We start from the raw sequence: 115,343 nt of genomic DNA on the forward strand, positions 1-115,343 counted from the left end.
TAGCCATCAACTACCGCGGCTACGGCGATTCAGAGGGCATCCCGGGCGAGCTGAAAATGATAGAAGACGCGCAGATGCTGTTCGACTGGTTTGCCGAGCACCGCCATATCAACGCCGGACAAATCGCCGTGGTCGGGCGCAGCCTGGGTTCGGGCGTGGCGGTACAGATTGCGGTCAGCAGGCCGGTGGCGGCGGTGGTGCTGATTACCCCTTACGACTCGTTGCTGGCCCTGGCCAAGCGCCGCTTCCCGGCTGTGCCGGGTTTTGTCCTCAAGCATCGCTTCGATTCCATCAAGCATGCGCCTTTGCTGTCGGCGCCGACGTTCATCGTTCGCGCCGCATCCGACGACGTGGTGCCGGCTTCGCATACCGACCTGCTGGTGGGCAAACTGACCAGGGCGCCGCAGGACGAAACCATTCCCGGTTCCGACCATCACAACATTCCTTATCTCGAAGCAACCCAGGATCGCATCGCCGCCTTCCTGACGGCGAAATTCAACCGGGTCACTGAACGCCTGGCTGCCGGCCCTGGCGACAGCCATTTCGAGATACGACCCCTTGAGGCAAACACCAATAGCGCCGGCTGATGAATCAGAGCAGTGATTTTGCGAGTGCAGCCACAATCGACGTCGTTTGCTGGACAATGCTGTCCCGGTACGACTCGAATTTGGCGTCCGTTATTTTTCCATCATCATTATCATCAAAATTGGTCATTATCGGCACATGCAGATGGCCGGCAGCAATAGAAGGATTCAGGGTATCGCGCAATAACGTGTTCCTGTAAGCGCTTTCGTTTGATAGGTAATTGCTTCCGCCCCCTTTATAGGCACATGCCGAGGCGGGCGGCGCTGCCGGTGGAGTGGCCGGTGGATAGGCGGTGTAATTGCTGGTGAAACTGGAAGTAATAAACTTGGAGCAGTCCGCAAAATATGCATATTGTGTGTGCCATACCATCGTATATCCCCCCGTGGCGGCATTAGCGGCGTTGATTACCCCGGTACCGGTATTGGCGGCCATGATTTTATCTATCGGCAACGACGTCAACGTATATTGCGCCGGCTTTTCCTTGACCCAAGGCTGAGGATTGTAGCCAAGCATGTCCTCTGGGGGATAGATATCGGCATCTTGCATCGACGGTGTCAATCCATAGGGAATCACCACGCCCAGATTGTCGGCAAAAGCGGTTGCATGATAGCGGCCGTTCCAGTTTTCAATATTGAACACGCCGGCCTCACCCTGGCTCATGCTGATGGAAGCGAGGACATGTTCAGGCCCTGTAAAAAACGGGGCCAATGTATGTTCCTGCATGCCTTCGCGAAACGGCGCGTAGTTGACGGGCAACAGATATGTCTGAATCACTGCGGTTGAGCCGTCCGGCAACGCGATCTGTTTGCCATTGAGGGCCAGCGCGATGGCGCCGGAAGGGTTGCCGATGCGGATGTTGGTGCTGGGATAATTTGCGCCGGGAGTGCCGAGCGTAAAAGGATCGAAGCCACTGATGATGATCCGCTTGATGTTCTTGCCCGACGGGAACTGGATCGCATATTGGCCGCGCGACGATTTCTCCAGCAGCCACTGGAGCTGGGAGCGTTGATGCAATGTCAGCGGGATCTGCGGCAGCCATTGCCGCAACGCCAGCGTCATGTGCAAGCGTGCCCAGTACAACATGCGATCATCGCTTTGCGGCAGCGAGCCGCTGATCTTGCGTCCCTGGACGCGATCAACGGCGGCTTGCCACACGGTGTCGCCGGCAGTCTTGACTATCTTGATGGCATCTGAAAAAGTTTTGACGGCGCCGTCCTGGCAAAGCTGCTTGGCGAATTGCGGGCCGAAGCCATCAAAGGCCGATGCGCTCAGGATTTGATCCGAAAACGATTGGGTATCACCGCGCTGCAATATGTTGGGCAGCCGTTGCTCTTCATAAGACCCTGCAACTGTACTATCCATGCAGTTTGCGTACGCGACAGCAACGACCGGCGGCGTAACAGGTGGGACGATAGGGGGAGGAACAGGAGGCGGAGCGACAGATGGTGTCACAGGCGGAACGGCGGCCGGGGGAGTAACAGATGGAACGTCAGGCTGGGTAACGGGCGGCGTGGTGGACGTAGGCGTCGTCGGCGGAATCTGGGACGGCGGCAGATCCAGCGAAGGCGCCGTAGCAGGGGTAAGGGAATCGCCGTTTCCGCAACCGGTGAGGAGCAACGCGAGCAGGCCGGCCGCACCTGTCATTCTGGAATAGTTAACCATGAGAGGGCAGTCCGTTACCGAGATTGGGGAATTTTTTGCTCGTTCTTTTGATCCGGCTGCGGCAACAGCTTGCTGCACTCTCCGTCAAAATAGGGGCCGCTAACCTTGGTCCAATGCTCGTTCGGCGCAGTCGCCGCGCATTTCTGGATTTCCGGATGCAGTTGGTTGCGCCAGAGGTAATAGCCGCCTTCGTACTGAGCGTTTGCTGCCTGCGACAGCAACACGCCGCAAAATGCCAGAGACCTGATCATTGCGATTCCTTTCGTCGGCTGATTTCAGATGTATGAGATATTTGACCGGCCGCACTTCCAAGTCAAACAAGAAAAATACATGCCGCGCATAAGAAAAATCGATACCCATGCAGCGTGGAGAATGCTGTAGCCCTAGGGCTCAGGCAACGATGCGTGCAGCATCCACTCCCACCTTTGCCACGTATCTGTGCGCAGTATCTTCGGCAATCTCAACCAGGCGCTCGGCCCAGTCGGCGCCTGAACGCCATGCCACGACGAATGGCATCGGCGGCGGCGACTCCAGGCCATCCAGCAAACGCAACGCGCCTGCGCGCAATGGCCCGGATGCCAGTGCGGGCGGTATGGCGCCCACACCGAAACCGGCCTGGGTCATTTTGAGTATGGCCGTCACAGAATTCACGCAGCTCACTTTTGCGTTGCTGATGTCGTGCGACTGCATTAATCGCAGCAGGTCCTGATGCGGCCGTGAGTGGCGAGAAAACGTGATGAGCCGTTCGCGCCCTAAGCGCTCGAATGCAGCAGCTGACGTATCTCCATGGAAGTGGGCCGCGATAGGCGAATCCGAGGCGACCAGCCAGCCGAGCGGCAATTGCAGCAGCTCGATGCTGCGGATCGTCTCATCGCGCAGCATGTCGGTCTGGATCACCATGTCGAGCATGCCGCGGCGCAATTGCTCGTTCAATACCAGCGCGGTCTCGCAGGTTATCTCGATATTCAGATTGGGATAGTGGTATGCCGCATCGCTGACGAAGTCGACGAACCAGGAGTGGATGGCGCTATCCATGGCGCCAATCCGGATGGTGCCGGACGCCATCTTGTCGTCATGCAAGGAGGCGGACAAGCGCGCGATAGCTTCGCTGACCTGCTCTGCGTGCTGCAGCACCCGCTCTCCGGTGCGGGTGAGCATGACACCCTTGGCTTCGCGTGTGAAGAGCTTTGTCCCCAGCTCTTGTTCGAGTGCGGAGATACGGTTCGAAATGGCCGCTTGCGTCGAATGCTGCTTGTCTGCGGCAAGGCTGAAACTATGCAGTTTCGCTACCCAAATAAAGGTTTCGATGAATTTCAGATTCACGTTCTATCTCCGCGGCATGGCTTCAAAGCCGGATGAGCATTGCCGGCAACGCAAGGAATGGTTTCACGGCGCCGATTACAGCTGCTCTATTCAATATGCCCGGCGAGACAGGAAAAAGGGGCCAAAGCTTGACTCTGTGGGTTGCTGGGCGCCTGAAATCATTGATGGGGGAAGACGTTGCCGAGGTGAATAATAAAAAAGGTCCGCAGCAATGCGGACCCTTTTTATTACATCCAACGGCTCTTGTTTCGAGCCGGAAAGACTAATTATCTTGTGCTGGCTACCCCGTTTATTGGACTTTCTTGGTGCGCGCAATCGATCCGCTGCTCGCATCTTCCCGGTAAGCGTACGCCACCTTGCCATTGCGGATTTCGCCCATGACGATCATGTTGAGAGCGATCGCCTCATGGTCGGTCGCCGAGAACGGTTTGAAGTAGCGCGAGACGACGGTCGACGTAGTGTGCACCTGCAGGTTCTCGAGGGCGTCCTTGACCTTGGCGCCGTCTACCGTATTGGCCTGGAATATCGCCAGCGTGATCAGGCGCAGCGCATCGTAGGTCTGGGCGGCGGCCACGGCGGACGGGATGTGGTTGGTCTTGTTGACGTTGCGGTAGGTCAGCGAGAACTGGTTGCTGACTGAACTCAATTCGTTTTCGATGAAAGTCACCGAACTGCGCACGCCTTCGGCGCTCTGGCCGGCCTTGTCGATGAAGGTCTGCTGCGACATGCCCCACGGACCGACGATCGGCAGCCGCAGTTTCAGCTTGTCCGCGCTCTTCACCACCATCGCGCCTTCGGGAGCCAGGCAATACATCACGATGGCTTGGGCGCCGTTGTCCCTGGCGTGCTGCAGCTGCGCTGTCATGTCCTGGTCGCCGACCTTGAAGCCTTCCACCAGCACTGGCTTGAGCTTGCGCCGGTCCAGTTCCGCCAGCATGCTTTGTTTGCCGAACTGGCCGTACGGACTCTCGTCGTGCAGCACGGCGATCTTGTCGATCTTGCGACGGTCGATGACGTCGTTGAGAATTACGATAGGCTGCAGCGCGTCGCTGGCCGAAGTGCGGAAGATGTAGCTGACCGGGTAGGCCGGCGGCATGAAGGATTTGGTGATGGTGGCGCCGGTAGCTCCGGTGACGATCAGCGGGATCTTGGCTTCCTGGAACAGTTTCGCCGCCGGCAGGGCGACGCCGGTATTGCCGAAACCGACCACGGCAACCACGCCTTCTTTCTCGATCATCTCCTTGGCCATGGCGGAGCCGACGTCCGGCTTGGCGCGGTCGTCGCGTTCGACCAGTTCGATCTTGCGGCCGAGCACGCCGCCGACCTGGTTGATGTCAGCCAGGAACACCCTGGCGCCGCCTATCATGCTTTGTCCCATGTCTTCCGAAGGGCCGGTGATCGGGCCGATGACGCCGATCTTGATGGGCGGTAGTTCGGCTTGTGCGCTTGCGCTGAATCCTGCTGCTGCCAGACAAAAAATGAAGCCATACGTGCTGCGCTTTTGCATCGCCATCTCCTAGATTTAATTGCCGTTTTTAATTACCGTTATTAGTTTCTTTTGAGCAATATACAGCAGAGCGATGAAAAACAAGGGGTTTTCAAACCTTCCAATCAAAATATAAGGTTGTCGTTTTAAACTGACCGGGCCGCTGCTCCGGATAAAGGAGCAGTGCGCATCAGCTTGCGTTAGGCAGCATGCGCCTGATTGCATCGCCGCAAGCGGTCTTGACCAGGAGGCAGACCGCTTCCGCCGACCGGCCGGGGGCAAGCAGGCGAAACATGGCGAAGCCGGTGAGGCCGAAGATGAGGTCGGCAGTGTCGCGCTGCTGTGCGGCCGTGGCACGGCCTTCGGCCAGGCGGCCAACCAGTGCGCCAATGATCTGGCGGCCGCGCCCCAGTCTCTCGCCCAATGCCTGGGCAATGTCCGGATCGACCAGCATGGCGTCCTGCAGCCGGCCTATGGCGGGATCGCTGCTCCAGAACTCGCAGAAGATTTCAGCCAGCAGGTCCAGGCCGAGCCGCGGATCGGGCGCAGCCCAGGCTTCGCCGAGGCGCATGATGCGGCCCCTGCGCGCTATATCGTCGAACACTGCCTCAAGCAGGCCCTGGCGCGAGCCAAACTGGTTGTACACCGTCAGCCGTGTAACGCCCGCCGCCTTGGCCACCGCCTCCAGCGAAAAAGCGGTAATGCTGTGTTCCTCGCGCAGCAGCTGGGTGGCCGCCTCGACAACGCGGCTGCGCTTCTCGGCCGCGGCGTCCGCCCTCACCGAACTGACATAACTACGTTTAGGCATTGCACCCCTTTTTATTTGAATATACTATGAGTATAGTTAATTTGAATCTCACCGGGAGTCCATCATGCAGCATGTCATTATGTTAGCAACATCCCTTCATGTCCTCGCCACAGTTTTCTGGGCGGGATCGACCATGGCGATGGCCGCTACCGGCGGCGTCGGCAAATCGCTGTTCCTGCGCCAGCTGGCCGCGGGGCTGGTTGCGCTGCTGACTGGCGTCTATCTTTGGCACACCTTGCATGCCGGCGAACCTGGTCCCGGCGAGCGGATCCTGGCAATTGGCGCCGGCTGCGCACTGCTGGCGTTTGTGCTGCAGGGACTGCTTGCCGGGCCGGCGGTGTGGAAGCTCAGCAAAGGGGCGAGCGGCGAGGGCGGCGCGCGTACCCGCATCCTGGTGGGGTATCGCGCTGCGGCGTTGTTGCTGGCGGTGGCGGCCATCGCCATGGGGGCGTTCCGCTACGCCGGGTTTTAGGATTTTCAACGGCTTGATCCGCTGGATATCAGGCGGATGATGCGCCATTCAGGTAGCCGCCCACCGCCAGCATGACGCGCCGTTCCAGCGCGGCCGCATCGAGTTCGCCGCGCTCGCCGGCGGCGTCGACCATGCCGTGCACGATGGCCAGCAGGTCATAGGCTGCCAGCTCCCTGTCGGCCAGTCGCGGCGCGTCGGGCAATTGCAGGGCGCCCGTCAGCTGCGCATGGATGGTATCGGCTACGCGTTGATCGCGGTCGCCTAGCGGCAACCGTTTTTCCTCGAAATCGATGAGCCTGGCCAGCACCGGCCGCCGCATCTGATGCGCAACCGAGGCCCGCACCATGTCCAGGATACGGCCGTGCGAGGTTTCCCCTTGTCCGGCGCGCTCCACATCCGCCAGCAACTGCGCTGTCTCGCGTTCGATCAAGGCGACGGTCAAGGCATCGCGGTTGGGAAAGTACTGGTAGAGCGAGCCGACGCTGACGCCGGCGCGTTCTGCGATGGCGTTGGTAGTGCAGGCGGCCAGCCCCTGCGTCTCGAGAATGCGAGCGGCTGCTTCGAGAACGGCTTCAACGGTATGGGCAGAACGCGCCTGGACCGGCAATTTGCGGGGTTTCAGGCGCTGCGTGGCGGGCGATTTCGGCATAAGAGGAGCGCGAGTTTGAATGTGAATGATAGCTCGTATTATGCGAAAACTACAACAGGGCGGCCTTGCATGAATCTGCGCAATTAAGGGATTTTTTAAGAATATCCAGTAAATCGCATTGTCTTGGTGAAATTTTAAGCAAGTCAAAGCCACGATGAGAAAAAGCTTATCGGCAAGTGTGGCAAAATTCCCAAAAAGATAGGTTTATTTCTATGTAGAAATAATTGTAATTCTGACTGGTGATACAATTGTTTGCAATCTTGCATGCTTATATGGTTGTAAGATTGCTGTACGGAATGCGTTCACGGGTGTTTTCTCATGCCGCCGTTCGTAGCGCGAGGACGTCTCAGGGCCCGTCGCGTTGTGTCGTTTCTCTACAGACATTCTCAGCTAGACGAACTTTCAGTTTCAATCCGCTTGCTTGCGGAATAACCAGCGTTAACCAAGTTTTACTTAATTCATAAGGGGTATCACCATGGCAATAGACGTTTATCTGCAAATCGATGGCATCAAGGGCGAGTCGACCGACAGCGCGCACAAGGACTGGATCGAGTGCAAATCGGTACAGTGGGAAGTGCTGCAGCCGAAGTCGGCAACTGCATCCACCGGCGGCGGCCATACGGCTGAGCGTTGCGAGCACAAGGACATCGTCCTGACCAAGATCGCCGATCTGGCCACGCCGCTGCTGCTGCAGAACTGCTCATCGGGCAAGACCATTCCGAAAGCCAAGTTTGAATTCCTGCGCGCCGACGGCAAGGGTGACCGCATCAAGTATTTCGAAATCGAGCTGGTCAACCTGCTGATTTCCGATGTCACGCCATCGGTCCAGGAAGGCGACGTGCTGAGCGAGACTGTCAGCCTTAAGTACTCCCAGGTCAAATGGAAGTACACACAGCAAAAAATCGGCGGCGGTTCGGGCGGCAATACTTCCGGCGGCTGGGATCTGTCGACCAACAAGGTCGTGTAATTTTCCTGCACCGATAAAAAAACCGCAGCTTGCTGCGGTTTTTTTTCGGGTTTTTTTGTTTACGCCGGCTCGGGCTAGGCATGCCGCCAGGCCGCGATGATGAACAGCGCGGAAGCGAGCAGGCAGCATAGGGTCCGGACATGGTTCCAGCTGGTCCAGACACTGAGATAGTTTTGCCAGACCTGGGACGATTCCGGTTTGGATGGATCGACCACAGCTAGCGCGTTATTGAGCGGAACGTTAAATCCCATCGTCACCAGGAAACCTCCTGCAAGATAGGACAAGCCGCCCGCCAGGAGCCAGCCTGCATACGGCTGCTGCCAGCGGAAAATGGCAAACACGGCCAGCGCCGCACAGACCACGGCGGTACCAAGGAATAAAAGCAGGAACAGCGGATTGAGCACCGTGATATTGACGGACTGCATGGCGGCGATTCCGCTGGCCGGCGCGATGCGAGACAGGGCGTTCATCACGAAATTGGAAAATGCGAAGAACAGCCCGCCCAGCAGCCCGCAGGCAAGCGCTGCATACAGTGAAATCGGGAACAACAGATTTTCAATGAAAGTCATGTGAAGGTCTCCGTTGATATAAAACCGTAGATAGTCGCCCGCGTGGCTTGCAGCCGCCGCGCGGGCGTTGGCCCGGGTCTCTTTTTGTTGATTAGAGGCCGATTTCTAATGTACCATGCTGATCCGTTTGAGCTTTGGCGCAGGCTTGCCATCAGGGGCGAGGCGCTGCCGCCGGCGCCAGGTTTCATCAAGCCTTCAGCAATGAGGGCTTTTTTATTTTTCCAGTAGAACGTTGGTATTTTCGCAAAGTACGGTTTATTGCGTCAATGGCCATCTCCTCGCGATGCCGGCACAACCCGGGTCGACAGTTTTTGTATTTTTTGTATTTTTGTATGTCTAACGGCCGGATACGTAAATGAAAAAAATTAAAGCAACGACTTGGATCATGGTCGGCATGGTCCTCGGGATCGTGGTCGGCTATATCTGCCACAACCTGGCGCCGGATGAAGCCGCGGCAAAAGAAATCGCCGGCTACTTCTCCATCATCACCGATGTATTCCTGCGCCTGATCAAGATGATCATTGCACCGCTGGTGTTCGGCACCCTGGTGTCGGGCATCGCCGGCATGAAGGACAGCAGCTCGGTGGGCCGCATCGGCGTCCGCGCCCTCGGCTGGTTCGTGATTGCTTCGCTGCTGTCGCTGGCGCTGGGCATGCTGTTTGTCAACGTGCTGCAGGTCGGCCATGCGCTCAACCTGCCGCTGCCTGCGGTAGGAGCAGACACCAAACTCAATACCAGCGGCTTCAACCTGAAGGATTTTGTTTCGCATGTGTTCCCGAGCAGCTTCGTCGACGCCATGGCGAAGAATGAAATCCTGCAGATCCTTGTGTTCTCGCTGTTTTTCGGGTTCGGCCTGGCGTCGGTCAAGGGCGAGGCCGGCAAGGCCGTCACCAACGCCGTCGACGGCCTGGTGCACGTGATGCTGAAAGTGACCGATTACGTGATGCGCTTTGCGCCGCTCGGCGTATTTGCCGCCATCGCCGCCGTCATCACGGTGCAGGGCTTCGGCGTGCTGACCACCTACGCCAAGTTCCTCGGCGGTTTCTACGCCGGGCTGGCGACCTTGTGGGCGCTGCTGATCGCCATCGGCTACATCTTCCTGCGCGGTTCGATCTTCACCTTGCTGCGCCTGCTGAAAGAGCCGATCATGCTGGCGTTTTCCACCGCCAGCAGCGAAGCGGCTTATCCGAAGACCATGGAGCAGCTGGAAAACTTCGGCGTCAACAACAAGATCACCGGTTTCGTGCTGCCGCTCGGTTATTCCTTCAACCTCGACGGTTCGATGATGTACCAGGCGTTCGCCGCCTTGTTCGTGGCGCAGGCCTACAATATTGAAATGTCGTTCGCCCAGCAGCTCACCATGCTGCTGGTGCTGATGGTGAGCAGCAAGGGCATGGCTGGCGTGCCGCGCGGTTCGCTGGTGGTGGTGGCCGCCATCCTGCCGATGTTCCATTTGCCGGAAGCCGGCATCCTGCTGATCATCGGCATCGACCAGTTCCTCGACATGGGCCGCACTGCCACCAACGTGGTCGGCAACGGCATCGCCACTTCGGTGATTGCGAAGTGGGAAGGCGAGCTGGACGAAGACGCCGGCCGCCGGGCCCTGGAAAACAGCAGGGCCTGACCGGCAAGACATGAAATGTAGAATCTGAGACACAGCGCCCAAGAGGCGCTGTTTTTCATTCGAGAGTATGCTAATTTACCGGCATGCATTCTTCTATAAATGACCGGAAAGAAATCCTGATGGAGCAATTGCGCATCACCACCGAAGCGGCTGAACTGGATGTTCCGCTGATCCACCGTTTCCTGTCCGAGGAATCGGCATGGGCCCGCGGCATACCGCTGGCCACGGTCGAAGAGTCGATACGGAACTCCCTGAATTTCGGCCTGTTGGCCGGCGCTGGCCAGGTGGCTTATGCGCGCGTTGTCACCGACTATTCTACGTTTGCCTACCTGGTCGACGTATTCGTGCTGGCCGAGCATCGCGGCAAGGGCCATAGCGCCAGGCTGATGGCTGCCGTCATGGAACATCCGCGGCTGCAGGGGCTGCGCCGCTTCATGCTGGCGACCAGCACTGCCCACGGCTTGTATGCCAAGTTCGGTTTTGCGGCGCCGGCCCGGCCGCAATCGCTGATGGAGCGTTATGCGCCTGATGTATATGCAACCCTGACCTGAACAGATCGCCATACCTATCTGCGGGAACAAAAAAACGCGCCGCGGCCTCGACAGGCCGCGGCGCGTTTTGTATTTACTTCAGGGTCATGGCAAACACGTGCATCAAGGCGCCATTGTCGGTCTGGTAGGGCAAGGTCACGCTCTTGACCGTGCGCTTCTTGTCAAGCTGCGCATCCCAGTAGAAGACATAGGCTTTGGTGGTGTCGGCATTGCCGTTCTGGTCGACCCGGTAGGCGCTGGTCAGAGCGATCTGGTTGTAGCTGCCGACCTTGCCGCCACCGCCGCCCAGGGTCCAGTCGTCGAAACGCAGGTCGAAGCTGGACTGGGTATCGTCGGTGTAGGTGACGATCAGCTTTCCGGTGGGCGCGGTCGAGGCATTGGTGGAGCTGCCGAGCAGGGCCAGCTTGTCTGCCGCCTGCGGCTTGGCGAAGGTGATGACCTGGCCTTGGGTGACCATGTTGTCCAGGCCTGACTTGCCGTCCGGCCAGGCGAACGATACGCCGTTGAAGCTGACGCTGCCGCCTGCGCTTGCTCCGGCTGCCGCCAGCGCTTTCGAGGAATAGCTCCAGCCGCCCATGTCGTAGGTATAACCTTCCAGCCCGCGCACGGTTTTCTGGCCGTCGGTGCCTATGCCATGGTTGTTGAGCGCGTCAGCCAGGCTGCCGAAACCGTCGAGGCCAAAGGATGGCATCTTGGCCGATGAATCCTTGCCCCATTGCGACTGGCTCGCCGCGAGGGAAAAGTCCAGCGTTGCGCTGTCCTTCAGGTCCTTGAGCCACAGCCATGGCATGTCGAGCGCATGGCCGTTCAGCGCCAGGCTCTGGATGTAGGGCGAATTGGTGGCGGCGCCGCTGGCGTTGATCACCAGTTTCTTGGCGCCGTCGGCCCAGCGCACCACGACCTTGTCGAACATCGGGCTGCCGATAGTCAGGCCGCTCACCGCCTGGATTTCCGGATACAGGCCGAGCGCGGCCCAGACATACCAGGAGGAAACGGCGCCGAGGTCGTCGTTGCCGGGCAAGCCGCCCGGATCGTCCGAGAACACGGTGTTGGCGACGTCGCGCACCACCTTCTGGGTGCGCCATGGGGCGCCGGTCCAGTTGTACAGCCACGGCGTCGCAAAACTCGGTTCGTTGCCCATGTAGAAATTGGGTTTGTTCATGCCGGCGTTGAGATCCTGGAAGAAGGCGTCCAGCCGCTTGATGGCGGCGTCGTTGCCGCCGACCAGGCCGAACAGGCCGCGTGCATCGTAGGCTGACATCCAGGTGTACTGCTCGGCGTTGCCTTCCACCATGTCGGCGTTAGGCTGCGGATTGAGCATCCAGGAACCGTTGCGGTAGCGCGGCAGCAGCTGCTTCTGGGCCGGGTTAAACTGGTTCTTCCAGTTGGCGGAACGGCTCAGGAACAGCTGGTAGTTCATGTTGTCGCCGAGCGCCTTGGCCAGCTGCGAGGTAGCGAAATCGGCGGTGCCGAATTCGAAGGTCAGCGAGCCTGCCCACCAGCCGTTGTCCATGCCGGCGTAGCCATGCACCAGATAGTCGTTCATGCGGTCGGTGCTGTCCCTGACATGGTCGCCGGTGCATTGCACATCGGCCTTGTTGCCGACCAGGGTCATGTACTCCAGCGCTTTCTTGGCGTCGAAACCGGTGGCGCCGAAGGCGTAGCCGCCCATGATGGTCGGCACGCCGGAATCGCCCGGCATGATGCCGGCGTCGACATTGATCGGCGCCCAGCGCGGGATGGCGCCGCACTGGTCGGCATCGTTCACCAGCGATTGCATCATGTCGCTGCTTTCCTTGGGAAACAGCATGCTGGTCAGGGGGATCAGGCTGCGGTACACATCCCAGTTGGAATAGTTGACGTACTGGGTGCGGCCGGCCGCGACCTGGTGCACTTTCTGGTCGAAGCCGATGTAGTCGCCGCTGACGTCGCTATTGGTGTTGGGCGACAGCAGCGAGTGGTAGAGCGCGGTATAGAACTTGCGCTTTTCGGTATCGCTGCCGCCGGTCACCTGGATTGTGTTGAGGCGGGTGTTCCAGGCATTGTCGGCGGCATCGCGCACCGCATTGAAATCCCAGCCGGGGTTTTCCTGTTCCAGGTTCTTGCGCGCATTGTCGCTGCTGACATAGGACAGGCCGACCTTCATCAGCACCGCCGGGGTGGTGCTGGCGTCGAAGGTGACGCTGGCCTTGCCGTTGCTGATGGCGGCGGTAATGTTGCGGTCGAACTTGGCGTAGAAATACAAGGTGTAAGTGCGGGCGCCGCAAAACTTGCCGCCGACGGTGGAGCCGGACAGCGCGTCCTTGCCCTCGGTCTTGATCACGCCGGTGGTGGAGGCGATGGTATTGGTGCGGGTGGCGTCGAACACCAGGTAAGGCGTCTTGTTGGCGCTGGCGGTGGCCGATTTGGCGGGAAAGGTGAAGCGGCCGAAACCGGTTCGGGTAGTGGCGGTCAATTCGGTGTTGATGCCGTCGTTCAGGGTCACCTGGTAATAGCCGGGGCGCGCCGCTTCATTTTTGTGATCGAAGTTTTCCTTGGCGTTGACGCCGACCGCGCTGGTGTCGAAGGTCGGCATGACCGGCAGCTCGCCTTCATTGCCGTCGCAGCCGGAGCCGCTCATTTGCGTCAGCGGAAAACCGGTGATGGTCTTTTCCTTGTAGATGTAGCCGACCGGATGGTCCTGGCCGCCGTTGCTGGGCGTCATGGGCGTCCATTGCACCATGCCGAACGGAGTCGTGGCGCCGGGGAAAGTACCGCCGCGGGCGCCGGCCGGCACCGGATCGGTGGCTGGTTTCGACGAGTCCGCGGTGCCGACGAACGGATTTACATACTTGGTGAGCGCGGCTTTGACAAAAACATCCGTGCTTGGGAGTGGCTGTGGCGTGCCTGCGCCGGATATGGCTGGGGGCGCGGTGGTGGTGGCAGGATTGGCGACAGCGACAACCGGCGGCGTGACAGCGGTGCCGTTGGCGGCTGGTATCGACGTTGTGCCGTTGGTGGTGCTGTTGGTGGCGCCGGGTTGCGCAGTGGTGCCGGCGCCATTGGCGTTGAGCAGGGATTGGTCCGAGCCGTCGCCGCAGCCGAACAGCAGCGCGACGGCAAGTCCGATCGAGAAATTCTTCTTCAGTTGCAGATTCATTGTTCCTCCAATATTTTTTGAAAGTCCACGTTTCCGGATAGCGCTGGCGTGATGGAACAAGGGCGCAGGCGCCCGCGCCAGCAGCGGGCGAACGCCGGCGGACCGACCACGTGGGTGCGGTCCGCGCTGTTCAATGCGGATCAGGGAGTCTGTAGGAAATTGCCGCTGGCGCCGGATGGCGGCGTGCTGGCCTGGCCCCACGTGGTGGGAGCGTCGGCGGTGCTGAAATCCAGCGTGCCGCCAGCCTGCACCTGGTTCAGCGGCAGCCAGGTGCTGTTCCAGTCCTTGCCGTTCACCTTCAAGGCTTTGACAAATGCGGCATTCTTGTCGCGCTTGATGAGCAGCCGTTTGCCGTCGGCCAGCTGGATGATGATATTGGCGAACTGCGGCGTCGCCATGGTCAGCCCGGGTACGCCCGGGATCATCGGGTACAGTCCGAGCGAGGCCCATACATACCAGCCCGAGGTGGCGCCGACGTCGTCGTTGCCGGGCAAGCCTTGCGGTTTGCTGGAGAAGGTGGCGGCCATGATTTGCGGCAGCACGAACTGGGTGCGCGCTGGATTGCCGCTCCAGTTATAGGCCCATGGCGCGGCGAAGCCAGGCTCGTTGCCCATGTAGAAGTCGTTCGAGTTTTCGCCGCCGTTCAGCCTCTTCGGATCAATCGCCAGTCCTGCCGGCGATTTTTTTGCATCGGCCGAAGTGGTGCTGACGGAAAACAGGGTATCGAGCCGCGCCACCGCGGCAGTATTGCCGCCCAGCGCCGTGACGATCTTGCCCAGGTCGTGCGGAATGGCCCATAGGTACTGGGCTGCGGTGCCTTCATGGTAACCGTCGTCCTGCGAAGGCGAAGCCCAGTTGCCGGCCAGGTCCTTGACCGCCAGCGTCTTGGTGTCCGGCTTGAACAGGTTTTTCCAGTTCTCGCCGCGCAGCAACAGCGTGCCGGCGCTCTTCTTGTCGTCGGCGCTGGCGTCGCTGAGGTTGTTGATGAAGCGGCCGATGGCGAAATCGCGGCTGGCGCCTTCGATGGTGATGGAGCCGGTATGGATGCCGCTGGCGTCGCTGCCCTCGGCGACATAACCGAGTTTCAGGTAATCGGGCATATTGCCTTGGGCGCTGCCCGCCACGTTCCTGCCGAAAGCTGGATTGCCGTTGCAGGCCGGCCATTGCGGCGAGTCGGCGGTGGGGCCGAAGGCTGCGCGCTTCAGGAAACCCAGGGCAGTGGCGCTGTCGAACCGGGTAGCGCCGAACGCTTGCAGGCTGGCCAGCAGCATCGGCGCGTGGTCGCCTTCCATCGGCACATCGTCGACATTGGCGTCGGCCCAGTGCGGGAAGGCGCCGCATTGCATGGCGTCGTTGACCAGCGATTGCGCCATGTCGGCAGCCTGGTCGCGGAACAGCCAGGCATGCATCGCGCCCAGCGAGCGGTAGGTATCCCAGATCGAGAAGGTGGTGTAGTGGTTGCGCCGCACCAGCTTGCCGTCCTTGTCTTTGTAGGTCTCGGTCTGGTGGCGCTGCTTGTCCATGCCGATGTAGCTGCCGTCGACATCGCTGAACACGGTAGGGCCGGACATGACGTGGTAAAACGCCGTATAGAATTGCTGGAGGGCGTCGGCGCTGGCGCCGGCGGCATCGACCTGGATCGTGTTGAGCCGGGTGTTCCATTCGGCGCCGGCTTTTTTCGCGGTGGCGCCGAAATCAAAACCGGCGTTTTCCTTTTTCAGGTTGAGGCGGGCGTTGGCCGGGCTGACGTACGATAGGCCGATCTTGACCAGCGCGCTGCTGGCGGCCGATTGCGACAGGTCGAAATTGAGGATCAGCGTACCGTTGTTGTTGATGAAGCGCGGCGCCTTGGCGTAGGCCGATCCCACCTGCAGGTAGAAATAGGCATCGTAGCCGCCGCCGCAGTTGAACTTGTTGCTGGTCTTGCCGTAGAAGCCGTTGGCATCGGCCGGGTCCTGCCAGATCTGGGCGTTGATGCCGGTCATGGAATTGGTCTGGGTGGCGTCGATCACCAGGATCGCCTTGCTCTTGTCCGGATAGGTGAAGCGCGCCATGCCGCTGCGCGCGGTGGCGGTCAGCTCGGTGACGATGCCGTCGTCGGCCTGCACTTTGTAATAGCCGGGCGCGGCTTGTTCGTTCTTGTGGTCGAAGGTGCTGCTGCTTTTGCGCATGACCAGGTTGTTGTTGCTGGTGAGCTGGGTGGTCAGCATGGTCGGCATGATCGGCAGGGTGCCGCCGCTGCGGCAGCCGGGGCCGCTGATGCGCGTCATGCTGAAATAATTGATCATCTTGCTGTCGTAGTTGTAGCCGGACCCGCTGGAATAATATTCATGATCGATGTCGGTGTCCGGCCCGAACGACACCATGCCGAACGGCAGCGTGGCAGCGGGACTGGTGTTGCCGGGATGGGTGCCGCCCGGCTGCTGCTGAGTGCCGAGGAAGGGCTTGACGTATTGCGTCAGCGCCAGCTCGGGCAGCGGCTTGACGATCTCGTTGGCGTCGGCAACGACGGGAGCGGTGCCGGCCGGGCCAGCGGCGCCGGTTGCCCCCGTTGCTCCGACAGCGCCAGGTTGGCCGGGAGCGCCGGCCGAACCAGCCGCGCCGGTGGTTCCGGCGACACCGGCAGCGCCAGCCGTTCCTGCTGCGCCGTCGCTGCCCGGCAAGCCGCTTGAGCCGTCGCTGCAGCCGAACAGCATTGCGGCGGCCATACCAATTGCAAGATTCCTGCATGATTGCTTGTTCATTGTTCCTCCTTATAGTCGTCACCCGGTTCAAACCGGGTAATCGGATACACCTGCCTGCTACGAATGCCACTGTAAAGCCGGTATTGCCAATATCCGGGCGCAAGTCGGCCCAGCGCGGCGCCATGGGGCGTCGCGTATCAAGAGATGTTCAAGAGAAAAATGCTGCCGGTTGCGTCGACGGATTCAGGATCAGCGGTAGTTCGGTTTCCTCCGGAGGCGGCGCGCCTGCGCCGCTTGTGCTGCTACAAATTCATGGTTCGGACAAGGCGCCCAGCACTTCATAACAAGCGCCCATGGTGTGATAGTCGGTCTTGCCGGCCGGGCTTTTTTCGTCGCCGTACTTGCGGTTGTCGCGTGTCAGGATGCGGTACCAGGCGCCGTACTGGTGATCGACGAAATGCTGCCAGCTGTACTGCCAGATATGTTCGTACCAGTCCCAGAAACGGTTCTTGCCGGTGCGTTTGGCAAGCAGGGCGGCGGCAGCGAAGCTTTCCGCCTGCACCCAGAAATACTTGTCCTGGTCGCAGATCACGCCGTCCGGCGCGAAGCCGTAGTAGATGCCGCCGCAATCGATATCCCAGGCGGCGTCGAGGCCGGCGTCGAACAGTTCGATGGCGCGCGGCAGCAGCCATTCTTGCGGCCGGTGCCGTTCCAGGATCAGCAGCAGCTTGGCCCACTCGGTATGGTGGCCGGGCTGGAAACCCCAGGGACGGAAGATATTGCTGCTGTCTTCCTTGTTGTAGTTCCAGTCTGGGGTCCAGTCCTGGTGGTAATGCTCCCAGATCAGGTCGTTGCTGAGCGCGGCCTGGCGGACGGTGATGTGGTGCGCCACGGTTTCGGCGCGATCCAGGAATTTTGCATCGCCGCTGGCTTCGTAGGCGGCCAGCAGCGCTTCGGTCATGTGCATGTTGGCGTTCTGGCCGCGGTAGCTTTGCACTTGCCAGTCGGCGCTGGCCTCGTCGGCATACAGGCCGGGGCCGGCTTCCCAGAAATGCTGTTCGAGCAGGTCGTAGGTCTGGTACAGGTCTTCTCTGGCGCTTTCGACGCCGGCCATCAAGGCGTGTGCATAAGCTAGCAGTACAAACGCCAGGCCGTAGCAGTGGCGGGTCGGATCCAGCACCTGCTTGCGGCCGTCTTTCCATGACAGGGTCCAGTCGTAGCCTTTGTGCACAGGATCCCAGTGGCCCTCGCGCAGGAACGCCAAGCCGTGCTTCACTGCATCCAGGTAGGCGGCGTCGCCGAAATGGCGGTACGCCATTGCATAGTTGAAGATGAAACGGGTGCTGCTGACCAGGTGCCGGGTTTCGCTGTCGTATACGCTGCCGTCATCCTTGAAGAAATGATAGAAGCCGCCGGAAGGATCGAGCGCCGCCGGATGGTAGAAGCGCATGGTGTCGCGGATGTGCTGCAACAGGAAAGCAGGATTGCGGAATTCGGCTTTAGGCATTGCGGTCGGTTCAAGCATGTTCATGACGATAACGGATCAGTTGCCAAGCGTGCTGGCGCGCTGGATCAGCTCCACCGGCAGCATCACTTCGGGTTGTACGAGGGAGTCTTCCAGCAGCAGCTTGATGCCCAGCTTGCCGAGGGCTTCCTTGTCCACCGCCAGCGTGGTCAGCGCCGGCGAGGCACTGGCGGCGGCGTCGATATTGTCGAAGCCGACAATCGCGATATCTTCCGGAATCCGCAAGCCGCGCATCTGGCATATGCTCATCACGGCCAGCGCAGTGGCGTCGTTGTAGCAGAACACAGCGTCGGGCGGCGAGTCTGACTCCAGCAGGGTTTGCATCGCGGCGGCGGCATGCAGGTGCAGTTCCGGCCCGGGCAGCAGGGTCACTTCCAGGCGCGGGTCGAACAGGCGGCCGGCTTCGAACAGCGCCTGGCGGTAGCCCAGCGCGCGTTGGGCAATACTGTAGTGCGACAGCGGGCCGCTGATGAAGGCCAGCCGTTTGCGGCCGATTTCTATCAGGTGGCGGGTCGCGGCCAGCGCGCCGCCCAGGTTGTCGGAATTGATGGAACGGAAACCGGGCGCCCACAAGTCGATCAGCACCACCGGCTTGCCGCTTTGGGTCAGCAGTTCCAGCACTTCCGGCTCCATGAAACCGGCCACGGCCAGCGCGTCGGGTTCATGCAGGCGGATCTGTTCCATCACGCTATCGGCGGGGCCGACCGACAATACGGTAGGTACGATGCTGCGTTCGCGGCAGGCGGTTTCCACGCCGTGCAGCACATGCGAAAAAAACGGGCTGGCGACGAAATTATTGTGCTGGCGATGCAGCAGGAAAGTCAGGCGCCGGATTTTTCCCTGGCGCAGGTTGGATTCGTTGTAGCCGAGCTGGCTGGCGATCTTTTGCACATGGACACGCGTCTGTTCGGTCAGGCCGGGCTGCTTTTTGAGGGCGCGCGATACGGTGCCTATGGATACGTTCGCGGCGGATGCGATATCCCGAATCGTTGGTCTCATGATCTTCTCCTGCAAGCTGGGGCATGCATTTTTCCAGGGCGGACGCCGCTGTCTGCGGCGGCGACGGTTACTGCCCGGGATTGTTTTAGTTGAGTAGTAATGTATAGTAAAAAACTTAAATTTACAAACATTCTGAAAAATAATTTCGCATAAAGCATTGTTATATAAGGATTTATTGATTGTAAACTGGATTTATTTGTTTATTAAACATACTAAAAATTTGTTTCTTAAACAGCCCGGAATGGGGATTCGTGGAGAAACAGTATCGAAAGCCGGGCCGGAGCACAGGCTTGCCATGCGCTAAGTTTGTCAGGTCTCATTCGCCGGCGCCGGAAATAAAATGGCGGACCACCGTTTCCGGCGGTCCGCCATGTTCCTGCAGCCGGTTTTCTTATTTCGGCGCCAGGTGCTTGGCCAGGAAGCCTTCCATCGCCGTGTAGAAATCAAAGCGGTTTTCTTCGTTGTGGAAGCCGTGGCCTTCGTTATCCTTCACCATGTATTCGACCGGCACGCCGCGCTTGCGCAGGCTTTCGACGATCTGGTCCGACTCCGCCTTGTTGACGCGCGGATCGTTGGCGCCTTGCGCCACGAACAGCGGAGTCTTGATGCGGTCAGTGTGCAGGGCCGGCGAGACTGCCGTCAGCAACTCCTTGTCCTTGACCGGATCGCCGACCATCTCGTGCATCTGGTCGAGGAACGGTTTCCAGTACGGCGGGATGGTCTTCATGAAGGTGAACATGTTGGAGACGCCGACATAATCGACCGCCGCCGCATACAGGTCAGGCGTGAAGGTGACTCCGGCCAGCGTCGCATACCCGCCGTAGGAGCCGCCGTAGATCGCTACCCGCTTGGGATCGGCGATGCCTTGCTGGACCAGCCATTGCACGCCATCGGTGATGTCGTCCTGCATGGTCTTGCCCCACTGCTTGAACGACGCTTCCCAGAACTGGCGGCCGTAGCCGGTCGAGCCGCGGTAGTTCATCTGCAGCACGGCATAGCCGCGGTTGGCCAGCAGCTGCACTTCCGGGTTGTAGCCCCAGACGTCGCGCACCCAAGGGCCGCCGTGCGGATTGACGATCACCGGCAGGTTCTTCGGATCTTTGCCGAGCGGCAGCGTCAGGTAGCCGTTGATCACCAGGCCGTCGCGCGTCTTGTATTGCACCGGCTTCATTTCCGCCATGTCTTTTTCGGCGATGGCGGGATTGATGTCGGCCAGCCTGGTCAGCGTGCCGCTCTTGCTGTCGAACAGGTAGCGGCTGCCTTGGGTGCGGTCGTTGTAGGCGGCCACGATCCAGGTCGATTCGTCCTTGGTGTGCGATTGCGTGATGACTTCGTAGCCGGGCAGTTTTTCCTGCAGGGTCTTGTGCAAGGCTTCGCTTTGCGCATCGAGGAATTTGTACTGGGTTTTCCAGGTGGTGTAGCTGATCTCGGTCAGCACCTTGCGTTTCTTCGAGTAAGCCAGGCCTTCGACGTCGACTTCGGGGTTTTCATACAGCAGCTGCTCTTCCTTGGCGGTTTCGGGATCGAGGATCACGATCGCTTTCTTATCGCGGCCGAGGTTGGACGAGACATACAGTTTCTTGTTGTCGAAGGTGAAGAACAGCGGGTCGACCGAATCCTTGAACGAGGTGGTCAGTACGGTCTTGAACGGCGCGCTTTCGGTGGCGCGGTACAGCAGGCTGGTGTTGACGCCGTCGGAAGTGGTGGCGGCCCTGACCTTGCCGTCGTGGTCGGTGATCCAGCCCTGGATGTTGCCGGGATTCTTGGCCACAAGCTTTTCGGCGCCGCTCTTGACGTTGACGCGGTAGACGTCGAACACTTCCGGATCGCGCTTGTTGTGGCTGACCAGGATTTCATCCTTGTTGTCTTCCAGGTCGTCGACGATCTGGGCGCGCACCTTGGGGTAGGGCGTAAGGTCTTTCAAGCCCTTGCCGTCGCGGCCCACCGACACCACGTGGAAATTTTCATCGCCGCCGAAATCCTTGGCGAACAGGATGTGATCGTCGCCTTTCCAGAAATAACCGCTGATGTCGCGCGCTTCCTCGGAGGTGACGCGCAGCGGCGCGGCGTCAGAACCGACGGTCCTGACAAAGATGTTCATGCGGCCCTTCCAGGGTTGCATGAAGCTGATGTATTTGCCGTTGGGAGAAATCTGGAAGCCGCTTTGCTCCGGATTGCGGAAGAAATCGCGCACCGAATATTGCTTGAGCGGGCTTGCCGCCAGGGCATCGCCGCCCAGTATGGACAAGCTGAAACATGTTGCGGTAACCACCTGATAAATAGCGCGCATCAAATACCTCCAAAAATACTTCAAGTTGTCGTCGTGTCTTGTCGTTGCGTTTTCTGTCGCTGCGGTTGACGTCTTATTATATGGATAAAATGGAAATGAATCTCAGTCAGCGTTTACCTGAGACATATCGACATGCGAAATCGTTCGTTAGCGATTGCCGAGGCTTATGTGAATATCGTGTTTTTATTCACGGAGCAAAAATGCGCCATCTTTTCCTCAAGGCCTTGCCGGTTCTATTGCTGGCAGTCGGCATCGTCACTGCCCATGCGCAGGACAAGACCAGAATCAAGGTCGGCGTCTCGGTCGGCAATGCCGAACAGACTTTTGAAGTAGTGAAGAAAGTGGCGGCGCAGGAAGGCCTGGATATCCAGGTGATCACTTTCAGCGATTATTTGCAGCCGAACGAAGCGTTGGCCGCCGGCGACCTGGACGCCAATGCATTCCAGCACAAGCCCTTCCTCGACAGCCAGATCAAGGCGCGGGGCTACAAGATCGTGCCGGTGGCACTGACCATCACGGCGCCGCTGGGGATCTATTCGAAGAAATACAGGAATGTCGACCAGCTGCCGCAGGGCGCCAGCATCGGCATCCAGAACGATCCCTCGAACGGCAACCGAGCCTTGCTGTTGCTGCAGAAAGCAGGCCTGATCAAGCTCAAGGCCGGCGTCGGCGAAAACGGCGTCAATGCGACGCCGCTGGACGTGGTCTCGAATCCGAAGAAATTGAAGCTGGTGGAGCTGGACGCCGCACAGTTGCCGCGCTCGCTGGACGACCTGGCGGCGGCCTCGGTCAACAACGATTATGCGGTGAAGGCGGGTTTGTCATTGCAGCGCGATGCGATTGCAGTGGAAGATGCCAAAGGGCCGTACGCCAACCTGATCGCCACGCGAGCGGAAGACAAGGATAAACCGTGGGTGAAGAAACTGGTCAAAGCCTACCAGTCGGCGCAGGTGCGCAATTTTATTGAAACCGAATTCAAGGGTTCGCTGATTCCGGCGTTCTGATCTTGCGTCCTGGCGCGGCTGTTGCTACGCCAGGACGCAGGTTTCAATTGTCGAACAGGCGGCCGAGTTCAACCCCCGGCTGCGCGGCGCGCATGAAGGCTTCGCCGACCAGGAAGGCGTTGACGTTGGCGTCGCGCATGCGTTTGACGTCGTCGCGGGTGTGGATGCCGGACTCGGTCACGACCAGCTTGTCCGCTGGTATCTGCGGCAGCAGGTCCAGGGTGGTTTGCAGCGAGGTATCGAAAGTGCGCAGGTTGCGGTTGTTGATGCCGAGCAGCTTGGTTTTCAGCCTCAACGCCGCCTGCAGTTCTTCCGCGTTATGCACTTCCACCAGTACGCTCATGCCCAGTTCGTGGGCGACAGCTTCCATTTCCGCCATCAGCCCATGGTCCAGCGCGGCCACGATCAGCAGGATCGCATCGGCGCCCCAGGAGCGCGCCTGGTACACCTGGTAGGGATCGATCATGAAATCCTTGCGCAGGGCCGGCAAGTTGCATGCGGCGCGCGCCTGTTTCAGGTAATCGGGCGAGCCCTGGAAAAACTGGATATCGGTGAGCACCGACAGGCAGGCTGCACCATGCGCTGCATAATCGACCGCAATCTCGGCCGGCCGGAAGTCGGCCCGGATCACGCCTTTGGAAGGCGACGCTTTCTTGACTTCGGCAATCACGCCGGCCTGGCCCGTGGCGATTTTTGCGCGCAATGCGGCTTCGTAGCCACGCAAGGCGGCGCGCGCTTCGGCATCGGACTCTACGTCGCGGCGCAGGCTGGCGAAGTCCTGCTGTTTTTTTGCTGCTGCGATTTCATCGGCCTTGACGGCCAGGATTTTATTCAAGATATCTGACATGGTGCGTTTCCTTTGCTGTGCTTGCCGTCAGCCGGCGGCAGCGATGGCTTGCGTGGCTTGCACGAATTGATCGAGTTTGGCCTTGGCCGCGCCGGAAGCGATGACGGCGCGCGCCTTGTCGAGCCCGTCCGCAATCGAACTGGCGACGCCGGCGGCATACAAGGCCGTGCCGGCATTGATGGCGACGATGTCGCGCGCCGGCCCCGGCTGGTCTTCCAGCGCTTCCAGCACTTTCTGTTTCGATTCGGTCGAGTTCGCTACCTTCAGGTTGCGGCTGGCGATCATCTGCATGCCGAAATCTTCCGGATGGATTTCATATTCGCGGATTTCGCCGTCCACCAGTTCACCCACCATGGTGCCGGCGCCCAGCGAAACTTCATCCATATTGTCGCGGCCCCAGACCACGATGGCGTGCTGTGCGCCCAGCCGCTGCAGCACGCGCACCTGGATCCCGACCAGGTCGGCGTGGAATACGCCCATCAGGATATTCGGCGCGCCGGCCGGATTGGTCAGGGGACCGAGGATATTAAAGATGGTGCGCACGCCCAGCTCTTTGCGTACCGGCGCTGCATGTTTCATTGCCGCGTGGTGGTTCGGTGCGAACATGAAACCGATGCCGGTCTGTTCTATCGATTCCGCCACTTGCGCAGGCGTCAGGTTGATGTTGGCGCCGAACGCTTCCAGCACATCGGCGCTACCGGACGACGACGATACGCTGCGGCCGCCATGTTTAGCCACGCGCGCGCCGGCGGCGGCGGCGACAAACATCGATGCCGTTGAAATATTGAAGGTTTGCGCGCCGTCGCCGCCGGTGCCGACGATATCCACCAGGTTGGCGGTATCGCGGCAGGGCACGGGGGTGGCGAACTCGCGCATGACTTGCGCCGCCGCGGCGATCTCGCCTATGGTTTCTTTCTTGACGCGCAGCCCCATGGTCAGCGCCGCGATCATCAGCGGCGACATTTCACCGCGCATGATGCGGCGGAACAGCGACAGCATTTCGTCGTGAAAGATTTCGCGATGCTCGATGCAGCGCAACAGGGCTTCTTGTTCGGAGATGGGCATGGTTTCCTTGCTACGAATCAGGTTGGCGGCCCCTGGCAATACGCCGGGGCCAGGCGCTAGGTGTTCTCAGGCAGTTCTTTGAACAAAATTACGCAGCAAGGCGTGGCCATGTTCCGACAGGATCGATTCAGGGTGGAACTGCACACCTTCAATATCGTAATCCTTGTGCCGCACACCCATGATTTCGCCGTCCTCGGTCCATGCCGTGATTTCCAGGCAAGCGGGGATCGAACTACGCTCGATGGCCAGCGAATGGTAGCGGATCACCGTAAACGGGCTCGGCAAATCCTTGAACACGCCGACGCCGGTATGGGTGATCGGCGAGGTCTTGCCGTGCATGACCTGTTGCGCACGGATCACCTTGCCGCCGAACGCTTCGCCGATGGCCTGGTGGCCGAGGCAGACGCCGAGGATCGGCAGCTTGCCGGCAAACTGTTGCAGCAGGTCGACGCAGATCCCGGCTTCCTTCGGGCTGCACGGGCCTGGCGACAGGCAGATGCGGTCCGGCTTCAGTTCCTGGATCTGTTCCAGCGTGATTTCGTCGTTGCGGAAAGTACGTACATCTTCACCCAGTTCACCGAAGTATTGCACCAGGTTGTAGGTGAAGGAATCGTAGTTGTCGATCATCAGCAGCATCAGATTTCTCCATCCAGGCCGTCTTGCACCTGTTCCGCCGCGCGCAATACCGCGCGCGCCTTGTTCTCGGTTTCCTGCCATTCCATCTCGGGCACCGAATCGGCGACGATGCCGGCGGCGGCCTGCACATACAGCATGCCGTCTTTGATGACGCCGGTGCGGATCGCGATGGCGACATCCATTTCGCCGCCGAACGACAGGTAGCCGCAGGCGCCGCCGTAGATGCCGCGCTTGGTCAGTTCCAGTTCGTCGATGATTTCCATGGCGCGCACTTTCGGCGCGCCGGACAGGGTGCCGGCCGGGAAGGTGGCTTTCAGCACGTCCAGGTTGGACAGGCCGGACTTGAGCTCGCCTTCGACATTGGACACGATGTGCTGCACATGCGAATATTTTTCGATCACCATCTGGTCGGTGACCTTGACGCTGCCGGTCTCGGCGATGCGGCCGATGTCGTTGCGCGCGAGGTCGATCAGCATCACGTGTTCGGCGATTTCCTTCGGGTCGGCCAGCAGTTCGGTGGCCAGTTGCGCATCTTGTTCCGGGGTGGCGCCGCGCGGACGGGTGCCGGCCAGCGGACGGATGGTGACTTTGCGCTTGGCTTCGCCATCAGCCTTTGGCGCCGAGGTCTGTTCGTTGCGGACCAGGATTTCGGGCGAAGCGCCGACAATCTGCATGTCGCCGAAATTATAGAAATACATGTATGGCGACGGGTTCAGCGAGCGCAGGGCGCGGTACAGCATCAGCGGCGAGTCGACATACGGTTTCTTGATGCGCTGGCCGATCTGGACCTGCATCAGGTCGCCGGCCATCACGTATTCCTGGGCTTTGGCCACAGCCTTCAGGTAATCTTCTTTCTTGAATTCGCGGATGGTTTCGGTGCGCACCGAAGCCGAGGTGACCGGTGCATCGGCCGGGCGGCGCAGCATGTTGCGCAAGTCTTTCAGGCGCTGGCGGCCTTTGGAGAACGCTTCCGGCTGGGTCGGATCGGCATATACGATCAGGTACAGCTTGCCGGACAGGTTGTCGATCACCGCCAGTTCTTCCGTCAGCAGCAGCTGGATGTCGGGCAGGCCGAGATCGTCCCTGGGCGTCGAGTTGGCCAGGCGCTTTTCGATATGGCGCACCGTGTCGTAGCCGAAGTAGCCGGCCAGGCCGCCGCAAAAGCGCGGCAGGCCAGGGCGCAGCGCCACTTTATAGCGCGACTGGAATTCAGCGATGAAATCGAGCGGATTGCCTTCGCGGCTCTCGACCACCTTGTCGTTATTGAGCACTTCGATGCGCGTGCCGTAGCTGCGCAGCAGCGTGCTGGCCGGCAGGCCGATGAAGGAGTAGCGGCCGAAACGTTCGCCGCCGACCACCGATTCCAGCAGGAAGGTGTTCTTGCCGGTTTGCTGGGTTTGCGCCAGCTTCAGGTAGAGCGTCAACGGCGTTTCCAGGTCGGCAAAAGCTTCTGCGATCAGCGGGATGCGGTTGTAGCCTTGCGTGGCCAGCGATTTGAATTCGAGTTCGGTCATTGTTTCTCTCCAGGCCGCTATTGTAAAACAGCGGTGGTGTACTACAAAAAACGTTGCCTGGGCCCTAATACTGCGGAAGGAGCAGGCAGCGGCGATCTACGGACTTAGTTAGTCCAGGATTGCCAGCGTCGCCAAAGCCAGGCCTCAGGGGCGGCCAGGTAGACGGAGTGTTTTTTGTCGAGAAACATGAGTGGTTTAGATAAAGCAGTCAGTGACTTATATGTTGTGCTGCAACGAGCAGTGAAGCGACTATACCATCGGAATCGACATCTTGTATAGACTCGCCGTGATTGTATCCGTAGGGTACATTGAACACCGGGCAACCGGCGGCGCGCGCCGCCTGGGCGTCGTTGCTGGAGTCGCCGATGGCCACTACCTGCGCCGGCTGCAGCTGGAAATCGGCGCATACCGCCAGCAGCGGCATCGGGTCGGGTTTTTTCAGCGGGAAGGAATCGCCGCCGTAGACCACCTCGAAATAACCGCGCAAGCCGGTTTTTTCCAGCAGCGCTTCGGCGAACAGCAGTGGCTTGTTGGTGACGCAGGCCAGGCGCAGGCCTTTGGCGCGCATGGCTTGCAAGCCGTCCACCACGCCCGGGTAGAGCGTGGCGTAGCTGCCGTTGACCACGGCGTAGTGGCTTTGATAGGAATCCAGTGCGGCGCTGAAGCGCAGCTCCACCTCCGGCGCCGGATAATCGACGCCGAGCACGCGCCGGATCAGGTTTTCGCTGCCTTTGCCGACAAAATCGACGATCGTCTGCTGCGCCAGCGGCGCCAGGTCCAGTTCGGCGCGCATGCGGTTGACGGCGACGTGGAAATCCGGCGCGGTATCCAGCATGGTGCCGTCAAGGTCGATGATGGCGGCGGCGATGCCCTTCAGGGCGAGGATGCCTGGCGCTGCAGTGGTCATACGCTTGCCAGCTGGGTCCGCATGGCGTCGATCACGGCTTTGTAGTCAGGCTTGCCGAAGATGGCCGAGCCGGCGACAAAGGTATCGGCGCCGGCCTTGGCGGCGGCTGCGATGTTGTCGATCTTGATGCCGCCGTCGACTTCCAGCATGATTTCGCGGCCCGAGGCGTCGATGCGCTGGCGCGCTTCGGCGATTTTCTTGAGCGCTTCCGGGATGAACGACTGGCCGCCGAAACCTGGGTTGACCGACATGATCAGGATGATGTCGATCTTGTCCATCACGTAGTCCAGGTAATGCAGCGGCGTGGCCGGGTTAAACACCAGGCCGGCCTTGCAGCCGTGGTCGCGGATCAGCTGCAGCGAACGGTCGACGTGGTCCGATGCTTCCGGGTGGAAAGTAATGATGTTGGCGCCGGCCTTGGCGAAGTCCGGAATGATGCGGTCTACCGGGCGCACCATCAGGTGGACGTCGATCGGCACCTGCACATGCGGCCGGATCGCTTCCAGCACCAGCGGGCCGATGGTCAGGTTGGGAACGTAATGGTTGTCCATCACGTCGAAGTGGATCATGTCGGCGCCGTCGCGCACGACATTGCGTACTTCCTCGCCCAGGCGGGCGAAGTCGGCGGAGAGGATACTGGGAGCGATACGATAGGTTGGCATGGCGGCAATCCAGGAAGGGCGCTAAAAAGAGCGCTATTTTACCCTTTAGGCTCGCACCTGGCTGCCTTGCAGCTTGCGTCCGGGGATAAATTCGTGTGCAATGACCTGCTATATAGAGTATCTGAGAGTATCTGCAGTATTAATCAAGGAAACCCGCGAGGAAACCAGCATGGCCGCCTATGAATTTACCGTTTCTGTCAAAACGCAGTACCTGGAAGAGCAGTCCCAGCCTGACAGTTCGCACTATGTATTCGCCTATGCGATCACGATCAAGAACACCGGGCAGGTCGCGGCCCAGCTGATTTCACGCCACTGGGTGATCACCGACGCCAACAATCATGTCGAGGAAGTACGCGGCCTGGGCGTGGTCGGCCACCAGCCCCTGCTGCAGCCGGGCGAGCAGTTCGAATACACCAGCGGCACTTCGATGGCGACGCCGCAGGGTTCGATGACGGGCGAGTATTTCTGCGTGGCGGAAGACGGCGAGCAGTTCGAGGCGCGCATTCCGGAATTCATCCTGTCCCTGCCGCGCACCCTGCATTGATGCATTGGCGTTGCGCATTGACGTTGAACTATTGGGGCTGGCCGTCGTCTTTTGGGGGTACCGGTCTGGCGGGCGGCTTGCGCTCCGGCTTGCGGCCGGAAAACATGGTCCACCAGACAATGAATGCAAATAACAAGAAGGCGAAACACGCTTCGAGAGCCACTAACCACATAAAGAATCCTAAATGCTATTTAAACGTATCAGTCTACCCGCTTCTGCTGCCTTCATCATCGCACTCAGTCTAGCTGCCTGTACTACCACCCCAGTCACCCCGCCGGCGCCGGAAGGTCCGCGCCAGCCGGGCACGCCGACGGCGCCGTCCGCCGCGCCCGGCGCCAACTTGCGCGCGACCACCTTTGCCGCTCTGCCAGGCTGGGGCAGCGACGACTTGCGCCAGGTTCTGCCGGCGTTCCTGACTTCATGCTCGACCCAGGCGCGCAAGAGTGACTGGAAAGAGCCTTGTGCGGTGGCGGCGGGCCTGGACGGCAATAATGAAAGCGCGATACGGACGTTTTTCCAGTCCTTTTTCACGCCTTATCAGGTGATCAATCCTGACGGCTCGGACAACGGCCTGGTGACCGGCTACTACGAGCCCTTGTTGAAAGGTTCGCGCAAGCGCGGCGGCCCATACCAGACGCCGATCTACCGGGCGCCGGAAGACTTGCTGACGGTCGAGCTGGCCAGCATTTATCCCGAACTGAAGGGTTTGCGCCTGCGCGGCCGCCTGGTGGGGAGCAAGGTGGTGCCTTATCCGAATCGCGCTGAACTGGACAAGTCCGGCGTGCTGGCGGGCAAGGAAATCCTGTGGGTGGACGATCCTATCGACGCTTTTTTCCTGCAGGTCCAGGGTTCCGGCCGGGTCCAGATGAATGACGGCAGCAGCATCGTGCGGGTCGCTTATGCCGATCAGAACGGCTATCCCTACAAGTCGATCGGCCGCTACCTGGTGGATAAAGGCGAGCTGACCCTGGCCCAGGCTTCGGCGCAGGGGATCAAGGCCTGGCTGGCGGCCAATCCGGGCCGGCAGCAGGAGTTGCTGAATGCGAATCCGAGTTATGTCTTCTTTAAAGAGGAAAAAGTGACGGATCCGAGCAAGGGGCCGAAAGGCGCGCAAGGCGTACCGCTGACGCCGCTGCGTTCGATCGCGGTGGATCCGCAGTTCGTTCCGCTCGGCACGCCGGTATTCCTGGCGACCACGCAGCCGAACAGTAATGCGCTGCTGCAGCAGCTGGTGGTGGCGCAAGATACCGGCGGCGCCATCAAGGGCGCGGTCAGGGCCGATTTTTTCTGGGGGTTTGGCAATGAGGCCGGCGACAAGGCTGGCCGCATGAAGCAGCGCGGCATGATGTGGCTGCTGCTGCCGAAGCTGGCCGCCGCGCGCTAAGGGAATAAAGCCCGGCGCCGGCTGGCGGCGGGCCGTCGATGGCTATTTAGCGCAGGACCAGTACCGGGATCGTGGAGTGGGCCAGCACGCGCTGGGTCTTGCTGCCAAGGAATAACCGGCTAAGGCCGCTGCGCCCATGCGAAGCCATGAAGATCGCGTCGCAATGGTATTTTTCGGCGGCGCTGATGATTTCTTCGTCGGGATTGAAGGCTTGCGCTGTCAGCATTTCGCAAGGGACGCCGGCATTCCTGGCGGCGTCGGCGACTTTTTGCACATTGAGCTTGGCCAGCGCCAGCATGTTTTCTTCATAGGTGCCGGGGTCGGTGGCCATGGTGCTTTCAGCCATCGGCGAGAACGGGTAGGGCTCGGCAACCGAGAGGGCAATGATCCTGCCGCTGCTGAATTTGGCAAATTCAATCGCTGTATTGATGGCCTTGTCCGACAGGTGGGAGCCGTCGGTAGGTACAAGAATGGTTTTGAACATGGCTTGCCTCCTTCTGGTTGAAAAAGGTGTGTCGGTCAAAATCTGGCGATCTTGTCGGTAATATAGAGCCTTGATTCAAGAGCCTTGCTTAAATGTATAGACTGTTTGCAGGCAGGAAGATTCCTTGGATTTCTGTAAAGATTCCGCGTTACAGTCATCCTATCTCTTATATAGCGGCGCTACAATTAAGTTTATTCGACTCGAGTTACTAAATGGGATCTGCAATGACATACGAAAACATTCTGGTTGAAACACAAGGAAAAGTCGGCCTCATCCACCTGAATCGCCCCAAGGCCCTGAACGCCCTGAACGACCAGCTGATGAGCGAGCTGGGCGAGGCTTTGCTGAAGTTCGACGCTGATCCCGAGATCGGCTGCATCGTGCTGACCGGCAGCGACAAGGCGTTTGCCGCCGGCGCCGACATCGGCGGCATGGCCGAGCTGAGTTACATGGATGTGTTCAAGGGCGACTACATCACTCGTAACTGGGAGAAGATCCGCAGCGTGCGCAAGCCGGTGATTGCCGCCGTAGCGGGGTTTGCCCTGGGCGGCGGCTGCGAGCTGGCCATGATGTGCGACTTCATCATCGCTGCTGACAACGCCAAGTTCGGCCAGCCGGAAATCAAGCTGGGCATCATTCCCGGCGCCGGCGGCACCCAGCGCTTGCCGCGCGCCATATCGAAGTCCAAGGCGATGGACATGTGCCTGACCGCGCGCATGATGGACGCCGCCGAAGCAGAGCGCGCCGGCCTGGTGTCGCGCGTGGTGCCGCTGGAAAGGCTGCTGCAGGAAGCGCTGGAAGCGGCGATCGTGATTTCCTCGATGTCGTTGCCGGCAGTCATGATGATCAAGGAATCGGTCAACCGCGCCTATGAAACCACCCTGGCGGAGGGCATCAACTATGAGCGCCGCCTGTTCCACAGCACCTTCGCTACAGAGGACCAAAAGGAGGGCATGCAGGCCTTCCTGGGAAAACGTTTACCCGTTTTTAAAAATCTTTAACAAATCGCTTGCCATAGGGCGAAATGGTTTGCTATAGTTCGCCTCCCGTTGAGAACGACGCGAAATTACCGAGACAGCGAAGAGAAGTTAGGGCTGTTTTGAGAGTGGAGTTTGCGAGGGGAAAAGTGGGGTTGAAGGTGATGTGGTTGGTAAGAAGTTTTTCGGAAATGCGTAAAAAAGTAGTTGACGAAAAGCTGGAAACGCCACATAATCTCATCTCTCTGCTGCTGACAAACAAAACGATTTGTCGGCGCCGCGAACCGGTAAGAAGGTGACGCGAAGTAGAAGGTTCTTTAACAATTAACAGTCGATAAGTGTGGGCGTTTGATGGAAGTGCAGCGTCATTCATGTAAATGGGTGGCGTATAACTTAAAACATTAAATGTTCACAAAAGAAGAAAATAGGTCGCTTGGTTAAACAAGTGAACTGTCAGTATTTTGAGTGAGCGATAGCAGAGATGCTAGGCAGCAATGCCACAAAACAGAGATTGAACTGAAGAGTTTGATCCTGGCTCAGATTGAACGCTGGCGGCATGCCTTACACATGCAAGTCGAACGGTAACAGGGAGCTTGCTCCGCTGACGAGTGGCGAACGGGTGAGTAATATATCGGAACGTACCTTTGAGTGGGGGATAACTAGTCGAAAGACTAGCTAATACCGCATACGATCTACGGATGAAAGTGGGGGCTCGCAAGACCTCATGCTCATAGAGCGGCCGATATCTGATTAGCTAGTTGGTGAGGTAAAGGCTCACCAAGGCATCGATCAGTAGCTGGTCTGAGAGGACGACCAGCCACACTGGGACTGAGACACGGCCCAGACTCCTACGGGAGGCAGCAGTGGGGAATTTTGGACAATGGGGGCAACCCTGATCCAGCAATGCCGCGTGAGTGAAGAAGGCCTTCGGGTTGTAAAGCTCTTTTGTCAGGGAAGAAACGGGATGTCCTAATACGATGTCCTAATGACGGTACCTGAAGAATAAGCACCGGCTAACTACGTGCCAGCAGCCGCGGTAATACGTAGGGTGCAAGCGTTAATCGGAATTACTGGGCGTAAAGCGTGCGCAGGCGGTTGTGTAAGACAGGTGTGAAATCCCCGGGCTTAACCTGGGAATGGCATTTGTGACTGCACGGCTAGAGTGTGTCAGAGGGGGGTAGAATTCCACGTGTAGCAGTGAAATGCGTAGAGATGTGGAGGAATACCGATGGCGAAGGCAGCCCCCTGGGATAACACTGACGCTCATGCACGAAAGCGTGGGGAGCAAACAGGATTAGATACCCTGGTAGTCCACGCCCTAAACGATGTCTACTAGTTGTCGGGTCTTAATTGACTTGGTAACGCAGCTAACGCGTGAAGTAGACCGCCTGGGGAGTACGGTCGCAAGATTAAAACTCAAAGGAATTGACGGGGACCCGCACAAGCGGTGGATGATGTGGATTAATTCGATGCAACGCGAAAAACCTTACCTACCCTTGACATGTACAGAATCCCGAAGAGATTTGGGAGTGTTCGAAAGAAAGCTGTAACACAGGTGCTGCATGGCTGTCGTCAGCTCGTGTCGTGAGATGTTGGGTTAAGTCCCGCAACGAGCGCAACCCTTGTCATTAGTTGCTACGAAAGGGCACTCTAATGAGACTGCCGGTGACAAACCGGAGGAAGGTGGGGATGACGTCAAGTCCTCATGGCCCTTATGGGTAGGGCTTCACACGTCATACAATGGTACATACAGAGGGCCGCCAACCCGCGAGGGGGAGCTAATCCCAGAAAGTGTATCGTAGTCCGGATTGTAGTCTGCAACTCGACTACATGAAGTTGGAATCGCTAGTAATCGCGGATCAGCATGTCGCGGTGAATACGTTCCCGGGTCTTGTACACACCGCCCGTCACACCATGGGAGCGGGTTTTACCAGAAGTAGGTAGCCTAACCGTAAGGAGGGCGCTTACCACGGTAGGATTCGTGACTGGGGTGAAGTCGTAACAAGGTAGCCGTATCGGAAGGTGCGGCTGGATCACCTCCTTTCTAGAGTTTGCATGAAAGTTAAGCGTCCACACTTATCGTCTGTTAGTTAAGAAGAACAGGTATCGGTCAAAGGCTGTCGTGCAGAGATGCATGGTAGTTGATGGTAGGCTCGTACTGATCCAAGCGGGTCTGTAGCTCAGTTGGTTAGAGCACCGTGTTGATAACGCGGGGGTCGTTGGTTCGAGCCCAACCAGACCCACCAAAGATTTCCGGGGGTTTAGCTCAGCTGGGAGAGCACCTGCTTTGCAAGCAGGGGGTCGTCGGTTCGATCCCGTCAACCTCCACCAAGTTTCCTTGGTGAGAAATAGAAATGTCAAACCTAAGTCGGTGCGCAGGAGCGGCATTGGGATTTAGGTTTGGTCTTTTTAAGATCAAAAGCAATAACTGTTCTTTAACAATTTAGAAGAAGTAGTAAAGATTCGTCCATGACAAGACATTGTTGTGGATGGGTATGATTGTATCAAATCAAAAAGTATGTAAAGAGTTCTCAAAAGAGTCCATGGGCGCAAGCTGCATGGACAATGCGAAAACACTTTGGATACGGCAAACGCTAAACTCATAGAAATACCTCTATAACCGCTTTTTACTTGTGAACGCAGGTAGAAGCTAAAGTTATAGGGACAAGTGAATAAGTGCACATGGTGGATGCCTTGGCGATATCAGGCGATGAAGGACGTAGTAGCTTGCGATAAGCTGCGGGGAGCTAGCAAACAAGCTTTGATCCGCAGATTTCCGAATGGGGAAACCCGGCCCTAGTGGTCATTGCATACTGAATACATAGGTATGCAAAGCGAACGCGGCGAACTGAAACATCTAAGTAGCTGCAGGAAAAGAAATCAACCGAGATTCCCAAAGTAGTGGCGAGCGAAATGGGAACAGCCGCAAGTTTTAGCAGTGGACATAGTAGAACGACTTGGAAACGTCGGCCATAGAGGGTGATAGCCCCTTATACGAAATGATCATTGTGGAACTAAGCTTGCAACAAGTAGGGCGGGACACGTGTAATCCTGTCTGAACATGGGGGGACCATCCTCCAAGGCTAAATACTCGATATCGACCGATAGTGAACCAGTACCGTGAGGGAAAGGCGAAAAGAACCCCGGAAGGGGAGTGAAATAGATCCTGAAACCGTGTGCATACAAACAGTAGGAGCGGACTTGTTCCGTGACTGCGTACCTTTTGTATAATGGGTCAGCGACTTACATTCAGTGGCAAGCTTAACCGTATAGGGAAGGCGTAGAGAAATCGAGTCCGAATAGGGCGTTCAGTCGCTGGGTGTAGACCCGAAACCAAGTGATCTACTCATGGCCAGGATGAAGGTGCGGTAACACGCACTGGAGGTCCGAACCCACTAATGTTGAAAAATTAGGGGATGAGCTGTGGGTAGGGGTGAAAGGCTAAACAAACTTGGAAATAGCTGGTTCTCTCCGAAAACTATTTAGGTAGTGCCTCAAGTATCACCATCGGGGGTAGAGCACTGTTATGGCTAGGGGGTCATCGAGACTTACCAAACCATTGCAAACTCCGAATACCGATGAGTGCGAGCTTGGGAGACAGACGCCGGGTGCTAACGTCCGACGTCAAGAGGGAAACAACCCAGACCGCCAGCTAAGGTCCCAAAGATTGGCTAAGTGGCAAACGAAGTGGGAAGGCTAAAACAGTCAGGAGGTTGGCTTAGAAGCAGCCATCCTTTAAAGAAAGCGTAATAGCTCACTGATCGAGTCGTCCTGCGCGGAAGATGTAACGGGGCTAAGCCAGTCACCGAAGCTGCGGATATCAATTTATTGATATGGTAGGAGAGCGTTCTGTAAGCCTGCGAAGGTGTCTTGTAAAGGATGCTGGAGGTATCAGAAGTGCGAATGCTGACATGAGTAGCGATAATGGGGGTGAAAAGCCCCCACGCCGTAAGCCCAAGGTTTCCTGTTCAACGTTCATCGGAGCAGGGTGAGTCGGCCCCTAAGGCGAGGCAGAGATGCGTAGCTGATGGGAAGCAGGTTAATATTCCTGCACCGTCGTTAGATGCGATGGGGGGACGGATCGCGGAAGGTTGTCCGGGTGTTGGAAGTCCCGGTTCCTATATCAGAGAAGGCTGTTAGGCAAATCCGGCAGCGTAATTCAAGGGTATGGGACGAGCCAATTTATTGGTGAAGCAATCGGAAGTGGTTCCAAGAAAAGCCTCTAAGCTTCAGTCTAACGAGACCGTACCGCAAACCGACACAGGTGGGCGAGATGAGTATTCTAAGGCGCTTGAGAGAACTCGGGAGAAGGAACTCGGCAAATTTGTACCGTAACTTCGGGATAAGGTACGCCCATGTAGTTTGACTGGCCTGCGCCAGAAGGACGAAAGGGCTGCAATAAAAAGGTGGCTGCGACTGTTTAATAAAAACACAGCACTCTGCAAACACGAAAGTGGACGTATAGGGTGTGACGCCTGCCCGGTGCTGGAAGATTAAATGATGGGGTGCAAGCTCTTGATTGAAGTCCCAGTAAACGGCGGCCGTAACTATAACGGTCCTAAGGTAGCGAAATTCCTTGTCGGGTAAGTTCCGACCTGCACGAATGGCGTAACGATGGCCACACTGTCTCCTCCCGAGACTCAGCGAAGTTGAAATGTTTGTGATGATGCAATCTACCCGCGGCTAGACGGAAAGACCCCATGAACCTTTACTGTAGCTTTGCATTGGACTTTGAACCAATCTGTGTAGGATAGGTGGGAGGCTTTGAAGCGGGGACGCTAGTTCTCGTGGAGCCAACCTTGAAATACCACCCTGGTTTGTTTGAGGTTCTAACCTTGGTCCGTTATCCGGATCGGGGACAGTGCATGGTAGGCAGTTTGACTGGGGCGGTCTCCTCCCAAAGTGTAACGGAGGAGTTCGAAGGTACGCTAGGTACGGTCGGACATCGTGCTAATAGTGCAATGGCATAAGCGTGCTTAACTGCGAGACTGACAAGTCGAGCAGGTACGAAAGTAGGACATAGTGATCCGGTGGTTCTGTATGGAAGGGCCATCGCTCAACGGATAAAAGGTACTCTGGGGATAACAGGCTGATTCCTCCCAAGAGTTCATATCGACGGGGGAGTTTGGCACCTCGATGTCGGCTCATCACATCCTGGGGCTGTAGCCGGTCCCAAGGGTATGGCTGTTCGCCATTTAAAGTGGTACGTGAGCTGGGTTTAAAACGTCGTGAGACAGTTTGGTCCCTATCTGCCGTGGGCGTTGGAAATTTGAAGGGGGCTGCTCCTAGTACGAGAGGACCGGAGTGGACGAACCTCTGGTGTACCGGTTGTCACGCCAGTGGCATTGCCGGGTAGCTAAGTTCGGAAGAGATAACCGCTGAAAGCATCTAAGCGGGAAACTTGCCTTAAGATGATATTTCCCGGGAACTAGATTCCCCTAAAGGGTCGTTCGAGACCAGGACGTTGATAGGCTGGGTGTGGAAGCGTAGTAATACGTTAAGCTAACCAGTACTAATTGCCCGTGAGGCTTGTCCCTATAACCTTAGCAGGTTATATGATGAGCTTTTTTGTTTGCCAAGGTGACTATCCTCAACGATAGCAACACCGTTTGGACATTCATACCCAACCGGGTTCACTCACCCTAGTGAACTCGGTATAAAAAACTACTTCTTCTAAATTGCGTTCTTTGTTGCTCCAACCGGAGAACAAAAACGATACAAGTTATGCCTGATGACCATAGCGAGTTGGTACCACCCCTTCCCATCCCGAACAGGACCGTGAAACGACTTTGCGCCGATGATAGTGCTGCAACCAGTGTGAAAGTAGGTCATCGTCAGGCTTTTATTAAAAAACCCTCTGCATTCAACATGCAGAGGGTTTTTGCTTTGGGTTTTTGGTTTGCATGACCGATAATTTCCCGCAATTTCATCTTTCCGCTAACAAAACCACTGTGTTTTTACCCAGTTGTCCTGTATGATTCATTGATTCACATAAAGGCCATACTGCGATGATAGGTCGTCTTTCCGGGATTCTGCTCGAAAAAAATCCTCCCCAATTATTAATTGACTGCAATGGCGTCGGCTATGAGGTCGGTGTGCCGATGAGCACTTTTTATAATTTGCCGGGGCTGGGCGAGAAGGTTGCCTTGCTGACTCACCTGGCGATACGCGAAGATGCGCATGTGCTGTATGGCTTCGGCACTGCCGAGGAACGGAATGTTTTCAAGCAGCTGATCAAGATCAGCGGCGTCGGCGCCCGCACCGCTTTGTCCATCTTGTCGGGCATGTCGGTGCAGGATCTGGCGCAGGCGATCACCATGCAGGAGGCCGGCCGCCTCACCAAGGTGCCCGGCATCGGCAAGAAAACCGCCGAACGCCTGTTGCTCGAACTGAAAGGCAAACTGGGAGCCGACCTGGGACCGGTCGGCAGCCATCATGCCAGCGACATCAGCGGCGATATCCTGAATGCCCTGATTGCACTCGGTTATTCCGACAAGGAAGCGATGCTGGCGCTCAAGCAGCTGCCGGCTGACGCCAGCGTGTCGGACGGTATCAAATTGGCACTGAAAGCCCTGTCCAAGTTGTAATCGGGCAGGCTAAAGCTGATCATTATTGCTTTATTGATGGTGTAGATGTCTTTTTTTATATCTAATCGCTACAGTCTGGCTACAATCCGACCATGAGTATCCAAACCGACGATTTCGCCGAACAACGCATTATCGCTGCCACGCCTGCTTCGCCGAATGAAGAGGCGATCGAGCGCGCGCTGCGGCCGAAGCAGCTGGACGAGTACGTCGGCCAGGAAAAAATACGCGACCAGCTGCAGATATTCATTACCGCCGCCAGGCAGCGGCGCGAAGCTTTGGACCATACCTTGCTGTTCGGTCCGCCGGGCCTGGGCAAGACCACATTGGCGCATATCATTGCGCGCGAAATGGGCGTCAACCTGCGCCAGACTTCGGGCCCGGTGCTGGAACGCGCCGGCGACCTGGCTGCGCTGCTGACCAATCTCGAAGCCAATGACGTGCTGTTCATCGATGAAATCCATCGTTTGTCGCCGGTGGTGGAAGAAATCCTGTATCCGGCGCTGGAAGATTATCAGATCGATATCATGATCGGCGAAGGCCCGGCAGCGCGCTCGGTGCGCCTCGACCTGCAGCCGTTCACCCTGGTAGGCGCGACCACACGCGCCGGGATGCTGACCAATCCGCTGCGCGACCGCTTCGGCATCGTCGCCCGCCTGGAATTCTATACGCCGCAGCAATTGAGCAAGATCGTCACGCGCAGCGCTTCCTTGCTGGGGGCGCCGATCATGGACGATGGCGCTTTCGAAATCGCCAAGCGCAGCCGCGGCACGCCGCGCATCGCCAACCGCTTGCTGCGCCGGGTGCGCGACTACGCCGAAGTCAAAGGCAATGGCGAAATCACCAAGCCGATGGCGGATGCGGCGCTGGTGATGCTGGATGTCGATCCGGTCGGTTTCGACATCATGGACAGGAAACTGCTGGAAGCGGTGCTGTTCAAGTTCGGCGGCGGTCCGGTCGGCCTCGACAACCTTGCCGCCGCCATCGGCGAAGAACGCGACACGATCGAAGATGTGCTTGAACCGTATCTGATCCAGCAGGGATACCTGCAGCGCACGCCGCGCGGCCGCATTGCAACGCCGCTGGCATACACCCATTTTGGCGTGGCGGCGCCGCGCACCGGGCCGAACGGTGAGTTATGGGGGCAAAATTAATTCGCCGATTTCACCCACAGATGCCGATGCAGCAACCGGACAGCTGGCGGCAATGCAGATCTGGGTTGACGCCGATGCATGTCCCGGCGTCATCAAGGAAATCCTGTTCCGTGTCGCCGACCGGTTGCAGATCGTGGTGACCCTGGTAGCTAACAGGTTGTTAAGGGTGCCGCCTTCGCGCTTCATCAAGGCGGTCCAGGTGGCATCCGGTTTCGACGTCGCCGATCGTGAAATTGTTCGATTGCTGCAAGCGGGCGACTTGGTGATTACCGCCGATATCCCGCTGGCGGCCGATGTTCTTGAAAAGGGTGGCAACGCCTTGAATCCGCGAGGCGAGTTTTATACTAAGGACAACATTCAACAGCACCTGACGATGCGCAATTTCATGGATGAGCTGCGCGGCAGCGGCGTCGAAACCGGCGGTCCGGCGGCATTCAGCCAGAGCGACCGCCATCTGTTCGCAGCACAGCTTGACCGGTTTTTGCAGAAGTCGCGGAATCGATAAGTGTTTCTGATCAAGGCAGGACCGCGGGCCCGGTGTCGTCCCGCAATCCAGGTGTCGAAATGTCAATATTTCTGCGCTTGTGTAAAAATTGAACGTCACAGACAATACGATAGCCTTCACTAATAGTGTGCAAGTCAACCATGCTTATGTCTACCAAAGCTAACCGTTACGCCAACCAGCTTCTGGATGCGCGGGCGCGTGCCAAATTGATGCCGCTGCTGTCGGCCGCCGACGCGCTCTCGCCGATGGATGGATACGATATCGGCAAGCGCATCCTGGACGCCAGCATCGGCCAGGGCGATACCCCGGTCGGCCGCAAGGTCGGCTTCAGCAACCGCACCATCTGGCCGAAATACGGCATCACCGAAACCATCAATGCGCCGATCTGGGCGCACGTATTCGACAGTACAGTGCGCTACGCCGAAGATAACCGCGGCATCCAGAGCCTGGAAGGGGCGCTGCAACCGCGCATCGAACCGGAAGTAGTGTTCAGCCTGGGGCGGACGCCGGCGCCGGACGCCGACCTGGAAGAAATCGCCGACTGCATCGAATGGATGGCGCACGCCTTTGAAATCGTGGTGTGTCCTTTCCCGGACTGGAAGTTCGAAGTGGTTGATGCGATCGCCGCGTTCGGCTTGCACGGCACGCTGATCATCGGCGAGCCGCACATGCTGTCGACGACGACCCGTCGCAATCTCGCCAGCATGCTGGCCAACGCCAGCGTTTCGCTGTCTTGCTGCACTGAAGATTCGGTGACCCTGTGCGGCGCCGGTTTCGGCAGCGACGTGCTGGACAGCCCGGTGCACGCCTTGTGGCATTTGCACCAGGTGCTGAATGCGCAATCGCAGTTCACGCCTTTGCAGGCCGGAGAAATCATCACTACCGGCACCTGGACTGATGCCTATCCGGTGCAGGCAGGACAGACCTGGGTCACGGCATTTTCAGGCATCGCGCTGCCGGGCCTGACGGTATCCTTCGTGTAATCCGGCTGCTGCAGGGTATAGCGCCAGGCGAATAAAAATGCCGTTCAGCGAATCGCTTGAACGGCATTTTTTTTAGGAACAGCTGGCGAAGCAATTACTCTTCGCGCAGCCAGGTCTGGGTGCGGCCAAGCATCGGTACGCCGATATAACCGCGTACATTCAGTTTCTTGCCATCATCGGCGAGCGACATCTTGCTTTTGTAGACCTTGCCGTTGTCCGGATCAAGAATGGTGCCGCCGTTGTACTCGTTGCCATCCTTTTTCATGCCATTGATGATGGTCATGCCGAGGATAGGCTGGTCTTTCAGCTCGCCCTGGCATTTCACGCATTTCGGATTCTGGTCCTGGCTGGGATCGCGCAGCAGCTTTTCGATCTTGCCCCGCAGTTCGCCGTTGGCTTCGCTGATACGGATCAGCGCCTTGGGCTTGCCGGTATGGTCATCGATATTTTTCCACAGGCCGACTGCCGAGCTGGTGTCCTGGGCGAAGGCGCCGAAAGCCAGCAAAGCGGTGCTGGCGACGGCTGTCATCAAAAGTTTCTTCATGTTTTTGTCTCCTGTCTCTATCGCACCAGCTGCATTGCTGCAGGCCGGTGCAATCATTATTAAGAAATCAAGATACTTTTAATTTTGCAAACTGTTCGCGAAGTTTCTCAAGGGTACTCGAAAAATTGACCAGGCGTTCTCGCATTTGCGCAACCACCTGTTCCGGTGCTCTTGCTACAAAACTCTCATTGCCTAGCTGGGTCTCGGCTTTCGCCATCTCACCTTCAATACGAGTGATTTCCTTGCCCAAACGTTCCCGTTCAGCAGCAACATCAATTTCTACCTTGAGCAACAGCTTAGCATCGCCCACTATGGAGACCGGCGCAGGCGATTCGGGTAGAGTCTCTACTACTTGCACCTCTGACAATTTTGCCAATGCCTGCAGGTATGGAGCAAACGATAGCAAGGCCGCTTGCTGGTCCGCCGCGCCGGCGATGATCAGCGGCACTCGTACTGCCGGCGACAACTGCATTTCGCCGCGCAGGTTGCGGCAGGCGTCGGTCAGCGACTTCAGCTGAGTCATCCAGGCTTCCGCGCTTTCATCGATCTTTTCCAGGTCAGCTACAGGATAAGGCTGGCGCATGATGGAGTCGCCGGCCGGATCGAGCGTCTTGCCGGTCAGCGGCGCCACGCTTTGCCATAAGGCTTCGGTGACGAACGGGATGACCGGATGCGCCAGGCGCAGCACGACTTCCAGTACGCGCAGCAAAGTGCGACGGGTGGCGCGCTGCTGCGCTTCGCTGCCGTGCTGGATCTGCACCTTGGCGACTTCCAGGTACCAGTCGCAATACTCATCCCAGACGAATTTGTAGATGGCCGAAGCGATATTGTCGAAACGGTAATCGGCAAAACCCTTGGCCACTTCGGCTTCGGTGCGCTGCAGGAGCGAAACGATCCAGCGGTCGGCTTGCGAGAATTGCAGTTTTTCCTTGTCGCAGACGCCAGGCGTATGGCCGTCGAAACCGCAATCCTTGCCTTCGGTATTCATCAGCACGAAACGGGTGGCGTTCCACAGCTTGTTGCAGAAATTGCGGTAGCCGTCGCAGCGGCCGAGGTCGAAATTGATGTTGCGACCCAGCGTCGCCAGCGAAGCGAAAGTGAAGCGCAGCGCATCGGTGCCGAAGGCCGGGATGCCGTCGGCGAATTCCTTGCGTGTCGCCTTGGCGATGCGTTCCGCATCCTTCGGATTCATCAGGCCGACGGTACGTTTTGCCACCAGTTCTTCGAGCGTGATGCCATCGATCAGGTCAATCGGGTCGAGCGTATTGCCCTTCGACTTGGACATCTTCTGGCCATTGCCGTCGCGCACCAGGCCGTGCACGTAGACGGTCTTGAACGGCACCTTGCCGGTGAAGTGAGTGGTCATGATGACCATCCGCGCCACCCAGAAGAAAATGATGTCGAAGCCGGTGACCAGCACCGAGGATGGCAGGAACATCTTGTAGTCCGGCGTTTCTTCCGGCCAGCCCAGGGTCGAGAACGGCACCAGCGCCGACGAGAACCAGGTATCGAGCACATCGTCGTCGCGCCTGAGTTCGCCGCTATAGCCGGCGGCCGCGGCTTGCACCCGGGCGGCAGCTTCGTCGCGGGCGACAAAGATCTGGCCGTCGTCTGCGTACCATGCAGGGATCTGGTGGCCCCACCACAGCTGGCGTGAGATGCACCAGTCCTGGATATTGTTGAGCCACTGGTTGTAGGTGTTGTTCCAGTTTTCCGGAATCATCTGGATTTCGCCGTTGGCGACTTTTTCCAGTGCCACTTCGGTAATCGATTTGCCCGGGAAGTGCGTGCCTTCCGGCGCTGGCTTGCTCATCGCCACGAACCATTGGTCGGTCAGCATCGGTTCGATCACCACGCCGGTGCGGTCGCCGCGCGGCACCATCAGTTTGTGCGGCTTCACGGATTCCAGCAGGCCTTGGGCATCGAGGTCGGCCACTATCTGCTTGCGCGCCGCGAAACGATCCATGCCCTGGTATTGGGCCGGGCCGTTTTCATTGATCTTGGCGTCCAGCGTCAGGATCGTGATCTGCGCCAGTTGATGCCGTTGTCCCACTGCATAGTCGTTGAAGTCGTGCGCCGGCGTGATCTTCACGCAGCCAGTGCCGAATTCCTTGTCGACATAGCTGTCGGCGATGACCGGGATTTCACGGTCGGTCAGCGGCAGCTTGAGCATCTTGCCGACCAGGTGGATATAACGTTCGTCAGTCGGATCGACTGCCACTGCGACGTCGCCCAGCAGGGTTTCCGGCCGGGTTGTCGCCACCGTCAGATGGCCGCTGCCGTCGGCGAACGGATAACGGATATGCCACATCGAACCGTCTTCTTCTTCGGACACAACTTCCAGGTCGGACACTGCGGTACCGAGCACCGGATCCCAGTTCACCAGGCGCTTGCCGCGATAGATCAGGCCTTGTTCGAACAGGCGCACGAACACTTCGACCACGGTGCCGGACAGCTTGTCGTCCATCGTGAAATATTCGCGGCTCCAGTCGGTGGAGGCGCCCATGCGGCGCATCTGGCCGGTAATCGTAGAGCCGGATTTTTCTTTCCACTCCCAGACTTTTTCGACGAACTTCTCGCGGCCGAGGTCGTGGCGCGAAATCTTTTGCGCGTCGAGTTGCCGTTCGACCACGATTTGCGTGGCGATGCCCGCGTGGTCGGTGCCTGGAATCCATGCCGTGTTGAAACCGCGCATCCGGTGGTAGCGGGTCAGGCCATCCATGATGGTCTGGTTGAACGCGTGACCCATGTGCAGCGTGCCGGTGACATTGGGCGGCGGCAACTGAATGCTGAAGGACGGCTTGTCGGCGTCGGTGGTGGCGGTGTAGTACCCGCGCTTTTCCCACTCGCTGCGCCAGAATTGTTCAATCTCGGCAGGGTCGAAAGACTTGGCTAATTCCATGATTTATTGGGGTTCTTTGCTAAAGCGATCTAAAACGATGATTATAAAGTACGCAGCCGGCTCGGTCCTAGCATTGGGGACCGGGAGACATGGTTTTTTGACGTAAAGACAATCGTGCAGGCGGATTTGCCACGGATCGCCGGCTTCTATACTTGATCTGGGATAAGGAAACCCGGATTTTCGATATACCGCAAGCCGATTGCGGGTGTAAAATCCTTTCCGCTGCCTCGGGACTTAGATTCATTCAAACACCGGGGCAATGCAACGCTAGGGGTCCTGATTGCTGAAATGCCAATGCAATCGGGTGAGAAATACCCTCGAACCTGATCTGGGTAATGCCAGCGAAGGGAAGCTGTCGAGATGCAACCGGCCGATTCATAGGAGTATTCCGTGATCCCGCGCCACCAGACTCGAAAACTCCTTTGCTGGCTCCAAGCCATGAATTACAAGCAAAGGAGCCAATATGAACGCCAATCCAAAATTCTTGTCCGCCACAGCAACGGTGGATGAAGCCGCAATCCATCCCCTGCCGAATTCCCGCAAGATCTATGTCACCGGCTCGCGTCCCGACATCCGCGTACCGATGCGCCAGATCAGCCAGTCCGACACGCCGGCCTCGTTCGGCGCCGAAAAGAATCCGCCGATCTATGTCTATGACACCTCGGGACCGTACAGCGATCCCGATGTAAAGATCGATATCCGCTCCGGCCTGGCGACGCCGCGCTTGCCGTGGATCCTGGAACGCGACGATACCGAAGAGCTGCCGGGCCCGAGTTCGGAATACGGCATCGAGCGTCTGAACGATCCCAAGCTGGCCGAACTGCGCTTCAACCTGCACCGCAAGCCGCGCCGCGCCAAGGCCGGCAAGAACGTCTCCCAGATGCATTACGCCCGCCAAGGCATCGTCACGCCGGAAATGGAGTTCGTGGCGATCCGCGAAAACATGCGCCGCAAGGAATACCTGGAAGAGCTGAAAGCCTCCGGCCCGATGGGCAGCAAGCTGGCCGACCTGATGGGTCGCCAGCATCCGGGCCAGTCGTTCGGCGCTTCGCTGCCGGCCGCAGGCGATTTTGTGACGCCGGAATTCGTGCGCGACGAAATCGCCCGCGGCCGCGCCATCATTCCTGCCAACATCAACCATCCGGAAATCGAACCGATGATCATCGGCCGCAATTTCCTGGTCAAGATCAACGCCAACATCGGCAATTCCGCAGTGACCTCGTCGATCGGCGAGGAAGTCGAAAAGATGACCTGGGCCATCCGCTGGGGCGGCGATAACGTGATGGACCTGTCGACCGGCAAGCATATCCACGAAACGCGTGAATGGATCATCCGCAATTCGCCGGTGCCGATCGGCACCGTGCCGATCTACCAGGCGCTGGAAAAGGTCAACGGCAAGGCGGAAGACCTGACCTGGGAAATCTTCCGCGACACCTTGATCGAGCAAGCCGAGCAGGGCGTCGATTATTTCACCATCCACGCCGGCGTCCGCCTGCAATACGTGCCGATGACCGCCAAGCGCCTGACCGGCATCGTCAGCCGCGGCGGTTCGATCATGGCCAAGTGGTGCCTGGCGCATCACCGCGAATCCTTCCTGTATGACCACTTCGAAGACATCTGCGAAATCATGAAAGCCTACGACGTCAGCTTCAGCCTCGGCGACGGCTTGCGTCCGGGTTCGATCTACGACGCCAACGATGAAGCGCAGCTGGGCGAGCTGAAGACCCTGGGCGAGCTGACCCAGATCGCCTGGAAACACGATGTACAGGTGATGATCGAAGGCCCGGGCCACGTGCCGATGCACCTGATCAAGGAAAACATGGACCTGCAGCTGGAGCAGTGCCACGAAGCGCCGTTCTACACGCTTGGACCGCTGACCACCGACATCGCGCCAGGCTACGACCACATCACGTCCGGCATCGGCGCCGCCACCATCGGCTGGTACGGTACGGCCATGCTGTGCTACGTCACGCCGAAGGAACATCTGGGCTTGCCGAACAAGGTCGACGTCAAGGACGGCATCATCACCTACAAGATCGCGGCGCATGCGGCCGATCTGGCCAAGGGCCATCCGGGCGCGCAGATCCGCGACAACGCCTTGTCGAAAGCACGCTTCGAATTCCGCTGGGAAGACCAGTTCAACATCGGCCTCGATCCGGACAAGGCGCGCGAATTCCATGACGAAACCCTGCCCAAGGATTCCGCCAAGGTGGCGCATTTCTGCTCCATGTGCGGCCCGCATTTCTGCTCCATGAAGATCACCCAGGAAGTGCGCGAATACGCCGCCGCGCAGGGCATTTCCGACATCGCTGCGTTGAAGCAGGGGATGGAAGTGAAAGCCATCGAGTTCGTCAAGAACGGCGCGGAAATCTACAGCAAGCAGTGAGGCCGATGATGGAAATCGTACTCAACGGTGCGCCGCATCCGCTGGCCGACGGCGAGAACCTGCAACAGCTGATCACGGCGCTGGAACTGGCCGGGAAAGCGGTGGCGGTCGCCGTCAACCGGCAGGTGGTGCCGGCCAGCTTGTGGCCGAAGCGCATCTTGCAGCCGCAAGACAAGGTTGATGTGGTGCGCGCTATCGGCGGCGGCTGAAATCGTGGGGTGGGCGCCAGCGCCCGCCCTGCAAAATCTTTAAAGGATTTGTCATGGATCTGAATTCTCTCCCTGAAACGGGACAACAAGACACCGGCCTGACCATCGCCGGCAAGACCTACCGTTCGCGGCTGCTGGTCGGCAGCGGCAAGTACCGCGACCTGGAACAGACACGCGCCGCCACCGAAGCCAGCGGCGCCGAAATCATCACGGTGGCGATCCGGCGCGTCAACATCGGCCAGGATCCGAAAGCGCCCAACCTGCTGGATGTGGTGCCGCCGTCGCGTTACACCATCTTGCCCAACACGGCGGGCTGCTACACCGCGGCCGATGCGATTTACACGCTGCAGCTCGGGCGTGAATTGCTGAACGGCCACAAGCTGGCCAAGCTTGAAGTGCTGGGCGACGAACGTACGCTGTTTCCCAACATGCCGGAAACCTTGAAAGCGGCAGAAGCCCTGGTCAAGGACGGTTTCGACGTCATGGTGTATTGCAGCGACGATCCGATCCAGGCGCGCCTGCTGGAAGAGATCGGCTGCGTGGCGGTGATGCCGCTGGCGTCGCTGATCGGTTCCGGCATGGGCATCCTGAATCCGTGGAACCTGTCGCTGATCATTGAACAGGCCAAGGTGCCGGTGCTGGTCGATGCCGGCGTCGGCACGGCGTCCGATGCGGCGATCGCAATGGAACTGGGTTGCGACGGCGTGCTGATGAATACTGCGATTGCCGGCGCCCAGGACCCGATCCGCATGGCGCGGGCGATGCGGCTGGCGATTGAAGCCGGGCGCGAAGCGTTTCTCGCCGGCCGGATTCCAAAGCGCTTTGCAGCGTCGCCATCCTCACCGATGGCGGGACGACTCAAGTGAATGCAGCTGCTGCAACGCCGGCCTGCGTGCTGGTGTTTTCCGGTTCGGATCCGAGCGGCGGCGCCGGATTGCAGGCCGACATCACGGCGATTGCCGCACTCGGCGGACATCCCTTGTCGGTGGTGACGGTGTTGACGGTGCAGGACAACCAGCGCGTGTTCGGCGTCCATCCGGTGGCTGCCGATCTGGTGCGGCAGCAGGCGCAGGCGCTGGTCGATCGTATCGATATTTCAGCGGTCAAGCTCGGCATCGTCGGCAACCGCGCCAATGCCGAAGCGATTGCCGACGTTATCCGTGAGCTGCGTTCACGGCAGCCCGATTTGCCGGTGGTGTTCGATCCGGTGCTGGCGACCGGCGGCGGCGACAGCCTGGCAAGCGAAGACCCGGTTGCGGCGCTGGCCCCGCTATTCGAACTGGCCACGGTGATTACGCCGAACCGGATCGAGGCTGACCGTTTGTGCGGCGCCCAGATCGGTCCCGAACAGCAAGCCGCGCTGCTGCTTGAGCGCGGCTGCCGGCATGCGCTGCTGAAGGGCGGCCATGGTCCGGAACCGGATGAAGTGGTGAACCGCTGGATCAGCCGAGACCGGCAGCGTAACTGGCGCTGGCCGCGCCTGCCGGGCGAATTCCATGGCAGCGGCTGCACCCTGGCGGCGGCGCTGTCGGCGCTGCTGGCGCAAGGCATGGACATGGAGCCGGCGATAGACGCCGCGCAAACCTATTGCCAGCAGACTCTGGCGGCATCCTACGCCATCGCGGCCGGCCAGCGCATCCCCAGCCGCACCCTGCCATTCTTAAAATTACGAGGATAAAGCGATGAAGGGTTTATACATCGTCACACCCGATTGGGACGACACCGACAAACTGCTGCAGGTAACCGAGCAAGCGTTGCAGGGAGGCGCGGCCTTGCTGCAGTACCGGCACAAGACCGCGGATGCCGTGCAACGGCGGCAACAGGCTGAGGCGTTGCTGAAGCTATGCCGGCGTTATCAGCGGCCATTTATCGTCAACGATTATGTCGAGCTATGCATGGAGCTGGGAGCCGACGGCATCCATGTCGGCGGCACCGACGCCAGCGTGGCCGAAGTGCGGGCCATGGTGGGCGCGGACAAGATCGTCGGCGCGTCCTGTTACGGCGACCTGGAACTGGCGCACGCTGCATACCGCGACGGCGCCAGCTATGTGGCGTTCGGCGGATTCTATCCGTCGCGCGTCAAGAAATATCCGGTCACCACGCCGCCCGACATCGTCACCCGCGCCAAAGCGCAAATCGCGGCGCCGAACGTGGTGATCGGCGGCATGACGCAAGAGAACGCGGCGCCCCTGATTGCGGCCGGCGCCGATATGGTAGCTGCCATCAGCAGCGTTTACCTGGCGGACGATCCTGCCGCTGCGGCGCGCAGCTTTGTTACGTTATTCGAGAATCGTTAGACACCGATGATCGCGGCTGCGGATTGATTGTAGCCGCGATCATCGGTTGATTTGGAACCGCTCAGGTTTCCAGCAGGCTGCGCAGCATCCACGCATTTTTTTCATGCAGCTGCATGCGCTGCGTCAGCAAGTCCGCGGTCGGTTCATCCGAGGCGGCGTCAACTACCGGGAAAATCGAACGCGCGGTGCGGGTGACGGCTTCCTGCCCTTGCACCAGCTGCTGGATCATGGCGGTCGCGTTCGGCACGCCTTCCTCTTCCGTAATCGAGGTCAGTTTGGAGAATGCCTTGTAAGTGGCCGGCGCAGGGTAGCCGAGCGCGCGTATCCGTTCCGCGATCAGGTCCACCGCCAGCCACAGTTCGTTGTACTGGGTTTCAAACATCAGGTGCAATGTATTGAACATCGGCCCGGTCACGTTCCAGTGGAAATTGTGGGTTTTCAGGTACAGGGTATAGGTGTCGGCCAGCAGCTTGCTGAGGCCGTCGGCGATTTTCTTGCGGTCCTTGTCGCTGATGCCGATGTCGATGACGGCGACGCTTTTCTTTACCATTGCGCTACTCCTTCTAACAGTGATGTATGAAGACTTGCAGCTCGATTTTAAGTCAATTCGCCGCAGGCAAAGCAATGCACGTATTTTTCCCGGCCTAACCGGGGACGGCGGCGCTGGACGCCGGCTGCGTGCGGCGATACATGCTGACGGTCAGCGCTACCGCAGCCAGCGACGCCACGGCGGCGAACAGGAACACTTCCGGATAGCCGAACTGGCCCACGATCAATCCCGCCAGCGGGCCGGTGACGCCCAGCGCCAGGTCCAGGAATACCGAATAGGCGCCGAGGGCGCTGCCGCGATTGGTGGCCGGCACCAGGTTCACCGCTTCCACTCCCAGCGCAGGGAAGATCAGGGCAAAACCGAAACCGGTGAGCGAGGCGCCGACCAGCGCCAGCGCAGGCGAACTGGCCTGCCACAGCAGCAACAGGCCGAGCGCCTCTACCGAGAAACAGACGATCGCCACGCGGAAACCGCCGAAGCGCAAGATGGTGCTGGCGAACAGCAGGCGCGCGCCGACAAAGAAGGTGCCGAACAGGGTCAGGCAAAATGCCGCGTTGGGCCATTGGTGGCTGGCATAAAACAAGGTGATGAAAGTGGCGATGGAACCGAAACCGATCGAGCCCAGGGCCAGGCCCATGCCGTGTGGAAATACTTTGCGCAATACGTGCTGGAACGGCAAGTGTTCGCCGCGCACCACGGCTGTCGCCGTTTTCAGGCGCGCCAGCAGGAAACCGCCGAGCGACAGCACGGTCACCGTGGCGCCTACCGCCGCCAGACCCCAGGCATGGTGGATCACCACGCCCAGCGGCGCACCGATAGCCAGTGCGCCATAAGTGGCGATGCCGTTCCAGGAAATCATGCGCGCCGTGTGCTGGGCGCCGACCCGGCCTATGCCCCAGGTAATCGCGCCGGTGCCGACCATGCTTTCGCCGCAGCCAAGCACCAGCCGGCCGATCAGCAGGATCGCCAGGCTCAGCGCCGGCATGTGCGGAAAGAATCCCGCCGCCAGCAGGAACACGCCGCTCACGCTGCAGCCGGCCAGGCCGCGCAGGACGGCGGTCTTGGGGCCGACCGAATCGGCCATGCGGCCGGCGAACGGCCGGCTCAGCAAGGTCGCCAGGTACTGCATGCTGATCGCCAGGCCGGCCAGCACCGAGCTGTAGCCGAGGTCGGTATGGACGTAGCCGGGCAGCACCGCCAGCGGTATGCCGATTGCCAGGTAGCAAATGAATGTAAAAAATGCAGTAGAAACGATGTGGAACGTGATGGCGGTCCCGGACAGCGGCTGGCTGGCGCGGTCGAGACTAACTTCTTCGGACATGGCGGGCGACGACTTGGTTGATTGGGTGGATGACTGCGAAGGGGATTGATGCAATGCAGTATTTTACTCTCCTGGCCCCGATGCTGCTGGCGGCTGCCATTGGCGCGATGACGGCATGCTGCTGTCGGCCGCGACCGTTGCCTGAGGGTTGCAGGATCGTTGCATGAGCGTTGCATCGGCCAACCGCCCGCGCAGCTTATAATGGCGGGATGCAAAATCTTCTTCATAACCTCAATCCAGAACAGCTCGCGGCAGTCACCCTGCCGGCGCAATCCGCACTCATCCTGGCCGGCGCCGGCTCCGGCAAGACGCGCGTGCTGACCACCCGCATCGCCTGGCTGATCCAGACCGGCCAGGTATCGCCGTCGGGCGTGCTGGCGGTGACGTTCACCAACAAGGCGTCGAAGGAAATGATGACGCGCTTGTCGGCGATGTTGCCGATCAATACACGCGGCATGTGGATAGGGACTTTCCACGGCCTGTGCAATCGCCTGCTGCGCGCCCATTACCGCGACGCCGCCTTGCCGCAGACTTTCCAGATACTGGATTCGCAGGACCAGCTGTCGGCAATTAAGCGTTTGCTGAAATCGCTCAATGTCGACGATGAAAAATACCCGCCGCGCAACCTGATGTACTTCATCAACGGCGCCAAGGACCAGGGCTTGCGCGCCAACGAGGTCGAAGCCAACGACGATTACAACCGCAAGTTCGTCGAGCTGTACGACCTGTACGACCAGCAATGCCAGCGCGAAGGCGTGGTCGATTTCGCCGAGCTGCTGCTGCGCACCTATGAACTGCTGAGCCGCAACCAGCCGCTGCGCGAGCACTACCAGTCGCGCTTCAAGCACATCCTGGTGGACGAGTTCCAGGACACCAACGACCTGCAATACAAATGGCTCAAGCTGATGGCGGGCCAGCGCGGCGCGGTGTTTGCGGTGGGCGACGACGACCAGAGCATCTATGCCTTCCGCGGCGCCAATGTCGGCAACATGAGTGCGTTCGAGCATGAGTTCCGGGTCGAGAACCTGATCAAGCTGGAGCAGAATTACCGTTCCCACGGCCATATCCTGGACAGCGCCAATACCCTGATCGCCAACAACAGCAAGCGGCTCGGCAAGAACCTGCGGACCGACGCCGGCCACGGCGAGCCGGTGCGCATCTACGAAGCCACCAGCGACCTGCAGGAAGCGCAGTGGATCATCGAAGAAACCAAGAGCCTGATCAACGAAGGCGCCAGCCGCAGCGAAATCGCGGTGCTGTACCGCTCCAATGCGCAGTCGCGCGTGATCGAACATGCCCTGGTGGCGTCCGGCATCCCTTATCGGGTGTACGGCGGCCAGCGCTATTTCGAACGCGCCGAGGTCAAGCACGCGATTGCCTACCTGCAGCTGATGGACAATCCGCACAACGATTCGGCCTTTCTGCGCGTGGTGAATTTCCCGGCGCGCGGCATCGGCGCGCGCTCGCTGGAGCAGCTGCAGGACGCGGCCAAGCAATACGGCATCTCCTTGTATGCAGCGGTGCCGTATGTAGCCGGCAAGGCTGGCGCCACGCTCGGTTCCTTCCTCAAGCTGATCGAAGGCGGGCGCTTTGAAACCCAGCATCTGCCGTTGCCGGAAATGGTGCAGGTGGTGCTCGACCTGAGCGGCCTGTTGCAGCACTACCAGAATGAAAAAGAAGGCGCCGACCGCATCGAGAATCTGGAGCAGCTGGTGAATGCCGCGACCCTGTTTGTTTCGGAAGAAGGATTCGGCATCGATGCGCCGGCCTTGCTTGGGCCCAAGGCGCAAGCGGTGTCAGGAGCGGCCATCACGACCGCCGACGGCATCGAAGTGTTCGATGCCGATGCGCCGCTGTCCGCGGTGATGTCGCCATTGTCGGCCTTCCTTTCGCATGCGTCGCTGGAGGCTGGCAATAACCAGGCTCAGGCTGGCGAGGAAGCCTTGCAGCTGATGACGGTGCACTCGGCCAAAGGCCTGGAGTTCGACGCGGTGTTCATTACCGGCCTGGAAGAGGGATTGTTCCCGCACGAGAATTCGCAGAAAGAGGACGCCGGCGTGGAAGAAGAGCGGCGCCTGATGTATGTCGCCATCACGCGTGCGAAAAAACGGCTGTACATGAGTTTTTCGCAGACCCGGATGCTGCATGGCCAGACCCGCTACAACATGCGCTCGCGCTTCTTCGACGAATTGCCGGAAGATGCGCTGAAGTGGCTGTCGCCCAAGGTGCAGCAGCATAGCTGGTTCGCCAACGCCAAATCGGCCTGGGACGAGGCGCCTGAGAAAGCTGCCAACAATATCTCCAAGAACTTCGGCCGGCGCGATATCGGCTGGCGCATTGGCGAGAACGTGGCGCACCTGAAGTTCGGCGAAGGCGTGATCGTGAATATCGAAGGCAGCGGCGGCAATGCGCGCGCCCACATCAACTTCGGCAGGCATGGCATGAAACTGTTGGACCTGAGCGTGGCGAAGCTGGAGAAGATTGCGTAGGGTGGGCACCTGTGCCCACGCGTGGCCTCGAATTCATCGTCACGCGGTATTGGCGGCAACGCGTGGGCAAAAAAAACTTGCCCACCCTACGTTCTGACCCGCCCCCGGTTCTTATTCCTGAGCGCCGGTTTCCTGCAGCGGCGGCAAATCAGCCTCAGGCCGGCCGAAGATGTGGGTATAAGTCGGATAAAAAGAGCAGTACATCACTACCGTCAATGCGATCGATAGCGGCAGCAGGATCATGAGCGTGACCGATTGGCTGCCGACCAGGACAGCTATCAATACGCTGATGATCGCCGGCAGCACGACGCCGATGGCGGCCCACGCCAGTCCATAGACGGCGAATGCTTTCAATTCGCGCGAGACGGCAAAGAAGCTGTAGAAAACGGCTTTCCGCACACCCATTTCTTTCCACATGATCAGCGGCGCCGCATACCAGAATGCCATTGCCGCCGGGAGGTAGACCACGGCGGAAAACAACATCGCCAGCGACATGCTGGAATCCTGTATTTCCTTCGGGTCAGGCGTGCTTTCGCCAGTCACGGTTTGCCAGAACAGGCCGCCGTCAATCAACGATGATGCCGCCAGCGCGATGACAGCCGCGATCAGATACAACACGCCCAGGAGCAATAATTTCTGTAGTGCCGGCGAGCGGAAACCTACCATCAGCAGATTCGGGTAGACGCGTTTGCCCTGCTCGATATTCACACAAGCCTGCATAAAGGACATGGCGAACACTGGCACCAGGACCAGCGGTAATATTCGTCCCAGCAGCGGCACGACGTTCAGCAGCAGCATCGCGAACATATACGCCAGGAATAAGGTGGAGATCTCGGCCGGTTGCTTGCGGAATAGCGCAAACCCCTCCTTGATCCATATCCATCCGGTTTTGGCAGGCAGTTTTTCCATTATTTATCTAATCAGTACAGGTTTGGCGCCGGATGGGCGACGCGCTGCCGCAGGATCCGCTCGAAATGGCCGGGGTCGTGCGGCGTCAGTATTTCTGCTTCGCGCGGCAAATAAAAATCGTACAGCCGCGACAGCCAGAAGCGCAAGGCGCCGGCGCGCAGCATCGCTTGCCAGGCAGTTTGTTCGTCGGCGCTGAACGGCCGCACCGCATGATACGCATCGAGCATCGCTCTTGTCCGGCTGTCGTCAAGCTTGCCGCTGGCCAGGTCTATGCACCAGTCGTTGACCGTGACCGCCAGGTCAAACAGCCAGGTATCGCAGCCGGCGAAATAGAAATCGAAAAATCCTGTCAGCCGCTCGCCGTCGAACATCACGTTGTTGCGGAACAGGTCGGCGTGCACCGGTCCGTTCGGCAATCGGCTATATGTTTGCGAGGCGGCGAAATTTTCCTGGAACGCCATTTCGTCGCGCAGCAGCTGTTGCGCTTCTTGCGGTAGGTAGGGCAGCACCACCGGCGTAGTTTCGCGCCACCAGGAAAGGCCGCGCAGATTCGGCTGGCGAATCGGGAAATCCTGCGCCGCCAGGTGCATCTTTGCCAGCATCGCGCCCACGGCTGCGCAATGCACGGGCGCCGGCGCCAGCTGGCAATCGCCTTCCAGCTTGGTGACGATGGCGGCCGGCTTGCCATGCAGCGGATTGATGATCCGGCCTTGCAGGTTGGCGATAGGCTCGGGCACCAGCACGCCGCGCTGCGCCAGGTGGCGCATCAGTTCCAGGTAAAACGGCAGCTGTTCGAAACTGAGATTTTCAAACACCGTCAGCACATACTCGCCGCGCTCGGTGTCGATGAAAAAATTGCTGTTTTCGATGCCGGACGAGATGCCCCGGATTGCCAGTGCCTTGCCCAAGGAAAAGGGAGGGATCCACTGCGTGAGATCGTCTAGCGTGACGGGGGTAAATACTGCCATGGGGAAAATCGGAAAAGGACAAGATTCGGACCAGGTTCAGGCCGGGTTGGAATAAATATGCGGCAAATGCGCAGCGGTTTTCCGCGCATCAGCCGCATGGCTGCTCAGCAATCGCCTGGCTAGTTCTTGGACGGCGCCACTGTCGGCGGCGGCAGTCCGGCATCGCCGTCGGCCTGCACTGCTTCGCCTGGCTTGCGGGCCTTCTGGCCCAGGTCGAATTCCTTGATTTGCCATTGGGCGCCGCGCGGGATCGAATCGCCTGGCTGCAGGGTGCCGGCTTGCGAGCCCGGCTTCACGTAATAGGTGCTGCCGCCGCTCTCGACCTTGACTTCGCTAACGCGGCCTTGCTCACGTTTTTGCGTGATCCCGGCCGGCTCGTCGCCCGGTTTGCGGATTGTGGCGGCCGGCGCTTCGCCTTCTTCCAGCTTTTGCAGTTCAGGCGGTGGCGGCGCTGCACTCTTGGACGGTTGCGGCGCTTGTTGTGCATTTACCAACAAAGGCGTTGCGAGCGAGACAATACCTGCTGCCAGCAGCTGCCAGACTTGAGATTTATTCATGAGAATTTGGCTACCTTGATCAAAACAAGATGGAAGTATTCATTGTAACAAACCGCCAGCCCCTATAGGCGATAAGGGGCCGGAATCTGTCAGGCGGGGCGTGCTTACAGCAGTACGCTGGCATGGCGGTCGGATTCCGCCATCACGGTTTCGCCCGCCTCGTAGAATTTCACCACGGCAGCGAGAATCTCGGCCGGATCGTCCAGCACCTGGATCAGGTCCATGTCCTTGGCGCCGATCATGCCGTCGCCCACCAGCTGGCTGCGGAACCAGTCCAGCAGCCCGCTCCAGAAGCTGCTGCCGACCAGGATGATCGGGATATGGCGGCATTTGCCGGTCTGGATCAGCGTCAATACCTCGGTCAGCTCATCCAGGGTGCCGAAGCCGCCGGGCAGCACGATGTAGGCATCGGCGTAACGCACGAAGGCGACCTTGCGGGCGAAGAAATGACGGAAACTCAGGGAAATGTCCTGCCATTTATTCCCGCTTTGCTCGTGCGGCAGTTCGATATTCAGGCCGACCGACGGCGACTTGCCCTCGAACGCGCCCTTGTTGGCCGCTTCCATCAAGCCCGGGCCGCCGCCCGAAATCACGGCAAAACCTTCGTCGGAAAAGCGTCGTGCAATATCCATGCACAGGGGATAATAAGGATTGTCTTCCTTGATGCGGGCCGAGCCGAAGATCGACACCGCCGGATGCAACTCGGAAAGGCGTTCGGTCGACTCGATAAATTCTGCCATAATCGTGAACATATGCCACGATTCGCGCGCCTTTTTGGAAGTTGCGCGTTCGATGTCCGTCACTTGCCGCAAACGCGGCACATTTTTTCCGTTCAATTCCATATGCAAAAAACCCTGCTGTTAGTTGATGGTTCCAGTTATCTTTACCGGGCCTTCCATGCCTTGCCCGATATGCGCAATGCTGCCAATGAACCGACCGGCGCGATGTATGGGATCATCAATATGTTGCGCCGCTTGCGCCTCGATTACCCCTCAGCTTACCTCGCCTGCGTGTTCGATGCAAAAGGTAAAACTTTCCGCGACGACATGTACGCCGATTACAAGGCAACCCGGGCATCGATGCCGGAAGACCTGGTTAAACAGATTACGCCTATTCACGCCGCTGTGCGCGCCATGGGCTGGCCGATCCTGATGGTCGAAGGCGTGGAAGCCGACGATGTGATCGGCACCCTGACCGTGCAGGCCGTGACGCACGGCATGCAGGCCATCGTCTCCACCGGCGACAAGGACCTGGCGCAGCTGGTCAACGACAATGTGACGCTGATCAACACCATGAGCAACGAAACGCTGGACCGCGCCGGCGTGATCGCCAAGTTCGGCGTGCCGCCCGAGCGCATCGTCGATTACCTGACCCTGATCGGCGATACCGTCGACAATATTCCCGGCGTCGCCAAGGTCGGACCGAAGACGGCGGTCAAATGGCTGGCGCAATACGACACGGTCGACCAGGTGATCGCGCATGCGGCCGACATCGGCGGCGCAGTCGGCGAGAACCTGCGGCAAGTGCTGGACTGGCTGCCGAAAGCGAAGGAACTGGTGACGGTGAAAACCGATTGCGACCTGAGCGCGCACATGGTGTCGATCCCGGAATCGCTGAAGGCGCCCGAGCAGGACAAAGAGACGCTGATCGAATTGTTCACGCGCTATAACTTCAAGACCTGGCTGCGCGAACTGAGCGTAGCGGGCAATGCCGCCGGCACGGCCGAGGCGGGAAAACCGGCTGCGGCCGGCAGCAATACGGGCGCAGCCGAGCCGGCCCAGAGCAGCCTGTTTGCGGCAACTGCGGCGCCAGTTGAGCGGCTGTACGAAACCGTGCTGACCGAAGCCCAGCTGGACCAGTGGCTGCAGCGCATCGACAAAGCCAGCCTGACCGCGGTCGATACCGAAACCACCTCGCTCGATCCGATGACCGCCCAGCTGGTCGGCATCTCGTTGTGCTGCGAAGTCGGCGTCGCCGCCTATATCCCGGTCGCGCATCGCTACCAGGATGCGCCGGCGCAATTGCCGCGCGAGTTCGTGCTGGAAAAAATGCGTGCTTGGCTGGAAGACGAGAGCAAGCCCAAGGTCGGCCAGAACCTGAAATACGACAGCCATATTTTCGCCAACCAGGGCGTCAGCCTGCGCGGCATCGTGCACGATACCCTGCTCGAATCCTATGTGTTCGAGTCGCACCGCAGCCACGACATGGACAGCCTGGCGCTGCGCCACCTGAACCACCAGACGATCACTTTCCAGGAGGTATGCGGCAAGGGCGCTTCGCAAATCGGTTTCGACGAAGTCGAGATCGGCCGCGCCGCCGAATACGCGGCCGAGGATGCCGACATCACGCTGCAGCTGCACCTGACCATGTGGCCGCATATCGCCGACGACGCCAAACTCAGGTTCATCTACGAAAAAATCGAAGTGCCGACGTCGGTAGTGCTGCAAAAGATCGAGCGCAACGGCGTGCTGATCGACGCCAGCCTGCTGGCGACGCAATCGAACGAGCTCGGCAAGCGCATGCTGGAGATCGAGCAGCTGGCTTACGAACTGGCCGGCCAGCCGTTCAACCTGAGCTCGCCCAAGCAGCTGGGCGAAATCCTGTTCGACAAGCTCAAGCTGCCGGTGGTCAAGAAGACGCCGTCCGGATCGCCGTCTACCGATGAAGAAGTGCTGCAGAAACTGGCGGAGGATTATCCGCTGCCGAAAGTGCTGCTCGACTACCGCAGCCTATCCAAGCTGAAATCGACCTATACCGACAAACTGCCGAAGATGGTCAACCCGCATACCGGCCGCGTGCATACCAATTACGCGCAAGCGGTGGCGGTGACCGGACGGCTGGCGTCTAACGATCCCAACCTGCAGAACATCCCGATCCGCACCGCCGAAGGCCGGCGTATCCGTGAAGCGTTTGTGGCGCCGCCGGACAGCGTGATTGTCTCGGCCGACTATTCGCAAATCGAATTGCGCATCATGGCCCACATATCGGGCGATGAAAACATGCTGCGCGCCTTTGCCGAAGGCGTGGACATTCACCGCGCTACCGCCGCCGAGATTTTCGGCACGCCGGCAGCCGAGGTCACCAGCGAGCAGCGGCGTTACGCCAAGGTCATCAACTTCGGCCTGATCTACGGCATGAGCGCATTCGGCCTGGCCGGCAACCTCGGCATCGAGCGCGCCGCCGCCCAGATGTACATCGAAAAATATTTCATGCGTTTTGCCGGCGTCAAGCAGTTCATGGACATGACACGGGTGGAAGCCAAGTCGCAAGGCTACGTCGAGACCGTGTTCGGCCGCCGCCTGTGGCTGCCGGAAATCAATTCGCCCAACGGCCAGCGCCGCCAGGGCGCCGAACGCGCCGCGATCAATGCGCCGATGCAGGGCACGGCGGCCGACCTGATCAAATTGTCGATGATCGCAGTGCAAGGCTGGATCGAAACAGAGCGGTTAAAATCAAAGATGGTCATGCAAGTGCACGATGAGCTGGTGCTCGAAGTGCCGCAGGACGAACTGGCGCTGGTGCGGGAAAGGCTGCCGCAGCTGATGGCTGGCGTGGCTGAACTAAAAGTGCCGCTGATTGCCGAAGTCGGAGTGGGCAAGAACTGGGACGAGGCGCACTAAGGACGAGGTGCCGCACACCGTTTCTGCGATCGCTGAAGGTCAACTTAAAAGGAGAGCTTGATGCCGAATTTGAAAGAAGATTTCGATAGCCTGGTGGCGAAAACCAGCTTGTCCGATGGCGTGGACCGCCGTACTTTCATGAAAACCGCCCTGGGCACCGGCTTTGCCGCCGCCGTGCTGCCGGTGACGGCGCAGACCGTGATCAAGACCGATACCGAAGGCCTCACGGCCGGAGCGCTGGACATCGAGGAAAACGGCCTGAGCGTGCCGATCTACCGCGCGCAGCCGGAGGGCAAAACCAATTTGCCGGTGGTGCTGGTGGTCTCGGAGATTTTCGGGGTGCACGAGCATATTGCCGATATCGCAAGGCGTTTCGCCAAGCTCGGTTACCTGGCGATTGCGCCCAATCTGTTCAAGCGCCAGGGCGATCCTGCGGCTTTTGCATCCATCCCGGAACTGTACGTCAACGTGATTTCCAAGGTGCCGGACGACCAGGTGCTGGGCGATCTCGATGCCTGCGTGGCCTGGGCCAAGAAAAATGGCGGCAATGTCAACAAGCTGGCAGTCACCGGTTTTTGCTGGGGCGGCCGCATCACCTGGCTGTACGCCAGCCACAACCCCAAGGTCAAGGCTGCCGCGGCATGGTACGGCAGCCTGGTCAGGGGCAAGGATCCAGAAGGCAAAACGGAGGCCGAGATCAAGGCATTGACGCCGAAGCAGCCGGTCGACATCGCGCCTACCCTGAAAGTGCCGGTGCTGGGTTTGTACGGCGCCAAGGACCAGGGCATTACGCAGGACCATGTGGCGCAGATGAAGGCGGCGCTGGCCAAGGGCAGCAGCAAGTCGGAAATCGTGGTGTATCCGAATTCCGGCCATGCGTTCAATGCCGATTACCGGCCCAGCTATGTCGAAGCGGATGCAAAAGACGGCTGGAAGCGCGTTTTGGCCTGGTTCAAGGAACATGGCGTGAGCTGACGCCTGTGTTTGCCGGCGCTTGTTTCTGGACGGCTGGCGTCCGGAAACAGAAATCCTTGCTGGCGGCCTCCGGGCTCCGATAAGCAGCTGATTTTGCTGAAATACGTTTGCTGAAATGCGGTAGCTGTGCTTTAATTTGCAACCTTGTTGCATGTAAAGCTGTTTGCCGGAGCCAAAAATTAATTCCACACTCGTTTCAATCCTCCTGGCGACCATGATCGCCGGTCTTTTCAGCATTACTGCCGCTGCCGTTTTTTCGTTCGCGCTGCTGTCCAAGATGGTCGAGCGCATGGTCAGCCTGTCGGTCGGCATCATGCTGGCGACTTCCTTGCTGCACGCCTTGCCGGAAGCCTTCGAATCGAAGGCCGACAACCATACGCTGTTCGCCGTGCTGCTGGGCGGCCTGCTGGCGTTTTTTGTACTGGAAAAATTCGCCATCCTGCGCCATTCGCACCATCACGAGGACGACGGCCACGGCCATCACCACGGCCATGACAAGAAAGAGGCGGGCAAAGCCGGCTGGATGATCCTGGTGGGCGACGGCTTGCACAATTTTACCGACGGCATCCTGATCGCCGCGGCCTTCCTGGCCGATCCGCACCTGGGCCTGATCACCGGCCTGGCCATCATCGTGCATGAGATCCCGCAGGAAATCGGCGATTTCATCGTGCTGCTCAATGCCGGCTTTTCGCGCACCCGCGCTTATGTGTACAACCTGATCTGCAGCCTGATGGCGGTGGTAGGCGGCCTGCTCGGCTACTTTACGCTGGAGCGCGGCATGGAATGGATTCCCTACGTGCTGGTGTTTGCTTCATCGGGCTTTATCTATATCGCCGTCAGCGACTTGATGCCGCAGATGCAGCGCCGCGCCACGCTGCGCGAAACGATTCCGCAGATCCTGCTGATCGGGGCCGGCGTCGCCATTGTGCTGTTCCTGACGCGCCACGCCCACCATCATTAGACCCGTTTATACGCCCTTGGCCATAGGCCGCTTCGGATCTGAGCACCACTCGCTCCACGATCCCGGATACAGGGCAGCGCCATGCAAACCGGCAATTTCCAGCGCCAGCAGGTTGTGGCAGGCGGTGACGCCTGAACCGCATTGCATGATCGCCGCTTGCGGTTCGCTGATCAGGGCACCGAATTCCTCGTGCAATTGATGGCCGGGCTTGAAGCGGCCGTCCGCCTGCAGATTGTCTTTGAAGAAACGATTCTTGGCGCCCGGAATATGGCCGCCAACCGGATCGATGGTTTCATTTTCTCCGCGAAAGCGGTCCGGCGCGCGGGCGTCGAGGATAGTCCGCCTTGGGTTGGTCAGGTTGTGCAGGATGTCATGCGCATCGACGCTGGCGGTGAGCGGCGGCTTGGCGCTGATGTTGCCGGCTGCGGGCGCCGGTTCGGCCGTCGACAAGCTGCCTGCGGCTGCTTGCCAGGCCGCCAGGCCGCCGTCCAGCACCGCCGCCGAACTGTGGCCGATGGAGCGCAGCAGCCACCACAGGCGGGCTGCATACATGCTGCCCTGGGCATCGTAGGCGACGACCTGGGTATCGTCGTTGATGCCCCATTGCCGCAGCGTTGCCAGCAGCGCATCTGTTTCAGGCAAGGGATGGCGGCCCTTGAAGCTGCCGTCGGCCGCCTGCTTGGCGCCGGACAGGTCGCGGTCGAGGTTGGCAAAACGGGCTCCGGGAATGTGGCCTGCATCGTATGCCGCCCTGCCGGCAGCGGCATCGACCAGGTCGTGGCGGCAATCGAGGATGACCCAGTTGGGGTTTTGCGCATTCTGCAGCAGGTTCGCGGCAGAAATCAGCGTCTGGTAGGGATGGGCTTGAGACATGGCATTCCTTTTATCAAGTATGTGTCAGGTGATGCAGGGCAACGCTCGGCAACGCATCGAGGGTCTAGGCGCCCCGTCTAGGCGACCCCGTCTGGGCGACCACCGTTTTTTCTTCGTGCAAGGAGTTGAGCGGACGCGCCTTCTTTTGATTATAAAACGTTGCCAGCAAACCGCTGATAAGGATTACAGCAGTGCCAAGCCAGCCGCGCCAGTCCATCTGGTCGTGCCAGATAAGGATGCCCCAGATGCTGGAAAAGACGATGCCGGTATATTGCAGGTTCGCGGTCAATAGCGGATTGCCAAGGCGGTAGGCGCGCGTCATGGCCATCTGGGCCAGGGTGGCCGACAGGCTCAGCGTAATCAGCAAGGCCAGGCCTTGCGCGCTATGCGGGTGCCACAGCGGGATGCCGCCGCCGGACAGCAAGATGCTGCCAGCCAGGCCGGCGAGGGCGCTGGTGCTTGAAAAATAGAAAACCACCCGGTATTCCGGTTCGCCCAGCTTGCCCAGGCGCCGTACCTGCAGGTAAGCCACGGCCGACAGCAGGCCGGAGGCCAGCGCGATCATGCCGCCGCTGGTCTGCTCGGCGTCGAACGATGGCCGCAGCAACAGCATCACGCCGATGAAGCTGAGCAGGATGGTGAACGCCATGCCCCATTCGAAGCGGCTGTTGCCGCGCCACCAGGCGGCGCCGAACAGGATTGCCGCCAGCCATATCGAGGAAGTGTAGTTGAGGGTGGTGGCGGTAGCCACCGGCAGCAGGCTGAAGGAATAGAACCACATCGACAGCGCAATCACGCCGATCACGCCGCGCCACAGGTGCTGGCGCGGCATGGGAGTCTTGAGGGTGCCGCCTTTCAGCAGGATCAGGACAACGATGAACAGCATGCCGATCAGGCCGCGGCTCAGCACGATTTCGGCAATGGAGTAATGGTCGGCGGCGAGCTTGACGCAGACTCCCATGATTGAAAACATGAGGCTAGCGAACAGCATCCAGAGTGATTGCATGGGGCGGGAATGAAGTGGAAGAGCGGTGCTGCTATTCTGACTGATTCTGGCCGCAGTGCATGCCGGCGGCGCTAAATAATGGCAAAGGGCCGGGGTTGCTGCGCTTCAGCTTGCGCACCAACCCCGGCCCCGTTATCTATCTGATCCGGGAGTGCTCAGGCCAGGCCGTCCTGGCTCCGGTACCACTCGTGGAAATGCTGCATGCCGTCTTCCATCGGCGACTGGTAAGGGCCGACTTCATTGACGCCGCGCTCCATCAGGATGCGCCGTCCGGCATCCATGCGCAGTGCAATTTCATCATCTTCGACGCAGGTTTCCATGTATGCGGCACGTTCCGCCTCGACCATTTCGCGCTCGAATAGCGCAATTTCCTCGGGGTAGTAGAACTCGACCACGTTGGTGGTCTTTTGCGGGCCGCGCGGCCACAGCGTCGACACCACCAGTACGTGGGGATACCATTCCACCATGATGTTGGGATACAGGGTCAGCCAGATCGCGCCGAACTTCGGCGGTTCGCCGTTGCTGAACTTGAGCACCTGCTCTTGCCACTTCTTGTATGCCGGCGAGCCGGATTTCGCCAGTCCGTGATTGACGCCCACGGTCTGCACGCTGTAATCCTTGCCGAATTGCCATTCCAGGTCGTCGCAGCTGACAAAACTGCCGAGGCCGGGATGGAACGGCTCGACGTGATAGTCCTCCAGGTAAACCTCGATAAAGGTTTTCCAGTTGTAGTCGCACTCGTGGACTTCGACATGGTCGAACAGGTAGCCGCTGAAATCGAGATCCTTGGCCACGCCCAGCTGCGCCAGTTTTTCGCCGACATGGAAGGCGTTTTGTTCAAACAGCAAGCCGTTCCAGTTTTGCAAAGGCGTCCTGGACAGGTTCATGCACGGCGTCTCGCCGAAATGCGGTGCGCCTATCAGTTCGCCCTTGAGGTCGTAAGTCCAGCGATGCAGCGGGCAGACGATGTTGCGGGCATTGCCGCGGCCGTCGAACATTTTTGCCTGCCGATGGCGGCAGACATTGGATACCAGCTCAATCCCTTGGGGATTGCGCACCAGCATGCGGCCTTCGTTTTCAGAAGCCAGCGTGGCGTAATCGCCGACGTTGGGCACCATCAGTTCATGGCCGACGTAACGCGGGCCATTCTGAAACAATTGCTGGATTTCGCGCTTTAACAGCGCTTCGTCAAAGTAGACGTTGACCGGAAGTTGCGCATCGGAGCGCGCGAGCTTGGTTATAGAAGCCAGATCGGACATCCCTCCACCCCCAAATGTGTTGTATCAACCTAAGAGAGAAAGAATCCGCAAAAACCTGTGTTCAAATAATATGAAACGGAAATTTTGGACAGAACCGAGGATTATCCCATAAAAATGCCGGTTTTGGCGCCGTTTTACGCTTTTTATCGAGATAAAGCCCTCGAATTTCAACGGCTTATAGAGCTTTGCTCTAAAATAGCGAACTACACTATTTATAGCCACTATGCCAAAAAATCCGATTTCCACCAGCAGTCCCGCCTCGTTTGAACAAGCAATGGCCGAACTGGAGCAACTGGTTGCCCAAATGGAAGCTGGCGAGTTGCCGCTGGAAGCCTCCGTCGCCGCGTATAAACGTGGGTCGGAACTGGTCAAGTTTTGCGCCTTGCAGCTGGAAAAAGTCGACAGCCAGGTCAAGGTGCTGGAAGGCGACATGCTCAAGCCGTTTACCGGTGAAGCGCTGAAGGATCACAGCGGAGCTGACGAATGACTGTTGCCGTTCCATTATCGCACCATGCGCAGGAGCCGGCATTGGCTTTCGACGCCTGGATGCGCCAGACGCAAACCGGGATGGAAGCTGCCCTGGACCGGTTCTTGCCGGCTGCAACCAGCATCCCGGCCAGGCTGCACCAGGCCATGCGTTATGCCGTGCTGGATGGCGGCAAGCGGGTCCGTCCCTTGCTGGTATTTGCCGCCGGGGAACTGTTTGCAACGCCGCTCACCGTTGCCCAGCGCGCCGCCGCTGCCGTCGAAATGATCCACGCTTATTCGCTGGTGCACGACGACATGCCCTGCATGGACGATGACGCCTTGCGCCGTGGCAAGCCTACCGTGCATGTGCAATACGATGAAGCGACTGCCTTGCTGGTGGGCGACGCCTTGCAGTCGCAGGCCTTCGTGGTGCTGGCCGAAGCCGGTGCGGAAATCGGCGCGGAAATTGATTCGGCGCGCCAGATCGTCATGCTGCGCCTGCTGGCGCAAGCCTCCGGCTCGCTCGGCATGTGCGGCGGCCAGGCGATCGACCTGGCCAGCGTCGGCCTCAACCTGTCGCTGGCAGAGCTGGAACAGATGCACAAGCTGAAAACCGGCGCCTTGTTGCGCGCCTCGGTATTGCTAGGAGCATGGGGCGGCAAGGCCCTGGCGCCGGCTGAAATCGAGGCGCTGGAAGCCTACGGCACCGCCATCGGCCTGGCGTTCCAGGTGGTGGACGACATCCTCGACGCCACCGCGGATTCCGCGACGCTGGGGAAAACCGCCGGCAAGGACGCCGCCGACAACAAGCCGACCTATGTCTCGATCCTGGGTTTGCCGGAATCGCAGGCGCTGGCAGAAAAATTACGCAACGACGCCCACCAGGCGCTTGCTATCTTTGGGAACAAGGCACGCCGCCTGCGCGAGCTGGCGGATTTGATCGTGCAACGCAAGGCTTAGAACAGAAGGCTTAGATATGGAACTACTCAACACAATCGACAGCCCGGCAGACCTGCGCAAACTGACGCGGGCGCAACTCAGGCCGCTGGCCGACGAGCTGCGCGAATTTGTCATCGAATCGGTGGCGCAGACCGGCGGCCACCTGTCGTCCAACCTGGGCACGGTAGAACTGACGATCGCGCTGCATTACGTTTTCAATACGCCGGAAGACCGCGTGGTGTGGGATGTCGGCCACCAGACCTATCCGCACAAGATCCTGACCGGCCGCCGCGACCGCATGCACACGCTGCGCCAGCTCGACGGCATTTCCGGTTTCCCGCGCCGTGCCGAAAGCGAATACGACACCTTCGGCACCGCCCATTCATCGACCTCGATTTCCGCCGTGCTGGGCATGGCGCTGGCCGCCAAGACCAAAGGCGAAACCGACCGCCACGCGATCGCCGTGATCGGCGACGGCGCAATGACTGCCGGCATGGTGTTCGAAGCCATGAACAATGCCGGCGTGTATGACGACATCAACATGCTGGTGATCCTGAACGACAACGACATGTCGATCTCGCCGCCGGTCGGCGCCCTCAACCGCTACCTGGCGCGCCTGATGTCGGGGCAGTTCTATGCGCAAGCCAAAAACGTCGGCAAGTCGATACTGCCGGGCCCGATGCGGCAACTGGCCAAGCGTTTCGAAGAACACGCCAAAGGCATGGTGGTGCCTGCCACCATGTTTGAAGAATTCGGTTTCAACTACATCGGTCCGATCGACGGCCACGACCTGGAATCGCTGATCCCGACCTTGCAAAACCTGAAGAACCTGAAGGGACCGCAGTTCCTGCACGTGGTGACCAAGAAGGGCCAGGGCTACAAGCTGGCGGAAGCCGACCCGGTGCTGTACCACGGCCCCGGCAAGTTCAATCCGGCCGAAGGCATCAAGCCGGCCACGGTCAGCAAGATGACCTACACCCAGGTATTCGGCGACTGGCTGTGCGACATGGCGGCGCAAGACGACAAGCTGATCGGCATCACCCCGGCGATGTCGGGTGGCTCCGGCCTGGATACTTTCGCCCAGCGCTTTCCGCAACGCTTCTACGACGTCGGCATCGCCGAGCAGCATGCGGTCACTTTCGCCGCCGGCCTGGCTTGCGAAGGGCTGAAGCCGGTAGTGGCGATCTATTCGACTTTCCTGCAGCGCGCCTACGACCAGCTGATCCATGACGTGGCGCTGCAGAACCTGGACGTGACCTTTGCGCTCGACCGTTCCGGCCTGGTCGGCGCCGACGGCGCTACCCACGCCGGCAACTACGACATGGCGTACCTGCGCTGCATCCCCAACATGGTGGTGATGGCGGCGTCCGACGAAAACGAATGCCGCCAGATGCTGTCGACCGCGTATCACTACAACGGCCCGGCAGCGGTGCGTTATCCGCGCGGCGCCGGCATCGGCGCAGCCATCGTTCCGGAATTGACCACATTACCCTTGGGTAAAGGCGAAATCAGGCGCCAAGGCCAGAGCGTAGCGATCCTGGCATTCGGTTCGATGCTGGCGCCGAGCATGGCAGCGGGTGAACTGCTCGACGCCACGGTCGTTAACATGCGTTTCATCAAGCCGCTGGACGTCGACCTGGTGCTGGAACTGGCGCAAAACCACGATGCGCTGGTCACGGTAGAAGAAGGTTCGATCATGGGCGGCGCCGGCTCTGCGGTAGCGGAAGCGCTGGCGGCGGCGGGATGCGTCAAGCCGCTCTTGAATCTGGGCTTGCCGGACCGATTTATAGACCATGGCGACGTCGGCCAGCTGCTGGCGCAATGCGGCCTGAACGCGGAAGGTATCGCCGCATCGATACGCCAGCGCTTCGGCAAAGACCAGCCGCGCCTGGTCGTCAACCAGAATTAAGCGGGCCTGGCCGCCTGCGCCGTTCTCAAGCAATTCAAGCAATTCCAGCCAGGATGCTGCCGCCGGGCGAGCGGCAGCGTCCAAGCCAGACTTATATCCAACCATCCCGGTTTTTCTGCCGAGCCGGCAGGCGAAGCGGGATCAGGCTGCTTCCGGCGGTCTTTCATTCAAAGGTTAAGCATGAACACTCGTGATCAGAATCTGACGATTCCAGACGTGCAAAGCAGCGTCGACACCCGCCGCCTGGCGATCCAGCGCGTTGGCGTAAAAGGCGTGCGTTATCCGGTGACCGTGCGCACCGCGGCAACGGCGCAGCCGACCATCGGCAGCTGGAACATGTACGTGCATCTGCCGGAACAGCAGAAGGGCACCCACATGTCGCGCTTCATCGCCTTGCTGGAAGGCCTGGAAGGGCCGTTGGATGTTGCTTCGTTCGGCGACCTGATGCGCAAGATGGTGACCCTGCTGGACGCCGAGCGCGGCCGTATCGAGCTGACTTTCCCGTATTTCATCAACAAGACCGCGCCGGTCTCCGGCGTGCAGAGCCTAATGGATTACGAAGTGGGCCTGACCGGCGAGATCAGCCAGGGCCAGCTGGAAATCAGGCTGAAAGTGCTGGTGCCGGTGACCAGCCTGTGCCCTTGCTCGAAGCAAATTTCTGCTTATGGCGCGCACAACCAGCGCTCGCACATCACTGTCAACGCGGTGCTGGACGGCGAGATCCAGGTCGATGAGCTGATCGCGAAGATCGAAGCGCAGGCATCCTGCGAACTGTTCGGCCTGCTGAAGCGCCCGGATGAAAAATACGTGACCGAGCGCGCTTATGAAAATCCGAAGTTCGTCGAAGACCTGGTGCGCGACGTCGCGGTGGCCCTGAACAACGAACCGCGCGTGCTGGCCTATGTGCTGGAAGCGGAAAACTTCGAGTCGATCCACAACCATTCGGCGTATGCATTGATCGAACACGACAAGCGCAGCAAGTAAGTGAGGTAAATAAGCACGATTGATCCAAAGCGAGCGGGATGATGTCGATTGCGGCCTCATCCCGCTTTTTTTAAGCGTCCCGCAAGCGGTCCTTCTGCCACAGCACATCGCTGCCGCCATCCGCGCGGTTGAGCACCCGCGACAGCACGAACAGCAAGTCCGACAGGCGGTTCACATACTGCCGCACTTCCTCATTCACCGTTTCACTCTTGCCCAGGCTGACGATGCTGCGTTCCGCGCGCCGGCAGACCGTGCGGCAGACATGCGCCAGCGCTGCCGGGCGGTTGCCGCCTGGCAGGATGAAATCCTTGAGCGGCGGCAGGTCGGCGTTGTATTTTTCCAGCAGGTCGTCGAGCCGGGCCACCTGGGCCGCGCTGACCAGCGCGTAACCGGGAATGCACAGTTCGCCGCCCAGATCGAACAGGTCGTGTTGTATCGATAGCAATGCTTCACGCAGTTCCGCGGCCAGTTGTTCGCACAGCAGCAGGCCCAGCTGCGAGTTCAGCTCGTCGACATCGCCGATAGCCTGGATGCGCAGGCTGTCCTTGCCGGTGCGGCTGCCGTCGCCGAGGCCGGTCGTGCCTTTGTCGCCGGTGCGCGTGGCGATCTTCGAGAGTCGGTTGCCCATGGTTTTCTGTGTTGATTCGGGGTGGAATGCGGGAGGTTGTACTTTACACCAGCAGAGCGCAGTCCCGCAGAGTAAAATTCAAAGGAAAAGGAGACCTTCCAATGAATCACATAGCCGATCTCGCCGCCCTGAAGAAACCGTTGCCCGACGCCTTGCTTGCCGCCCTCGGCGCTCTGTTTGGCGAACGGTTCTCGACCACCGTGGCGATGCGCGAACATCATGGCCGCGATGCCTCATCGTATGACCCCATGCTGCCGGATGCCGTGGTGTTCGTCGAATCGACCGAAGAGGTGGCCGCGCTGGTCAAGCTGTGCAGCGAATACCTGGTCCCGGTGATTCCTTTCGGCAGCGGCACTTCGCTGGAAGGCCATGTGCTGGCGCTGCAAGGCGGGATTTCCGTCGACCTGTCGCGCATGAACCGCCTGCTGGCGATCCATGCCGAAGACTTGACGGCGACGGTGCAGACCGGCGTTACCCGCAAGCAGCTGAACCATGAGATCAAGGACAGCGGCCTGTTCTTTCCCATCGATCCCGGCGCCGATGCCTCGATCGGTGGCATGGCGGCGACCCGCGCTTCCGGCACCAACGCCGTGCGCTACGGCAGCATGCGCGAGAACACGCTGGCGCTGACGGTGGTGACCGCCGACGGCCGCATCATCAAGACTGGCACCCGCGCCAAAAAATCGGCGGCAGGCTACGACCTGACGCGCATCTTCGTCGGCAGCGAAGGCACGCTGGGCGTGATCACCGAAGTGACCGTCAAGCTCTATCCGCAACCGGAAGCCATCTCGGCCGCGGTCTGTTCGTTCCAGAACATCGCCGACGCCGTCAACGCCGTGATCCAGACCATACAGCTGGGCGTGCCGGTGGCCAGGGTCGAGCTGCTGGATGAAAACGGCGTGCGCGCCATCAATGCGCATTCCAAGCTGGCGCTGCCGGAACAGCCGCTGCTGCTGTTTGAATTCCACGGCAGCGAGAATGGCGTCAAGGAACAGGCGGAGCTGGTGCAGGCGGTGGTAGCTGAACATCACGCTGTCGGCTTCGAATGGGCGACCCGACCGGAAGACCGGTCGCGCTTATGGACCGCGCGTCACAACGCTTATTTCGCCTTGCTGCAATTGCGTCCCGGCAGCCGCGCGATTTCCACCGATTGCTGCGTGCCGATCTCGCGCCTGGCGGAATGCATCCTCGAGACGAAGGCCGATTGCGAGGCCAACGGCATGGTGTATTCGATCATCGGCCATGTCGGCGACGGCAATTTCCATGTGCAGATGCTGGTCGATCCCGACGATGCCGCCGACATCGCGCGCGCCGAGGGCGTCAATGCGCGCATGGTCAGCCGCGCCATCGGCATGGACGGCACTTGCACCGGCGAGCACGGCGTCGGCCTGCACAAGATCGATTTCCTGATTGAAGAGCATGGCGTGGAGGCGATCGCTACCATGCGTGCGTTGAAACATGCGTTCGATCCGAAGAACATCATGAATCCCGGGAAAATAATCCGGTGGTAAATTCAATGTTGAACAAGACCCCACTGGTCAATCGCCTGCCGCCGGTGCATGCCTTGTCCGCGTTTGAAGCCGCCGCCCGCCATCGTTCATTTGCGCTGGCGGCGGATGAGCTGTGCATTACGCCGTCGGCGCTGTCGCACCGCATCCGTTTGCTGGAGGATTTCGTCGGCGAACGACTGTTCTCGCGCGAAGGCAGGACAGTCACCTTGTCCGAATTCGGCCACCGCTACCTGGAAGTGGTGCGCAGCGCCTTGCGCACCTTGACCGAGTTCCCGCTGCCGCAGCGTAACGCCCAGGTGCAGCCGCGCGTCAAGATCACCGCGCCGCCGACTTTTGCGCGCCAGCTGCTGATCCCGCATCTGCACGGGTTTGCCAGCCGGCACCCCGAGATCGTGGTCGAGATATTCCTGTCGGTGCCGCTCTACGACCTGAGTCTGACCGAGAGCGACCTGGAAGTGCGTTTCGGCGCCGGCAAGTATCCCAACACCACCACCGAAAAACTGTTCGAAGAACCGACCTTTGCCGTCGCCAGCCCTGGATACCTGAAAAAGGCCGGTCCGCTGCACCAGCCCGCCGACCTGTGCAAGGCAAGCCTGCTGCGTTCGGCCCTGGAGCCTTGGCAGCCATGGTTCCAGGCGGCAGGCCTGGACTGGCCTGAACCGTCCTCCGGCTTGCGCGCCGACGACCTTGGCCTGTTGCTGGAACTGGTGCGCCATGGCCATGGCGTCGGCCTGACCCGCAAGCATTTTGCCCAGCAAATGATTGCGCAAGGGGAAGTGGTGCAACTGTTCGACATCAGCCTCACTTCGCCGCCCCATGCCTATTACCTGGTGTACCAGCAAAAACCGCAGGAACGGCCGGAAGTGACGACTTTCATCGAATGGATGAAGGATACTTTCAGCCGCATCTGAACCAAGCGGCCGGCGGCCTGAAAACATTTCACCTGCGCGGCGCAAGCTTTTCAGGCGGATATCCGAGGAAGTTGTTCTGTAAAAAACACAATATCGTTATACTCGATAACAGAAAACATACCCTCCGATAGCCAGCCTGCCCATGGGAAAACAGAATGAACGCGGAAACAGCGGCGCCCGCCGAATCCACCTTTAGCCCGGCCCGCCAGCAACAGGTAGTCAGTGCTTTGCGGGCGCTGCTGCCGGCGCATGCGCTGTTATCCAATATCGAAGATACCCGGCCCTACGAATGCGATGGCCTGGCCGCCTATCGGCAAACGCCGATGGTGGTGGCGCTCCCTGAGAACGAGGAACAGGTGGTGGCCATCCTCAAGGCGTGCCGCGATCTCAAGGTGCCTATCGTGCCGCGCGGCGCCGGTACCGGCCTGTCCGGCGGCGCCATGCCGATCGCCGACGGCGTGGTCTTGTCCACCGCCAAATTTACCCGCATCGTCAAGCTCGATCAGTATGCACGGACTGCGGTGGTGCAGCCGGGTGTGCGCAACCTGGCCATTTCCGAGGCGGCGGCCGCCCACGGCCTGTATTACGCGCCAGACCCGTCATCGCAGATCGCCTGCACCATTGGCGGCAACGTGGCGGAGAATTCGGGCGGCGTGCATTGCCTGAAATACGGCCTTACCGTGCATAACGTATTGCGTGTGCGGATGGTGACCATCGAAGGCGAGGTAGTCGAACTCGGCAATGGCGCACTGGATGCGCCCGGCCTCGACTTGCTGGCGGTCTTCATCGGCTCGGAAGGCATGCTGGGCGTGGTCACCGAGGTCACGGTCAAGCTGATTCCCAAACCGCAGGCGGCGCGCGTCATCATGGCGTCGTTCGACGACGTGGTGAAGAGCGGCAATGCGGTCGCCAACGTGATTGCCGCCGGCATCATTCCGGCCGGCCTGGAGATGATGGACCGCACCAGTTCGCGCATGGTGGAACCGTTCGTCAAGGCCGGCTACGATATCGACGCCGCTGCCATCCTGTTATGCGAATCGGACGGTACCGCGGAAGAGGTGGAAGAGGAAATCGGCCGCATGAGCGCGGTGTTGAACGCCAGCGGCGCCACCCGCATCGAGGTCTCGACCTCCGAGGCGGAGCGCTTGCGTTTCTGGTCTGGCCGCAAGAATGCCTTTCCGGCAGCCGGTCGCATTTCACCCGATTACTACTGCATGGACGGCACCATCCCGCGCAAGAACCTGGCGCAGGTGCTGCTGGGCATCGAACAGATGGAAAACAAATACGGCCTGCGCTGCGCCAATGTGTTCCATGCCGGCGACGGCAACCTGCATCCGCTGATTCTGTTCGACGCCAATGTGCCGGGCGAATTCCATCGCGCCGAAGAGTTCGGTGCCGAGATCCTTGAACTGTGCGTTGCCGTCGGCGGCACTATCACGGGCGAACACGGCGTCGGCATCGAAAAGATCAATTCGATGTGCGTACAGTTTTCACCGCTGGAGCGTGAAGCTTTCTTCAATGTCAAACGCGCCTTCGATACCGCATTCCTGCTCAATCCGGACAAGGCGATCCCCACTTTGCAGCGTTGCGCCGAGTACGGCAAGATGCATGTGCAGCGCGGCCAGCTGAAATTTGCGGAACTCCCGCGCTTCTAGAACAGACCAGAACAATATGGATCCAGAATTATTCAAGCAGCTGGCCAAGGAGCAGATTCTCGCCGCCGCGGCACAGCGCCGGACGCTGGAAATCCGCGGCGGCGGCAGCAAGCGCTGGTACGGCCAGCTGGTGCAGGGCGAACTGCTGGATACGCGCGCTTATAGCGGCGTCATCGATTATGAACCGACCGAGCTGGTGATTACCGCGCGCTGCGGCACGCCGCTGGCCGAAATCGAAGCGTTGCTGGCGCAGCATAACCAGGTGCTGCCATTCGAACCGCCGCATTTCGGCAGCGCCGCTACGCTGGGCGGCATGGTCGCCAGCGGCTTGTCCGGCCCGTCGCGGCAGGCGGTCGGCGCATTGCGCGACTTTGTGCTGGGCGCGGTGCTGATGGACGGCAAAGGCGATATCCTGCATTTCGGCGGCCAGGTCATGAAGAACGTGGCGGGATACGATGTGTCGCGTCTGCTGGCCGGCTCGCTTGGCACCCTGGGTTTGATCCTGGAAGTTTCTCTGAAAGTATTGCCGCGTCCGCTTGCCAGCAGCAGCCGCCGGTTTGCCATGGGCGAAGCCGAAGCGATACGTAGCCTCAACCAGTGGGGCGGTTTGCCCTTGCCGATTTCCGCCAGCTGCTGGCAGGATGGCCAGCTGACGCTGCGCCTGTCCGGTGCACAGGCCGCGGTGAGCGCCGCCGAACAGAACCTTGGCGGCGAAGCGGTCGCCGATGCGGACGATTTCTGGCAGGCGCTGCGTGAACAGACCCACGCCTTTTTTGCACCGGCGGCTGCACAGAAGCCCTTGTGGCGGCTGGCGCTGCCGTCCACCGCAGCGCCGCTGGCATTGCCCGGCGCTGTGCTGATCGAGTGGGGCGGGGCGCAACGCTGGCTGTTCACCGATACCGACGCGCAGGCGATCCGGAGCGCGGCTGCCGCCGCCGGCGGCCATGCCACCCTGTACCGTGGCGGCGACAAGGATGCCGGCGTATTTCATCCGCTGGCGCCGGCGCTGGCGCAGATTCACCGACGCTTGAAGGCCAGCTTTGATCCGGCGGCGATTTTTAATATCGGCCGCATGTACCAGGATTTCTAGTCCGAACCTTAACCAACCTCTAGCGCAGCAAGCCATGCAAACCAATCTAGCCGACTTCATCAAGAATACACGGGCAGGCAAGGAGGCCGATGCGATCCTGCGCGCCTGCGTGCATTGCGGATTCTGTACGGCTACCTGCCCGACATATCAGCTGCTGGGCGATGAGCTGGATGGCCCGCGCGGCCGCATTTATCTGATCAAGCAGGTGCTGGAAGGAACCAAGGCCACTGTCAAGACCCAGTCGCACCTGGACCGCTGCCTGACCTGCCGCAATTGCGAATCGACTTGTCCGTCCGGAGTCGAATACGGCCGCCTGCTTGATATCGGCCGCAAGGTGGTGGAAGACCAGGTGCCGCGACCCGTCGCGCAGCAGCTGACGCGCCAGTTATTGAAAGAATTGTTGCCGCGCCCCTGGCTGTTCAAGCCGGCCATGGCGGCCGGCCAATTGCTGCGGCCCTTGCTGCCGCGCAAATTGAAAAACAAGGTACCGGAAAAGCAGCAAGCGGGAATTTTCCCGCGCCGCGAGCATGCGCGCAAGATGCTGCTGCTGGATGGCTGCGTACAGCCCGCGATGTCGCCCAATATCAACCGCGCGGCGGCACGGGTTTTTGATGCGCTCGAAGTGCAATTGCTGGTGGCGCCCAAGGCCGGCTGCTGCGGCGCCATCCGGTATCACCTGAACGACCAGGCCGGCGGCCTGGACGACATGCGGCGCAATATCGACGCTTGGTGGCCGTATGTGATCGGCAGCAATGGACAGGGCGTCGAGGCGATCGTCATGACTGCCTCCGGCTGCGGCGTCACGGTCAAGGAATACGGCCATCTGCTGGCGGCCGATCCGCTGTATGCAGTCAAGGCCAAAGCCATCTCAGCGCTGACCAAGGACCTGAGCGAAATCTTGCCGGCGTTCGAAGCTGAGCTGCAGGAAAAATTGCAGGGAAAAATTCCCCAGCGCGTGGCTTACCATCCGCCCTGCACCTTGCAGCATGGCCAGCAGATCCGCGGCAAGGTGGAAGGCCTGTTGCGCAGCGTCGGCGTCGATGTGCAGCTGTGCGCCGACAGTCATTTGTGCTGCGGTTCGGCCGGCACTTATTCGGTATTGCAGCCGGAACTGTCGTATCGCCTGCGCGACAACAAGCTCAACAGCCTGCAGGCGACCCAGCCGGACATGATCGTTTCCGCCAATATCGGCTGCCTGACCCATCTGCAATCAGGCACGCAGACGCCGGTCAGGCATTGGATAGAACTGCTGGACCAGGCGCTGGCCTGACGCTCCGCAGAAAGCTGTCGGCGCGGCGCCGTTAAAACTGATGGCGGATGCCGACTGCCGCGACAAACTGTTTGCCGTTGGACGACGGCGTGCCATTTTGCGAATCGCCGACTACGGCGACGGCGTCGACCGCTGTCACGCCATCTTTGCCCAAGGTCTGGCCGTACGCCTTTTGATAGGTTTCCAGGAAGTAGAGCGCGGTGCGTTTAGAGAAATCGTAGGTCTGCTCCAGGGACAGCTGCTGATAACGGGCCGGGTTGCTGATACCGTTGGCGGCCGTTTCGCGCGTATAGCTGTAGCCGGCTGCCACCGTAATGGCCGGCGTCACCTTGTAGCTTGAAATCAGGCCTGCCGTGTTGAAACTGGCCTGGTGGGTAAACAATGAATCCGCTCCGGGCGCCATCTGGACATTGGAAAAATTCAAGCCCAGCATCAGGTTGCCCGACGCCTGGTACCTCGCGGCCGCGGCAACCATCTGCACCGACCTGGCGGAGGCATAACCGGCGTTGACGGGGGACTGGGCATAGCTGCCTGAAGTGACGTTCGGATCCCAGGGCGCAAAACCTTTCAGATTGTTGTTGGCCAGCTTCAGGTATCCCAGCGCGACGCTAAACGCATTGATGTCGTATCGCAGCGCCGCACTCACGGTATTGCCGGATCCCATGGCGCCGGCGTTTTCGCCGAAACCGTACAAGGCGCTGGCCTGGAAACCGGCTATCACCGGTGTCGCATAAACCAGGGAATTGTTGATGCGTATCGTCGTGTCGAGGCCGTCCAGGTCGCCTGGATGGGCGCCTGTGGCGCCTGTCAGCACGCCGGTCGGTCCCAGCCCGCCGACGTAACGCCAATACGGCGTGTACTGGCGCCCGAGGGTGAAGGTGCCGTAGCCGGCATTGCTCAAGCCGATAAAGGACTGGCGGTTGAACGCCTTGCTAGGGTCGCTTTGGGCGCCGTTGTCAATGCTGAATCCCTGCTCTAGCGTGAAGATGGCCTTGCTGCCGCCGCCCAGGTCTTCGCTGCCGCTGAAACCCAGTTTGCTGGCATTCAGGTTGCCGCTGTTCATATAGGTGTTGGCATGACCGCGCTGGCTGCTGGAGTAGATGATCGCAGCGTCGGCGGTGCCATAGATGGTGACGCCGTTTTGCGCCCGGACTTGGCTCGCGCCGGCCAGCGAGGCGGCTGCTGTCAGCAGCGCCAGTGTTTTGTGTTTCATGTGTCTCCCGTATGGTTATTGGACTGCTTCAGAACGTGGGCTTGGTGATTCTTATCTGGACTTCACGGTAGCCATCGACGATGGCGTCGCTGATGACGATGGCGTCAGTCGCCAACCGCCGGGTTTCGTGCTGCGGCAGGAGCAGGACTACGATGTCGGACGCCAGCTGCACGCCGCTGCATCCGACCGCGATTTCCAGGACGGACGCCTGACTCTGCACATGGATTTTCCACAGGCTGCTCTGGCCATTCTTGTGAGCATGGCTGACGCCGTCATCGTCGAAAAATTCGGTGGTGAAACTGCCGCCGGCCTGGTGCGGAAAGACCATGAAGCTTTGCTGCTGCGCGGGCCGGTTGAAATGCTGTTCGGCGACATTGACGGCGATGGCGCTGCCGGCCCTGGCCAGCAGCGGCGGCCGGTCGCCGACGGCGGGCAGTACAATTTCCTGGCCGCCGTGGTGATGCGCGCCGCTCCAGAAATCATACCAATCTGCACCTGCCGGAAGATACACGGCGCGGCTGTGCTGGCCCGGCTCTACCACGGCGGCCAGCAGCAGGCTCGGGCCGACCAGCATGTCGTCGTTTTCCGCGAAGCATTGCGGATCGTCGGGAAACGCCAGGAAGGTCGGCTTGATCATCGGTTCGTAATGCTGGTGGTAGCGCCACAGCAGATCGTAGAAATAAGGCGTCAGGCGGGCGCGCAGCTTGAGCAGGTTGCGGATGGCGCCGGTGATTTCCGGATACATCCAGGCTTCGTTGACGGTCTTGTCGTCGTTCCACGAGTGGATCGAAAAGCGCGGCATGAAAATGCCGAACTGCACCCAGCGCAGCAATAACTCCGGGCCTGGCGCCGGGCCGCTGAAGCCGCCCACATCGTGGCCGGTGTTCGAAATACCGGACAGGGCCAGGCCGATGCCCATCTTGATGTTGTACTTGAGCGTCTGCCATGAAGTGTAATTGTCGCCGGACCAGGTCTGCACGTAACGCTGCATGCCGGCCGCGCCGGAACGCGAAACCAGGTAGGGCCGCTGCTGCGGCGCGAAGGCGGTTTGCGCTTCTTGCGAAGCGGCCATCATCAGCAAGGTTTGCAAGCCCTTGGCCTCGACCGCCTTGAACGGCTTGCCGAAGCCGTTGACGCTGGCTTGCGGATTGAGCACCTGGAATTCGTTGTTGTCGTTCCAGGTGCTGGTGATGCCGTATTCCAGCAGGGAGCTGGTCACCGCCTGCTTCCACCAGTCGATGGTGTCAGGGTTGGTGAAATCCAGGTAGGCGCCGATTTCATCCCAGAACTGCACCAGCTCCGGTTCGCCATTCTGGTCGTTGATGAACAGGCCAAGATCGCGCGCTTCGGCAAAACACGGATGGTCCTGCAACAGGCAAGGCTTGATGTTGGCGCACAGGCGCACGCCATGCTTCAGATAGTGCTGTGCAAATTCCTTGGGATCGGGGAATTTCTCGCGGTTCCAGTTGAACACATAACGCTTGTCGCCGATCGAGGTGTAGCCGGACGAGAGGTGGAACGATTCGCACAGCATGTCGTGCTGCTCGCAGTTCTCCAGGAATTCATTCATCTTTTCCTGTGCGTTCGGGGCGTCGGTATATGTCATGGTCGAACCGGAATAGCCCAGTCCCCATTTCGGCGTGAACGCCGGCTGGCCGGTCATCCAGGTATAGCGCCGCACCACCTGCTCCATGTCGTCGCCGGCGATGAAGTAATAATCCAGGTCGCCATGGTCGGCGACGAAATAGCGGTAGTGGCCGTGATAGTTGTCCAGTTCGCAGCCCATGTCCAGCTTGCCTTCCGACAGCGTGTCGTAGAACAGGCCGAAGGTGGTTTTTTGCCGCTTGTTCCAGGTCAGGTAGAACGGGATGTGCTTGTACAAGGCGTCCGTGCTGCTGGCGTTGTAGCCCATCGCATCGATGGTTTTCAGGGAATAGCTGCGGCCGTGGCGGTTGGTTTCGCCGCTGCGTTCGCCGAGGCCGAAATACATTTCGTCGCCGGCGTCGCGCTTGAGGTAGTGATAGACCTTGTCGTCCCAGTAGCCGAAATTGATGTGCTGCGTGCGGCGGTCCTGCGCGGCGTTTTGCCAGACGCCGTCCTTGCAGGTTTCCCAGCTGCAGGACAGGCCTTTGAGCTGCACCGTCAGCCGGATTTTCCCGGTCTCGATCTGCAAGGCGCCGCCATGTTCTTCTGCGGTGTAGGCAGGCTGTGCGAAACCTGCCAGCGAGAAGCGGTCGCGCCCTGCCAGCGGCAGCTGCTGGTCGCCCGGCGCAATCGCCCAGGTGCGCGGGAAGCGCAGGCTGGCGTCGGGCAGCACCATGACGCGGATGATGTCTTGCTCCAGCACGAAGATGTAAGCGGCCTGGCCGCCGGATCCCTTGAGAGTGAGCATGGCGCCGTTGCGGGCGGCGAGGTGAAACTCGGGTATTTGCTTGACCGACATTAAAATCTCCAGTTTCTTGTTCAGTTGCGGGCAACGCTGCTGTCTTTGTAGCCGCGATACAGCAGGAACAGGATCGTCGCGCCCACCACGTCAAACATGCCGAGCGCGGCGAACAGCGGGGTATAGCCGATGGATTCGGCCAGCTGCCCGATCAGCAGCGAAAACGAAAGTCCGCCGATCCAACTGATCATGCCGGTCAAGCCGTTGGCGGTGCCGACTTCCCGGGTGTTGAAGACGTCGGTGGTCATGGTGTTGACCAGGCCGGAAATCATTTGATGGGAAAAGCCGCCTATGCAAAACAGGGCGATCGCCACGTAAGGACTTTCCACATAGCCGACAAAACCGACGCTGGTCATCAGCAGCGCGCCGGTGGCGATGCCGGCGATGCGCGAGCTGACCAGCTTGAACTTGAAATGTTTCATCAGGAACGGCGACAGGTAGCCGCCCAGGATGCCGCCCATGTCGGCGGCGAAGAATGGCATCCAGCCGAAGATGGCGAATTCTTTCAGGTTCATGCCGCGCACCGAAATAAAGTACAGCGGAATCCAGAAATTGAAGGTTTGCCAGGCGGGTTCTGCCAGGAAGCGGGTGATGGCGATCCCCCAGAAGCGGCGGGTGCTGACGATCGCCCGCACCGACGGCTTGGCGTGGGCCTGGCTTTCGGCAATGCTTTCCTGGCCGGAGAGGATATAAGCGCGTTCCGTATCGGACAGGTTGGGATGGTCCTTGGGGGCGCGGTAAAAGAAGAACCACAAGCCGGCAAAGATGAAACCCAGCGCGCCGGTCGCAATAAACGCCGATTGCCAGCCGTGCTTGTACAACAGCCATGCTACGAGCACAGGGGCGATCACCGCCCCCATCGAGGTGCCGGCGTTAAAGTAACCCACGGCCACCGAACGTTCCTGTTTGGGAAACCATTCCGATACTGCTTTTACCCCGGCTGGGATCGCGACGGCTTCGGTCAGACCGAGCAAGCCGCGGAAAAACGCCAGCGAGATCCAGCCAGTGGCAAAGCCGTGCAGCATGCCGACCACCGACCAGGCGGCGGCAAACAGGGCAAAACCTATTTTCAAACCGAGAAAATCGATGATGTAGCCGCATACCGGCTGCATGATGGTGTAGGCCACCTGGAAAGCCGCCACTACATACGAATATTCTTTGGTGCTGAACGCCAGGTCGTGTTTCAGCGTGTCCGCCAGTACGCCCAGCGAGTTGCGCGATATGTAGTTGAGTATGGTGCCAAAACAGACGAGGGCGATGATCCACCAGCGTAGGCCTTTGATATGTTTCATTGTTGTTGTCTCGGTTGGTTTTTATTTATGTGATTGAGCGCCAGCCGGCATTACGACGATTCCGGGATGGCGGGACCGGAAAAATCCATCCGCAGCTCGCAGATGAACGTGTGGCCCGGAGATAAAATCTGCAAGCCGGTATTGCTGAAACCGGACTGCGCCAGGTTGACTGCGTTGGCGACATGGGTCACCGGTTCGATGCAGAAGTAGTCGCCCGCCTTTGGCGCATGCAGCACCAGGTGCGACAGCAGGGGCGAGGCGGAGATCGCGATCTGGTGTTGCCGGCCGTCGCCGATCTTGGCGCGCCGGTTCCAGCCGCCGTAGTACAGCGTCAGTTCTTCCTCTTGCTCAATGCTACGCGGGCTGCCGCGCGGGTTGCCATAGTCGTGCTGCGGAGGGACGTCGCCGACGCCAGTGGCGACATGTTCGGCATCGGCTTGCCACAACTGTTGCGCGGCAAAGCAAACCTGGCGGGCAAAGCGCCGCGGGAAATACGGGTGGAAGCCTGCGCCGAGCGGCATGGGAGGAAGCGTCGCATCGCTGGTGTTGGTGATCTCCATCTGCATGGCGAGCGCGCCGGCGGCCAGGCTTATCGTCTGTTTTGCCTGGAAGCGCCAGGGCCAGCCGCTGTCGCCGGCGGCATGGACATACAGCATGGCTGCGCTGCTGCCGTCGCAATCCAGCAGCTGCCACTGGGCGCGGTGGCCAAAGCCATGCATGGCGTGTGCTTCTCCCGGGTGCAGCGGCAGGCTGAGGTCCAGGCCGGCCCAGGAAAATGCGCCGCCGCGGATGCGGTTGGAGAACGGCAGCAGCGGGTAGATGCCGGCCTTGGGCCAGGCGCTCGCCTGAAAACCATGGCGGCGGCAGTGTTCCGGCATGGGAACGATCCAGTCGATTACATTTCCGTCTTGCGACGAGCTGAGAGAAGTGACGCGGCCGCCGGCGGACGGCGACAGCGTCAAATGCCAGCCGCCGTTGCTGAGGCTGATTTCCGGTGAGAGCAGGAGTTTTTTCATTGGGCGCTCGGCAGGTGCTTTAGCGCAGCAGGCAAGGCTTCTTGTTGTCGAACTTCCAGCCCGGGATCAGGTATTGCATGGCCACGGCGTCGTCGCGTGCGCCCAGCCCCATGCCGCGGTAGAGCTGATGCGCCGCTTCCAGTTCCGCCAGGTCGAGCTCGATGCCGAGGCCCGGTTTTTTCGGCACTTCGACCATGCCGCCGGCGATCCGCAGCGGCTCTTTGGTCAGGCGCTGGCCGTCTTGCCAGATCCAGTGCGTGTCGATGGCGGTGATGTCGCCCGGAGCCGCGGCGGCGACGTGGGTGAACATTGCCAGCGAGATATCGAAGTGGTTGTTGGAATGCGAACCCCAGGTCAGGCCCCATTCGCGGCACATCTGCGCCACCCGCACCGAACCCTGCATGGTCCAGAAGTGCGGATCGGCCAACGGGATGTCGACCGATTGCAGCTGGATCGCATGGCCCATTTCGCGCCAGTCGGTTGCGATCATGTTGGTGGCGGTCTGCAAACCGGTGGCGCGGCGGAATTCCGCCATTACTTCGCGCCCCGAAAAACCGTTCTCGGCGCCGCAGGGATCTTCGGCATAGGCCAGCACCGCGTGCTGGTCGCGGCACAGGCGGATGGCGTCCTTGAGCAGCCAGCCGCCGTTCGGATCGAGCGTGATGCGGGCAGCGGGGAAACGTTCGGCCAGCGCCGTCACTGCTTCGATTTCATCTTCGCCGCGCAGCACGCCGCCCTTCAGCTTGAAATCGTTGAAGCCGTAGCGTTGGTACGCGGCTTCGGCCAGCGCCACCACTGCCTGTGCGTCCAGGGCGGGTTCATGGCGCAGCCGCAGCCAGTCGTCGGCGGCGTCCGGCGCGCTGGCGTAGGGCAGGTCGGTGGCGTTGCGGTCGCCGACGTAGAACAGGTAACCGAGCATTTTCACCGCATCGCGCTGCTGGCCTTCGCCCAGCAATGCCGCTACCGGCACGCCAAGGAATTTGCCCAGCAGGTCGAGCAGGGCGGCCTCGAGCGCCGTCACCGCATGGATCGCGATGCGCAGGTCGAAGGTTTGCAGGCCGCGGCCGCCGGCGTCGCGGTCGCCGAACGCTGTGCGCGCGCTGTTGAGGATGGCCTGGTAGCTGCCTATGGATTTTCCCAGCAGCAGCGGGCGCGCATCTTCCAGCGTTTGCCGGATGCGTTCGCCGCCCGGCACTTCGCCGACGCCGGTATTGCCGGCGCTGTCGCGCAGGATCACGATGTTGCGCGTGAAATAGGGGCCATGCGCGCCGCTCAGGTTGAGCAGCATGCTGTCGCGGCCGGCCACCGGCACCACGCGCATGTCGACGATATGGGGAGTGCCTGGAACGGCAGGGCTGGTGTTCGAATCTGTCATGACGGGTTGCCTGTGGCTGTATATTTTGTGGTTGTTTGTTATCTTAATTGCTACAAATGGGACCGCTACCAAATCGCATTCGAATAAATGGTAGCGGTCCCATTTTTGGCTGTCAACGGATTTTTTGGGATAGGGCGGATTAAACGCTGGCGCGCTCTATGATGGTGAAGCCGAGATCGCAGATCGGTTCGGCCACGCTTTTGCCTTCGGAGCGGTCGATGATGAAACGCGCTGCGGTGCTGCCGATGGCGGTGCCGTCGATGCGGACCGTGGTCAGCGGCGGATGCAGGTCGCGTGAAAAACTGAGGTCGCCCAGGCCGATCACGGCCAGCTGGCCGGGGATGGCGATGGCGCTGGCTTGGGCCTCTATCATCACACCCAGGGCCAGCAGGTCGGAGCTGCAAAACACAGCGTCGATATCGGGCGCGCGCTGCAATAATTCCCGCAACCCGCTGCGGCCGTTGCCAAGCGTGGTGGGCGCCGTCACCAGGCAGGCCGGCACCTCGCTTTCCTGCGGCCGCGCCATGCCGAGCCGGACCGCAGCCTCGGAAAACGCCGTGGCGCGGCGCCGGCTGCGCTCATCGTCGCCGCTGATGGCGGCTACCCGGCGCTTGCCCTTGCTGTGCAGGTATTGCGCGACTGCGGCGCCGATCTTTTCATGGGAGAAACCGACCAGCATGTCGACCGGGGTCGGCGTCAAGTCCCAGGTTTCCACCACCGGGATGCCGCTCGCCAGCAAGCGCCGGCGCGCCTGCGGCGAACGGGTGATGCCGGTCAGCACGATGCCGTCCGGGCGGCGGCCGATGATGGCGTCGAGCAGGGCGTCTTCGCGCGAATTTTCATAACCGCTCTGGCCCAGCATCACCTGGTAGCCGGCGCCGGCCAGGGTGTCGGTCAGTGCTTCCACGGTTTGCAGGAACATCGGGCCGGACAGGGTCGGCACCACGGCCGCCACCAGGCGGCTTTTCTGCGACGCCAGCGCGCCGGCCAGCAGGTTCGGCACATAACCGGTCTGCAGCACGGCGGCCTGTACTTTTTGCAAAACCTTGGCGGAGACGGCGTCCGGCGTATTCAGCGCGCGCGACGCGGTAATGGGGGCGACGCCCGCCAGTTTGGCGACGTCGCGCAGGGTGAAGCCGCCGGCTTTACGGCTGCCTTGGCGGCCGCCTTTGCGGCGCGCGGTGACGTCGGCGACGACCGCATTCATCAAGGATTCTTTTTCCATGGTGAAATTCTAACATTATAAAATGATACCGTTACCATTTTGCCGGGACGATGCGACAAAATGCAATTTGCATTCTCCCTGTGCGGCGTAAATCCCATCATAATAAAAGCCTTTGAAAAATCCGCACAGGACAGGGTTCATGCCAGAGATATCAACGCTAAAGCTTAACGGTCGCCAGCAGGAGCTGTTGAGTTATGTGCAACGTGACGGTTTCGTGACGGTAGAGCATCTGGCGACGCGTTTCAAGATCACCCAGCAGACGATACGGCGCGACATCAACCTGCTGGCGGAACTGAACCTGCTGCAGCGTTATCACGGCGGCGTCGGCCTGCCTTCCAGCGCCGAGAATATCGCCTACGGCGCCCGGCAAGGCTTGTATTCCGAGGAGAAGCGCCGCATCGCCGCGCTGGTGGTCGAGCATATCCCCGACCAGGCCACGCTGTTCATCAACCTCGGCACCACCAACGAGGAAGTCGCCAAGGCCCTGAGCCGGCGCCGCAACCTGCGTGTCATCACCAACAACCTGAACGTGGCCGCCATCATGAGCGGTTATCCGGGCTGCGAGGTGATCATCACCGGCGGCGTGGTGCGCGCGCGCGACCTCGGCATCACCGGCGAAGAAACCATCGATTTCATCCGCCGCTTCAAGGTCGATTTCGGCATCATCGGCATCTCCAGCATCGAAGCCGACGGCACGTTGCGCGATTTCGACTATCGCGAGGTGCGGGTGTCGGAAGCGATCATCGAACATTCGCGCACCGTATTCCTGGTAGCCGACCATTCGAAGTTCTGGCGGCCGGCGCTAGTGCGGCTTGGCGACATTTCGAAAATCAATGCGCTGTTTACCGACAAGCCGGTGCCGGAAGCCATGGCCGGCATTTTCGAAGAAGCGAAAATCGATATATTTGTCGCTGACGACGGCGCATCGGTCGCCTAGCAAATAATTCCGCGGCGCCGTTCGTGCGCTGCAATCTTCCCTTGGCCGTGAAGTTGTGGATAGTGTTCATCTATCCACAATTAAGTTTATTCCTATCGAACAATTGCTTTTAATAAATATAAACGATTATCAATGTTCGAATTCGAACAATATACTTTCGAATATAAATATTTTATGATGTGCGGTGACATTACAAGCTTGCGTGCGGTATTGGCAGGCTTGTCCGATGAGCAAGTTGCCGACACAAGGAGATGGCTGTGGCATCAAGTGAAATTGTAGATTTGCTGGTGGTGGGCGGCGGCGTTAACGGCGCCGGGATTGCGCGCGACGCTGCCGGACGCGGACTGAGCGTGTTGCTTTGCGAACAGGACGACCTTGCTTCGCACACTTCGTCGGCCAGCACCAAGCTGATACACGGCGGCTTGCGCTATCTCGAACACTACGAATTCGGCCTGGTGCGCAAAGCGCTGCAAGAGCGCGAACTGCTGCTGCGCCTGGCGCCGCATATCATTGCGCCGCTGCGCTTCGTGATGCCGCATGTATCGAGCCTGCGGCCGGCCTGGATGATACGCGCGGGTTTGTTTTTATACGACAACCTGAGCAAACGCGAATTGCTGCCAGGGTCGCGCTCCATCGATTTCCGCAAGCATCCGGCCGGCGCGCCGCTGAAAAAGACCTTGAGCAAAGGTTTCGTGTATTCCGACGCCTCGGTGCAAGACGCGCGCCTGGTGGTGCTCAATGCGATGGACGCCAAGGAACGCGGCGCCACCATCCTCACCAAAACCCGCTTGATTGAAGCCAGGCAAGGCACCCAATACTGGGACGCCACCCTGCTGTCGACCGTGAGCGGCGAGACTAGCAAGGTCAAGGCGCGCTGTGTGGTCAACGCTGCCGGGCCGTGGGTCGCCAGCCTGCTGAACAGCGCCCTGAATACGCCGGCGCAGCATCACATCCGCCTGGTCAAAGGCAGCCACATCGTCACCAAGCGCCTGTTCGACCACGATCACGCCTATATCTTCCAGAATCCGGACAAGCGCATCGTGTTCGCGATTCCGTATGAAACCGACTTCACCCTGATCGGCACCACCGATGTCGAATACAGCGGCAATCCGGGCAAGGTCGAGATCTCGGATGAAGAAACCGCCTACCTGTGCGAATCGGTGAGCCGCTATTTCGAAACTGCGGTGACGCCGCAGCAAGTGGTGTGGTCCTATGCCGGCGTGCGGCCGCTGCTGGAAGAAGAGGTCGCCAATCCTTCCGCCGTGACCCGCGACTACCGCCTGGAATTGCGCAACGAGCAGGGATTGGCACCGGTGTTGTCGGTATTCGGCGGCAAGATCACCACTTACCGGCGCCTGGCGGAAGAAGCCATGGAGCATTTGCAGCCGCTGTTCGGTTACATGAAATCGCACTGGACCGCGCACGAAGCATTGCCGGGAGGCGATATCGCCAATGCCGACTTCGCCGATTTCCAGCGCATTTTCCAGCAGCGCCATACCTGGCTGCCGGCCAGCCTGGCGGCGCGTTATGCACGCACTTACGGCACGCGCGCGGCGCGCTTGCTGGAGGGCATCCACGACATGGCCGGGCTGGGCGAATTGTTCGGCGCCGACCTGCATGAAGCGGAAGTACGTTATCTGATGCGCTACGAATGGGCGTTGACCGCCGACGATATCCTGTGGCGCCGTTCCAAGCTGGGATTGCGTTTCGATGCCGCCGGCGCCGCGCGTTTACAGGCGTGGCTGGAGGCGCAGCAAGTATCGGCGCCGGCGGCCATGCTGGCCTGAGTATTTAGCTGAAGTTTTACCCGGCAGGCAATTGCGCCGGAAGATAAAAAAGACGATCCGGTGTTGCTGCCGGTTCAAAGTCGCCCGGTCCGCGCAGGCGGATTCACCAACCTTGGAGTAGACAAGTTGAAAGACAAATACATTTTAGCCCTGGATCAGGGAACCACCAGCTCGCGCGCCATCCTGTTTGACCGTCAAGGCAATATCGTTTCTTCGGCGCAGAAAGAATTCCGCCAGATCTATCCGCAGCCGGGCTGGGTCGAGCACGATCCGCAGGAAATCTGGTCGACCCAGGTTGGCGTCGCCGCCGAAGCCTCGACCAACATCGGCCTGAACGGCACGTCGATCGCCGCCATCGGCATCACCAACCAGCGTGAAACCACCGTGGTCTGGGATCGCGAAACCGGCAAGGCAGTGTACAACGCCATCGTCTGGCAAGACCGCCGCACGGCGGCATTCTGCGACCAACTGAAAGCCGACGGCCTGGCCGAAACCATCCGTGAAAAGACCGGCTTGCTGGTCGACTCTTATTTTTCCGGCACCAAGATCCGCTGGATCCTGAACAACGTCGAAGGCGCGCAGCAGCTGGCGGACCAGGGACGGCTGGCGTTCGGCACCATCGATACCTGGCTGGTCTGGAACATGACCCGCGGCAAGCTGCACCTGACCGATGTCACCAACGCATCGCGCACCATGCTGTTCAATATCCACACCATGGAGTGGGATGACGAGCTGCTCAAGATCATGGGCGTGCCGCGCAGCATGCTGCCGGAAGTCCGCTCTTCCAGTGAAGTCTACGGCCACACCGAAGTCTCCGGTTTCGGTTCCGAAATTCCGCTGGCCGGGATTGCCGGCGACCAGCAGGCAGCCCTGTTCGGCCAGATGTGCACCGAACCCGGCATGGTCAAGAATACCTACGGCACCGGCTGCTTCATGGTGATGAACACCGGCACCAAGCCGATCATCTCGAAGAACAACCTGCTGACCACGGTCGCCTGGAAAATCGGCAACGAAGTCAATTACGCGCTGGAAGGCAGCATCTTCATCGGCGGCGCCGTGGTGCAATGGCTGCGCGACGGCCTCGGCATCATCAAGACCTCGACTGAAATCGAAGCGCTGGCGCGCAGCGTCAAGAGCAGCGACGGCGTCTACCTGGTGCCGGCGTTTGCCGGCCTTGGCGCGCCGCACTGGAACCCGCATGCGCGTGGCACCATCTTCGGCATTACCCGCGGCACCACCTCGGCGCACTATGCGCGCGCCGCACTGGACAGCATCGCCTATCAAACCATGGATGTATTGAAAGCCATGGAAGCCGACGCCGGCATCGTGATCCCGGAACTGCGGGTCGACGGCGGCGCCACTGCCAACAACCTGCTGATGCAGTTCCAGTCAGACATCCTGGGAGTCGACGTGGTGCGTCCGAAAGTGACGGAAACCACGGCGCTGGGCGCGGCCTACCTGGCTGGGCTGGCGGTCGGCTACTGGAGCAGCACCGACGACGTGCGCGGCCAGTGGCAGCTCGACCAGCGCTTCAAGCCGGCGCTGCCGGCGGATGAAGTGAAAACCAGCATCAAGGGCTGGCAGCGGGCGATTGCAGCGGCGACGGTCTGGGCCGATTCGTAAAGACCAGCCGGTACCCCCACTGTTGGATAAAAACAGAATGGAACGCAGGCTAGAACCTGCGTTCCTCTCACTTCCCATTTCCGAAAGAGTTGACCATGACTCCCTTTTTAGCTGAATTCGTAGGCACCGCACTGATTGTCCTGCTTGGCAACGGCGTGGTTGCCAATGTTCTTTTAAGTAAAACCCATGGCCATGGCAGCGGCCTGATCGTGATCACGGTCGGCTGGGCGATGGCGGTGTTTGTCGGTGTGTTCGTGGCGGCATCCTCCAGCGGCGCTCACCTGAATCCGGCCGTGACCCTGGCGCTGGCGGTGGCCGGCAAGTTTGCCTGGGGCAGCGTGCCCGGTTATATCCTGTCGCAGATGCTGGGCGGCATGATGGGAGCTTTCCTGGTGTGGCTGGTTTACCGCAATCACTTTGCCGAGACTACCGACGGCAACCTGAAGCTGGCGGCATTCTGCACGGCGCCGGCAATCCGCAACACCTTCGGCAATGTGGTGTCGGAAGTGGTCGGCACCTTTGTGCTGGTCTATTGCGTGCTGAATATCGCTTCGCCGAAGATGGGGCTGGGCGCGCTGGATGCCTTGCCGGTGGCCTTGCTGGTGATGAGCATCGGCGTTTCGCTGGGCGGCACCACGGGTTACGCGATCAACCCGGCGCGCGATCTTGGGCCGCGCCTGATGCATGCATTGCTGCCGATTCCCGGTAAACGCGACAGCGACTGGGGTTATGCCTTGGTGCCTGTGGTGGGTTCGATCTGCGGCGGCGTGCTGGCGGCGCTGGTGTATGGCCTGCAGATGGCGCACTGAGCGGTGCGTGCATTGACCTGCGATAGATGATGTGTCCGGATCGGCTGGCCGCAAGGCCGGAAACCGATCCGGGATGTTACTGCCTTATTTCCCCAGCAATTTCTCGATATCCGCCGCCAAAGCCTCCGGCTTGGTCTGCGGCGCAAAACGGTCGACTACGGCGCCGTCCTTGTTCACCAGGAACTTGGTGAAATTCCATTTGATTCCCTCGCTGCCGAGCAAGCCCGGCGCCGCGTTCTTCAGGTATTGGTAGAGCGGGGCCGCGTGATCGCCGTTGACGTCGATCTTCTCGAACAGAGGGAAGGTGACGCCGTAGTTTTTTTCGCAGAAAGCGCCGATTTCGTCGGCGGTTCCCGGTTCCTGGGCGCCGAACTGGTTGCAGGGAAAACCGAGCACTTCAAAGCCCTGCTCGTGGTACTTCTGGTAAATCTCTTCCAGTCCCTTGTATTGCGGCGTGAAACCGCAGTTGCTGGCGGTGTTGACGATCAGCAGCACCTTGCCGCGAAAGGCTGCCAGCGACTCGGGCGTGCCGTCCAGTTGCTTGACGGTGAAATCGTAAATGCTGGTGTCGTTGCTCATACTATCCCCAGGTGTTCAGTGCCGGCAGACAGGTCGCGGTCTTTTGCATCCTTGCCGCGCAGCTTGATGGAAAGCCGCAGGTCGTTGACCGAGTCGGCGTTGCGCAAAGCGTCTTCGTAACTGATTTTATCCTCTTCGTACAAATCGAACAGGGCCTGGTCAAAAGTCTGCATGCCGAGCTCGCGCGACTTCTTCATGATTTCCTTGATTTCATGGACATCGCCCTTGAAGATCAAGTCGGAAATCAAAGGTGAATTCAGCAGGATCTCCACCGCGACCGCGCGGCCCTTGACCGTTTTCAGCGGCACCAGGCGTTGCGAGACGATCCCTTTAAGATTGAGCGACAAGTCCATCAGCAGTTGCGGCCGGCGCTCTTCCGGGAAAAAGTTGATGATACGGTCGAGCGCCTGGTTGGAGCTGTTGGCATGCAGCGTGGCCAGGCACAAGTGGCCGGTTTCGGCGAAGGCGATGGCGTAGTCCATGGTTTCGCGGTCGCGGATTTCGCCGATCAGGATCACGTCCGGCGCCTGGCGCAAGGTGTTCTTCAGAGCTACTCCCCAGTTTTCCGTGTCGACGCCGACTTCGCGCTGGGTCACGATACAGTTCTTGTGCGGATGGATGTATTCGACCGGATCTTCAATCGTGATGATGTGGCCGTAGCTGTTTTCGTTGCGGTAGCCGATCATCGCCGCCAGCGTGGTCGATTTGCCGGAACCGGTGGCGCCGACCATGATCACCAGGCCGCGCTTGGTCATGGCGACCTCCTTCAGCGTGGGCGGCAAGCCCAGGTCTTCGAATTTCGGGATATCGGTGGTGATGGTCCGCAGCACCATGCCGACCCGGCCTTGCTGGATGAACGCCGAAGCGCGGAAGCGCCCCAGCCCTGCCGGGCTGATGGCGAAGTTGCATTCCTTGGTTTCTTCGAAATCGGCCGCCTGCTTGTCGCTCATGATGGCGCGCGCCAGTTCGAGAGTATGGACCGAAGTCAGCGCCTGGTTCGATACCGGCGTGATCTTGCCGTCGATCTTGAACGCCGGCGGGAAGTCTGCGGTAATGAACAAATCGGAGCCGCGCTTGCTGACCATCAGGCGCAGCAAGTCGTGCATGAATTTGGTGGCTTGATCTCTTTCCATGATTCTCTATCCTAATAAATTACTAGCTTAGCCCGGGAAGTTGTCCGGTGTCTTGGCTGCCGCGCGTGCGCTGGCCAGCGAGATCACATTGCGCTTGACCAGTTCGGTCAGGTTGCTGTCTAGGGTTTGCATGCCCATGTTGCTGCCGGTCTGGATCGCCGAATACATCTGCGCAATCTTGCTTTCGCGGATCAGGTTGCGGATCGCCGGCGTGCCCAGCATGATTTCATGGGCGGCGACGCGGCCGGAGCCGTCCTTGGTTTTCAGCAGGCTTTGCGAAATCACCGCTTGCAGCGATTCCGACAACATGGCGCGCACCATTTCCTTTTCTTCGCCGGGGAACACGTCGACGATACGGTCGATGGTCTTGGCGGCGGAGGAGGTGTGCAGGGTGCCGAACACCAGGTGGCCGGTTTCGGCGGCGGTCAGCGCCAGGCGGATGGTTTCCAGGTCGCGCAATTCGCCCACCAGGATGACGTCAGGATCTTCCCGCAAGGCCGAGCGCAGCGCATTGCTGAAAGAATGGGTGTGCGGTCCGACTTCGCGCTGGTTGATCAGGCACTTGTTCGATTGGTGCACGAATTCGATCGGATCTTCGATGGTCAGGATGTGCGCGTATTCGTTTTCATTGACATGGTTGACCATGGCCGCCAGCGTGGTCGATTTGCCGGAACCGGTCGGGCCGGTGACCAGCACCAGGCCGCGCGGCTTGAGCGCCAGTTCGGCAAAGATGCGCGGCGCGTTGAGCTGTTCCAGGGTCAGGACGGTCGACGGAATCGTCCGCAGCACGGCTGCGGCGCCGCGGTCCTGGTTGAAGGCATTGACGCGGAAGCGCGCCAGGCCGGGGATTTCAAACGAAAAATCGCATTCCAGATGTTCTTCGTACGCTTTGCGCTGGCCGTCGTTCATGATGTCATAGATCATGGAGTGCACATCCTTGTGCTCCAGCGGCGGCAGGTTGATGCGGCGCACATCGCCATGAACCCGGATCATCGGCGGCAAGCCTGCGGATAAATGCAAATCGGATGACTTATTCTTCACCGAAAAAGCCAGAAGTTCGGAAATGTCCATTTATAATCCCTGTGCTGTATTTTGTTTGTTGAAAGGCATTTTTCTGCCCAGGCGCTGCTTGCCAAAACCGCCTGGCCATGCAAATTAGTAGTTCTTTACGGCAATTTTCAAACTCTCCGATTATGTCCTTAATGTCGCACAAGTTGCAAGCCGTCCATAGCAGTATTCATGCCACGGCCATTACAGCGTCGCGCCGACCTGACAGTGTGGCGCTGCTGGCGGTGTCAAAAACCTTCGGCGCCGATGCGGTGCTGGAAGCGGTCGCTGCCGGCCAGCGCGCTTTCGGTGAAAATTATTTGCAGGAAGCACTGACAAAAATGGCTGAGGTGGAACTGAAATTGGCACTGAAATCTGGGGAGGGAGACGATGTCTTGCTGGAATGGCATTTTATCGGCCCGATCCAGAGCAACAAGACGCGTGCCATCGCCGAGCATTTCGACTGGGTACATACGGTCGACCGCGAAAAGATCGCCCAGCGCCTGTCGCAGCAGCGGCCGCCGCAGCTGGCGCCGCTGAACATCTGTTTGCAGGTGAACATCAGCGGCGAGGCCAGCAAGAGCGGTTTGGCGCCGGCGGAGGTGAAGGATGTGGCGCGCGCCATCGCCGGATTGCCGGGGCTGAAATTGCGCGGCTTGATGGCGATACCGGAGCCGACCGACGACCTGGAAAAACAGCATGCGGCATTTCGCCGGACCAGGCAATTGCTGGAGCAGCTGCAACAGGATCCGGATATGCAGCAAGCCGGACAGCAGCTGGATACTTTGTCGATGGGCATGTCGGCCGACATGGCGGCGGCGATTGAAGAGGGCGCTACCATCGTGCGCGTAGGCAGTGCAATTTTTGGACAACGGGAACGGAACCATGACAAGTAAACTGAATATCAGCTTCATCGGAGGTGGCAATATGGCGGCGGCCCTGATCGGCGGCCTGGCCGGCAAGGTGACCGACGGCGCCAACATCCATGTGGTCGACCTGAATCCGGAAGCTTTGCAGAACCTGGCGCAGCGTTTCGGCGTCAGTACCGCAACCGGCATCGACGCCGCGATCGCGGCCAGCGAAGTGATCGTGCTGGCGGTCAAGCCGCAACAGATGAAGGAAGTCGTGGCCAAATTGCGGCCGCATGTCACCAGCCAGCTAGTGTTGTCGATCGCCGCCGGCATCCGCGCTGTCGACCTGAAGCGCTGGCTGGGCGGCCACGACGCCATCGTGCGCTGCATGCCGAACACGCCGGCGCTGATCGGCCTGGGGATTACCGGCATGGTCGCCACTGCGGGCGTGTCGGCGGCGCAACGCGATACCGCCGACCTGATCTTGCGCGCTGTCGGCAGCACGGTGTGGCTGGACGACGAGGCAAAGATCGATGCGGTGACGGCGGTATCCGGCAGCGGCCCGGCTTATGTGTTTTATTTTATCGAAGCGATGCAGCAGGCAGCCCAGGAACTCGGCCTGACTGCGCAGCAGGGCATCGAACTGGCCAAGGCCACTTTCGTCGGCGCGGCGCAACTGGCGGCACAATCGCCGGAGCCGGTGTCATTGTTGCGCGAGCGCGTCACTTCCAAGGGCGGCACCACCTATGCTGCGTTGACCAGCATGGAAGCGGCGGATGTGAAGGGAGCGATCATCGCCGCCGTCAAATCAGCCGCGGTCCGAGGCCAGGAGCTGGGCGACGAATTCGGACGCGACTAGTATCGAGTCCGGCAGCACCGATAAAAAAACAGCGGCATCGCATAACGATTGCCGCTGTTTTTTATTGCAAACCCGATTGCAAACCCGCTTGCAGGCCCGAAGGGGTATCCGGGCTCGTGCAGGTCTTATTTGTTGCGGCCGATCGCCAGGCCCGCCAGCAAGCCGATGACGGCTGCCACGCTGACAGCTTTCCAAGGATTGTCGCCGACATATTCGTCAGTCACATGGGCGGCGTGCTTGGTGTGCGCCACTGCTTTTTTGGTGGCTTTCGGCAGTTCGGTTTTAGCCGTTTCCAGCGCCGTTTTCAATTTTTCGCGCGCCGAGTTGTATTTTTTCTCTGCGTGGTCGTGGGTGTCGTCGAGCAGGGTTTCTGCTTCCTTGATCACGGATTTGAGCTCGCCAGCCAGATTGTCGCGCATATCTTTTACGTTATCGGTAGTAGTAGCCATGTTTGCCTCTTCAATGTGGATTGCGGGGAAAGATGTTGCCTAATATATCACGATAAATTATGTCTGAATGTTATCTCAGCGCGTAGTCCAGAGCGATGCCGCCAAATACCGCCGCTCCCAGCCAGTTATTGTGGCGGAAAGCGGTAAAGCAAGCGGCGCGTTCGCGTGTGCGAATCAGGCGGTAATGATAGACGGCGCAAGCGGCGGCCAGCAGCATGCCGGCACTGAACCAACCGCGCAGGCCGAATTGCCAGCCTACAGCAAATACTAATCCCAAACTGAGCGCGTAACAAAGCATGATCGCCAGCACGTCGTAGCGGCCGAAAGTAATCGCCGAGGTCTTGATGCCGATCTTGAGGTCATCGTCGCGATCGACCATGGCGTATTCGGTGTCGTAGGCGATGGCCCAGAATACATTGGCGACCAACAGCAGCCAGGCCGCTGCCGGCACCGCGCCCTGCACGGCGGCGAAACCCATGGGGATGCCGAAGCCGAAGGCGATGCCGAGGTAGGCTTGCGGAATCGCGAAAAAGCGCTTGAAGTAGGGATAGCTGCCGGCCACGATTACGGCGATCACCGACAATTCCTTGGTCAGCGTGTTCAGCGGCAGGATCAGCAGCAAGGACAGCAGCGTCAGCACCACGGCCACCATCACCGCTTCCCAGGCGGCGATCTTGCCGCTGGTCAGCGGCCGCTCGGCGGTGCGTTTGACGTGCTTGTCGAAATCGCGGTCGGCGAAATCGTTGATCGCGCAGCCGGCCGAGCGCATCAGGGCGGTGCCAAGGATGAAGATCGCGACCAGGCTCCAGGCCGGTTTGCCGCCGGCAGCCAGCCACAGGGCGGCCAGGGTCGGCCACAGCAATAGCAGGATGCCGATGGGTTTGTCCATGCGGACCAGCTGGAAGTAGAGTTTGAGACGATTCATTGCGATTTGGATCAGTGTTGCCGCCAAGCGGCAACGGAGGAAACGGGCGGATGGAAGAACGGCAGCGGACGGAAACGGCTTCCGCCCGGCCATCTCAAGTCAGCTATTGATTCAGCCTTCGACCGCAAGCGCGTCATGCAGCAGGGTGACGCCTTTCAGGCCGCAATCCAGTACCGCTTTCTGCACCGCTTCGATGGCTGCATGGCGGGTGAAGCTCTTGCGCCAGACGATCACCACCCGGCGCGACGGCTCCGGGTCGGTAAACGGCACATAACGCAGCATGCCGTCCTTGGCGTCGAGATCGGGCACCGAAGCCAGCGGCAGCACCGTAATGCCGATGCCGGAAGCCACCATGTGGCGTATGGTTTCCAGCGACGAACCTTCGAAGGTGCGGGCGATGCCGTCGCCGGCAGTCGAGAAGCGCGACATTTCGGGGCACACTTCCAGCACCTGGTCGCGGAAGCAGTGGCCGTTGCCGAGCAACAGCATGGTTTCCGACTTGAGATCCTGGGCGCTGATGCTGCTGCGGTTGGCCCAGGCATGGTGCTTGGGCAGCGCCACCACGAACGGTTCGTCGTACAGCGGCTGCACCATCAGGCCATGTTCGGGGAACGGCAGGGCGATGATGGCGGCGTCCAGTTCGCCCTGGCGCAGCAACTCGAGCAGGCGCACGGTGAAATTTTCCTGCAGCACCAGCGGCATCTGCGGCACTTGCTCGATCATGGTTTTCACCAGCGGCGGCAGCAGGTAGGGACCGACGGTATAGATGATGCCGAGGCGCAGCGGGCCGGCCAGCGGATCCTTGTTCTGGTTGGCGATTTCGCGGATGGTGGCGGTCTGCTCCAGCACCCGTTCGGCCTGGGCTACGATCTGCGCACCCAGCGGCGTCACTGAAATTTCGGTGCCGCCGCGTTCGAAGATCACCACGCCCAGTTCGTCTTCCAGCTTCTTGATCGCCACGGAGAGGGTCGGCTGCGCTACGAAGCAAGCTTCCGCTGCATGGCCAAAATGCTTTACGCGGGCTACCGCGACGATGTATTTGAGTTCGGTCAGAGTCATGTTGTTATCTTCGCATATTTTTTTGATGGAGATTGTATCTCCATGTTTCAGTATCATTTTTGCAAAATAGCCATCATGCCGGGCCATGCCGCTCAAACCTTCAGGAAATCCTCGCGGCCGCCCAGCCAGCGCGCCAGATGGGTGCTGACGGTGGCCTGGTTGGCCGGGGTCGGATCCTGCAGCAGCGCGTGCGCCAGGTCACGGGCGCGGTCGACCAGCCATTGGTCGGTGGCCAGGTCGGCAAAACGCAGCATGGCCTGGCCGGACTGGCGCGCCCCGAGGAATTCGCCGGGGCCGCGGATTTCCAGGTCGCGCCGGGCGATTTCGAAGCCGTCGGTGGTTTCGCGCATGGTCATCAGGCGCTGCTTGGCGATATAGCCGAGCGGGCTTTGGTATAACAACAAGCATACGCTGGCGGCAGAACCGCGTCCAACCCGCCCGCGCAGCTGGTGCAGCTGCGACAGCCCGAAGCGTTCCGCATGCTCGATCACCATCAGCGAAGCGTTGGGCACGTCGACCCCGACTTCGATCACGGTGGTGGCGACCAGCACATGGCAGGCGCCGGCGCTGAAGGCGTCCATCACTTCCTGTTTCTCGGCTTGCTTGAGGCGGCCATGGACCAGGCCGATCCGCAGGTCAGGCAGCGCCTCCACCAGCATGGCGTAGGTTTCGGTTGCGGTTTGCAGCTGCAGGGCTTCCGACTCCTCGATCAGCGGGCAGACCCAATAAGCCTGGCGGCCGTCCTGCACCGCCGCATGGACCCGTGCGATCACTTCGTCGCGCCGCGACTGGTCGACGGCGCGGGTGACGATCGGCGTGCGGCCGGGCGGCAGTTCGTCGATCACCGAGATTTCCAGGTCGGCATAATAGGTCATCGCCAGGGTGCGCGGAATCGGCGTGGCGCTCATCATCAGCTGATGCGGCACCGCCGCCGCCGCCGCCGTGTTTGGGATAGAGTCATTGCCACCGTTTTCGGACACAGTCTTGTTGCGCAGCGCTAGCCGCTGGCCGACACCGAAGCGATGCTGTTCGTCGACAATCACCAGGCCCAGCTTGGCAAACTGCACGCTGTCCTGGATCAGGGCGTGGGTGCCGATCACCAGTTGCGCCTCGCCCGATTCGATCATGGCCTGGGCCGCCAGCTTTTCTTTCTTTTTCAGGCTGCCGGTGAGCCAGGCGACACGCACGCCCAGCGGCTCCATCCAGGCCGCGATCTTGCGGAAATGCTGGTCGGCCAGGATCTCGGTCGGCGCCATCAGCACCGCCTGGTAGCCGCTGTCGATGGCTTGCGCCGAGGCGAGGGCGGCGACCACGGTCTTGCCGCTGCCGACATCGCCTTGCAGCAGCCGCTGCATGGGAAACGAGGCGCGCAGGTCGGCGCTGATTTCAGCCACCACCCGCTGCTGGGCCTTGGTCAGGGTAAACGGCAGCGTATTGAGGAAGGCCGCCGACAATTTACCGACGACCGACAGCGCCCGCGCATTCTTGGCGCGCCGTGCGACCTGGGCGCGTTTCAGTGACAGCTGCTGGGCCAGCAGTTCGTCGAATTTCATGCGCACCCAGGCCGGATGGGAGCGGTCTTCCAGCGCATGTTCGTCGACTTCCGGCGGCGGGTTATGCAGCAGGCGCACCGCATTTTCGAAGGGCATCAGCTGCTGCGCCGCCAGTTGCGCCGGCGACAAGGTGTCGCGCCACTCGATGTTGTGCATGGCGTCGGCGATCGCCTTGCGCAGGAAAATCTGCGACAAACCCTCGCCGGCCGGATAAACCGGGGTCAGCACATCGGGCAGCGGAGCGCCTTCCAGCACCACCTTATAATTGGGATGGACCACCTCGGCGCCGAAAAAGCCGTGGCGGATTTCGCCGCGCGCGCGCACCCGGGTGCCGACCGCCAGCTGCTTGGTCTGGCTACCGTAGAAATTCAGGAAACGCATCACCAGCTGGCCGCTGTCGTCGGCGATGGTGACCACCAGCTGCCGCCGCGGCCGGTACTGGATATCGCAGGCGGTGACGACGCCTTCGACTTGCGCTACGCTGGCGCCCATCATGCCGGCTTGCTGAATGGCGACGACCTCGGTCTCATCTTCATAGCGCAGCGGCAGGTGCAAGACCAGGTCGATATCCGTGCGCAAACCCAGCTTTTCCAGCTTGCTGGCGCGGGTGTTCGCAACCGGGGCAGAAGGGGCGGCAGCGGCAGGTTTTCGCTTCGGAGCAGGCATATCAGGCGGTTAATGGTGGCTTTTGGGGTAGCTTTGAGGCCACAGGGCGTAAAATAGCGGGTTTGCTTATCAAAAAGCATAGCGTTGCGTCCGTGTTGTGTACGGATTTCAGCGTTTGCCATTGTAAAGCCTATGGCCGTATTGGCAAGTTGAGCCTGGTTTCCTTTTTATTTCCTTACTTATTCGTGCATGCATTCTCTCTCCGATTACGATTTCGAGCTGCCTCCTGAGCTGATCGCGCAAACCCCGCTGTCCGAGCGCAGCGCCTCGCGCCTGCTGCACTTAGACGGCGATCGCCTGATCGACCGCCAATTTACCGACATCGTCGACCAGCTCGCCGCTGGCGACCTGCTGGTGTTCAACGACACACGGGTGCTCAAGGCGCGCTTCTTCGGCGTCAAGGAAACCGGCGGCAAGGTCGAGGTGCTGGTCGAGCGCGTGGTCGACAACCGCACCGTGCATGCTCAGGTGCGCGCCTCGAAATCGCCGCCGGCCGGCGCCCGGATCTGCCTGGCCGAAGCGTTCGATGTGGTGGTGGGCGAGCGCGTCGGCGAGTTTTATACGCTGGTGTTCCCGGCCGATGTATTCGAGCTGATCGAGGCCCACGGCCGTTTGCCGTTGCCGCCGTATATCGAACACGATGCCGACGCCTTCGATGAAACCCGTTATCAAACCGTCTACGCCAAACACGCCGGCGCGGTGGCGGCGCCGACCGCCGGCCTGCATTTCGACCAGGCTTTGCTGGAGCGCCTGCAGCAGAAGGGCATCGGTTTTGCCTATGTCACGCTGCATGTCGGCGCCGGCACCTTCCAGCCGGTGCGCAGCGAGAACCTGGCGGAACACAAAATGCACAGCGAGTGGTACACCATCACCGAAGCCACGGTGGAGGCGGTGCGCGCCACCAAGGCTGCGGGCGGCAAGGTGATCGCGGTCGGCACCACCAGCTTGCGGGCGCTGGAATCGGCTTCGCAGTCCGGCGTTTTGCAGGCGGGCAGCGCCGATACCGCCTTGTTCATCACTCCCGGCTATGTTTTCAAGACCGTGGAGCGCCTGATCACCAACTTCCATTTGCCGAAATCGACCTTGCTGATGCTGGTCTCGGCTTTTGCCGGCTACGACTGCATCCGCGCCGCCTACGCCCACGCCATCGCGCAGCGTTATCGCTTTTTCAGTTACGGCGATGCGATGCTTTTGTCATTGCAGAGAGCCAGTCAATAAACGTAAAGCGGATCTTTACGTTTATTTTAATTTTCTTGACAATTAATTGTCCTATGAATGACAATTTAGTATGGATAAATTAAAAATAAGGACAATTTGTCAACTTGTTGATGCCAGTGGACAAAATGTTGCAGCTCGTCTGGCTGAAAAGGAAGGTATTTCAAGACAAGCTGCTAGCACCTGGCTTGCTAAGGCAAAAGAGGCGGGGATAATTTCATCCGAAGGAACCGGTCGGGGAATACGCTATGCTCTTGTTGCGCAGGATTATGCCTGGAAGGATTACCTGCGCGAGGGTCTATCGGAAGACGTTGTTTGGCGTGAACTGTGCGCGCCCATGTTGCGGCAGTTGCCAGGCAATGTGCGCGGGATATGGCAACACGCTATGACGGAGATGATTAACAATGCCGTCGATCATTCCAATTCCGAGCAAGTTAAGGTTGGAATGAAAATGAACGCATTATTTACAGAAGGATTCGTCTCTGATACCGGTGAGGGTATCTTTTTAAAAATTCAAAAGGCGCTGGATCTTTACGATACGCGTGAAGCGATACTTGAACTGGCCAAGGGGAAATTCACTACTGACCCCGCCAATCACTCTGGCGAAGGTATTTTCTTTTCGTCCAAGATGATGGACCACTACGAAATCCGTTCTGGTAAATTGCACTTTGACCATGATAGCGAACAACCTGATTTGTTGATCGAGCATGACGTGGACGTGAGCGGTACGCTGGTTTCCATGCGCTTGGATAATGACAGCGCGAGAACGGCGAAAGAGGTGTTTGATCGTTTTGCATTGCCGGAAGAATTTTCATTTGCGAAAACGACCGTGCCGGTACGGCTTGCTCAACACGAAGGGGAAACCTTGGTTTCACGTTCTCAGGCCAAACGGCTGACACGGCGCTTCGAGAGATTCCAGAGTGTGATATTGGACTTCTCGGGCGTCGACGAGATCGGACAGGCGTTTGCCGATGAGGTATTTCGAGTATTTCAAAATGCTCATCCAGAGATCAGCATGATACCGTTCAAAGCTTCAGCGTCAATTACCGCGATGATTAAACGCGTTCAGAATCCTACGTGATTCTCCAGCGAGCCAGGGAAACTGCTGAATAGATTTTCAGGGCTACCGTCGTGTAGCGAACGCGTTTGTCTCCATAAACTGGCATTTGCAAAAGAGTGATGCCGTCAACAAGAAAATTATGCTTGAATTCACATTATTAAAAACCGAAGGAAAGGCCCGCCGCGGCCGTCTCAAACTCAACCACGGCGTTGTCGAAACGCCGATCTTCATGCCGGTCGGCACCTATGGTTCGGTGAAGGCAATGTCGCCGCTGGAGCTGGTGGAGATCGAAGCCCAGATTATCCTCGGCAATACCTTCCACCTGTGGCTGCGGCCCGGCACCGACGTGATCGACAAATTCCGCGGCCTGCACAAGTTCATGGCCTGGGACAAGCCGATCCTGACCGATTCCGGCGGCTTCCAGGTGTTTTCGCTGGGCGCGATGCGCAAGATTACCGAGGAGGGCGTGAAATTTTCCTCGCCGATCAACGGCGATAAATTGTTCCTCTCGCCCGAGGTGTCGATGCAGATCCAGAAATCGCTGAATTCCGACATCGTGATGCAGTTCGACGAATGCACGCCGTATGAAATCGACGGCCGGCCCGCCACCAGCGAGGAAGCGGCGCAGTCGATGCGGATGTCGCTGCGTTGGGCCAAGCGCTCCAAGAACGAATTCGACCAGCTGGAAAACCCGAATGCGCTGTTCGGCATCGTCCAGGGCGGCATGTTCGAAAACCTGCGCGACGAATCGCTCGCCGGCCTCGAAGACATCGGCTTCCACGGCATCGCCATCGGCGGCCTGTCGGTGGGCGAGCCCAAGGAAGAAATGATGCGTGTGCTGGAGCATATCGGCCCGCGCCTGCCGGCCGACAAGCCGCATTACCTGATGGGGGTCGGTACGCCTGAGGACCTGGTGGCCGGCGTTGAAAATGGCGTCGACATGTTCGATTGCGTGATGCCGACCCGTAACGCCCGCAACGGCTGGCTGTTTACCCGCTTCGGCGACCTGAAGATCAAGAACGCCCGCTACAAGGATGACGAAAAGCCATTGGACGAGACCTGCGGCTGCTACGCTTGCCGTAACTTCTCGCGCGCCTACTTGCATCATTTGCATCGCACCGGCGAAATCCTTGGCGCGCGCCTGAATACGATACACAATCTGCATTACTACCTGGACCTGATGAAAAATATCCGGGCAGCGCTGGATGTCGGGCAGTTCAGCGTATTCGTGACCCAGTTCCACCTGGACCGGGCGCGCGGGGTCTAGTATTTACCTTGGTAAAAGTATGCATTTTGCAACTGTTTGCCGATAAACCGGTCTATGCTCACTGGTCCGATCTGCCTGCTGACACCATAAAGGCGGCGGATCGGGCCGATTTCCCGGCAATAAATAGCGCCGGGGCGCGGCTGGACGGTTGTATGCCGTTACCCAATGCTAGAATGCTGGGCTATTTTCAAACTATTACCTGGAGCAACTCGTGTCAATTATTTCCAGCGCATACGCGCAAACTGCACCTGCGGCTACTGCCGCTGCCGGCCCATTTGGCCTGAGCGGCAACCTGACCAGCTTTCTGCCTATCATCCTGATGTTCGTGGTGTTGTACTTCCTGATGATCCGTCCGCAAATGAAGCGTCAGAAAGAACAGAAATCCATGATGGAAGCGCTGGCCAAGGGCGATGAAGTCGTGACAGCCGGCGGCATGCTGGGCAAGATCACCAAGGTCACCGACGGCTACATCACCCTGGAAATCGCCAGCGGCACTGAAGTCGTGGTGCAAAAGGGTTCGGTCACCACATTGCTGCCGAAGGGCACAATCAAGACGGCACTGTAATCCAGGCGCCAGACTGATGGAACGAGAGCATCCGGATGGGTGCTCTCTTCAAATGTAAAGTCCGGAATAAAAACAGCCTGGCGGCGCAATGCCACAAGCGCAGCACGGCAAGACATTGCACGCAGGCATCTCGGCTGCATAACCAGGCAAGAGACTCCCTCTGAGACTCACACAGAACGCTGAATCAATATGAATCGCTATCCTCTCTGGAAATATATCCTGATCGTCATCGCGCTGCTGTTCGGCGTGCTGTACACCATACCGAATCTGTTTGGCGAATCGCCCGCGGTACAGGTGAGCAGCGGCAAATCGACCTTGAAGATCGACAGCTCGCTGGCTGACCGGGTGTCGCAAGTGCTACAGCAAGGCAATTTGCTGACCGACAGCGTCACGTTCGAGAACGCCGGCGCCCAAGGCACGGTGCGCGCCCGTTTCCACGATACCGACACCCAGTTCAAGGCCAAGGCTTTGCTGGAACAGACACTGAATACCGATCCGACCGATCCGGTCTATGTGGTGGCCTTCAACCTGGTGCCGAATACGCCGCACTGGCTGCAAGCCATCCACGCATTCCCGATGTACCTGGGGCTCGACTTGCGCGGCGGCGTGCACTTCCTGATGCAAGTCGACACCAAGGCGGTAATCAACAAGCGCCTGCAGGGTTTGCAAGCCAGCGCCCGCACCGAACTGCGCGACAAGGATATCCGTTACAGCGGCATCAACCGCAATGGCGATACGATAGAAATCAGTTTCCGCGACCAGGATACGCTGAACAAGGCGCTCAACATATTGGCGCCGCAACTGTCCGAGATGTCGATCCAGGCAGTACTGCCGGTGGCCGGCGCCGACCCGATGCTGAGCGCATCGCTGAAGCCTGAAGCACTGAAGCAGATCGTCGACAACGGCGTCACGCAAAACATCACGACCTTGTCGAAACGGGTCAATGAACTGGGCGTCAGCGAACCGATCATTCAGCGCCAGGGCGCTGACCGTATCGTGGTGCAGATGCCCGGCGTGCAAGATGTCTCGCGCGCAAAGGACATCATCGGCCGTACCGCGACGCTGGAAGTGCGGATGGTGGATGAATCGGTAACCCGCGGCACGGAAGCCACCGCCGCGGTGCCTTTCGGTTCCGAACTGTTCAAGGTCGGCAAGAATGCGCCGGTAGTGCTGTACAAGGACCCTGTGCTGACCGGCGACTATATCTCCAGCGCTGCCGTCAGTTTCGACCAGAACCAGCAGCCTGCGGTCAGCATCGACCTCAACGGCGACGGCGGCCGCAAGATGCGCGATGCTACCCGCGGCAAGGTCGGCAAGGCGATGGCGATCGTGCTGTTTGAAAAAGGCAAGGGCGAAGTCCTGACCGTGGCGACGATCCAGAGCGAACTGGGTTCGCGCTTCCAGATCACCGGCATGGGTTCGCCTGAAGCGGCGGCCGACCTGGCGCTGCTGCTGCGCGCCGGTTCGCTGGCGGCGCCGATGACCATCATCGAAGAACGCACCATCGGCCCGCAACTGGGCGCCGAGAATATCAAGAAGGGTTTTGACTCGACCATGTACGGTTTCGCCGTCATCGCCGTGTTCATGATCATCTACTACATGCTGTTCGGCCTGTTCAGCGTGCTGGCGCTGTCGGTCAACCTGCTGCTGCTGATCGCGGTGCTGTCGACCTTGCAGGCGACGCTGACCTTGCCGGGTATCGCCGCGATTGCGCTGACCCTTGGTATCGCGATCGACGCCAACGTGCTGGTGAATGAACGTATCCGCGAAGAACTGCGCAACGGCAATTCGCCGCAGGCAGCGATCTCGATCGGTTTCGACCGCGCCTGGGCCACGATCCTGGACTCCAACGTGACGACGCTGATCGCCGGCCTGGCATTGCTGATTTTCGGTTCCGGCGCCATCCGCGGTTTTGCGGTGGTGCATTGCCTGGGCATCCTGACTTCGATCTTCTCGGCAGTGTTCGTTTCGCGCGGTTTCGCCAACCTCTGGTACGGCCGCAAGAAGAAACTGACCAGCCTGTCGATCGGCCAGATCTGGAAACCGAACGCCTGAGCCGCAACCAAGCCCTAGCTGATATCGAATAACGTTGCGGCCGCGACCACGTGGCCGCACAAGCAAGAACCAGTGGTGTGAACCAAAAGGAATGTGATGGAACTTTTCCGTATCAAGAAAGATATTCCGTTCATGCGCCATGCGTTGATATTCAATGCAATCTCGGCGCTGACGTTTGTATTGGCCGTATTCTTCCTGTTCTCGAAAGGCCTGCATCTGTCGATCGAGTTTACCGGCGGCACGGTAATCGAAGTCGCCTACAGCAAACCGGCCAATATCGAGGGCATACGCAAGACGGTCGAAGGCATCGGTTATACCGATAACCAGGTCACCAATTTCGGCACCGCCCAGGATGTGATGATTCGCCTGCCGGCAAAAAAAGGTGAAAATTCCAACGCCCAAAGCGCAACCGTACTGAAAGCCTTGCAGCAGCAGGACCCCGACGTGCAGCTCAAGCGCACCGAGTTTGTCGGACCGCAGGTGGGCGACGAACTGGCGCACGACGGCCTGATGGCGCTGCTGTTCGTGGTGATCGGCATCGTCATCTACCTGGCCATCCGCTTCGAATGGAAGTACGCGGTGGCGGCGATTATCGCCAACTTGCATGACGTGGTGATCATCCTCGGCTTCTTCGCCTTCTTCCAGTGGGAATTCTCGCTGACCGTACTGGCGGCGATCCTGGCGGTGCTGGGCTATTCGGTGAATGAATCGGTGGTGGTGTTCGATCGCGTGCGTGAAACTTTCCGCGACCGCCGCTTCGGCAAGCTGGCGGTTTCCGATGTCATGAACCATGCGATCACTAGCACGATTTCCCGTACCATCATCACCCACGGCAGTACTGAAATCATGGTGCTGTCGATGTTCGTGTTCGGCGGTCCGGCGCTGCATTACTTCGCGTTGGCGCTGACCATTGGTATCCTGTTCGGTATCTACTCTTCGGTGTTCGTGGCGGCGGCAGTAGCAATGTGGCTGGGCGTCAAGCGTGAAGACATGATCAAGCCGGTCAAGGAAAAAGACGAGACTGACGGCGCTGTGGTGTAAGGCGTTGCGGTTATAAAAAAACCAGCCTTCGGGCTGGTTTTTTTTGGTCTGGCGAAAAGCCGGGCTTCAGATTTTCTTGGCCAGCGATGCGGCATGCCCGATATAGTTGGACGGCGTCATGGCCAGCAGGTGGTCTTTGGCGTCCTGCGGGATTTCCAGCTTGAGGATGAACTCGCGCAATGCATCCTTGGAGATGCCTTTGCCGCGCGTCAGCTCTTTCAGCTGTTCGTACGGATTCTCGATGCCGTAGCGGCGCATTACGGTCTGCACCGGCTCGGCCAGCACTTCCCAGGTAGCGTCCAGGTCTTCCGCCAGGCGGCCGGGATTGACTTCCAGCTTGTTCAGGCCGCGCAGGCAGCTGTCGTAAGCCAGGATCGCATAACCGAGGCCGACGCCGATATTGCGCAGCACGGTGGAATCGGTCAGGTCGCGCTGCCAGCGCGACAGCGGCAGCTTTTCCGACATGTGCTTGAGCACGGCGTTGGCCATGCCGAGGTTGCCTTCGGAATTCTCGAAATCGATAGGGTTGACCTTGTGCGGCATGGTAGAGGAACCGATTTCGCCGGCCTTGGTGCGCTGCTTGAAAAAGCCGAGCGAGATGTAACCCCAGATATCGCGGTTCAGGTCGAGCAGGATGGTGTTGCTGCGGCTGATGGCGTCGAACAGTTCCGCCATATAGTCGTGCGGTTCGATCTGGATGGTATAGGGATTGAACACCAGGCCCAGCCGTTGTTCGATCACGTTCTTCGAGAAATTTTCCCAGTCGAAGTCGGGGTAGGCCGACAGGTGGGCATTGTAGTTGCCGACCGCGCCATTCATCTTGCCCAGGATTTCCACGGCGGCGATGCGTTTCACCGCGCGTTGCAGGCGCGCCACGACATTGGCCATTTCCTTGCCAAGCGTGGTCGGGCTGGCCGGCTGGCCATGGGTGCGCGACATCATCGGCAGCTCGGCGTTGGTGTGCGCCAGTTCGGTCAGCTTGGCGATCACTTGCTGCAGGGCCGGCAGCAGCACGGTATCGCGCGCCGCTTTCAGCATCATGCCGTGCGAAGTGTTGTTGATGTCTTCCGAGGTGCAGGCGAAGTGGATGAATTCAGACGCTGCGACCAGTTCCGGCACATCCTTGACTTGTTCCTTGAGCCAGTACTCGACCGCCTTGACGTCATGGTTGGTGACGGCTTCGATGGCCTTGATGCGTTCTGCATCGGCTTCGCTGAAGTCGCTGGCCAGCTTGTCGAGCAACGCGGTGGCGCTGGCGGAAAAAGGTTTGATCTCGGCAAAGCCCGCATTCGACAGGGCTTGCAGCCAGGCAATTTCAACCTTGACCCGGTGGTGCATGAAACCGGATTCGGACAGGATAGGGCGCAGCTTGTCGGTTTTGGCGGCGTAGCGGCCATCCAGCGGGGACAGGGCGGAAAGCGTGGAAAGAGACATGATAATGGTGACTATAGAGGTGAATGAAGATAGGGGCGGTATGCCTGTTGTTTCTATTTTGCAAGTACGCAGCGTGCTTAAGCGTGCTATATAAGCGCGCTATGAAATTCTGGCAACAATTTTGGCAACAACGTCCGGCGACAACGCAAGGCAATAACCAGCCAAACCGAATTTTACCATTTGCAACGTGGTAAATATGCCGCTTTGCGTTCAGGCCTGGGTGGCGATGGACAAAGTGGCGGGGGGCGAATGCTATAATCAGCCAACATTTTTTTACCATAAGTGACATATGAAGCTGATCGGTTCCCTCGGTAGTCCTTTCGTCCGCAAGGTACGCGTAGTAATGGCGGAAAAGAAACTGGACTACGAATTTGTGCTGGAAGACGTCTGGGCCGCCGACACCAAGATTCACACTTCGAATCCCTTGGGCAAGGTGCCTTGCCTGGTGATGGAAGACGGCGGCGCCATGTTCGATTCGCACGTGATCGTCGAATATCTCGACACCCTGACGCCGGTTGGTAAACTGATCCCGATCAACAGCCGCGAGCGCTCCGAAGTGAAATGCTGGGAAGCGCTGGCCGACGGCGTGGTGGAAGCCGGCGTGCTGATCCGCCTGGAAAGCACGCAGCGAGCTGAAGGCGAACGCAGCCAGGCCTGGATAGCCCGCCAGCAGCGCAAGATCGACGGCGGCCTGAAAGCGATGGCGGCGGGATTGGCGGAAAAGCCGTTCTGCTCCGGCACCCATTATTCGCTGGCCGACGTCGCAGTCGGCTGCGCCCTGGGCTGGCTCAGTTTTCGTTTCCCCGAGATTAGCTGGCGCGAAGATTATCCGACGCTGGCTAAACTGTACGAGAAGTTGTCCGAGCGCCAGTCGTTCAAGGACACCGTTCCGCAATAAGCCCACATCGCCGAAGCCGGCTGTTCCGCAAGATGGACCATGGAACAGCGGCATTCGGAGGCATCTTTCCTCTGCGTAAACCTCTTCACATTCCTGCATGACCCGAGGCCCGGCCGCGCGCTAATTGCCTGCCTGGCTGCTTTTCTTCGGCGCGAAGAAAGTCGACGGCGACTGCCCGAAAGTTTTCCTGAACATGGCGGAAAAAGCCGACTGGCTGGCGTAGCCCAGTTCGGTCGCCACCAGCGACAGCGGCATGCCGCGCGCGATCATCGGCGCCGCGTGCGCCAGCCTGATCTGCTGCCGCCACTGGCCGAAGGTCATGCCCAGGTCGCGTTCGAACAGGCGCGCCAGGGTTCTTTCCGAGGCGCCGACCTGGTCTGCCCAGACGGCCAGCGTCATGCTGGAGTCGGGCGTTTCCATCAAGGCCTGGCAGATGGCGTGCAAGCGCTTTTCGGTCGGCAGGGAGATGCGTATGCCCTGGGTTTGCGCCGCCGCCAGTTCGCTCAGTATCAATTGGCTGAGCAAGGTTTCCCTACGGCTGCCGTCGTCGGTTTGCGACAGCGCGGCGATCAGCTCGCGCAGCAAGGTCGATACTTCCAGCACGATGCATTCCTGGCCGTCGAACGGCGTCGCATCGGTATGGATGTACAAGGCGCGCAACTGCGATTTTTCCATGGTGGCGATTTCATGTTCCACCAGCGGCGGAATCCAGATCGCCCTGAGCGGCGGCACGATCCAGGTGCTGTTGCCGACGCTCACGCGCAGCACGCCCTCCGCTGCGTAGGTGACCTGGCCCCAGGGATGGGAATGCGCGCTCAGCAGCTTGGCGGCGTCCAGGTCGCGCGCGCGCAGGCGCACCGGATGCAACTGGTCCGGCACGACGTCAAGCAAGCCGATGGTGGTATGGGTAAGTATTTGGGCTGGCATAAAGGAAGAATGGCAGAAATACGACAAATTATGTCTTTCTATCTTAAAACAGTCTCGACTTTTTTGCTTACACTAACGTCTTGCGAATGATGATCATCTTGTCGACGGCTAAACAGGCCGCGTACTTTGCGTCTCTCATTGCACATTCTTCCCACTATTCATCTCACCACCATGCCAACCGCAGCCAAGCAGATTTCCCCCGCCATGGGATCGCACGACGCCGAGAAAACCGGTTTCCGCGTATTGGGCGCCATCAGTTTCGCCCACTTCCTGAACGACATGATCCAGTCGCTGATCCTGTCCATCTATCCGCTGCTGAAAGGCAATTTCAACCTCAGCTTTGCGCAGATCGGCCTGATCACGCTGACTTACCAGATCACCGCCTCGATCCTGCAGCCGCTGGTGGGGCTGTATACCGATAAACATCCGAAGCCGTACTCGCTGGCGCTGGGCATGGGGTTCACGCTGGTGGGCCTGCTGATCCTGTCGGTCGCGCCCAGCTACGGCATCTTGCTGTTCGCTGCGGCCCTGGTCGGCACCGGTTCGTCGATCTTCCATCCGGAGTCGTCGCGCGTGGCGCGCATGGCTTCCGGCGGCCGCCATGGCCTGGCGCAGTCGATTTTCCAGGTGGGCGGCAATGCCGGCAGTTCCATGGGGCCGCTGCTGGCGGCATGGATCGTGATCCCGCACGGACAGACCAGCATCGCCTGGTTCTCGGCGGCGGCGCTGCTGGCGATCGTGGTGCTGTGGCAGATCGGCAACTGGTACAAGCGCAAGCGCCAGGAAGCCAAGAGCAAGCCGGCCAAGGCAAAACAGCATCACGTAGCGCTGCCGCGCAACAAAGTGCTGTTTTCGGTAGGCATCTTGCTGATGCTGGTTTTCTCGAAATATTTTTACATGGCCAGCCTCAGCAGCTACTTCACGTTCTACCTGATCGACAAATTCCAGCTGTCGGTGCAGTCGGCGCAGCTGCATCTGTTCGTGTTCCTGTTTGCAGTGGCTGCCGGCACCGTGCTGGGCGGTCCGATCGGCGACAAGGTCGGCCGCAAAGTGGTGATCTGGGTGTCGATCCTCGGCGTGGCGCCGTTCACCCTGATGCTGCCATACGCCAACCTGTTCTGGACCGGCGTACTGACGGTGGTGATCGGCGTGATCCTGGCTTCGGCGTTCTCGGCGATCCTGGTGTTCGCCCAAGAGCTGGTGCCTGGCAAGGTCGGCACCGTATCTGGCCTGTTCTTCGGTTTCGCTTTCGGCATGGGCGGCATCGGCGCCGCCGCGCTGGGGCAGCTGGCCGACATGACCAGCATCCGCTTCGTCTACCAGGTCTGCTCTTTCCTGCCGCTGATCGGCCTGCTGGCGGCATTCCTGCCCAATCTTGAGGGACACCGGCGCAAAGCTGCCGGCTGACCGGCGTCAGTCGTAAAAAAAGCGCGCTGGCGACAGCGCGCTTTTTTCTGCTCATTTTCTATCTACTGCAGCATCATTTCTTTTGCTTGGCCACCCACTGTTCCAGCGCTTGCAGCGTGTTGCTGACATGCTTGCCCGGATCCATGCTGCTGTATTCATAGATGATGCTGCCGTTGGGGGCGATCACGTACGATACGCGGTCGGCGTAGTTGGTCTTCGCCAGCAGCACCGAATCATAGGACTTCATGATTTTCTGGTCCTGGTCCGAGGCAACCGCGAATTTGCTGCGGCATTCGCTGACCGAGAATTTGTTGAGGGTATCGATGTTGTCGGCCGATACGCCGATCACGGACGCGCCGAGCGCCTTGTACTTGTCGACCGCATCGGCAAACAGATGGGCTTCGATGGTGCAGCCTTTGGTGAAAGCTGCGGGGTAAAAGTAGAGCACCACCGGGCCTTTTTTCAGCTCATCGGCCAGCGAATAGCTGAACACCTTGCCGCCGAGGGAAGCCTGGGTGGTAAACGGCGGCGCCGGCTCGCCAGCCTTGAGAGCGGCAAAAGCCGGTGCTGCAACAGCGCTGCAAACCAATAAAGCGGCAATCAGTCGTTTCATGAAGACTCCTGGATTAGGGGGCTGTTAACAGTTAATTTGGGAGATGCGTTCAAGCCAAAACGTGTGTTGGCAAGGCGCGTAGCGTAGCAGGGGCAGGTCGCCCCTGCAAGCTATGCAACGCCGCCAGCGCACGTTTTGGCTTGAACCCTCCGGGAACGGCTGCAGGCGTCACATGCCGTCGTTACTCGGGGCGGCCATCCGCCTCCTTGCCGTAGCACCACTACGCCGCGTCGTCGTGCCTAGGCCTGTAACGCCTGCCGCGCGTTCGCACTCCCAAATTAATTGTTAACAGCCCCCGATGATAAGCAGCATCATGCGTCGAGATCGCGGCGTTGTCCAATCACTTGTTTAGGCAACGCTGCGATTGACTCGCTTAATGGCCGCCGTGCCAGCCGCCGCCTCCACCCCAGCCGCCTCTGCCGCCCCAGCCTCGTCCACCCCAACCGCCGCCCCAGCCACGCGAATAGCCGAAGCCGATGTCCACGCTTGGCGCCACATACACCGGCGCCGGAGCGTAATAACCGCCGCCGTAATAACTGCCGTAGCCGCCGCCGTAATAGCCGTCGCCGCCGTAAGGATAGGCAACGCAGCCGCCTAGCAGCATGGTTGCACCGAGCAGTGTTGCTCCAATTAACAGTCGCTTTTTCATGAGACCCTCCGTCCCTGGTACTGATGGAAATTGGATATAAGCCTAGCAGATAAGTTCAGCTTGGACAGGACGATGTGTATCACGCCGGAATTGACGATTACGGGGAGTATGCTTGAGTGATGCAGGAAGATGCAGGGGGAATCTGCGATTTTCTCTTCCTATACTCCGCCCAGTACCGGCTCGGAGCACAGGATTTGATGTGCTACTTTTACAATCGGTAACCAAATTCACGATGGAAGCGTTCATTGATTTCGGCACGGCTGGGCGCGTGGTTCTGCGGTCCCAGGTGAGCGATCTTGATGCTACCCAGCAAGCTAGAAAGACGGCCGGTGGTGGCCCAGTCCATGCCGTTGCTCAAGCCATACAGCATGCCGGCGCGGAAGGCGTCGCCGCAGCCGGTCGGATCCAGCACCTGGTCGGCCTTGACGCAAGGAATGTCGATCTTGCCGCCGGCGGTGAAAATCTCCGCGCCGAGTTCGCCGCGCGTCACTACCAGCGCCGATACCCGTTCGGCAATCTGCGCCAGCGATAAACCGGTGCGCGACGCCAGCATTTCAGCTTCGTAGTCATTCATGGCGATATAGGTCGCGAGTTCGATGAACTGCTTCAGTTCGTCGCCGTTGAACATCGGCATGCCCTGGCCCGGATCGAAGATCAGCGGAATGCCTTGCGCGGCGCAGTCGGCAGCATGCTGCAGCATGCCGTCGCGACCGTCGGGGGCGACAATCGCCAGCTTGACCGGACCGGCGTCGGCTACCTTGTTCTCGTGCGAGTGGGTCATGGCGCCGGGATGGAAGGCGTTGATCTGGTTATTGTCGGCGTCGGTGGTGACGAAGCATTGCGCGGTGTAGATCGAATCGATGGTGCGCACCGTCTTGCGCGAAATGCCCTGCTGGTCAAGCCGCGCCAGGTAGTCGCCGCCGTCGTGGCCGATGGTCGCCATGATTTGCGGATCGCCGCCCAGCAGTTTCAGGTTGTAGGCGATATTGCCGGCGCAGCCGCCGAAGTCGCGGCGCAAGGTCGGCACCAGGAACGAGACGCTGATCTTGTGCAGCTGATCGGCCAGCAGCGCATCCGAGAAGCGTCCCGGATATTGCATGATGACGTCGAAAGCCAGTGAACCGCAGATGAGAGAGGTCATAATAAAAGAGGAAAACTCGCTGGTTGGCGCGGATGGTCTGCGCAAATAAAATAATTACGGGATAGAGTTTAAGCGCAACCGGCAAACTTTGCGCCGTTCGCTGCAGGTTATGGGTAATACAGGTACACCCGGTAACCGGACGCCTTCAACTGCAATAGCTCAAAACCCAGTTTCACCGGCTGTTCCTGGTCGCTGGCGAAACCCTGGGCTGGATTGGCGGTTGCGCTCAAATAATCGTGCGGGGTAAACACGCGGCGCGCTATCGCCTTTTCGTTGCCGTCGTTCAAGGTCAGTTCGATATTGGGCCAGGCTTGCACCGTGTCGCTGCGGTTGCGCAGCAGCAGGTTCAGTGAAAACAGGTTGCGGGCCGGATCGACTGCCTGCAGTTCGTTGGCTTCGATCGAAATGCTGTCGATTTTCATGGGCAGGCCAACGCTGCAGCCGATTTTCGCGCAGGCGCCGATGAGCACCGGCTTGAGCTGCGGCACGCGCGCCGCCAGCTGGTCGCGGAAGAAATAAGTCGATTGTCCGGCCAGCCCGATCAGCAGCAGCGCGCCTGCACCCCACATGGCCCAGCGTAGCGTGCCGCCGATGCGTTGCCTGCGCCTTGCGCTGAGGACAAAATCGGGTTCATCGGCAGCCGGCTCCGGCTCGGCAGGGTTTTTGTCGCGGCTTTTCTTTTTATTGCTGCCGTCGCCGCTGTCCGCTGCGTTCGAGGGATTTGCAGCGGCCGGGGTCTTTTCCGCTCGCCACGGCTTGCGCTGCAATTCATCGATGATGCGATCCAGCTCATCATCGTCAGCAGTGGCGCCGGATTCCGCTTTTGCAGCCTGCGTGTAGTCGTCCTGGCCGGCGACGTGCATCAAGGTCATGCGCGCTATCTGCTTGTCTTCTTCATCGTCGGCATGACGATGCCAGACATTCGGCGTCGGCGGATTGCTTGCCGCTTCGTCGGGGGCGGTAGCGGCGGATGGTTTGATCAGGCCAAATGGGGTGTGGTGCACATCGGCCGGCGCCGACTGGCTGGTTTCCTCGGCGATCCGCAAATCTTCTTCGAGGCCGTCAATCGCCGCTTCCACCCGGCCTGACGCCATCGATCGGCCGGCGGTTTCAGGCGCGGCTGCAGGTGCGATGACAGGCAGCGGGTGATTCGTGGCGATGGCGACTGCCGGCTCGGGTCCCGATATCGGTTCCGGCGTTGGTTCTGGTTCTGGTGCGACGTAAACCGGAGGCGGCGCGCTATGCTGCGGTTCTGCCAAGGGCGCTTCGTCAGCGGCAAAGCCGTGGGTCTGGAGAGTTACAGCATCTTGTTCTGACGCCGTTGCCGGCGCCGGCGCCGCTATCGGGACCGCTACATCGGGCCGCACCAGGTGCTCGATGCCGTTGAAGACTTCGCGGCAGCTGCCGCAGCGAACCAGGCCGCCGCGCAGCTTCAGCTGGTCATTGGCGACCCGGAAGGTGGTCTGGCAATGCGGACATTGGGTCGCGAGCGCCATGGCCTGCTTACTTCAGGGTTCCGGACAGCGCTACCCAGCCGTCCTGCTCTGCCCAGACGCTCAGGGGCAGCCATTGCGCATAGGCGGCGATGACGTCTTCCGCCTGTTCCGCCAGCACGCCGGACAGGGTCAGGCTGCCGCCGGCAGCGATGCGGCTGCACAGCATGGGCGCCATCAGCTTGAGCGGGCCGGACAGGATGTTGGCGACCACGATATCGAATACCTGCAGTGCGCTGTTGGCGCCGAAATCTTCCGGCAGGTAATAGGCCACGTCGCAATGGTTGCGTTCGCTGTTGTAGCGCGCGGCATCGATCGCATGCGGGTCGATATCGACGCCGACGACGCTGCTGTCGCCGCCAAGTTTCTTGGCCACCATGGCCAGGATGCCCGAGCCGCAGCCGTAATCGAGCAGCGATTTCGGTTTTTGCAGCGGCACATGGATTTCCAGCCATTCCATGCAAAGGCGGGTAGTGGGATGGCTGCCGGTGCCGAAAGCCAGGCCCGGATCGAGTTCCAGGATCAGGCCGTTGGCGTCGGGGGCATCGTGCCAGCTAGGCACTACCCAGATATTCTTGCCGATGTGGATGGGTTCAAACTGCGATTGCGTCAGCCGCACCCAGTCCTGCGCCGCAACCGGCCGCAGCGAGTAGGGCGGGACCGCGACGCCGCAAGCTTTGGCGGCGTTGCTGACGATTGCTGCATGGTCGGCGTCGACTTCGGCCAGAACCACCACCCGGCTGCGCTGCCAGGCGGCTTCCTTGGGTTCCATGCCGGGTTCGCCGAACAAGGGCTGCTCGGCGGCAGTGCCGAGGTCGGCATCTTCCACCGAAACCGATAAGGCGCCGGCATCCATCAACGCATCGGACAGCGTTTCGGCGTCGCTCAGGGCAACTTCAATAACAATTTCGGTCCAGCTCATCAGATGCCTTACTGTGTGATGGAGACTCCCTACAAGGGAAT

96 protein-coding genes, 2 tRNA genes, 3 rRNA genes and 1 riboswitch (1 of these 102 running past the window's edge) are annotated in these 115,343 nt (G+C 59.7%); of the genes, 50 read left to right on the forward strand and 51 right to left on the reverse strand.

Going from position 1 to position 115,343, the window contains the following annotated elements:
* Window positions 1-587, forward strand: partial view of an alpha/beta hydrolase gene (locus CFU_RS03505; RefSeq protein WP_041741184.1) — the 3' portion only. 328 nt of this gene lie to the left of the window's left edge; 587 of the gene's 915 nt are visible here — the last part of the coding sequence; its start codon lies off the left edge, out of view; the stop codon is at window positions 585-587.
* 4 nt (window positions 588-591) lie between these two features.
* Here CFU_RS03505 and CFU_RS03510 read toward each other — a convergent pair whose 3' ends face one another.
* The 5 genes from CFU_RS03510 to CFU_RS03530 form a co-directional block, all read right to left on the reverse strand.
* Window positions 592-2,247 carry a hypothetical protein gene (locus CFU_RS03510; RefSeq protein ID WP_014004671.1) on the reverse strand — a complete coding sequence of 552 codons (1,656 nt, stop codon included), beginning with the start codon at window positions 2,245-2,247 and terminating at the stop codon, window positions 592-594.
* A gap of 14 nt (window positions 2,248-2,261) precedes the next feature.
* Window positions 2,262-2,471, reverse strand: coding sequence for a hypothetical protein (locus CFU_RS03515; RefSeq protein WP_148264750.1), 210 nt, complete (start codon window positions 2,469-2,471; stop codon window positions 2,262-2,264).
* A 166-nt stretch (window positions 2,472-2,637) separates the two neighbouring features.
* Window positions 2,638-3,570: a LysR family transcriptional regulator gene (locus CFU_RS03520; RefSeq protein WP_014004673.1), complete on the reverse strand. Its 933-nt coding sequence runs from the start codon at window positions 3,568-3,570 to the stop codon at window positions 2,638-2,640.
* Between the two features lie 289 nt (window positions 3,571-3,859).
* Window positions 3,860-5,077 (reverse strand): ABC transporter substrate-binding protein, encoded by a 1,218-nt coding sequence (locus tag CFU_RS03525; RefSeq protein WP_148264751.1) that lies wholly within the window; start codon window positions 5,075-5,077, stop codon window positions 3,860-3,862.
* 169 nt (window positions 5,078-5,246) lie between these two features.
* On the reverse strand, window positions 5,247-5,864 hold the full coding sequence (locus tag CFU_RS03530; protein ID WP_014004675.1) for a TetR/AcrR family transcriptional regulator: 618 nt from the start codon (window positions 5,862-5,864) through the stop codon (window positions 5,247-5,249).
* A 133-nt stretch (window positions 5,865-5,997) separates the two neighbouring features.
* On the opposite strand from CFU_RS03530, the gene CFU_RS03535 reads away from it, so the two are divergent.
* Window positions 5,998-6,336 (forward strand): hypothetical protein, encoded by a 339-nt coding sequence (locus tag CFU_RS03535; RefSeq protein ID WP_148264752.1) that lies wholly within the window; start codon window positions 5,998-6,000, stop codon window positions 6,334-6,336.
* Between the two features lie 28 nt (window positions 6,337-6,364).
* On the opposite strand, the gene CFU_RS03540 is transcribed toward CFU_RS03535, so the two are convergent.
* Window positions 6,365-6,985, reverse strand: a complete 621-nt coding sequence (locus CFU_RS03540) for a TetR/AcrR family transcriptional regulator (RefSeq protein ID WP_041741186.1) — start codon at window positions 6,983-6,985, stop codon at window positions 6,365-6,367.
* Between the two features lie 475 nt (window positions 6,986-7,460).
* Here CFU_RS03540 and CFU_RS03545 point away from each other — a divergent pair, with 475 nt between their 5' ends.
* Window positions 7,461-7,952, forward strand: coding sequence for an Hcp family type VI secretion system effector (locus CFU_RS03545; RefSeq protein ID WP_014004678.1), 492 nt, complete (start codon window positions 7,461-7,463; stop codon window positions 7,950-7,952).
* 74 nt (window positions 7,953-8,026) lie between these two features.
* On the opposite strand, the gene CFU_RS03550 is transcribed toward CFU_RS03545, so the two are convergent.
* Window positions 8,027-8,521: a DUF1772 domain-containing protein gene (locus CFU_RS03550; RefSeq protein WP_014004679.1), complete on the reverse strand. Its 495-nt coding sequence runs from the start codon at window positions 8,519-8,521 to the stop codon at window positions 8,027-8,029.
* A gap of 355 nt (window positions 8,522-8,876) precedes the next feature.
* On the opposite strand from CFU_RS03550, the gene CFU_RS03555 reads away from it, so the two are divergent.
* Together CFU_RS03555 and CFU_RS03560 are read left to right on the forward strand one after the other, a co-directional pair.
* Window positions 8,877-10,145: a dicarboxylate/amino acid:cation symporter gene (locus CFU_RS03555; protein ID WP_041741188.1), complete on the forward strand. Its 1,269-nt coding sequence runs from the start codon at window positions 8,877-8,879 to the stop codon at window positions 10,143-10,145.
* 119 nt (window positions 10,146-10,264) lie between these two features.
* Window positions 10,265-10,696 carry a GNAT family N-acetyltransferase gene (locus tag CFU_RS03560; protein WP_041741189.1) on the forward strand — a complete coding sequence of 144 codons (432 nt, stop codon included), beginning with the start codon at window positions 10,265-10,267 and terminating at the stop codon, window positions 10,694-10,696.
* 73 nt (window positions 10,697-10,769) lie between these two features.
* On the opposite strand, the gene CFU_RS03565 is transcribed toward CFU_RS03560, so the two are convergent.
* The 5 genes from CFU_RS03565 to CFU_RS03590 all read right to left on the reverse strand — a co-directional run bounded on the left by CFU_RS03565 (window position 10,770) and on the right by CFU_RS03590 (window position 21,324).
* Window positions 10,770-13,835 (reverse strand): GH92 family glycosyl hydrolase, encoded by a 3,066-nt coding sequence (locus CFU_RS03565; protein ID WP_148264753.1) that lies wholly within the window; start codon window positions 13,833-13,835, stop codon window positions 10,770-10,772.
* Window positions 13,836-13,975: 140 nt separating this feature from the next.
* On the reverse strand, window positions 13,976-16,579 hold the full coding sequence (locus tag CFU_RS03570; protein WP_014004683.1) for a GH92 family glycosyl hydrolase: 2,604 nt from the start codon (window positions 16,577-16,579) through the stop codon (window positions 13,976-13,978).
* Window positions 16,580-16,829: 250 nt separating this feature from the next.
* Entirely contained in the window at window positions 16,830-18,050 is a 1,221-nt protein-coding gene (locus CFU_RS03580) for an AGE family epimerase/isomerase (protein ID WP_014004684.1), read from the reverse strand.
* Window positions 18,051-18,062: 12 nt separating this feature from the next.
* Window positions 18,063-19,043 (reverse strand): LacI family DNA-binding transcriptional regulator, encoded by a 981-nt coding sequence (locus tag CFU_RS03585; RefSeq protein WP_041741191.1) that lies wholly within the window; start codon window positions 19,041-19,043, stop codon window positions 18,063-18,065.
* 391 nt (window positions 19,044-19,434) lie between these two features.
* Entirely contained in the window at window positions 19,435-21,324 is a 1,890-nt protein-coding gene (locus tag CFU_RS03590; RefSeq protein ID WP_041742973.1) for an alpha/beta hydrolase family protein, read from the reverse strand.
* Between the two features lie 209 nt (window positions 21,325-21,533).
* Between CFU_RS03590 and CFU_RS03595 the strand changes: the two genes are divergently transcribed.
* A complete protein-coding gene (locus tag CFU_RS03595) occupies window positions 21,534-22,337 on the forward strand; it encodes a MetQ/NlpA family ABC transporter substrate-binding protein (protein WP_041741193.1) in 804 nt (267 codons plus the stop codon).
* A gap of 43 nt (window positions 22,338-22,380) precedes the next feature.
* On the opposite strand, the gene trpC is transcribed toward CFU_RS03595, so the two are convergent.
* The 6 genes from trpC to rpe all read right to left on the reverse strand — a co-directional run bounded on the left by trpC (window position 22,381) and on the right by rpe (window position 27,968).
* A complete protein-coding gene (gene trpC / locus CFU_RS03600; protein WP_014004688.1) occupies window positions 22,381-23,184 on the reverse strand; it encodes an indole-3-glycerol phosphate synthase TrpC in 804 nt (267 codons plus the stop codon).
* Between the two features lie 27 nt (window positions 23,185-23,211).
* Window positions 23,212-24,249 carry an anthranilate phosphoribosyltransferase gene (gene trpD / locus CFU_RS03605; RefSeq protein ID WP_041741195.1) on the reverse strand — a complete coding sequence of 346 codons (1,038 nt, stop codon included), beginning with the start codon at window positions 24,247-24,249 and terminating at the stop codon, window positions 23,212-23,214.
* Between the two features lie 66 nt (window positions 24,250-24,315).
* The gene (locus CFU_RS03610; protein WP_014004690.1) at window positions 24,316-24,885 is read right to left on the reverse strand and encodes an anthranilate synthase component II; all 570 of its coding nucleotides are present in this window, start codon (window positions 24,883-24,885) and stop codon (window positions 24,316-24,318) included.
* Window positions 24,885-26,399, reverse strand: coding sequence for an anthranilate synthase component I (trpE, locus tag CFU_RS03615; RefSeq protein WP_014004691.1), 1,515 nt, complete (start codon window positions 26,397-26,399; stop codon window positions 24,885-24,887). The genes CFU_RS03610 and trpE overlap by 1 nt, the downstream gene beginning before the upstream one ends.
* Window positions 26,400-26,607: 208 nt before the next feature.
* Window positions 26,608-27,306: a phosphoglycolate phosphatase gene (locus CFU_RS03620; RefSeq protein ID WP_014004692.1), complete on the reverse strand. Its 699-nt coding sequence runs from the start codon at window positions 27,304-27,306 to the stop codon at window positions 26,608-26,610.
* Window positions 27,303-27,968 (reverse strand): ribulose-phosphate 3-epimerase, encoded by a 666-nt coding sequence (gene rpe / locus CFU_RS03625; RefSeq protein WP_014004693.1) that lies wholly within the window; start codon window positions 27,966-27,968, stop codon window positions 27,303-27,305. Before rpe ends, CFU_RS03620 begins: the two co-directional genes overlap by 4 nt.
* 169 nt (window positions 27,969-28,137) lie before the next feature.
* Here rpe and apaG point away from each other — a divergent pair, with 169 nt between their 5' ends.
* A complete protein-coding gene (apaG, locus tag CFU_RS03630) occupies window positions 28,138-28,512 on the forward strand; it encodes a Co2+/Mg2+ efflux protein ApaG (protein ID WP_014004694.1) in 375 nt (124 codons plus the stop codon).
* A 184-nt stretch (window positions 28,513-28,696) separates the two neighbouring features.
* Window positions 28,697-29,896, forward strand: a complete 1,200-nt coding sequence (gene mltA / locus CFU_RS03635; protein ID WP_014004695.1) for a murein transglycosylase A — start codon at window positions 28,697-28,699, stop codon at window positions 29,894-29,896.
* A gap of 46 nt (window positions 29,897-29,942) precedes the next feature.
* On the opposite strand, the gene CFU_RS03640 is transcribed toward mltA, so the two are convergent.
* Window positions 29,943-30,380, reverse strand: coding sequence for a universal stress protein (locus CFU_RS03640; protein WP_041741199.1), 438 nt, complete (start codon window positions 30,378-30,380; stop codon window positions 29,943-29,945).
* A 224-nt stretch (window positions 30,381-30,604) separates the two neighbouring features.
* Between CFU_RS03640 and CFU_RS03645 the strand changes: the two genes are divergently transcribed.
* The 10 genes from CFU_RS03645 (at window position 30,605) to CFU_RS03690 (ending at window position 40,583) form a co-directional block, all read left to right on the forward strand.
* Window positions 30,605-31,381: an enoyl-CoA hydratase gene (locus CFU_RS03645; RefSeq protein WP_014004697.1), complete on the forward strand. Its 777-nt coding sequence runs from the start codon at window positions 30,605-30,607 to the stop codon at window positions 31,379-31,381.
* 489 nt (window positions 31,382-31,870) lie between these two features.
* Window positions 31,871-33,401: ribosomal RNA gene (locus CFU_RS03650) — 16S ribosomal RNA — on the forward strand.
* A 125-nt stretch (window positions 33,402-33,526) separates the two neighbouring features.
* Window positions 33,527-33,603: transfer RNA gene (locus CFU_RS03655), tRNA-Ile, on the forward strand.
* Between the two features lie 9 nt (window positions 33,604-33,612).
* Window positions 33,613-33,688, forward strand: a tRNA-Ala gene (locus CFU_RS03660).
* Between the two features lie 331 nt (window positions 33,689-34,019).
* Window positions 34,020-36,894, forward strand: a 23S ribosomal RNA gene (locus CFU_RS03665).
* A gap of 190 nt (window positions 36,895-37,084) precedes the next feature.
* Window positions 37,085-37,197 (forward strand): 5S ribosomal RNA (gene rrf / locus CFU_RS03670).
* Together the 16S, 23S and 5S rRNA genes with 2 tRNA genes alongside form the textbook arrangement of a ribosomal RNA operon.
* Window positions 37,198-37,365: 168 nt before the next feature.
* On the forward strand, window positions 37,366-37,944 hold the full coding sequence (gene ruvA, locus CFU_RS03675) for a Holliday junction branch migration protein RuvA (protein ID WP_014004698.1): 579 nt from the start codon (window positions 37,366-37,368) through the stop codon (window positions 37,942-37,944).
* Window positions 37,945-38,036: 92 nt separating this feature from the next.
* A complete protein-coding gene (gene ruvB, locus CFU_RS03680; RefSeq protein WP_014004699.1) occupies window positions 38,037-39,095 on the forward strand; it encodes a Holliday junction branch migration DNA helicase RuvB in 1,059 nt (352 codons plus the stop codon).
* 52 nt (window positions 39,096-39,147) lie between these two features.
* On the forward strand, window positions 39,148-39,600 hold the full coding sequence (locus CFU_RS03685) for a YaiI/YqxD family protein (protein ID WP_041741200.1): 453 nt from the start codon (window positions 39,148-39,150) through the stop codon (window positions 39,598-39,600).
* Between the two features lie 140 nt (window positions 39,601-39,740).
* Window positions 39,741-40,583 (forward strand): 2-keto-4-pentenoate hydratase, encoded by an 843-nt coding sequence (locus CFU_RS03690; RefSeq protein WP_041741201.1) that lies wholly within the window; start codon window positions 39,741-39,743, stop codon window positions 40,581-40,583.
* A 94-nt stretch (window positions 40,584-40,677) separates the two neighbouring features.
* On the opposite strand, the gene CFU_RS03695 is transcribed toward CFU_RS03690, so the two are convergent.
* Window positions 40,678-41,112 carry a DUF2147 domain-containing protein gene (locus tag CFU_RS03695; RefSeq protein WP_425304697.1) on the reverse strand — a complete coding sequence of 145 codons (435 nt, stop codon included), beginning with the start codon at window positions 41,110-41,112 and terminating at the stop codon, window positions 40,678-40,680.
* Between the two features lie 82 nt (window positions 41,113-41,194).
* A complete protein-coding gene (locus CFU_RS03700) occupies window positions 41,195-44,029 on the reverse strand; it encodes a valine--tRNA ligase (protein ID WP_014004703.1) in 2,835 nt (944 codons plus the stop codon).
* Window positions 44,030-44,288: 259 nt separating this feature from the next.
* Window positions 44,289-44,396: riboswitch (TPP riboswitch) on the forward strand.
* Between the two features lie 96 nt (window positions 44,397-44,492).
* Here CFU_RS03700 and thiC point away from each other — a divergent pair.
* The 5 genes from thiC to thiE are packed head-to-tail and all read left to right on the forward strand — an operon-like array spanning window position 44,493 to window position 48,921.
* Window positions 44,493-46,415 (forward strand): phosphomethylpyrimidine synthase ThiC, encoded by a 1,923-nt coding sequence (gene thiC / locus CFU_RS03705; RefSeq protein ID WP_014004704.1) that lies wholly within the window; start codon window positions 44,493-44,495, stop codon window positions 46,413-46,415.
* 8 nt (window positions 46,416-46,423) lie between these two features.
* Window positions 46,424-46,624, forward strand: a complete 201-nt coding sequence (gene thiS, locus CFU_RS03710; protein ID WP_081466549.1) for a sulfur carrier protein ThiS — start codon at window positions 46,424-46,426, stop codon at window positions 46,622-46,624.
* A gap of 53 nt (window positions 46,625-46,677) precedes the next feature.
* The gene (locus CFU_RS03715; protein ID WP_014004705.1) at window positions 46,678-47,490 is read left to right on the forward strand and encodes a thiazole synthase; all 813 of its coding nucleotides are present in this window, start codon (window positions 46,678-46,680) and stop codon (window positions 47,488-47,490) included.
* Window positions 47,487-48,302, forward strand: a complete 816-nt coding sequence (thiD, locus tag CFU_RS03720) for a bifunctional hydroxymethylpyrimidine kinase/phosphomethylpyrimidine kinase (protein WP_014004706.1) — start codon at window positions 47,487-47,489, stop codon at window positions 48,300-48,302. The genes CFU_RS03715 and thiD overlap by 4 nt, the downstream gene beginning before the upstream one ends.
* Window positions 48,303-48,306: 4 nt before the next feature.
* A complete protein-coding gene (gene thiE, locus CFU_RS03725) occupies window positions 48,307-48,921 on the forward strand; it encodes a thiamine phosphate synthase (protein ID WP_014004707.1) in 615 nt (204 codons plus the stop codon).
* A 61-nt stretch (window positions 48,922-48,982) separates the two neighbouring features.
* Here thiE and CFU_RS03730 read toward each other — a convergent pair whose 3' ends face one another.
* Both CFU_RS03730 and CFU_RS03735 read right to left on the reverse strand, forming a co-directional pair.
* A complete protein-coding gene (locus CFU_RS03730; protein WP_041741205.1) occupies window positions 48,983-49,471 on the reverse strand; it encodes a Dps family protein in 489 nt (162 codons plus the stop codon).
* A 94-nt stretch (window positions 49,472-49,565) separates the two neighbouring features.
* Window positions 49,566-50,792: an MFS transporter gene (locus tag CFU_RS03735; protein ID WP_041741207.1), complete on the reverse strand. Its 1,227-nt coding sequence runs from the start codon at window positions 50,790-50,792 to the stop codon at window positions 49,566-49,568.
* A 209-nt stretch (window positions 50,793-51,001) separates the two neighbouring features.
* On the opposite strand from CFU_RS03735, the gene CFU_RS03740 reads away from it, so the two are divergent.
* Window positions 51,002-53,281: a UvrD-helicase domain-containing protein gene (locus CFU_RS03740; protein ID WP_014004711.1), complete on the forward strand. Its 2,280-nt coding sequence runs from the start codon at window positions 51,002-51,004 to the stop codon at window positions 53,279-53,281.
* A gap of 111 nt (window positions 53,282-53,392) precedes the next feature.
* Here CFU_RS03740 and CFU_RS03745 read toward each other — a convergent pair whose 3' ends face one another.
* The 4 genes from CFU_RS03745 to CFU_RS03760 all read right to left on the reverse strand — a co-directional run bounded on the left by CFU_RS03745 (window position 53,393) and on the right by CFU_RS03760 (window position 56,557).
* A complete protein-coding gene (locus tag CFU_RS03745; RefSeq protein ID WP_014004712.1) occupies window positions 53,393-54,190 on the reverse strand; it encodes a BPSS1780 family membrane protein in 798 nt (265 codons plus the stop codon).
* A gap of 11 nt (window positions 54,191-54,201) precedes the next feature.
* A complete protein-coding gene (locus tag CFU_RS03750; RefSeq protein ID WP_014004713.1) occupies window positions 54,202-55,158 on the reverse strand; it encodes a homoserine kinase in 957 nt (318 codons plus the stop codon).
* 119 nt (window positions 55,159-55,277) lie between these two features.
* Complete coding sequence (locus CFU_RS03755; protein WP_014004714.1) at window positions 55,278-55,715, reverse strand: hypothetical protein; 438 nt, start codon at window positions 55,713-55,715, stop codon at window positions 55,278-55,280.
* A gap of 104 nt (window positions 55,716-55,819) precedes the next feature.
* Complete coding sequence (locus tag CFU_RS03760) at window positions 55,820-56,557, reverse strand: TIGR00730 family Rossman fold protein (RefSeq protein WP_041741209.1); 738 nt, start codon at window positions 56,555-56,557, stop codon at window positions 55,820-55,822.
* Between CFU_RS03760 and polA the strand changes: the two genes are divergently transcribed.
* The 3 genes from polA to CFU_RS03775 all read left to right on the forward strand — a co-directional run bounded on the left by polA (window position 56,558) and on the right by CFU_RS03775 (window position 61,271).
* On the forward strand, window positions 56,558-59,335 hold the full coding sequence (gene polA / locus CFU_RS03765; RefSeq protein ID WP_041741211.1) for a DNA polymerase I: 2,778 nt from the start codon (window positions 56,558-56,560) through the stop codon (window positions 59,333-59,335).
* A gap of 60 nt (window positions 59,336-59,395) precedes the next feature.
* Window positions 59,396-60,310, forward strand: coding sequence for a dienelactone hydrolase family protein (locus tag CFU_RS03770; protein ID WP_041741213.1), 915 nt, complete (start codon window positions 59,396-59,398; stop codon window positions 60,308-60,310).
* Between the two features lie 214 nt (window positions 60,311-60,524).
* Window positions 60,525-61,271: a ZIP family metal transporter gene (locus CFU_RS03775; protein WP_085959134.1), complete on the forward strand. Its 747-nt coding sequence runs from the start codon at window positions 60,525-60,527 to the stop codon at window positions 61,269-61,271.
* A gap of 6 nt (window positions 61,272-61,277) precedes the next feature.
* Here CFU_RS03775 and CFU_RS03780 read toward each other — a convergent pair whose 3' ends face one another.
* The 3 genes from CFU_RS03780 to CFU_RS03790 form a co-directional block, all read right to left on the reverse strand.
* Entirely contained in the window at window positions 61,278-62,144 is an 867-nt protein-coding gene (locus tag CFU_RS03780) for a sulfurtransferase (RefSeq protein ID WP_014004718.1), read from the reverse strand.
* 64 nt (window positions 62,145-62,208) lie between these two features.
* Window positions 62,209-63,150: a DMT family transporter gene (locus tag CFU_RS03785; protein WP_014004719.1), complete on the reverse strand. Its 942-nt coding sequence runs from the start codon at window positions 63,148-63,150 to the stop codon at window positions 62,209-62,211.
* Window positions 63,151-63,305: 155 nt separating this feature from the next.
* Window positions 63,306-64,409 carry an aromatic ring-hydroxylating oxygenase subunit alpha gene (locus CFU_RS03790; protein WP_014004720.1) on the reverse strand — a complete coding sequence of 368 codons (1,104 nt, stop codon included), beginning with the start codon at window positions 64,407-64,409 and terminating at the stop codon, window positions 63,306-63,308.
* A gap of 223 nt (window positions 64,410-64,632) precedes the next feature.
* On the opposite strand from CFU_RS03790, the gene CFU_RS03795 reads away from it, so the two are divergent.
* From CFU_RS03795 to folE2, 4 genes are all read left to right on the forward strand, one after another.
* The gene (locus CFU_RS03795; protein WP_014004721.1) at window positions 64,633-64,896 is read left to right on the forward strand and encodes an exodeoxyribonuclease VII small subunit; all 264 of its coding nucleotides are present in this window, start codon (window positions 64,633-64,635) and stop codon (window positions 64,894-64,896) included.
* Window positions 64,893-65,837: a polyprenyl synthetase family protein gene (locus CFU_RS03800; RefSeq protein ID WP_041741215.1), complete on the forward strand. Its 945-nt coding sequence runs from the start codon at window positions 64,893-64,895 to the stop codon at window positions 65,835-65,837. The genes CFU_RS03795 and CFU_RS03800 overlap by 4 nt, the downstream gene beginning before the upstream one ends.
* Before the next feature lie 16 nt (window positions 65,838-65,853).
* A complete protein-coding gene (dxs, locus tag CFU_RS03805; protein ID WP_014004723.1) occupies window positions 65,854-67,725 on the forward strand; it encodes a 1-deoxy-D-xylulose-5-phosphate synthase in 1,872 nt (623 codons plus the stop codon).
* 180 nt (window positions 67,726-67,905) lie between these two features.
* The gene (folE2, locus tag CFU_RS03810; protein ID WP_014004724.1) at window positions 67,906-68,709 is read left to right on the forward strand and encodes a GTP cyclohydrolase FolE2; all 804 of its coding nucleotides are present in this window, start codon (window positions 67,906-67,908) and stop codon (window positions 68,707-68,709) included.
* Between the two features lie 70 nt (window positions 68,710-68,779).
* Here folE2 and CFU_RS03815 read toward each other — a convergent pair whose 3' ends face one another.
* Window positions 68,780-69,337: a cob(I)yrinic acid a,c-diamide adenosyltransferase gene (locus CFU_RS03815; RefSeq protein ID WP_014004725.1), complete on the reverse strand. Its 558-nt coding sequence runs from the start codon at window positions 69,335-69,337 to the stop codon at window positions 68,780-68,782.
* Window positions 69,338-69,438: 101 nt separating this feature from the next.
* Between CFU_RS03815 and CFU_RS03820 the strand changes: the two genes are divergently transcribed.
* The 5 genes from CFU_RS03820 (at window position 69,439) to glcF (ending at window position 75,774) form a co-directional block, all read left to right on the forward strand.
* Window positions 69,439-70,848 (forward strand): FAD-binding oxidoreductase, encoded by a 1,410-nt coding sequence (locus tag CFU_RS03820; RefSeq protein WP_041741217.1) that lies wholly within the window; start codon window positions 69,439-69,441, stop codon window positions 70,846-70,848.
* A gap of 23 nt (window positions 70,849-70,871) precedes the next feature.
* The gene (locus CFU_RS03825; protein WP_085959160.1) at window positions 70,872-71,759 is read left to right on the forward strand and encodes a LysR substrate-binding domain-containing protein; all 888 of its coding nucleotides are present in this window, start codon (window positions 70,872-70,874) and stop codon (window positions 71,757-71,759) included.
* Between the two features lie 155 nt (window positions 71,760-71,914).
* Window positions 71,915-73,414: an FAD-linked oxidase C-terminal domain-containing protein gene (locus tag CFU_RS03830; protein ID WP_014004728.1), complete on the forward strand. Its 1,500-nt coding sequence runs from the start codon at window positions 71,915-71,917 to the stop codon at window positions 73,412-73,414.
* Between the two features lie 16 nt (window positions 73,415-73,430).
* Window positions 73,431-74,504: a glycolate oxidase subunit GlcE gene (gene glcE / locus CFU_RS03835; RefSeq protein ID WP_041741221.1), complete on the forward strand. Its 1,074-nt coding sequence runs from the start codon at window positions 73,431-73,433 to the stop codon at window positions 74,502-74,504.
* Between the two features lie 34 nt (window positions 74,505-74,538).
* Window positions 74,539-75,774 (forward strand): glycolate oxidase subunit GlcF, encoded by a 1,236-nt coding sequence (gene glcF / locus CFU_RS03840; RefSeq protein ID WP_014004730.1) that lies wholly within the window; start codon window positions 74,539-74,541, stop codon window positions 75,772-75,774.
* Between the two features lie 31 nt (window positions 75,775-75,805).
* Here the strand turns inward: glcF and CFU_RS03845 are convergent, their stop codons facing one another.
* From CFU_RS03845 to CFU_RS03870, 6 genes are all read right to left on the reverse strand, one after another.
* A complete protein-coding gene (locus CFU_RS03845; protein ID WP_014004731.1) occupies window positions 75,806-76,987 on the reverse strand; it encodes a porin in 1,182 nt (393 codons plus the stop codon).
* A gap of 28 nt (window positions 76,988-77,015) precedes the next feature.
* Window positions 77,016-79,430 carry a glycoside hydrolase family 31 protein gene (locus tag CFU_RS03850; RefSeq protein WP_014004732.1) on the reverse strand — a complete coding sequence of 805 codons (2,415 nt, stop codon included), beginning with the start codon at window positions 79,428-79,430 and terminating at the stop codon, window positions 77,016-77,018.
* A gap of 20 nt (window positions 79,431-79,450) precedes the next feature.
* Entirely contained in the window at window positions 79,451-80,722 is a 1,272-nt protein-coding gene (locus CFU_RS03855; RefSeq protein ID WP_014004733.1) for an MFS transporter, read from the reverse strand.
* A gap of 50 nt (window positions 80,723-80,772) precedes the next feature.
* The gene (locus CFU_RS03860) at window positions 80,773-81,738 is read right to left on the reverse strand and encodes an aldose 1-epimerase (RefSeq protein ID WP_014004734.1); all 966 of its coding nucleotides are present in this window, start codon (window positions 81,736-81,738) and stop codon (window positions 80,773-80,775) included.
* A gap of 19 nt (window positions 81,739-81,757) precedes the next feature.
* The gene (gudD, locus tag CFU_RS03865) at window positions 81,758-83,113 is read right to left on the reverse strand and encodes a glucarate dehydratase (RefSeq protein WP_041741223.1); all 1,356 of its coding nucleotides are present in this window, start codon (window positions 83,111-83,113) and stop codon (window positions 81,758-81,760) included.
* Between the two features lie 139 nt (window positions 83,114-83,252).
* Window positions 83,253-84,320 (reverse strand): LacI family DNA-binding transcriptional regulator, encoded by a 1,068-nt coding sequence (locus tag CFU_RS03870; RefSeq protein ID WP_050808716.1) that lies wholly within the window; start codon window positions 84,318-84,320, stop codon window positions 83,253-83,255.
* A 157-nt stretch (window positions 84,321-84,477) separates the two neighbouring features.
* Here CFU_RS03870 and CFU_RS03875 point away from each other — a divergent pair, with 157 nt between their 5' ends.
* The 4 genes from CFU_RS03875 to CFU_RS03890 all read left to right on the forward strand — a co-directional run bounded on the left by CFU_RS03875 (window position 84,478) and on the right by CFU_RS03890 (window position 89,494).
* The gene (locus CFU_RS03875) at window positions 84,478-85,275 is read left to right on the forward strand and encodes a DeoR/GlpR family DNA-binding transcription regulator (protein ID WP_041741225.1); all 798 of its coding nucleotides are present in this window, start codon (window positions 84,478-84,480) and stop codon (window positions 85,273-85,275) included.
* A 251-nt stretch (window positions 85,276-85,526) separates the two neighbouring features.
* Complete coding sequence (glpD, locus tag CFU_RS03880; RefSeq protein WP_014004739.1) at window positions 85,527-87,062, forward strand: glycerol-3-phosphate dehydrogenase; 1,536 nt, start codon at window positions 85,527-85,529, stop codon at window positions 87,060-87,062.
* Window positions 87,063-87,188: 126 nt separating this feature from the next.
* Window positions 87,189-88,685: a glycerol kinase GlpK gene (glpK, locus tag CFU_RS03885; protein WP_041741227.1), complete on the forward strand. Its 1,497-nt coding sequence runs from the start codon at window positions 87,189-87,191 to the stop codon at window positions 88,683-88,685.
* A 95-nt stretch (window positions 88,686-88,780) separates the two neighbouring features.
* Window positions 88,781-89,494: an MIP/aquaporin family protein gene (locus tag CFU_RS03890; RefSeq protein WP_041742976.1), complete on the forward strand. Its 714-nt coding sequence runs from the start codon at window positions 88,781-88,783 to the stop codon at window positions 89,492-89,494.
* Between the two features lie 84 nt (window positions 89,495-89,578).
* Here the strand turns inward: CFU_RS03890 and CFU_RS03895 are convergent, their stop codons facing one another.
* Genes CFU_RS03895 through CFU_RS03905 form a run of 3 tightly spaced genes read right to left on the reverse strand, consistent with a single transcriptional unit; the run spans window position 89,579 to window position 92,277 of the window.
* A complete protein-coding gene (locus CFU_RS03895) occupies window positions 89,579-90,073 on the reverse strand; it encodes a glutathione peroxidase (RefSeq protein WP_014004742.1) in 495 nt (164 codons plus the stop codon).
* A complete protein-coding gene (locus tag CFU_RS03900; RefSeq protein ID WP_014004743.1) occupies window positions 90,070-91,206 on the reverse strand; it encodes a PilT/PilU family type 4a pilus ATPase in 1,137 nt (378 codons plus the stop codon). The genes CFU_RS03895 and CFU_RS03900 overlap by 4 nt, the downstream gene beginning before the upstream one ends.
* 27 nt (window positions 91,207-91,233) lie before the next feature.
* Window positions 91,234-92,277, reverse strand: a complete 1,044-nt coding sequence (locus CFU_RS03905; protein ID WP_014004744.1) for a type IV pilus twitching motility protein PilT — start codon at window positions 92,275-92,277, stop codon at window positions 91,234-91,236.
* A 122-nt stretch (window positions 92,278-92,399) separates the two neighbouring features.
* On the opposite strand from CFU_RS03905, the gene CFU_RS03910 reads away from it, so the two are divergent.
* The gene (locus tag CFU_RS03910) at window positions 92,400-93,149 is read left to right on the forward strand and encodes a YggS family pyridoxal phosphate-dependent enzyme (RefSeq protein ID WP_041741230.1); all 750 of its coding nucleotides are present in this window, start codon (window positions 92,400-92,402) and stop codon (window positions 93,147-93,149) included.
* Window positions 93,139-93,963: a pyrroline-5-carboxylate reductase gene (gene proC / locus CFU_RS03915; protein ID WP_041741231.1), complete on the forward strand. Its 825-nt coding sequence runs from the start codon at window positions 93,139-93,141 to the stop codon at window positions 93,961-93,963. Before CFU_RS03910 ends, proC begins: the two co-directional genes overlap by 11 nt.
* A 125-nt stretch (window positions 93,964-94,088) precedes the next feature.
* Here proC and CFU_RS03920 read toward each other — a convergent pair whose 3' ends face one another.
* The 4 genes from CFU_RS03920 to recG all read right to left on the reverse strand — a co-directional run bounded on the left by CFU_RS03920 (window position 94,089) and on the right by recG (window position 98,615).
* Complete coding sequence (locus CFU_RS03920) at window positions 94,089-94,412, reverse strand: DUF883 family protein (protein WP_014004747.1); 324 nt, start codon at window positions 94,410-94,412, stop codon at window positions 94,089-94,091.
* A 70-nt stretch (window positions 94,413-94,482) separates the two neighbouring features.
* Entirely contained in the window at window positions 94,483-95,337 is an 855-nt protein-coding gene (ubiA, locus tag CFU_RS03925; protein ID WP_014004748.1) for a 4-hydroxybenzoate octaprenyltransferase, read from the reverse strand.
* A 111-nt stretch (window positions 95,338-95,448) separates the two neighbouring features.
* Window positions 95,449-96,396, reverse strand: a complete 948-nt coding sequence (locus CFU_RS03930; protein ID WP_041742977.1) for a LysR substrate-binding domain-containing protein — start codon at window positions 96,394-96,396, stop codon at window positions 95,449-95,451.
* Window positions 96,397-96,488: 92 nt separating this feature from the next.
* Window positions 96,489-98,615 (reverse strand): ATP-dependent DNA helicase RecG, encoded by a 2,127-nt coding sequence (gene recG / locus CFU_RS03935; protein ID WP_014004750.1) that lies wholly within the window; start codon window positions 98,613-98,615, stop codon window positions 96,489-96,491.
* 189 nt (window positions 98,616-98,804) lie between these two features.
* On the opposite strand from recG, the gene queA reads away from it, so the two are divergent.
* The 6 genes from queA (at window position 98,805) to secF (ending at window position 105,818) form a co-directional block, all read left to right on the forward strand.
* A complete protein-coding gene (gene queA, locus CFU_RS03940; RefSeq protein WP_014004751.1) occupies window positions 98,805-99,833 on the forward strand; it encodes a tRNA preQ1(34) S-adenosylmethionine ribosyltransferase-isomerase QueA in 1,029 nt (342 codons plus the stop codon).
* Between the two features lie 70 nt (window positions 99,834-99,903).
* Window positions 99,904-100,911, forward strand: coding sequence for an STAS-like domain-containing protein (locus tag CFU_RS03945; RefSeq protein ID WP_014004752.1), 1,008 nt, complete (start codon window positions 99,904-99,906; stop codon window positions 100,909-100,911).
* Between the two features lie 118 nt (window positions 100,912-101,029).
* Window positions 101,030-102,157, forward strand: a complete 1,128-nt coding sequence (tgt, locus tag CFU_RS03950) for a tRNA guanosine(34) transglycosylase Tgt (protein WP_041742978.1) — start codon at window positions 101,030-101,032, stop codon at window positions 102,155-102,157.
* Between the two features lie 211 nt (window positions 102,158-102,368).
* Window positions 102,369-102,722: a preprotein translocase subunit YajC gene (yajC, locus tag CFU_RS03955; RefSeq protein WP_014004754.1), complete on the forward strand. Its 354-nt coding sequence runs from the start codon at window positions 102,369-102,371 to the stop codon at window positions 102,720-102,722.
* Between the two features lie 189 nt (window positions 102,723-102,911).
* Window positions 102,912-104,777, forward strand: coding sequence for a protein translocase subunit SecD (gene secD, locus CFU_RS03960; RefSeq protein WP_014004755.1), 1,866 nt, complete (start codon window positions 102,912-102,914; stop codon window positions 104,775-104,777).
* A gap of 96 nt (window positions 104,778-104,873) precedes the next feature.
* Window positions 104,874-105,818: a protein translocase subunit SecF gene (gene secF, locus CFU_RS03965; protein ID WP_041741232.1), complete on the forward strand. Its 945-nt coding sequence runs from the start codon at window positions 104,874-104,876 to the stop codon at window positions 105,816-105,818.
* Between the two features lie 66 nt (window positions 105,819-105,884).
* Here the strand turns inward: secF and purB are convergent, their stop codons facing one another.
* Entirely contained in the window at window positions 105,885-107,252 is a 1,368-nt protein-coding gene (purB, locus tag CFU_RS03970) for an adenylosuccinate lyase (protein WP_014004757.1), read from the reverse strand.
* Between the two features lie 289 nt (window positions 107,253-107,541).
* Between purB and CFU_RS03975 the strand changes: the two genes are divergently transcribed.
* Window positions 107,542-108,150: a glutathione S-transferase N-terminal domain-containing protein gene (locus CFU_RS03975; RefSeq protein WP_014004758.1), complete on the forward strand. Its 609-nt coding sequence runs from the start codon at window positions 107,542-107,544 to the stop codon at window positions 108,148-108,150.
* 120 nt (window positions 108,151-108,270) lie between these two features.
* Here the strand turns inward: CFU_RS03975 and CFU_RS03980 are convergent, their stop codons facing one another.
* Complete coding sequence (locus tag CFU_RS03980) at window positions 108,271-109,077, reverse strand: AraC family transcriptional regulator (protein ID WP_041741233.1); 807 nt, start codon at window positions 109,075-109,077, stop codon at window positions 108,271-108,273.
* 204 nt (window positions 109,078-109,281) lie between these two features.
* On the opposite strand from CFU_RS03980, the gene CFU_RS03985 reads away from it, so the two are divergent.
* On the forward strand, window positions 109,282-110,484 hold the full coding sequence (locus CFU_RS03985; RefSeq protein WP_425304698.1) for an MFS transporter: 1,203 nt from the start codon (window positions 109,282-109,284) through the stop codon (window positions 110,482-110,484).
* Between the two features lie 73 nt (window positions 110,485-110,557).
* On the opposite strand, the gene CFU_RS03990 is transcribed toward CFU_RS03985, so the two are convergent.
* The 5 genes from CFU_RS03990 to prmA all read right to left on the reverse strand — a co-directional run bounded on the left by CFU_RS03990 (window position 110,558) and on the right by prmA (window position 115,302).
* The gene (locus CFU_RS03990; RefSeq protein ID WP_014004761.1) at window positions 110,558-111,097 is read right to left on the reverse strand and encodes a peroxiredoxin; all 540 of its coding nucleotides are present in this window, start codon (window positions 111,095-111,097) and stop codon (window positions 110,558-110,560) included.
* Window positions 111,098-111,470: 373 nt separating this feature from the next.
* The gene (locus CFU_RS25355; RefSeq protein ID WP_014004762.1) at window positions 111,471-111,746 is read right to left on the reverse strand and encodes a hypothetical protein; all 276 of its coding nucleotides are present in this window, start codon (window positions 111,744-111,746) and stop codon (window positions 111,471-111,473) included.
* 208 nt (window positions 111,747-111,954) lie between these two features.
* A complete protein-coding gene (locus CFU_RS04000; RefSeq protein ID WP_041741234.1) occupies window positions 111,955-112,887 on the reverse strand; it encodes a carbohydrate kinase family protein in 933 nt (310 codons plus the stop codon).
* Between the two features lie 107 nt (window positions 112,888-112,994).
* Window positions 112,995-114,383 carry a DUF3426 domain-containing protein gene (locus CFU_RS04005; protein ID WP_014004764.1) on the reverse strand — a complete coding sequence of 463 codons (1,389 nt, stop codon included), beginning with the start codon at window positions 114,381-114,383 and terminating at the stop codon, window positions 112,995-112,997.
* Between the two features lie 7 nt (window positions 114,384-114,390).
* Entirely contained in the window at window positions 114,391-115,302 is a 912-nt protein-coding gene (prmA, locus tag CFU_RS04010) for a 50S ribosomal protein L11 methyltransferase (RefSeq protein ID WP_014004765.1), read from the reverse strand.
* Window positions 115,303-115,343 lie beyond the last annotated feature (41 nt).

Source organism: Collimonas fungivorans Ter331 (genome assembly GCF_000221045.1).
Taxonomy (GTDB): domain Bacteria; phylum Pseudomonadota; class Gammaproteobacteria; order Burkholderiales; family Burkholderiaceae_D; genus Collimonas; species Collimonas fungivorans_A.

Coding starts and splice junctions, on each gene's coding strand:
- CFU_RS03510 (WP_014004671.1), bottom strand. CDS start 2,247: ATGGTTAACTATTCCAGAATGACAGGTGCGGCCGGCCTGCTCGCGTTG.
- CFU_RS03525 (WP_148264751.1), bottom strand. CDS start 5,077: ATGCAAAAGCGCAGCACGTATGGCTTCATTTTTTGTCTGGCAGCAGCA.
- CFU_RS03530 (WP_014004675.1), bottom strand. CDS start 5,864: ATGCCTAAACGTAGTTATGTCAGTTCGGTGAGGGCGGACGCCGCGGCC.
- CFU_RS03535 (WP_148264752.1), top strand. CDS start 5,998: ATGGCGATGGCCGCTACCGGCGGCGTCGGCAAATCGCTGTTCCTGCGC.
- CFU_RS03540 (WP_041741186.1), bottom strand. CDS start 6,985: ATGCCGAAATCGCCCGCCACGCAGCGCCTGAAACCCCGCAAATTGCCG.
- CFU_RS03545 (WP_014004678.1), top strand. CDS start 7,461: ATGGCAATAGACGTTTATCTGCAAATCGATGGCATCAAGGGCGAGTCG.
- CFU_RS03550 (WP_014004679.1), bottom strand. CDS start 8,521: ATGACTTTCATTGAAAATCTGTTGTTCCCGATTTCACTGTATGCAGCG.
- CFU_RS03555 (WP_041741188.1), top strand. CDS start 8,877: ATGAAAAAAATTAAAGCAACGACTTGGATCATGGTCGGCATGGTCCTC.
- CFU_RS03560 (WP_041741189.1), top strand. CDS start 10,265: ATGGAGCAATTGCGCATCACCACCGAAGCGGCTGAACTGGATGTTCCG.
- CFU_RS03565 (WP_148264753.1), bottom strand. CDS start 13,835: ATGAATCTGCAACTGAAGAAGAATTTCTCGATCGGACTTGCCGTCGCG.
- CFU_RS03570 (WP_014004683.1), bottom strand. CDS start 16,579: ATGAACAAGCAATCATGCAGGAATCTTGCAATTGGTATGGCCGCCGCA.
- CFU_RS03580 (WP_014004684.1), bottom strand. CDS start 18,050: ATGAACATGCTTGAACCGACCGCAATGCCTAAAGCCGAATTCCGCAAT.
- CFU_RS03585 (WP_041741191.1), bottom strand. CDS start 19,043: ATGAGACCAACGATTCGGGATATCGCATCCGCCGCGAACGTATCCATA.
- CFU_RS03595 (WP_041741193.1), top strand. CDS start 21,534: ATGCGCCATCTTTTCCTCAAGGCCTTGCCGGTTCTATTGCTGGCAGTC.
- trpC (WP_014004688.1), bottom strand. CDS start 23,184: ATGTCAGATATCTTGAATAAAATCCTGGCCGTCAAGGCCGATGAAATC.
- trpD (WP_041741195.1), bottom strand. CDS start 24,249: ATGCCCATCTCCGAACAAGAAGCCCTGTTGCGCTGCATCGAGCATCGC.
- CFU_RS03610 (WP_014004690.1), bottom strand. CDS start 24,885: ATGCTGCTGATGATCGACAACTACGATTCCTTCACCTACAACCTGGTG.
- trpE (WP_014004691.1), bottom strand. CDS start 26,399: ATGACCGAACTCGAATTCAAATCGCTGGCCACGCAAGGCTACAACCGC.
- CFU_RS03620 (WP_014004692.1), bottom strand. CDS start 27,306: ATGACCACTGCAGCGCCAGGCATCCTCGCCCTGAAGGGCATCGCCGCC.
- rpe (WP_014004693.1), bottom strand. CDS start 27,968: ATGCCAACCTATCGTATCGCTCCCAGTATCCTCTCCGCCGACTTCGCC.
- apaG (WP_014004694.1), top strand. CDS start 28,138: ATGGCCGCCTATGAATTTACCGTTTCTGTCAAAACGCAGTACCTGGAA.
- mltA (WP_014004695.1), top strand. CDS start 28,697: ATGCTATTTAAACGTATCAGTCTACCCGCTTCTGCTGCCTTCATCATC.
- CFU_RS03640 (WP_041741199.1), bottom strand. CDS start 30,380: ATGTTCAAAACCATTCTTGTACCTACCGACGGCTCCCACCTGTCGGAC.
- CFU_RS03645 (WP_014004697.1), top strand. CDS start 30,605: ATGACATACGAAAACATTCTGGTTGAAACACAAGGAAAAGTCGGCCTC.
- ruvA (WP_014004698.1), top strand. CDS start 37,366: ATGATAGGTCGTCTTTCCGGGATTCTGCTCGAAAAAAATCCTCCCCAA.
- ruvB (WP_014004699.1), top strand. CDS start 38,037: ATGAGTATCCAAACCGACGATTTCGCCGAACAACGCATTATCGCTGCC.
- CFU_RS03685 (WP_041741200.1), top strand. CDS start 39,148: ATGCAGATCTGGGTTGACGCCGATGCATGTCCCGGCGTCATCAAGGAA.
- CFU_RS03690 (WP_041741201.1), top strand. CDS start 39,741: ATGCTTATGTCTACCAAAGCTAACCGTTACGCCAACCAGCTTCTGGAT.
- CFU_RS03695 (WP_425304697.1), bottom strand. CDS start 41,112: ATGACAGCCGTCGCCAGCACCGCTTTGCTGGCTTTCGGCGCCTTCGCC.
- CFU_RS03700 (WP_014004703.1), bottom strand. CDS start 44,029: ATGGAATTAGCCAAGTCTTTCGACCCTGCCGAGATTGAACAATTCTGG.
- thiC (WP_014004704.1), top strand. CDS start 44,493: ATGAACGCCAATCCAAAATTCTTGTCCGCCACAGCAACGGTGGATGAA.
- thiS (WP_081466549.1), top strand. CDS start 46,424: ATGGAAATCGTACTCAACGGTGCGCCGCATCCGCTGGCCGACGGCGAG.
- CFU_RS03715 (WP_014004705.1), top strand. CDS start 46,678: ATGGATCTGAATTCTCTCCCTGAAACGGGACAACAAGACACCGGCCTG.
- thiE (WP_014004707.1), top strand. CDS start 48,307: ATGAAGGGTTTATACATCGTCACACCCGATTGGGACGACACCGACAAA.
- CFU_RS03730 (WP_041741205.1), bottom strand. CDS start 49,471: ATGGTAAAGAAAAGCGTCGCCGTCATCGACATCGGCATCAGCGACAAG.
- CFU_RS03735 (WP_041741207.1), bottom strand. CDS start 50,792: ATGTCCGAAGAAGTTAGTCTCGACCGCGCCAGCCAGCCGCTGTCCGGG.
- CFU_RS03740 (WP_014004711.1), top strand. CDS start 51,002: ATGCAAAATCTTCTTCATAACCTCAATCCAGAACAGCTCGCGGCAGTC.
- CFU_RS03745 (WP_014004712.1), bottom strand. CDS start 54,190: ATGGAAAAACTGCCTGCCAAAACCGGATGGATATGGATCAAGGAGGGG.
- CFU_RS03750 (WP_014004713.1), bottom strand. CDS start 55,158: ATGGCAGTATTTACCCCCGTCACGCTAGACGATCTCACGCAGTGGATC.
- CFU_RS03755 (WP_014004714.1), bottom strand. CDS start 55,715: ATGAATAAATCTCAAGTCTGGCAGCTGCTGGCAGCAGGTATTGTCTCG.
- CFU_RS03760 (WP_041741209.1), bottom strand. CDS start 56,557: ATGGAATTGAACGGAAAAAATGTGCCGCGTTTGCGGCAAGTGACGGAC.
- polA (WP_041741211.1), top strand. CDS start 56,558: ATGCAAAAAACCCTGCTGTTAGTTGATGGTTCCAGTTATCTTTACCGG.
- CFU_RS03770 (WP_041741213.1), top strand. CDS start 59,396: ATGCCGAATTTGAAAGAAGATTTCGATAGCCTGGTGGCGAAAACCAGC.
- CFU_RS03775 (WP_085959134.1), top strand. CDS start 60,525: ATGATCGCCGGTCTTTTCAGCATTACTGCCGCTGCCGTTTTTTCGTTC.
- CFU_RS03780 (WP_014004718.1), bottom strand. CDS start 62,144: ATGTCTCAAGCCCATCCCTACCAGACGCTGATTTCTGCCGCGAACCTG.
- CFU_RS03785 (WP_014004719.1), bottom strand. CDS start 63,150: ATGCAATCACTCTGGATGCTGTTCGCTAGCCTCATGTTTTCAATCATG.
- CFU_RS03790 (WP_014004720.1), bottom strand. CDS start 64,409: ATGTCCGATCTGGCTTCTATAACCAAGCTCGCGCGCTCCGATGCGCAA.
- CFU_RS03795 (WP_014004721.1), top strand. CDS start 64,633: ATGCCAAAAAATCCGATTTCCACCAGCAGTCCCGCCTCGTTTGAACAA.
- CFU_RS03800 (WP_041741215.1), top strand. CDS start 64,893: ATGACTGTTGCCGTTCCATTATCGCACCATGCGCAGGAGCCGGCATTG.
- dxs (WP_014004723.1), top strand. CDS start 65,854: ATGGAACTACTCAACACAATCGACAGCCCGGCAGACCTGCGCAAACTG.
- folE2 (WP_014004724.1), top strand. CDS start 67,906: ATGAACACTCGTGATCAGAATCTGACGATTCCAGACGTGCAAAGCAGC.
- CFU_RS03815 (WP_014004725.1), bottom strand. CDS start 69,337: ATGGGCAACCGACTCTCGAAGATCGCCACGCGCACCGGCGACAAAGGC.
- CFU_RS03820 (WP_041741217.1), top strand. CDS start 69,439: ATGAATCACATAGCCGATCTCGCCGCCCTGAAGAAACCGTTGCCCGAC.
- CFU_RS03830 (WP_014004728.1), top strand. CDS start 71,915: ATGAACGCGGAAACAGCGGCGCCCGCCGAATCCACCTTTAGCCCGGCC.
- glcE (WP_041741221.1), top strand. CDS start 73,431: ATGGATCCAGAATTATTCAAGCAGCTGGCCAAGGAGCAGATTCTCGCC.
- glcF (WP_014004730.1), top strand. CDS start 74,539: ATGCAAACCAATCTAGCCGACTTCATCAAGAATACACGGGCAGGCAAG.
- CFU_RS03845 (WP_014004731.1), bottom strand. CDS start 76,987: ATGAAACACAAAACACTGGCGCTGCTGACAGCAGCCGCCTCGCTGGCC.
- CFU_RS03850 (WP_014004732.1), bottom strand. CDS start 79,430: ATGTCGGTCAAGCAAATACCCGAGTTTCACCTCGCCGCCCGCAACGGC.
- CFU_RS03855 (WP_014004733.1), bottom strand. CDS start 80,722: ATGAAACATATCAAAGGCCTACGCTGGTGGATCATCGCCCTCGTCTGT.
- CFU_RS03860 (WP_014004734.1), bottom strand. CDS start 81,738: ATGAAAAAACTCCTGCTCTCACCGGAAATCAGCCTCAGCAACGGCGGC.
- gudD (WP_041741223.1), bottom strand. CDS start 83,113: ATGACAGATTCGAACACCAGCCCTGCCGTTCCAGGCACTCCCCATATC.
- CFU_RS03870 (WP_050808716.1), bottom strand. CDS start 84,320: ATGAATGCGGTCGTCGCCGACGTCACCGCGCGCCGCAAAGGCGGCCGC.
- CFU_RS03875 (WP_041741225.1), top strand. CDS start 84,478: ATGCCAGAGATATCAACGCTAAAGCTTAACGGTCGCCAGCAGGAGCTG.
- glpD (WP_014004739.1), top strand. CDS start 85,527: ATGGCTGTGGCATCAAGTGAAATTGTAGATTTGCTGGTGGTGGGCGGC.
- CFU_RS03890 (WP_041742976.1), top strand. CDS start 88,781: ATGACTCCCTTTTTAGCTGAATTCGTAGGCACCGCACTGATTGTCCTG.
- CFU_RS03895 (WP_014004742.1), bottom strand. CDS start 90,073: ATGAGCAACGACACCAGCATTTACGATTTCACCGTCAAGCAACTGGAC.
- CFU_RS03900 (WP_014004743.1), bottom strand. CDS start 91,206: ATGGAAAGAGATCAAGCCACCAAATTCATGCACGACTTGCTGCGCCTG.
- CFU_RS03905 (WP_014004744.1), bottom strand. CDS start 92,277: ATGGACATTTCCGAACTTCTGGCTTTTTCGGTGAAGAATAAGTCATCC.
- CFU_RS03910 (WP_041741230.1), top strand. CDS start 92,400: ATGTCCTTAATGTCGCACAAGTTGCAAGCCGTCCATAGCAGTATTCAT.
- proC (WP_041741231.1), top strand. CDS start 93,139: ATGACAAGTAAACTGAATATCAGCTTCATCGGAGGTGGCAATATGGCG.
- CFU_RS03920 (WP_014004747.1), bottom strand. CDS start 94,412: ATGGCTACTACTACCGATAACGTAAAAGATATGCGCGACAATCTGGCT.
- ubiA (WP_014004748.1), bottom strand. CDS start 95,337: ATGAATCGTCTCAAACTCTACTTCCAGCTGGTCCGCATGGACAAACCC.
- CFU_RS03930 (WP_041742977.1), bottom strand. CDS start 96,396: ATGACTCTGACCGAACTCAAATACATCGTCGCGGTAGCCCGCGTAAAG.
- recG (WP_014004750.1), bottom strand. CDS start 98,615: ATGCCTGCTCCGAAGCGAAAACCTGCCGCTGCCGCCCCTTCTGCCCCG.
- queA (WP_014004751.1), top strand. CDS start 98,805: ATGCATTCTCTCTCCGATTACGATTTCGAGCTGCCTCCTGAGCTGATC.
- CFU_RS03945 (WP_014004752.1), top strand. CDS start 99,904: ATGGATAAATTAAAAATAAGGACAATTTGTCAACTTGTTGATGCCAGT.
- tgt (WP_041742978.1), top strand. CDS start 101,030: ATGCTTGAATTCACATTATTAAAAACCGAAGGAAAGGCCCGCCGCGGC.
- secD (WP_014004755.1), top strand. CDS start 102,912: ATGAATCGCTATCCTCTCTGGAAATATATCCTGATCGTCATCGCGCTG.
- secF (WP_041741232.1), top strand. CDS start 104,874: ATGGAACTTTTCCGTATCAAGAAAGATATTCCGTTCATGCGCCATGCG.
- purB (WP_014004757.1), bottom strand. CDS start 107,252: ATGTCTCTTTCCACGCTTTCCGCCCTGTCCCCGCTGGATGGCCGCTAC.
- CFU_RS03975 (WP_014004758.1), top strand. CDS start 107,542: ATGAAGCTGATCGGTTCCCTCGGTAGTCCTTTCGTCCGCAAGGTACGC.
- CFU_RS03980 (WP_041741233.1), bottom strand. CDS start 109,077: ATGCCAGCCCAAATACTTACCCATACCACCATCGGCTTGCTTGACGTC.
- CFU_RS03985 (WP_425304698.1), top strand. CDS start 109,282: ATGGGATCGCACGACGCCGAGAAAACCGGTTTCCGCGTATTGGGCGCC.
- CFU_RS03990 (WP_014004761.1), bottom strand. CDS start 111,097: ATGAAACGACTGATTGCCGCTTTATTGGTTTGCAGCGCTGTTGCAGCA.
- CFU_RS25355 (WP_014004762.1), bottom strand. CDS start 111,746: ATGAAAAAGCGACTGTTAATTGGAGCAACACTGCTCGGTGCAACCATG.
- CFU_RS04000 (WP_041741234.1), bottom strand. CDS start 112,887: ATGACCTCTCTCATCTGCGGTTCACTGGCTTTCGACGTCATCATGCAA.
- CFU_RS04005 (WP_014004764.1), bottom strand. CDS start 114,383: ATGGCGCTCGCGACCCAATGTCCGCATTGCCAGACCACCTTCCGGGTC.
- prmA (WP_014004765.1), bottom strand. CDS start 115,302: ATGAGCTGGACCGAAATTGTTATTGAAGTTGCCCTGAGCGACGCCGAA.